Source organism: Rhodococcus sp. MSC1_016, assembly GCF_023667485.2.
In the GTDB taxonomy this organism is placed as follows: Bacteria; Actinomycetota; Actinomycetes; order Mycobacteriales; family Mycobacteriaceae; genus Rhodococcus_F; species Rhodococcus_F oxybenzonivorans.
In genome coordinates this window covers 6,485,080-6,600,422 of the sequence record NZ_JAMOZI020000001.1, presented here as the reverse complement: position 1 = coordinate 6,600,422, position 115,343 = coordinate 6,485,080, and the positions used below count along the sequence as shown (strand labels likewise).

The window sequence follows — 115,343 nt, the reverse complement described above, 5'->3', positions numbered from 1 at the left end:
GATCCGGGAACAGCTCCCCGAGGAGATCCGTGACCACCGGTTGGCGCGGGAGATCGTGGCGACGAAGATCGCCGACGACCTGATCAACCATGTCGGCCCCGGCCTGATCTACCAGCTCGACGAACGTCTCGGCGTCAAAACGCCGGCCGTCGCCCGGGCCTACGCCGTGGTCCGTGCCGTGTTCGACGTCGACGAGCTCTGGACGGACGCCGAACAACGCACCGACGTCACCGCAGTCGAGCGTTGGAATCTTCTGCACACCCTTCAGCACTTCATCGAGCACACCGCCTCGTGGATTCTGCGCCGCCGGCCCGCACCACTGGACGTCGAGACCGAGATCGCCCGGTACCGTCCCAGCGTTCGCGAGTTGGTCGCCGGTCGTCCCCGTCCGACCACGATCACCGAGACCACCGAGCGGTTACGGTTCCTCGGCGAGGTCTTCGACCTGATCGAGACCGCCCAGCATCGCGGCCGCCCCGTCGAGACGGCCGCGGCCATTCACACACGGTCGGATTCCGAACTCGGACTGACCTGGTTGACCCGCCGCCTCGACGATCACGTCACCACGAATTGGTGGGATGCGATGGCCGCCGCGACCGTGCGTGACGATTTGGCCGAGCGGCATCATGAGCTGGTCGGGGCAATCCTCGATCTCGACAGCGGCGGCGAGGACCAGATCCGTGTGTGGCAGGACCGCACCGCGGACGCCATCAGCCGTTTCACCCGCATGATCGCCGAACTCCGCCGGGACGGCGTGGTGGACGTCTCCCGGGCCTGCACCGCCAGTGCCGAGCTGAAGCTGCTGGTCCGAAGCACCGGTTCCGGCGGAGCCGAGGACACCGCCGCATGAGCGAGCCCCTTCAGCTACGCATCGGTGTTCTGCCCGGAGATGGGATCGGACCCGAGGTCGTGCCTGCCGCTGTGAGCGTCATCGACGCGGCAGTGGCGGCGCACCCCGAGGTGGCGCTTACCTGGCAGCGGTTGCCGATCGGGCACGAGGCCATCGCCGCATATGGGGAACCGATGCCCCCGGCGACACTGTCCGCCCTCGACGACCTGGATGCATGGATCCTCGGTCCGCACGACAGCGCCTCCTACCCGCAACCGTGGTGCGATCAGCTCACCCCAGGTGGCACCATCCGCAAACGGTTCGACATGTTCGCCAACATCCGCCCGGCTCGTGCCCTGACCGGAACCACCGCGGTCTCACCGACGATGGACCTGGTCGTGGTGCGCGAGAACACCGAGGGCTTCTACGCCGACCGGAATATGCACGCCGGGTCCGGCGAGTTCATGCCCACCCCAGATGTTGCGATGGCGGTCGGTGTCGTCACCCGCCGCGCGTGTGAGCGGATCGCCCACGAGGCCTTCCGCATTGCCCGCAGCCGCTGCGGATCTGTGACCATCGCCCACAAGGCCAACGTGCTGTCGATGACCACAGGTCTGTTCCGCGACGTCTGTCTCGAGGTCGCAGAGCAGTATCCCGAGGTTGCCGTCGACCATCACCACATCGACGCGCTCGCCGCCCACCTCGTCCGGCGCGCAGACAGTTTCGATGTCATCGTTGCCGAGAACATGTTCGGCGACATCCTGTCCGACCTGACCGGGGAACTGGCCGGCTCGATCGGAATCGCACCGTCACTGAACTCGTCGGAAACGAAGGCCATGGCCCAAGCCGCGCATGGCGCCGCACCCGATATCGCCGGGCTCGGCATCGCGAACCCGATCGCGGCGATCCTGTCCTCGGCGATGCTGCTGCGCTGGCTGGGCATCAAAGATGACCGTCCCGTCTGCGCCAAGATTGCGTCAACGATCGAGGATGCTGTCGAAAACGTCACCGCACAGGGAACTTTCACCGCTGATCTCGGTGGTGGCGCATCCACCGCAACCTTCGTCGATGCCGTCATCGCCACGATCACACGGTCCGAGAGCCGTGGTCGATCAATCATTGATCCATAACGGCTTCACTCACCACACCGTGCATTCCACAGAAAGGCTCACCCGTGACCATCGCGGAAACTCTGCCCGTCGACGACCCCACCGCCGGCTTCGAACGCGTCGCGGTGATCGGATGCGGAATCATGGGGTCCGGTATCGCCCAGGTCATGGCCACCACCGGGGCCGCGGTCACCGTGTGCGAGCTGGCCCCGGAGGCACTCGCGCACGGGAAATCGCGGGTGATCGCCGGTCTCGAACGCAGCGCAGCCAAGCGTGTGCTGGATCCTGCAGCGCACGAAAGGCCGTGCACTCGCTGTCCTGGACCACCGCTCTCGCCGATCTCACCGACTGCGATCTCGTCATCGAAGCTGTCGCGGAGATCGGAGAGGTCAAGGGACCTGTTCCGTCGGCTCGACGCGTTGCCGTTCGCTGACGGTGTCGTGTTCGCGACGAACACGTCGTCGGTTCCTGTCATCAAGCTCGCCACCGTGACATCACGACCCGAACGTGTGATCGGCTTGCACTTCTTCAACCCCGTTCCGGTCATGGACCTGGTCGAGATCATCCCATCGCTATTGACCAGCGATGACGTGCTCACCCGGGTGCGGGAGTTCGTCGACGTCAGCCTGGGTAAGACTGCGGTGACGGGCGCAGGACAAGGCCGGGTTCATCGTGAACGCCCTACTGATCCCCTACGTGCTCGATGCAATCCGGATGGTCGAATCCGGTGCTGCGACAGCAGTCGATGTCGACAACGCCATGCGCCTGGGATGCGCCCACCCGATGGGCCCGCTCGCCCTGGCGGATCTGATCGGACTCGACACCGTCGCGTCCATCGCCGAATCACTGCACCAAGAATTCGGAAAGCAGGACCAACTTCCCCCGGCACTGCTGCGTCGAATGGTCGACGCCGGCCTTCGGGGCCGGAAGACCGGTCGAGGGTTCCACCAGTACGCATAGCGGATTCCGACCAAGGACCACTCCACGCCATCGGTCTCCGAGACGTGCCGCATTACGCGCTCGGCCCCCGATGCGCTCGACAAGGATGAAAGCACGAAGTGGTGAACAGTTCGGACCGCGCCTGCCGCACCTCGTCGCGGCCGCCGACGCTACGCCAGGTCGCCGACCGGGCAGAGGTGCACCCGTCGACCGCGTCGCGGGTGCTGCGGCGGGCGCGTCCCCTCGACGAATCACCCACATCGGATCGTGTGCGCAGGGCCGCAGCCGAACTGGGATATCGAACGCACCTCGCAGCCGCGAGCTTGCGCACCCAACGAACGATGAGCCTCGGAGTCGTCCTATCTCGTCTGGTCGAACCGGTGCTCGACATCTTCGAGGGAATCGAGACCGCGGCCACCGCTGCGGGGTACTCCTTGCTGGTTGCAGCGCCCACCGACGATATCGCCGCACAGCGACGTTCGCTCGACCTGCTCTCCCGCGGGAACGTCGACGGTGTTCTCATATGCCGGCCCGAGGCATGCAACTCGATAGAGATCGCTGGGGCGCTGCTCCAGGACATCGCACCAGTTGTCCAACTCGGCAGCTCCACACTGCCGGGTGTACTAAGTGTCTGTGACGACCACGTCCTCGCCGGCCAACTCGTAGGACGTCATCTGCGCGAGCGCGGCTTCGTCGACATCGCAATCATCGGATCCGGGGCCGAACCCCCCACCACACTCGGTCTCCTCGACGGGTTTCGCGCGGCGCTGCCAGCCGCTCGGATTTCTCACTGGCACTGCCACACCAGAGGCGTCGACGACCAGCTCACTGACCGGCTGGCCACCAATCCACGACCCGGCGCAATCCTCGTGACCGAATTCGACCATGTCCTACCGGCGATCACCGCGACCCAACGTCACAACCTCCGCATTCCCGAAGACCTCGCGATCATCAGCTATGGAGACTCCGCGCTGTTCCCCTGCCTGCCGACTCCGCTCACCAGCATCCGACCAGCAACGCACGCGATCGGCGAAGCGGGAGTCGCTCTGCTCCTGAAGGGAATTGCAGGGCATCGCATGGTCTCCACTGACCTACCAGTCGACCTCATCCACCGCCGGTCGACCTGACACAGATGCTTCACCACACCACGCACCCCCGCTGCCGATATCTCTCCGAATCGGTGCCCACACCGCCGTGTTAGAGATGAGAAGGAGTCCCCGTGAGAGAGGCACCGTCCTCGACCCACTCCCGCGTCGAGTCCTTGACCCACAACCCGGCCTGGGCCGCCTCCGCCGCCTGCCGAGAAGCCGATGCCTCGATGTTCTTCGCCCCCGAGGGGGAACGCGAAGCGGCCCGGCAACGCCGCCAGACCCAGGCGCAGGCCATCTGCCAAGACTGCCCCGTGCTCGCGCTGTGCCGCGATTACGCCCTGGCGACCGATGAGCCGTACGGGATCTGGGGCGGCATGACCGAACTCGACCGCCGACGCCACAATCGCCGCCGCGGGCGCGGCGGTCATCGCCTTTCGCGCGTCGGCAAACCGAGATCACAACCTGTGCCGCACTGGGCTTCCGGCAACGTACGGGATCACCTGATCCAGCCGGGCACCCTACAGTCGTGTCCGACAACGTAGTGCCGTAGTCGGGGTCGTCATGCCGGTCCGCCGGTGTGGCCGAGGAACGCGAACTGGGAACGAGATTCTGCGCGGCCCCATCCTTTTCCCGTCACCAGGTCGCGACCAGCGGAAATAGCGTTTGCTCATTGCCGACACCGCCCCTCGGCGTGGCATTTATGACGGGTTCCACGGCATGCCCGGGCTCGGGACCTGGCGGACTATCCTGGGTGAAGCGTGTCAGAGGTGGGGCAGGCTCGTGGCGGACGACCCTTGGGCCACGCAGCGCGAGCCGGACATCGTGGTCGAGTTGGCCGCGGCCGGCTTCGACGAAGCCGTGGAGATCGGACGCGGGGGTTTCGGGGTCGTCTACCGCTGCCTGCAGGACGAACCTCCACCGCACCGTCGCCGTCAAGGTCCTCACCTCTGATCTCGACCCTGAGAACCTGGCCCGCTCGTGCGAGAGCAACGGGCGATGGGCCGCATGTCCGGCCACCCGAACATCGTCGACCTCTATCAGGTCGGGGTCACGGGCCGGGGCCGTCCCTACCTGGTTATGCCCTATCACGCCCACGGTTCCCTCGATGCACGGATCCGCCGGAGTGGCCCGGTCGGCTGGGCGCAGGCCCTGCGACTCGGTATCAAGATCGCAGGGGCCCTCGAGACCGCCCACTGCGTCGGCACCCTGCACCGCGACGTCAAACCCGCGAACATCCTGCTGACCGACTACGACGAACCGCAGCTCACCGACTTCGGTATCGCGCGGATCGCCGGCGGCTTCGAGACGACCACGGGAGCGATCACGGGTTCACCGGCGTTCACCGCCCCTGAGGTGCTCGAGGGACGGCCGCCGACGGTCGCCTCGGACGTCTACAGTCTCGGGTCGACGTTGTTCTGTGCGCTCACCGGCCACGCCGCGTTCGAGCGGCACAGCGGTGAGCAGGTTGTCGCCCAGTTCCTGCGGATCTCGAGACAACAGGTCCCTGACCTGCGTGAGAGCGGTATCCCCGACGACGTGTGCGCCGCGGTGGAACGTCCATGTCCCGCCCCGTGGAGAAGCGCCCGGCCGGCGCCGCCGAACTCGGGAACGAGCTTCGTGAAGTGGAACGACGCCACGGCCTCACCATCGACGACCTGCACATTCCCGCTGTTCGCGTCGGCGATAACATCGCCTCGGAATTGGGGACGACCGAGGCCGCACCGTCGCGATCGTCGCCTGCGGTGCCGCGCGGAGATGTCAGGCAATCCCCGCCCACTCCACCGGCCCCGATGACCAAGTTCCGCCCACCCACGACGACCCGGCAGCTGGTGCGCCGCGATCGGCTCCTCGCCGTGCTGAGGGCTGGCGCCGAGCGCCGGTTGATCCTGGTCCACGCACCCGCGGGATTCGGGAAGAGCAGTCTGCTCACGCAGTGGCGCGACGAGTTGGTCGCCGCCGGGATCGCCATGGCCTGGTTGACGGTCGATCGGGATGACGACAACGCGGTGTGGTTCCTCTCGCACCTCGTGGAGGCGATCCGTCGAGTACGACCGGACGTGGTCGGTGACCTCGGACAGGCCCTCGAGGAGCAGGGGCAGGCGGTCGAGCGGTTCGTGCTGACCTCGCTGATCAACCGGGTCCACGACAGTGGTGACCCGCTCGTCGTCGTCATCGACGACTGGCATCAGGTGACCGCCGCCGAGCCGATTGCTGCGATGGAGTTCCTCCTCGACAACGGCTGTCATCATTTGCGGATGGTGGTGTCCACCCGTAGCTGGTCGAACCTTCCGTTGAGCCGGCTGCGTGTACGTGGCGAGTTATGCGAGATAGGCCCCCAGGACTTGAGTTTCGACTTCCCCGAGTCGCGGCGATTCTTCGGTGACCCGGGGCCGATTACGCTGTCCGATTCCGAGGTGGAGGATCTGCAGGCGTCGACGGACGGCTGGGTCGCGGCGCTGCAGCTGGCGTCGTTGTCGCTGCGGGATGCCGGCGACGCGGCGAGTCTGCTCGAACAATTCCGGGAAGGCGACGCCACCTTGGCTGAGTACCTCGCCGAGAACTTCCTCGATTCCCTCGAACCGGACCTACTCGGTTTCGTACTCGCTACCGCCGTCCCGGACAGGGTGTGCGGCGATCTGGCGTCGACGCTGGCCGATGTCCCAGACGGCGCGGCGCGGCTCGAGCAGGTTGTCGCCCGCGATCTGTTCCTGGAGCGCACCCGGCGACGACCGCCACTGGTACCGCTATCACAATCTGTTCGCACAGGTGCTCAGGCAACGTGCTCGAACGCGATCAACCCGGCCGGATCGCACAGTTGCATCACACAGCGGCCGCATGGTTCCAGAAACGCCGCATGCTCGGTGAAGCCCTCGACCACCTTCTCGCCGCCGGTGACCGGCAAGGAGCGCTGGAGATGCTCGAGCATGACGACCTGTACCTGCTCGATCGGTCGCAGATGTCGACACTGCTCGGTCTGATCGCGAAGCTGTCGGCGGACCTGGTGCCGTCGAGTCCGCGGCTGCAACTCGCGATCGGGTGGGCCACACCGAGCTGCAGCGTATCGATGTTGCGGTCGAGGCCCGGCGTCATGCGCTCGAGCCGCTCGACCTTCTCGATCTCCCCGCTGACGTGCCTTCGCGGATGCGGGTGGAAGCCGATGTCCTACAAGCCGACATCGACGCCACTACCGACCGGGTCGCAGCGATTACGGAGTTGGTCGACGAATGCCTGACCAACCCCGCCAAGCAGCATCCGTTCGTGGTGTCGATGGCCGCACTCCTGGCCACGGTCGCCGACACCTACGAGTTCCGCTTCCGCAATGCCTATCGCAGACAGACGTTGGGCCGCTCCGTACCACAGCAAGACCATGGGACCGTATACCGTGGCCTATGGGTACTGTTTCGCCGGTCTGGCGAAGGCCGAGCAACTCGATTTCGCAGGGGCCACGGAGTTGTATCGCAGGGAATTTCAGCTCGTCCGCGAAGCCGGCAACACCCAGTCTCAACACGCCCGGGTCACCCGGGCTCTGCTCGCCGAAATGCTGTACCAGCAAAACCGAATCGACGAGGCCGACGAGTTGCTCAGCGAAACGTTCGACCCTGCAGCGCTCGGTGGAGCACCGGATTTCATGATTCGTCACTATTGTCTCCGGGCGCGAATTCTGTTTGCCCGCGGCGACCACGACGGCTCAGCGAACGAGCTCGACGCAGGTATTCGGACCGCAGACAGATTCTCGCTTCCGCGGCTGCGTGCGGCCGTCGACAACGAACGAATCCGGCTCGGTCTATTACCCCGCCACGGATTCGTCGCAGTCACACGCGCGGCGCGTCCGGCACCAGTCGATGGAATCGAACAAATCGCCGCACAACTAGAGGACGAGACGGCAATCCTGTTGCAGCTTCGCACGGGCGATCCCGCATCGCTCGAGCTCGCCGGCGACTGGGCAACGGCGTGGGTGCATACGCTCGACGGAACCGGCCGTGAACTGGCGCGGCTACACGCCATGAGACTGCTGGTGTCGTGTCTGCGGGCCGCCGGCCGCCGGCCGCCGGCCGCCCCGCCGACGCCGAGGCAGCGCTGCTTCCCGTCGCGGCGCAGTGCGCCAGGCACGAGATGATCCGATTTCTGGTGGACGGTGAACCAGACGTCCTCGCCGCCGCCACTTCCCTGCGGACACATCTGGCCGAGCGGAGCGGGCCACCCGGCGGGTGTCCCGACCTGCCGAACACCTTCCTCGACACCGTGCTTGCCGCCGCTGGCTGACCTTCACGCGGTGCGGAAAACGCCGGACTCGCTACGCCCTGCCACACCGAGTCGGCGACGGCTTGCGACCGACCCATTCCCTGCAGGCCAGATGTCACCCCCGCCTGACCGCGGCCGCTCCTCCCAGTTCGTTACGACTGCAATGCAACCTCCCTGGCTGACAGGAGTCCGTCTGCTCCGACCGGTGCCGACAGGTCACCGTAGAGCTGGGGACGCCGTTGCCTCAGCAGCGGGAATGCGTCTCGGACTGAATCGACCATGCTCAGATCCACTCGCGTAGTCACCACAGTTTCGGTATCGGATGCCGTAGCGATGACCGTCCCCCAGGGGTCGACGACCATCGAACGCCCAACGAACCCAATTCCGCTACTCGGGTCGATACCCACCTGGCCGGACCCGATGACGAAGACCTGGTTCTCCACGGCGCGAGTTCGAAGCATGAACTCCCAATGGTCCACGCGCGGCGCCAAGAAGGCCGAGCAATTGACGATGATCCGTGCACCTCTCAATGCCAGAATTCGGTAGGGCTCGGGGAACCGCAGGTCCGAGCAGATCGTGATCCCGACTGGCCCGAGCACCGTGTCGAATACAGGTAGTTCGTTGCCTGCGGTGACCTTCGACGATTCGATGATCGGCGCCTTGAGGTCAGCGCGACCTGGTGCATCGAAGAGGTGGCTTTTGTCGTAGGTCCCGACAATCTGTCCTGACGGATCTATCAGCGGTGCCGTATTTCGTACTTCGCCGTCTTCTGTCCGCCAGTAGATCGAACCCACGATGTACAAGCCATGCTCGGCAGCCTTTTTCGCCAACCGGACCATCGTTGGACTCGTGCTGTCCTGCACCAGCTTCTGGTAGGCGTCCGCACTGGAGTACCCCAATCCCATCCATACTTCGGGTAACACAACCAGCTGTGCACCCTCCGCGGCCGCGCGGTCGATCAGCGTCAAACACTTGTCGACCGTCCCGTCCAGATCGAAATCCGACGACGTGAACTGCACGATCGACACTACAATAGAATTCATCTCATTCATCCTTCGTCAACTTGTTTTGTTCTACCCAGGAGTGAAGTGTCACAGGGCCACTCGTGACACACCCTCACTCGAAATCGGCTTGCCTGTGCATGGACCGCTTGAAGGTTTCGGGCATCACGAGCGTGACAGTGAAAACGAGGGCTGCCACCACAGCGGTATAGATCGCCGGTGCCAAGAGACTTCCCGTTGTGTCGACGAGCCAAGTGGCTACGAGCGGAGCAGTTCCACCGAAGAGCACGTATGCGCAGTTGTAACCAATTGCCGAACCGGAGAACCGCACCTTCGTCGGGAACATCTCGAGGAACTGAGCGCCCACCGGACCGAAGAAGACACTGAGGCACATGGCAAGCAGGCTTTGTCCCGCGATGGCCCCGAGGAGCGTGCCAACCCCGGCCAGCATGTATGCCGGGACAGCCGCGACCGCGGACAGCAGGGCGCCTACTGCGAGCACACGCTTTCGTCCCAGTCGATCGGACCAGCCGGCGGTGAGCGGGGTCATCACAAACGCGATGAGAATCGCGATCGAATTGGATATCAACGCCTGATTGCTTGTGAGGCCGACACTAACTTTGAGGTACGAAACGAAATATCCGGTGAGACTGTAGAAACCAAGCCCCGACAGGGATGCGACCGCGAAGGTGTAAAACAGCGGCCGCCGGTAGTCGCGAAGCACAGCGAGGGCCGGGGAACTCTCGATTGCCTTACTCTCCTTTACTGCCTCGAACGACGGGGATTCCGCAACCCGGCTCCTGACCCAGAGTCCGACAAATGAGATGACACCACCGAGTAGGAAGGGGATTCGCCAACCCCAGGAGGCATACGCGTCGTCGCTCATGAGGTTCGTCAGAAGAAGGATCAACAGCGCGGCAACGATTGGCGGGACATTGGCGAACGTGTAGGTGAGACCCACGTAGAAGCCGCGCCGCGAGTTCGGTGCGTGTTCGGCCACGAGCGAGTTCGAGCCCATCGCCTCCGCGCCCGCCGACAGTCCCTGCAAAAGCCGACATGTCACCAGAAGAATCGTGGCGGCGACTCCGATCTGGGCGTGTGTGGGAAGCAATCCCATCACGAGTGTCGCTCCACCCATGATCGCGATGACCACCGACAGCACACCTTGCCTTCCCGCGCGGTCACCGAGGTGCCCAAACACGACTCCACCAAGAGGTCGCATGAGGAAGCCGACCGCGTAGACCGCGAAGGTCGACAGCAATCCTGCGACGGGACTTGTGCTGGGGAAGAACAGTTCCGCGATGATCGTTGCCGAGTACGCATAGACCACGAAGTCGTACCACTCGACGAACTGTCCCATTGCCGCGGACGAGACCACCCGACGTAGCCCGCTGTGGTTCCGCTGTACCGCCGAGCCGGGAGGTGCAGATATTTCGGTCATGCCGTGACTCCTCCGTCAAAACGTTTTGACGAACCGTATGGCGGTGAGTCGGGGTTGTCAATAGTCCAGTCTGCGGAAGATCGGGTGCCGAGCCATCAGCGATAATGGAATGGTGACCCTTTCCGGAAGACCCACAATCCACGATGTCGCCGAACGCGCAGGCGTGTCGATCAGCACTGTTTCCCATGTCTTCAGTGGTCGACGCACAATCTCAGCACCTACCGCCGAAAGGGTCCGACAGGCGGCCTTAGCCATTGGCTACGAAGCCAATCCTGCTGCCCGGTCGCTACGCACAGGCAGCCACGGCATACTGGGGTTAATCCTCCGACCGCGTGATGCCATCAGCGGATCCTTGGCTGGTTCGGAGACTTTCACCCGGTACTCCGGCGCGGTTGCCGCTGCAACCCTTGCAACAGGTCGAGGACTCATCCACGTACCTGATCTATTGGACGCAGATTCGGCCCGCGTCCCGATGGACGGATGCATCGTAATGGGGCCATACGCCCGTGACCCCATCTACGCCGAATTGGAACGTCGCTCGATTCCGGCGGTATCCGCCGATGTAGACCCATCGGACGCCCGAAACCCATGGTCGATTCGAATCGACTGGCCCGGTGCAGTCCGGAGCATCCTCGAGGCGTTGCACACGACCGGCGCACGGCGAATCGTCTACATCGGCGGAACGGAGAACAACGCCTGGAATCAGTTCTCTCGGGAAGCCTATGAAGGCTGGTGCAAACGTCGCGGACTTGAATTCCAAAGCAAGCAACTTTACGAAGGCGAGGGTATTGCCGGCGCACGTGCAGTGGCAGGCGAGCTACTCGATCTCGGACCATCGCGACGACCTGATGCTTTCGTCGTTGGTGCGACACGATTCGCGGTAGGCGTAGCGGAGGCCGCGAGCGTACATAGCATGTCGATACCCGACGATGTACAGATCGCCTCGCTGACTGATAGCGACCTCGCGCGACTCCATGAACCACCGTTGACTGGTCTCGACCTACTGACCGAAGATCTGGGAGTCGCGTCAGTCAAACTCCTCCTGCACCGCATTGACGGTTCCGCTCCGCCTCGCCGCCAGAAAACGATCAAGCCAGTTCCCCGGTTCCGAGCATCGACAAGAGTCGATTCCTGACACGAGTCACTTGATCGTCCGGAGCTGTATGCAGTATAACGTATTTCAAACTGCACATGGACCGGGTGCCAATGACGGCGAGATTGACCACCCAGGCTGACGCGGGAGTCTACGAGGTCGAAGGGCTCGAATAGACCAACTCGCGGATGACTTGGTGGCCGGCACAGACTCTCGGCACCCGGATGGCGTACCGAGATGGTCGACCGCTTCGCGGTCTGGCAGGACGTCACAGCGACCGACGCCGCCGCCTGAAAGTGGACGTCCCGGCGACGTACCGTAGGTGTCATTCCCCCCCAAATAGACTGTACTGCTAGATTGTTCAACTAATGTGACAGTGCCGGTGGAGCAGGTTCAGGCCGGGTTCAGGCTGGGTTCAGGCTGGGATGCACCTCGAACAGGTCGCCGAGACGTTGGGGCTGCACCGCAAGAACTTCTTCGGGTGGGTCGCGAAGTTCCGCGCCGGGGGCTGGGAGGCGCTCGAAGCGAAATCGGTGTCCGGCCGACCTCCCACCTTGACCGGCGGTCAGCTGGCGAGGCTGTATTCGATCATCGTCGGCACCGGTCCGCGTCAACTCGAGTTCGAGTTCGCCCTGTGGACGCGGAACATGATTCGCGAGGTGATAGGCCGCGAGTTCGGGGTCACGATGTCCGAGGTCACCGTCGGCCGTTGGCTCAAAACGATGGGATTGTCCCCGCAGAAACCTCTCTACCGGGCGTATCAGGCCGACCCTGAGGCCGTCGCAGTGGAAGAGCGCGACGTTCCCGAAGATTCAGAAGCAGGCGAATGGCGAAAGCGGCGATCTACTCCACCGACGAGGCATCCGTGCGCAGCGACTACCACGCCGGCACCACCTGGGCGCCGGTCGGGCACACCCCGGTCGTTTCGGTGACAGGGCCGGTTCTCGGTGAACATGATCTCCGCGATCAGTGCCAAAGGTGCTCTGCGGTTCTCGATCATCGACGGCACCCCTCACCGCAGCGAAGTTATCAGAGTGCATTGATGGTTTTCCGGAGCTCACCCGAGTGCATCTTTGACCGCAAGATGTAGTGGTCGCGGTTGCGAAGCATCTTCGACTCCATGGCAGTGAACTTTCTTGGCGACTTCGCGATCGGTGCCCGCTGTGACAGCACCCGCACCCCGGCCCCCAGGTAGTACGCGAGCGCGACCGGGGAGGTCGCGTGGGGTGTCCGAGGTCGGCGAGGGTCTGCTCGGCGTCCGGGGCGGTTCGCCGTCCAACCCTGTGGCTCGCGCTTGGCGTCGGCTCACCCGGGTGGGGTCATGCGAGGGCGAGAACTCGGGAACGTGCCTCCAGGTAGCGGGCGAGGAGGTCGGGCATCTCGGCGTCCGGGTGCGCGGCTTCGGGAGGTTCTTCGCGCTGATGATCGTCTGATCGACCGCGGCGACTTGCCGGCGGCACTCGCCGAGTGCCGCCGGTGTGACGGTGTCGGCGTCGAGCCGGTCGGTGAGGTACCGAATCGACTGATCCAGGCCCAGACCCGGGTTGCGGGTGCCGTTTCCGGCCCTGCGGGTTTCGACTATCTGCCACCACGCGTCCAGCTCGGCCAGCACCGCGGGATCGGCGACCGCGATCCGCAACGCCCGATCGAGCGACTGCGGATCAGTGAGATCAACCTCATCCACACCTGCTGCGCGGGTGAGGATCTGGCCGAGCTGGTGGTTGGCGAGATCGTCGCCGCGGCTCCACCAGTACGACACCATCACGTGCACCTTGCTCGCCGCGGCCAGCTCCCCCATCAGACCCTGTTCCCTTCAACGCAAGACGAAAAATGTTCAAGATCATCCTCACAGCCCGGCAACCCCTTCGGAACTCCGGAGCGGGGACGCGGGGCGGTGGGTCAGGCTGTGCGGCGGGCGGTGTGGGCCACAGCGCACATCGGGCACCACGTGCGCTCGCCGACGATTCATCCGTTCGTTTCGGCGAAGGCCACCGCCTCGGGCCGGCTGGCGACGGCAGCGGCGAAGGTGCGCTCACACAGATCGCACCGCACCGTCCAGCCACGCTGCCCGTGGATCGCACCAACATATGAACAGTCATGTCACCCCCGCGACTTCGTCACTGTGCCCACAGCATGGCACAACCCGTCCGACAGTGGTGGCCCACGCAGGCCAGGGCCCCGGCCGTCACATCCGAATCATCACCCAGATGACGAACAGGTCGTAGATGCCGTGCGTCATGATCGCCGGCCACAACGACCGAGTTATCCAGGAGCAGAACCAGATAGCCACACAGCGTCGTAAGGACATTCACGGTGCGGTATTCGACGTGGCTCGAGGAGAACCTCGCTAGGCCGAAATCGGCCCCGAGTCCATGGCCTCGACACCGAGCAGCGCGCCAGCTTCGCGATCCGGTCACCGCCCTGCACCGCTGAGAATCATCCCGAAATTGGGGCGTGTCATCTGAGCAGCTCAGGGCGCATTCTTGGCCATTTCAGGACTCGACCGGGACGAGACGTTCAAGTTTGCAGTGGAATGGGTAGGTCCCCGGCGCGCTGAGAACCGACTCGATCAGAGCTTCGTCGCCGTCAATGCTCACAATCGTGGACACCGAGGTGCCCTCGGCATGAACCTTGACTTTGTCGCCGACCTTCAGACCCGCGCGGGTTCCCGGATTCTCGGTGATAAGACATGACTAAACCGTCCGGTTTCGGTGTGCAAGCTGCCGATATCTGCCGGGTTCGCTTCGATCTTGCTCCGACTGCCACATCGGGGCGCGCCAAACGCTGTGCCGATAGCCGATCGTCCAGCGGAATCGAACAGCTCGGCCTGACATCCCTTTCCTGCCGCTCGGGACTGCCGCCCCGAAATTTAGTAGTACCGGATGGTTTACCTAACCGTTTGGTACTGCTAGATTCGGTGTTCGCGCCGTCCCGATGACGGCGCCTCTCAGGATCGAGGTAGGCGCGATGTGGCATTACCGGATATTCGAATGTCGGCACACCCGACCTGGCGGACGCGGCTATAAGGACCGATCGACCGCCCAGCCCCCACGTGCACGGATAGCGCACCCACTACCCCCTCACACACTGGTTGAACGCTGATCTCCACAGACTCGCAGCGATTCGCATCCGCGAAAGACTACTCATGACTACCTCCGTGAACTATCAGGGCAATATCGCCGTACTTGACCTCGGCGACGGCGAGAACCGCTTCTCTTTATCCGGGAACACTGCAGTCGAACGCCACCTCGACGAAATCCAGGCGGGCTCCTCCCCGGCGTTGGTGACGACAGCCGGAGGAAAGTTCTATACCAATGGCCTGGACCTTGAATGGCTTGTAACACAATATGTTCGAATGGCGCGGTACGTCGGGGGCGTTCAGTCCCTGCTCCTTAGAATTCTGACTTTCCCACTACCGACAGTGGCAGCTGTCAACGGCCACGCGTTCGGTGCCGGCGCGATGTTCGCCGTTGCCCATGACTCCCGGCTCATGCGATCCGACCGGGGCTATCTCTGCTTCCCGGAGGTGGATTTCAGGCTTCCGTTCTCGCCTGGAATGGCGGCTCTCATCCGATCGAAACTGGACCACCGGACCGCGATCACTGCCATGACGAGTGGGCATCGCTACGGCGGCACCGAGGCTCGTGCGCACGGATTGGTCGACCGCACCGCCCCGGCCGACGGTGTCCTCGATACCGCGCTCGAGGTTGCCACCCCTCTGTTGGGGAAGGATCCCGACACCCTGGGGACGATCAAGGCAACCGTCTTCGCCGCGGCGGTCACTGCCCTCGGCTAATTGCAGGGGTGACCGGACCGCGGCACCCGGCAGCGTCGACCGCTTTCGGTGTCCGCTTTGGTCGCCTGATCACAACCGTCTCTCACCTCGCCGAAATGGAAGGTACATCCGTGAGTTTCACCAGCCCACACCCCGACGTCGTCATCCCCGAATCGAGTCTGTACGACGTCCTTTTCGGCACCTTGTCCGAGGAAGAATTGCAACGGACCGCTTTCCGCGACCGGAGCTCAGGTACAACCGTCGAGTATCGCGACCTGGTTGCACGCGTTGATGCGGTAGCCGGCGCACTCACCGCCCAAGGCCTGACTGTCGGCGATGTGGTCGGGCTGCACGCCCCGAACTCACCGGAGTTCGCGGTCGCGTTTCACGGCATCCTGCGCGCAGGAGGGACTGCGACCCCCATCAATGCGCTCTACACCGCAGAGGACATCACCAAACAGCTGACCGACTCCTCGGCGTCGTTCCTTTTCACCACGTCGGCGCTCCTTCCTCAGGCGTGGTCCGCGGCGCGCGCTGCCGGAATCGGCGCAGACCGAGTCCTGGTTCTCGATGGAACAGGCGACGAACACCCGTCACTACAACAAATGCTGGCACAACAGATTCCGGCACCCAGGGTTGATTTCGACCCGGCAACGCATCTCGCAGTGTTGCCATACTCGTCCGGGACCACGGGCCGTCCGAAGGGCGTCCGGCTCACCCACCGCAACCTGGTCGCCAACCTCTGCCAAATTCAGCCATGGCTCGGAATCACTCCGCAGGAACGTGTCCTGGCCGTCCTTCCGTTCTTCCACATCTACGGATTGACCGGGGTGCTGAACGCAACACTGCATCAGCGAGCCACGCTCGTCACGATGCCTAAATTCGATCTGGTCGAGTTCCTCCGTACCGTTTCGGAAGAAGAATGCAGCTACATCTACATCGCGCCGCCCGTCGCTGTGGCCATGGCCAAGAACCCCGTCGTCGATGACTACGATCTATCGAGCGTCCGAGTGATGCTGTCGGGCGCGGCCCCACTCGACGACAACCTGGCTCGAGTGATCGAGAAGCGGCTGGGCTGCAAGGTCCTGCAGGGATTCGGAATGAGCGAAATGAGTCCTACTAGCCACCTCATTCCTCTCGAGAGAGACGACATCCCCCGCAACTCAGTCGGGTTGACCATTCCCAACATGGAGTGCAAGCTGATCGATCCGGCCACCGGCGAGGAGATCGCGTATCCGGCCGAGGGGGTGTCGAAGCCTGGTGAGCTGTGGTGCAAGGGCCCGAACATCATGGCCGGATATCTCGGCAACGACGAAGCAACCGCCGAAACCATCGATGCGGACGGCTACCTACACACCGGCGACATCGCGACCGTCGATTCGAAGGGCGTGGTGACGATCGTGGACCGGATGAAGGAACTGATCAAGTACAAGGGTTATCAGGTGCCACCCGCCGAACTCGAGGCGCTGCTGCTCACCCACCCGCAGATCGCCGACGCCGCCGTCATCGGAGTGTCGAACGGCGAGGGTGAAGAGGTGCCGAAGGCGTTCGTCGTCAAGCAGCGGGGCGCCGAACTGGACGAGGCCGCGGTCATCGCGTTCGTCGCCGAGCGGGTGTCCCCACACAAGAAGGTCCGCAAGGTGCAGTTCATCGACATCGTGCCCAAGTCCGCGGCGGGCAAGATTCTTCGCAAAGACCTCCGGGCTTCGGAAGCCGGCTCACTTGTGCAGTGACAATCACTTTCCGTGCAGTGACAATCACTTTCCCGAACTGACTTTCCGGCAAGGAGTACCCATGAGCCTGCCCCCCATTCTTCAAGACCGGCTTCGCCTGCCCGTGGTCGCGTCGCCGATGTTCATCGTCTCGGGTCCCGAGTTGGTGATCGCCCAATGCACGTCGGGCATCGTCGGATCGTTCCCCTCCCTCAACGCCCGCCCGCAGCCCGTCCTGCGGGAATGGCTCACCCGCATCACCGAAGACCTCGCCAAGCACGACGCCAACAACCCCGAGACCCCGTCCGCTCCGTACGCGGTGAACCTGATCGTCCACAAGAGCAACGACCGTCTCGACGAGGACCTCGCGACCATCGTCGAGTTCGAGGTCCCGATCGTCATCACGTCCCTTGGCGCCCGCGCCGACGTCAACGACGCCGTCCATTCCTACGGCGGCATCGTCCTCCACGACGTCATCAACGACACGTTCGCGAAGAAGGCGGTGGAGAAGGGTGCCGACGGCCTGATCGCCGTCGCCGCGGGTGCGGGCGGACACGCGGGCACCCTGTCGCCGTTCGCGTTGCTGCAGGAAATCCGCGAATGGTTCGACGGACCGGTCCTGCTGTCGGGCTCGATCGCCCACGGACGTTCGGTCCTCGCCGCGCAGGCCGCAGGCGCCGACCTCGCCTACATCGGCTCCGCGTTCATCGCCACCGAAGAGGCCAACGCAGACCAGGGCTACAAGCAGATGATCGTCGACTCCTCCGCGTCCGACATCGTGTACTCCAACCTGTTCACCGGCGTGCACGGCAACTACCTCCGCGGCAGCATCGAGGCCGCCGGACTCGACCCGAACAACCTCGCCGTGTCGGACCCGACCGCCATGAACTTCGGTGTCGGCGAGGACGCGGACAAGAGCACGAAGTCGGAAGCCAAGCCCTGGCGCGACATCTGGGGCGCCGGGCAGGGCATCGGCACCGTCGACGCCGTCGTCCCGGCAGCGGAGATCGTGAAGCGCCTCACCCGCGAGTACGCGGCCGCGAAAGATCAACTGCTACAGCAGGACTAGGGTCTTCCAGTCGAGATCGACTCCAGCTCGGCCATGCCGGGCCGGAGTCGATCTCGCCCATCGGAATCGGAGACAGAACCGATACGGCGCAGGGTCGTTACCCTTTGCCGAACCAGGGGAAACGACGTGCGTGTCGGTTCTCGGTCACCGGACTCTTGGACGGGCCACCAGATCGACAGTGGACTGGAAGGCCCGATCGACCCGGTCGCGGTCCCTGGTCATGATGAGATCCAGCTGCAGACCACGCACTTGCGCCAAGACGAGCGTCGACATTGTCGAGGCTTCGTCGGGCGGCCACCCTTCTTGTCCCAACCGCTCTTCGACGGGCAGGAGCCAGTCGTTGATGATCGACTGCACGAGCCGCCCCCCACGGTCGGGTTCCCGCGCCGTGCGCCCGACAAGCTCAAACAGCAATACGAACTGGCGTTGCTCCCGCGGCTCACACAACCGGCGCCACACCATGTGAACGAAAGCCGCTGTCGAGTCCGCGGCGCGCAGCTCGGCATCGGTTCTCAGTCGTTCCTGGAAATCGGCATGAATCTTCTCCAGCACCTGCAGCAGCAACTCGTCCTTCGACGAGAAGTGCCGCAGCAAAGTCGCATGCGTCACACCGAGCGCATGTGCGATCGGACGCAAGGACACATCCCCGAAGCCGTGATCGAGAACATACTCCGTTGCCGCCGCCAGCAACTCCGGGCGCCGGTGCTGGTAGCGGAGGGTACGACCGTCCACACGCTCTGCGTTCATCACCGAATCCTAAACCCCCCGGAAAATCAAAAATTATGGGTACCAAATGGTTGTGCTAACCACTTGGTACTGCTAAATTTTAGTGTACAGCAGATGAACGATTCGTCCGACGCCGCGTTCGGCCGGAACACCTCCGCGGCGCTCGGCATCTGCGCTCCCATGTGACAGGTGGTTGCTCTCGACGGTGCGAGCACCCACCCCGAACCGCCCATGTGGGAACTACTTTCCGCCAACAGTGTCGACTGTGTGGTCCCGCTTCCGCGGGAACAGATCCGGGCAAGCGACCCCTGCCGTCCCGGCAACCCCTACCTAAGGACGACCATGACCGACCAACTAATCGCCAAGCTCGCTGGGCTGGGTTTGTTCACCGGGGCACCCCAGCACGACAACTTCTGTCGACTGGCGAGTGTTCTCCCCGCTAGCGAATTGACACCATCATCGACACCGTACGAATGGCCGGAGGGTGACACGATTGCACTGCCGGAAACGTATGAGTTCGCGGGCACGTCTAAGTCGTTCGAAGACTTTTTCGCCGAGACCGACACTGCGGCGCTGCTGGTACTTGTCGAGGGAGTCGTCCGCCACGAGCGATACGCACTCACCGGTGGACCTGATGTTCCGTGGATCTCCATGTCAGTCGCGAAGAGTTTCATCTCGACACTGGTCGGTATTGCCGTCGCCGAGGGCCACATCAAGAACATCGACGACCCCATCAGCGCCTACGTACCCGTTGACCCCGGCTCTGCGTACGACGGCGTCCCGATCAAAGCGGTCCTACAGATGTCGTCCGGTGCGCGCTGGAACGAGGATTACCACGACCCTGAGTCGGACGTGTTTCGCCTCAACGCTGCAATGGGCGGCATAGGCACCCTCGACGAGTTCGTAGCCGGCGTCGTCCGCGAGAACGAGCCAGGCACGATCTGCCGCTACAACTCCGGCGACACTCAGGTACTGGGTTCCCTGCTGGTGCGGGCGACGAACCGCTCGATCACCGATTACATGCAGGAAAAGCTGTACGAACCGCTCGGCATGACCTCACCTGGGCACTGGTTGGTCGACTCGGCCGGCATGGAGGTCGCTTTCGCGGGCCTGAACATGACTGCCCGGGACTTCGCAAAGCTCGGCGAGCTGTACCGCAACGGCGGCACGTGGCAAGGCAAGCAGATTGTCCCGCAAGAGTGGGTTCGCAATTCCGTGGTCCTGAGCGGCACGCATCTGCAGCCCGGACAGCCGATCGTCGGCACCCACCGATTTGACCTCGGCTACGGCTACCAGTGGTGGATTCCCGCCGGCAACCGTGGCGAGTTCAGCGCCATCGGCGTGTACAACCAGTTCGTGTATGTCGACCCGTCGACGAATGCCGTCATCGTCAAGCTGTCCGCCAACCGTGCCTACGGAACTACCGACAGCGAATCCACCAATCGCGAGAGTGAGACAGTCGCCTTCCTCCAATCCATCACAAGTCGCCTACGGGACTGACGATCAGGCCCGCTTTGACGTCGTCGATCCGGCGACTGAGGAGGTCATGGCAACCGTCCCTCGCCGCGAGGCCAGCGTTGTTGCGGTGAACGGCGAGGGAAACAACCGACAATGGCCTCAACGCGTTGCCTCCCCGACCCCGGCCCGACGTCGACGCCAATCAGTCGACAAACCATCGAGCCGGGCCCACGACCGCTGCGGCGCAGAATGTCACAGCAACAACTCGTATCTGGATGAAGCGTGAATGCGCAGACTGCGGCCTCCGCCCCTGTTATCTCGGGACGTCAACCACGCGCGATCCAGAACGCGTTGAGAATCCTCGCGGAAGTGGCTCGCGCGGGCGAAGGAGTAACAGCCAGAGACATCTCAGACACACTGGCCATACCTCCCGCGACCGTATACAGGGTGCTGACGCTTCTGGTCGACGACGGATTCATCCTTCGTCGGCCCGATCGCCCAGGCTGCTTCGCACTGGGCCACAAGGTCGCCGCGCTAGCCAACACCTCCATCAGACCAACGGTGTGCACAGCCGCCCGCGATCTCCTCACCGAGCTACGTAACGAGATCCGCTTCGGTGTCCGCCTCTACTCGTACACCGACACAGTGGTACGCCTGAGCGCCCCGGATCCGGAGTACCCGTGCCGGTCCGATGAGAACTACCTCAACCAGCACCTCCACGCCAGCGCCGTCGGCAAGCTGATCCTCGCCGAGAAGGACGGGCTCGACTCGACCTTCCAGCGCGGAGGCCCCCAACCGCTCACGGCCCGGACCGTCCACGTGCGCAGCGAACTCCGCAGGCACCTCGACCTCGTCCGCGATCAGGGCTATGCCACTCAGGTCGGCGAACTGCGCAATGACTCTGCCTGCGTCTCAGTGCCAATCCGATCCGCTGCCGGCACCCTCGTCGCCGGCCTGGTTCTATCCGGACACATCAACCATTTCCACCTGATGTTTCACCACATCGAGGCACTGCGAAACCAAGCAGCTCACCTGTCACTACTGCTTTCGTGACCAGTATGGTCATGCGGGCGGAGCGAAAGCGTCGCGTCCCCAGCTCGACCTAGCGTTGGCGCGGCTACGCGAGGACGACGTCCTGGTACTCACCCGGCTCGGACGGTCGGTGCTGCACCTGGTCACCCTCGGCGCCGAACTCCGTGAGCGCGGCATCGGCCTCAAAGTGCTCGAACAGGGCATCGACACCGCCACCGCCGAGGGCCGCGCCATGTTCGGCATGTTGTCCTGGCCGAGTTCTCTGTTCTCTGGACACGCCGGGACGCTCACCTCCCTGATCTGGGAGTTGCAGCCTGATGCACTGAGTACCGGCACGGGGAGGCCGGTATGCGGGTGGTCAAGGCGTGAGATCTTCACACTCGACCGCCCCTCGTCGGTCCAGGCTACAGTCGGCAGCATCAGCGGTGAGCGATTGGCACGCGCTTCGAGGCACGCCAGACGCTCATCCCGAGCCTGTCGCTGGAGGTTCTGCGGAACGGTGACGACGCGGTGTGGACGATGCGGTCTCGATTTTCCCTGGCCCGCGCCTTGGTCAGTTTCATACTGCTCCGTCCTCGGTGGTGTACATCCGATCCGCCGTGGACGGCGCCGGAGGCTCTGGGCGCAGCCATGGGGGCACGGCGCACCCTCCACGTCATCGCCAGCTCGTCGTCGAGGTGGACCTGACTCGCGAACGCGACATCGGTCGAGGTCGGCGCGCTTGCTGCGGCAACGTCACAGTTCGAGGGTGTGCGCGTCGCGGTGGGGCCCGATGACGCCGGCGTGGAAGGATGCCGCCGAAGCCACCCGAATGCCGTTGAGACCCAGCGCCTGGTCCAGCGTCTGCCGGTGGGTCGCCAGGTTCGCCGACGTCCAACTCCTCGCCCTGGCCACTCCCGACGATGCGGGTGCCCGCGAGTTCGTGGCCCGAACCGAGCTCCGGGAACCCTGCGCATCTATATCCGCGAAACAGTTCAACGCCTCCCGCGCCGCGCGAAGCTTCTTCGCCCATCACAACACCGTCCTCAACCGACTCCGGCGCGCGGAAGGAATGCTGCCACTTTCCCTCGCGGGCAACAGCCTCGTAATCGGCGTAGCCCTGGAGATCGCATACTGGCTCGGCCCGCACCCGGCCAACGGCGACGGCCCCGCGGCTGACCGGTCCGCAGATCGATCGACCCCATGACCGCGACCAGCCTTGGCATCCGCCCCGCCGCCCCGCCGCCCCGCCGCCCTGCGGCTTGGGCGGCGTCCGGAATCGGCTTCACGGTCCACAGGACGCAGTGACGACGCGAGCGCACCCCTGCCCGAAGCGGGCACTCAGCCACTCGGACGCATGACATTCCTTCTCGTCGGCCGAGCCTGAACAGAGGCGCGCTTGTAGTTGAGCACAACGCGGAGCCCGCCAGCTTCGTCGTACAGCCAATGGCCGTATGTGTGGTGGGTCCTCGATGATCTGGGGGAACCCAGACCCGCGAGCGCCGGAGGCCCATCCCTTGTCCGATATTGCAACGATTCCCCGCATCACGCGGACCCTGCTCGACGGCGTGACCGGGTCGGAGGTGGCGATCACGACCACCGCTCCGGCGACCGGCAGACCGCTGTCGACGATCCCGCAGTCGAACGTCGCCGACGTCGAGGAGGCGTTCAAGTACGCTCGAGCGGCACAGGGGCCCTGGGCGGCGACCCCAGCGGTCGACCGGGCACGCATCTTTCTGCACGCTCATGGGCTGATGACCAAGCGGCAGGACGAGATCCTCGACCTCATCCAGCTCGAAACCGGCAAGGGCCGGTTGCACGCCTACGAGGAGTTTCTCGACGGTACTGGCTCGACCCTCTACTACGCACGCAAGGCGCCGGGTCTGTTGCGTCCCCACCGCCGGGGTGGTGCGTTCCCGGTTTTCACCCAGACCCGCGAGCTGCAGCACCCCCGGGGAGTGGTCACGACCATTTCCCCGTGGAACTACCCCTTCGCGCTCAGCATGGACGTCGTGCCGGCCCTGCTGGCGGGCAACGCAGTCGTGCACAAGCCGGACAACCAAACGCCGTTGTCGAGCATCTGGGCCCGGTCGTTGCTCGTCGAATCCGGTATGCCGCAGGAGGTGTGGCAGGTCGTGCTGGGGGACCCGGCGGTCATCGGTGATGCGCTGATCGACCAGGCCGACTTCGTCGCCTTCACCGGTTCGACGCCCGCTGGCAAGGCGATCGCGACTCGGGCGGCGCAGTCGATGACTGCCTCCAGCCTGGAGCTGGGCGGTAAGAACCCCATGCTGGTGCTCGCCGACGCTGACATCCCCAAGACCGCGGACATGGCGGTGCGGGCGTGCTTCGCCAATGCGGGGCAGCTCTGCGTCTCGATCGAGCGCATCTACGTGGACCGTTCCCGATACGACGAATTCGTGCGCGAGTTCTCCGAGCGCGTTTCGGCGCTGCGCTTGACGACCGGGCTGGACTACTCCGGCGACGTCGGGTCGCTGACCTCGGACAAGCAGCTGCAGCGCACCAGTGGGCACGTCGCTGACGCGCTCGCGCGGGGCGCTCGGGTCGTTGCCGGTGGCAAGCCGCGGCCCGACATCGGCCCGTTATTCTTCGAGCCGACCGTGCTGATCGACGTCCCTGCCGATGCCCCAGTGCTCCATGACGAGACGTTCGGACCGCTGGTCAGCGTCCTGCCTTTCGACAGCGAGGATGAGGCCGTCGCGCTCGCCAACGCCACGCCGTACGGCCTCAACGCCTCGGTCTTCAGCCGCAACGTGCGGCACGCACGGGAGATCGGTGCCCGCATCGAAGCCGGCACCGTCAACATCAATGAGGGTTACGCGTCGGCCTATGCATCGCACGATGCGCCGATGGGTGGCCGGAAGCAATCGGGCATGGGGCGCCGCCACGGATCCGCGGGGATCTTGAAGTACACCGAGTCACAGACGATCTCGAGCCAGCATGTGATCGGCTTCGACCCGTCACATGGCATGAGTGCCGACGTTCACGTGAAGTTCCTGAACTCCACGTTGCGTGTGCTCAAGACGCTGAAGGTCCGGTGATGGCAGTGACGAGGAGTGGTGGCAGCACCGCCGTCGACGACACCTTCGACTACGTCGTGGTGGGTGCCGGCTCGTCCGGCGCGGTGGTCGCGGCGCGGCTCAGCGAAGACCCATCGGTGTCGGTCTGCTTGCTGGAGGCAGGAGGCACCGGCAAGAGCCAGTCGGTGATGATCCCCGCGGCGTTCTCGCAACAGTTCCGCAGTGATTTGGACTGGAACTACGACACGTCCGAGCAGAAGGAGCTCGATGGTCGAGCCATCTTCTACCCGCTCGGCAAGATGCTGGGCGGCTCCTCGTCCATGAACGCCATGATGTGGGTCCGCGGCTTCGCTCACGATTACGACGCCTGGGCCCAGGCGGCAGGCGACGAGTGGGGCTGGGCAGCCATGAGTGATGTCTTCCTCCGCATCGAGGACTCGGACACCCCCGGCGACGGCCACGGCCGTGGCGGACCCCAGTCCGTGCGGGCGTTACGCAGTCCCAGCCCGCTGACCGAGGCATTCCTGCGCGCCTGTGTCGAGGCGGGACATTCCCGCTCGGCCGCTGACGACGTCAACGACGGCCACCAGGACGGCTTCTGGCTCACTCCAGTGACGCAACGTCGAGGAGTGCGGGCGAGCACGTCGCGCGGCTACCTGGACGCTGCGACAAAGCGGACGAACCTCAGCGTTCGCACTGACTTCCTCGTGGAACAGCTCGTCATCGACGATAGCGTCACCGTCGGCGTGCGCGGGCACGGACCCGGTGGCCGGCGCGTGATCGGTGCGCGCCGCGAGGTGGTGGTCAGTGCCGGGGCGATCAACACCCCGAAGCTGCTGATGCTCTCCGGTATCGGCCCAGCCGATCAGCTGAGGCATCACGGGATCGATGTCGTAGTGGATGCCCGCCAGGTCGGGCACAACCTGCTCGACCACCTCTTCGCCCCGATCGTCGCCGAGACCGTCGGCACCTCCACGCTGTTCACGGCGCAGAGTCCGAGGCAGCTGGCCAACTTCTTGATCAGACGACGGGGGATGCTCACCTCGAACGTAGCTGAGGCGTTCGGCTTCGTCCGCAGCGATCCGGCGCTGCAGGCGCCGGACCTCGAGCTGCTGTTCGCGCCAGCCCCCTTCGTCAAGGAAGGCCTGGAACCCGCCCAGGCGTCGGGCATCACGGCCGGTGCCATCGTCGCGCAGCCCCGCAGCTCGGGAATCGTCAGCCTTCGTTCAGGCGACGCCTCTGACGCGCCGGTGATCGACCCCGCCTACCTCACCGACGACGAGGGCGCCGATCGTGCCGTCCTGCTGGCCGGGCTACGCATGGCACGGGACATTCTCCGGGCACCATCCTTGCGCGGCTATATCACCGGCATGATCCAGCCGCTCGGTGCTGATCTCGACGCGCCGGACGACGAGCTGGTCGAGCAGGTGCTCACGCAGCACGCGCACACGCTCTACCATCCGACCTCCACCTGCCGCATGGGTCGGGACGAAGCCGCGGTGGTCGACCCAGACCTGCGCGTGCGCGGGGTCGGTCGCCTGCGGGTGGCCGACGCCTCCGTGATGCCCACGATCATGCGCGGTCACCCGAATGCGGCTTGCATCGCGATCGGCGAGCGAGCGGCCGACCTGTTGGCGCGGGCCGAGAGGCAGCCGGTATGACGACGGCGCAGACCACCCTCATGCGGCAGCGGGCACAGCTCCTCGACATCTGTGCCGACCTCAGGGCAGATCAGTGGCGGACGATGAGTGCCGCGCGACCCTGGCAGGTGCGGGACGTGGTGGCCCACCTGGGTGCGACCTGCCGCGATGCCTTCGGCCCGCGGCTCGGGGCACTGGTCTTCGGTACTGCGGTCGAGCACGCCAACGATGACGCCGTGATCCGTTGGAGGAAGAAGACACCAGCCGAGGTGGTGCGCGAATACGCCCGCTGGAGTGGGGTTTTCGCCGCTGTCTACGACCGAACGGCGTCGACGCCCGTAGGCGCAGTGCCGCTCCGACTGGCCGATCTGGGTTGGTATCCGATCAGGCTGCTGCCCGACATCCTCGTCTTCGATCATCATGTGCACTTGCACTACGACATCGCCCCGGTGATCGGGTTGTCACTGCCTGAGCCCGACGAGGCGACCATGTCGAGCGTGCTGCGGTGGATGCTGGCCGGTCTCGAGCAGATGAATGCCTCTGACATGCGATTCGTGGACCGGCCGTTGCGACTTGAGCTCACCGGCCCCGGCTGCGGATCTTGGACCATCTCCCCATGTGGCGACGGCCGGTTGCGGGTGACAGACGACCAGAGGGATGCGGCCGTGGCGATCCACGCCAAGGCGGTCGAGTTCCCCGAGTGGGCAACCACCCGTGCTCCGTGGCGGGAGCGAGCGGTCGAGCTGTCCGGTGACCGTGAATACGGGGAACGCTTCCTCGACCACCTCAGGATCATCTGATTCCATCCCCAGTGTCATGGCCGTGCGGGGCAGCGCACCTCACCTGAGGGTGCTTGACGAGGCTAGGGACTGGAGCCGGGGGTCGCGGAACCGTTGGCGGCGTTGGCGTCTGGAGTCAGCCGCGCTGCGTGAAGCGCGGCGAAGAGCTCGGCGGTGCCGCGCGGATCGCTGAACGAACGACCGGATAACTCCTCCAGTCGGCGCAGCCGGTAGCGCACGGTGTTGCGGTGGTAGTGCAGCAGTTCCGCTGTCCGGCTGGTCGAACCGTTGCAGTCGATCCACGCGAACGCGGTATCGATCAGAACGCGTCGGTCGTCCTCCGGCAGATCGAGTACGGGCCCGAGCACCAGCCGCGCCAGGTCGGCTGCCCCAGCTGGTTCGCGCACCAGCAGCGCCTCGACCGGCACCTGCCGGTATGCCGTGGCGCCGGTCAACCCGGACGTCGAGGTGTGCATCGCGACATCAGCTTCGGCTAACCCTCTTGGGGCATCTGCAGGCCGGCCGAAGACGCGGCTGACGCCCACTGTGGTCGGGAGTGCCCGCACAGCATCGCGGATCGTCAGATCGAGGTCCGCGTCGGCGCGACAACAGATCAACCCAGTGGCGCGCGTCGGCTCGCGCCGCCATGCCGCGACCAGATCCGGTAGCCGCGCGACCCGGTCGCGTAGCGCGCCCAGCTCGTCATGCCCGTGGTCGTGGATCTTCCCCACCACCACCACGTAGCTACCGAGCTCGGGGAATCCGAGCGCCCGGACCGCGTCCCACAGGTGCCTGGTGTCCTGGACGGGACCGTCAAGGATCACATCGAGCAGGCGCCGCCGCGTCGCGCGGTCGAGTCGGGCGTCGGCGTCCGACCTGAATCGGTACGCGCCGGCGGCGACGTCCGAAAGAACGTCGATGCTCTCCCAGAGCCGCACGCACGTGTCGAGCAGCTCCGGCCCCACCTGCCGATCCGCGAGCTCGACCGACCGGTCCCAGATGGTGCGACCACCGAGCCGGTAGGCATGCAGCATGGCCTCCGGCGGGACACCGAACCCTGCCTTCCGCTCACCCGTCTCGAAGGCGACCTTTGTGTCCAGTGCCTCACCGGTGAGGTGTCGCAAGATGCCGTCGATGTTGGCCTCACAGCTGCTGCGCAGGTAGGCGAGCGGAATAAGGGTCGACTCCTCGTAGTGCGTTTCATCAGCGAGGATGCGCGCAAGGACAGCATCGGCGATTTGGTCACGTTCGCCGAGCAATTGGAGGGCGAGAGCGTGGACACCCGCCGTCCGGGCCGTACTTGCGCCAGTCATCGGTTGCTCCATCCGCGTAGCCTTGACGTCGACGTAATTGTCGCTCACGCTTCCCAGGAACTGGGCAAACTGTTCTGTTTCTGGACTGATTCCCATGAGGTGGTGTCCTTGTCCTTCCTCCGTGGTCAGCCGCGGTAGCGATCGGCAGGGAGGCTTCGACGGGACCCCGGTCGCCGACCCGATGGCGAAGGCAGGCTTCACGCACGGTGGCTTCTATAACCACTTCAGCTCCAAGGCGGCGTTGCTGGCCGAGGCCTCGTCACACGGCTTCTCGAGGACGGCCGCAGCCATCGAGAGCGCGGGAACCGTCGAGTTCCTGCGCCAGTTCCTGTCCCGCGCGCACCGTGACGCGTGTGACGAGGGATGCACCCTCGCGGGGTTGGGCGGGGACGCCGCTCGGCGTCCCGAGGTCGGCCCCGCATTCGAGGAGGGCATCGAGGCACTGCTGACCCAGCTCGAGCGCGGACTTCCTCACAGCGACTCGACCTCCGACCAGGACCGGGGCGAGCACGCCATCAACGCCCTCGCCCATGCTGTCGGCGCCGTGGTGTTGTCATGCGCGTGCCCCGACGACGCGGCGCCGGCCGACGAGATTCTCCGGACGTGCCGCGTCGACGTTCTCGCACGTGTCGATCACCCGGACGACGACTGAGGGCCGTGCCCGCGGCGGACTCACCGCATCGGCGCTCCGAGGGAACGGAGCTCACGCCGCAGCAGCTTGCCGGCGGCCGACTTCGGGATGGCGTCGATGAACTCCACCTGCCGAATCTTCTTGTAAGGCGCCACGTTTGCGGCAACGAACTCCATGGCGGCAGCCTCGTCGAGGGTGTGGCCATTTTTGCAGACGATGAACGCCTTCGGGACCTCTTCACCGTCCTCGTTCTGCACACCGATCACTGCAGCATCGGCGACGGCGGGATGGGTGAGCAGCACGGCCTCGAGCTCGGCCGGCGGCACTTGGTAGCCCTTGTACTTGATCAGTTCTTTGAGCCGGTCGACGACGTGGACGCAGCCGTGGCTGTCCAGGCGCGCGAGGTCGCCCGTGTGCAGGAACCCGTCCGCGTCGAGCATGTCGCGGGTGGCCTCCTCGTTGCCGAGGTAGCCCACCATCACGTTCGGACCCGCCACCCACAGCTCTCCTGCCGCACTGAATCCTTCGGCAGGAAGGTCGATCTCGTCCCCCGTCTCGGGATCGACGAGCTTGTTGAGCGTGTTGGGCACCGGCCATCCGCACGAGTCGAGTGAGGCTCTCCCGCCGCAGGAAGCCATCCCTCCATCCCGGGGCATGATGTGGCTGACGGGGCTGAGCTCGGTCATCCCGTAGCCCTGCAGCACCGTCACGCCCAGCCGCTGCTCGACCGCGTGCCCCAAGGCCGCGTCGAGCGGCGCGGCACCGGAGAGGACGACCTCCAGCGACGAGAGGTCGTAGCCGTCCACGCTGGCGCTCTTGGCGAGGGCCAGCGCCACGGGCGGCGCGATGAAGGCGAAGGTGACGCGGTGGTCCTCGATCGTGCCCAGCAACTGCTCGAGCTGAAACTTGGGCACGACGACGAGTGCCGCCCGCGCGGCCATCGACGCATTCAGCAGGACCGTCATGCCGTAGATGTGGAAGAACGGCAGGAGCGCCAGGATGCGGTCGTCCCGCCGCAAATCCAGGGCAGGGCTGATCTGGGCCACGTTGGCCACCAGGTTGCGGTGGGTCAGCATGACGCCCTTCGCCATCCCCGTGGTCCCCGAGCTGTAAGGGAGGACGGCGACGTGTCGACTGGCATCGATGTCGATCGTCGGTGCGGGGGCCCTGAGCGCGAGCAGCTCGGTCAGGTTCGGGTGTCCGTCGACGTCTTTTCCTGGGCCGTCGACGACGACGACCGCGGATGCATCGATCCCCACCGACTCGGCAGCCTCGCGGGCCGTCGACGCCAGCGCCCCGATGGTGATCAGCATCGTCGCGCCGGAGTCCCGCAGTTGCTTGGCGACGTCGGCCGCCGTGAAGAGGGCGTTGACGGTCGTCGCAGCGGCGCCGGCCCGCAGGATGGCGTGAAAGGAGATTACGAAGGCGGCCGAGTTCGGCGCCAGGAGGGCTACGACGCCTCCCGGTGCGAGTCCTCCCACTGCCAGGGCGCCGGCCAGGCCTTCGATGTCCGCGACCAGGGCACGATATGTCGTCGCCGTCCCGCTGGGCGAGTCGATCAGGGCGGTCCTGTCGAGGTCCGCCTCCTCGAGCGTCCCGAATAGTAGGTCGAAGAGGGTGACGTCGGGAATGTCGACGTCGTCGAACGGGCTGGCGATCATGCTGAAGCTCCGGATCTCGCGATGTGGGTATGGGACGGTGGTGGGGTGGTCGACATCCCGTCGACCGTGGCGAGGAAGGCCAGGACCCGGGCGGCGAAGTCGTCGGGGCACTCGATCTGCGGCATGTGGCCGATGCCGGCGAACAGCTCGGTCTCGGCGTGCGGGAAGGCCCGACGGGCGGCCTCCAGGTGGTGTGGGGCCAGGACCCGGTCCCGGTCACCCCACACCACCAGGGTGGGGCGGCGGTGAGCGCCCGCCGCCGTGGTCAGCGCCTCTCGCCAGCCGGGTTTGACGCCACACGGCGTCGCCAGCGCTCTCGTGGTCTCGAGCAGCACGGCACCCGTCCCCGGCTGGTCGGCGATCGCCAGGGCGTGCTCGACCCGTGCCGCGGTCGCCAGCGCGGGGTCGGCGAAGCTCAGGCGCTCGGTCGTCCGCGCGCCGGCTCGACTGGTGAGACGGACTGCGATGTCCCCGAGTACCGGCACGGCCAGAAGCCGCAGCGGCAGCGCGACTTCGGCGCCGAAGCCCGCGCTGTTGGCCAATACCAGGCTCGCCACTCGCTCGGGATCCAGGAGGAGGAGCTGCATCGCGAGCGCGCCGCCGAGCGAGTTGCCTGCCACGTGCAGCGGCCGATGCTCGCCGAGGACGTCCAGGGTCTCGATCACCCCCCGTGCGAGCGCCTCCAGCGTGGTCCGCTCGGGCATGCGGGCCGAGAACCCGAAGCCGGGAATGTCCAAGGCGATGACGCGATGGGTGCCCGACAACCGCGAGAACTGAGGGCCCCAGTCCTCGAGGCTGCGACCGATGCCGTGCAGCAGCAACAGCGGGGGGCGAGCCGGATCTCCCTCGACTCGGACGCGGGTCCGTCGCCCGGCGACATCCAACACGGCAGGAGCGCTCACCGGGCAGATCCTGTGCCGACGGCGCGATGCGTGGTCGATACCTGGGCGGCGGTGAACACCAAGGCGTCATCCTCGATGGGATCCCTGCCGAGCAGGGCGCGGTCACGCTTGTAGTTCTGATCCACCTGCCACGGGCCGCGCGAACCTTGCTGGGGGAACAGGTGCATCGCTCGGGCGACGTAGCCGGTAGGCAGATCCAGGTAGGGGCGCCGGACCAGAGTCGGATCGTCGGCCAGCGGGGTGACGGTGGCGTACCCATGACGGTCCATGTGGGCCAGCAGGCGGCAGAACCACTGGGCGACGAGGTCGGCTTTCAATGTCCACGCATTGTTGACGTAGCCGAAGGTGAAGGCGAAGTTGGGGATGCCGCTGACCATGAGGGTCTTGTAGGTCAGCTGTTCGTGCAGGTCGACTTTTTCCCCGTCGACATGCAGTGTGATCTTGCCGAATGGCACCATGTTGAGCCCGGTTGCGGTAACGATGATGTCGGCTTCGAGCTCGGCGCCGGACGCGAGCTGGATCCCGCCCTCGGTGAACCGGGTGATCCCGTCGGTGACGACCGAGGCGTGGCCGGCAGCGATGGCATGGAAGAGATCCGAGTCGGGGACGACGCACATCCGTTGGTCCCACGGCTCGTAGTTCGGGTTGAAGTGGGTGTCCACGTCGTAGCCTTCGGGGAGGGCGCCGATGTTTGCCCTGCGGACCAGCGCACGCATCTGCTTTGGGAACCGCCTGCTGAGGTTGTAGAGGGCGTGCTGCTTGTTGATGTTGATCGCTCGCGTGATCGCGTAGGCCGCTTTGTCGGGGAGCAGGCGCCGCAGCGTGTTTGCGATGGGGTCCTTTCGGGGCACTGGAAGGACGTACGTGGGCGAGCGCTGCAGCATGGTTACGTGGGCGGCCGTCTGCGCCATGGCGGGAACTACCGTCACGGCTGTGGCACCGCTGCCGATGACCACGACACGCTTACCCGCGTAGTCGAGGTCAGCGGGCCAGTGCTGCGGATGCACGACTTCGCCACCGAACTCATCGCGTCCCTCGAAGTGCGGTGTGTACCCGTTCTCGGTGTCGTAGTAGCCGGCCGCTGAGAACAGCATGGTGCACGAGACCTCGAATTCGGCTCCGTCACCGGTCCGTTCGATCGTGACGGTCCACCGCGACTCCTCCGACGAGAAGTCTGCGCGCAGGACCTTGTGACCGAAGTACAGATGTTCGGCGAGGCGGTTCTCGTCGACCGTCTCCTGGAGATAATCGAGAATCTCGTCGCCGTCCGCGATGGCGTTATCCCTCGTCCACGGCTTGAACCCGAATCCGAAGGTGTGCAGGTCCGCGTCCGACCGGATGCCGGGGTAGCGGAACAGATCCCAGGTACCGCCGATCGCGTCGCGGGCCTCGACGATGGCGAAACTCTTGTCCGGCTGCAGGGTCTTCAGGTGACGGCCCATACCGATCCCCGCTATCCCGGCACCAACCACCAGGACGTCGACGTGCTCGAAGGTGATGCGTGCCAAGTTGTTTGCGCTCATGCGATTCATCCTCTGTGTGTGGGTTGTCTCAGTGGTGGGACATCAGGGAGACGAGGTGAGGCACCTCGGAGATGTCGGGAACGGCGAGGCACTCAGGCCGCGCGTAGGCCGGATCCGGGTACGTGTAGTAGCCCTCGCTGGTCTGCACTCCCAGCAGCCCCTTGTCGACGAAGCGTTCCTTCACATACTCCGCGTTGGCGAGCATCTGGACATCCGCCAGCTCTCGTCCCCAGTGACTCAGGACGTCGTACACCGTCTTCATGCCGCCCATGTCCAACATTCCCAGCGGCCCGATGCTGCGGCCGCCGATCATGAAGCTGCGGTCCACGTCCCCGGACGGGCAACGCCCGACCCCAGAGCGGTCAATCTGTGAAGAGTGGACATGGTGATCGCTTCTTTCGTTCGGCAACCCGACTGTGTGGTGTGTGCCACAAGCATCCGGGTGAACCACTCCCGCGCTCAAGAGTAATTTGCACACCATGCGAGGTAATGTTGTTTAAGTTGCACAATCGCGTCGCTATGCTGAGTTGATGGGTGATCGGCGAAGTGCGTCTCCAGCGGCCGAGGAGATCATTCGGCGGGTGTCACAAGTGCTGCTCGATGACCCGGCCGACGTCGTGGCCAATCAGGTGGAGGCGGTGTTTGCCGCGATCCGCGGGCCTTTCCGCACCGAGCCCTCGCTCGCGGCCGAGGTGTTGGCGAGTTTACGCGGCAATCTCGCACACTGGTCGGCCTCGCTGCTACGAAATCCCGCCGATGTGGTGCCGACGAATCTCGGCAGCGAAGTCGTCGGGATCGCACGCGACGGCTTCCGACTCGGGATGGAGCAGGAACTCGCCACCGCGTATCACGCGGGGCATCATGCCCTGTGGCGGCACTGGATGCGGCTGGCGTTCGCCGTGTCTTCGGACCCGGCGGCACTTCAGGAGGCCCTGGACGTAGCGTCTCGATCACTCGAACGCTACGTCGACGACACCCTGACGGCCCTGGCCGAGCTCCTCGAATCCGAACGAGCCGAGCTTGCCCGGGGCAGCCATGCCCAGAAGTTCGAGACGGTGAGCCTGGTATTGGAGGGGGCGCCACTGAACAGCGACCGGGCGAGCGAACGTCTCAACTACCGGTTCGACGGCCGCCACGTCGCTGCCGTGCTGTGGATGGATCCCCGAGATTCCGATCGTCGCACGCTCCAGCATGCCGCCGAGGTACTGGACGCAGCCCTGGAAGCGCGGTCCTCGCTCCACGTCATCGCCAGCTCGTCGTCGATGTGGATATGGCTGGCGAACCCGGCCCCGATTGACGCCGCCGCGCTCGTGGCAGCGACGTCGCAGCTCGAGGGGGTGCGCATAGCGGTAGGCCCCGAGGACTCCGGCGTGGAGGGTTTCCGACGAAGTCACACGAATGCAGTGGAGACCCAGCGCTTGCTCCAACGGCTACCGCACCTGCAGATCGCGACCTTCGCCGACGTCCAGCTCGTCGCCCTGACCACGCAAGACGATGCGAGGACGCGAGAGTTTATGGCGCGCACTCTGGGCCCACTGGCCACGGCCGATCCGGAGCTGCGAGCCACGGTGCGCACCTATGTCCGCGAGCAGTTCAACGCCTCCCGCGCCGCTCGCGCACTGTTCACCCATCGCAACACCGTCCTCAACCGCCTGCATCGAGCCGAAGAACTACTGCCGCTCTCCCTCACGGAGAACAGCCTCGAGATCGGCGTGGCGCTCGAGATTGCCCACTGGCTCGGGCCCCCGACACCTGCAGCCGCCCCCCACGACACCTGAGGACAGCCCACTTTCGCCGCGAGTCACGGGCCCCATCAATTCGCGGCTGCTCGACGCGGTTTGGCGCCGCAATCACAGGCACTGCCCACGTGACCTTCCCGTTCTCGGCGACGACGAGCCGGGTACCGCATTAGCACCGTCACCGCGATGCACTACCGGCACGCCGCACATCCACACCGCTCGCGGCCGCCCCACTGAACGTCGGAACCGCTTCTCACTGCGGCATCTCATGTGATCCGGGCACAAGAGATCGGGTGTGACGGTCCACCCGGCTGCGGTGAGGCTATTGCCCGACCGGGTCGGTCAGGTCGCCGGTCTTCGCCTGCTCGGCGAGCGCGCCCGCGAGGATGGGCCCGTCGCCACAAATGCTGCAGGCGATATCGAAGCCGGTTGCCCGGGTTCACAATGCCGACAGTGGTGCCAGACTGAGGACCGTTCCGCGGTAATCGGGATTGGGATGGAGCCAGGTCGTGTTCGGGGCTCGATGCCCGAACACCCTCCATACTCTCCGGTCCGCGCCCCCGGAATTCGTACTTCCGGGGGCGCATTTTCAGCTAGGCGATGTCAATGCACTCGGGCCGCAGCTCACCGCTGATTACCTTCTGCACATTGGTCAGGGTGTGCCCGTTCTCGGTGAGCCTTGCGAGGCCCTCGCCCACGAACTGCGGTCTCGAACACCATGCGTCCTTTGCCATCCGACTCCATCGCGGCGACGGTGACCGCGAATGTGAACATCCAGGCGCGGGACTCGCTGGCCGCCGTCGCGGCGGCCGCGATCTTCTTCTCGCGTCGTGTGTCGCCCAGGTCTTCTCACCCATCAACTCCGGCAGTAGATCGGATGAGTTCACACCGGATCTCTTATGCCCGGGGCACGCATAAGATGCCGCGGACTGGACGGGTACCCGCGCCGAGCAGCGGTAATGGCACAGGCATCTCGGAACGATGAAGTAGACGAAAGCTTATCCACGAGAGGCACCACCGGTGGGTTGGGGAAGTCCTCTGACGATCTCAACAGATGACGCCGCGGTTGACCCCGAGTCGACAACGGAATGAGGATCGCGCAAGAAGAGATCTTCGGGGAGATCCGCGACGTGCCCGGACCGTGCTGTCTGCCTTTCAGTCTCTCGAAAGGACCGTGAGAAATTGCCGGGTCTGGGTACCATCGTCGGAGAGGAGGCGGATGAGCCCTACGCTTTCGCATTCTGCAACCACAGGAACGAAGGACGGCAATGCCTCCTCGAACCCGCGCTCTTGGAACACGACGCTTCACGTAGACGAGCTCGCGGGCTTTGGGCCGGCGCTGAGCCGTGATCATGGCTACCACAGCTTCGGCACGCTTGCGCGCACTCCTGACATGCTGCGCTGTGCAGTCGGCGGCGAGGACGCGGATGGCAGAGTCTTCCTCGAGTTCGGCCGTGATCGCCTCCACACCATTCTCACGGGGTCGCACGCGCTTGCACGATGAGGGTTTGCCTTCACTTGTTGGCTGGATTTGTGGCCGTATTTCCCCCGATCGAAACCCATTCTGATGCGCTCGTTGTCGATTCGCGCGGATAGTCGCGGCAGGGCGAGCGCCGCGGCGATGTTAGCTCCTTCGTCGAGTCGCCGAGTGGCAGCGTCGAGGTCGCCACGTATGGCCTTAACTCTGGATTCGGTGCCGAAGGTCGCGAGCATGACATCGACCGCGCCGCCTTCCGCTCCGAGTTCGAAGCTCGCGTCGAGTAGCTGCTCAGCCTCGCCTCGTCGAGGTGGCCCTGCTCATACAGCAGGTCACCGAGAAGTGCTCCGGCGAGCCGGGTTGCGTGCGATCCGTTTCCGCCTGATCTCCGAGCTAGTTGGTGTGCTCTGCGTAAGTATGATTCTGCCTGGACGATGTCGAGCATTTCGTTGGCGGCTATTCCCGCGAAGCAGTATCCGTAGACGGCGGTGAATGGACCCGTGGTTTTTCGCGTGGAATGGTTCGGCCCATTCCTGCCACCGTATCGCGGCCTCAATTTCGTAGCGATAGATCGCTTCGAAGGCAGCAACGTTGGCTGCTCCGGCTAACACGAAGGGGCGCGCGGTGCCCTTGCGCGCCATTCAAGCGGTTACCGGCTGGACGAGTCCGTCGACTCAGTCTTCGAATAGGTCCTCAGCTGCTTGCGCTAACCCGGCCTTCGGTATCCGGGGCCGAGGGGTCGAGCGTCTCGGCGGCCTCTCTGAGCGATTCGAGTGCCCGCCGTACTACTACGTGGGGATGGTGCAAGAGCACGTGCGCCCCGCCTCAGCCAGTTGCAGGCGCGGTCGGCCCGTTGCGGCGGTTGGCGGCAATTTGGCGATTAGCCCGAGTAGGGACGACATCTGCGAGCGCTCGATCAACTCGAGTCCGTGTGCCTCCACCAGTGCTATCGCCTGGTTCTGGTCCCCGGCGGCGAACGATTGATCGCTGCTATCGTCGTGTGCCCCTCCAGTGGTGTCGACATGGTCGGACATGTTCGAGACCCGATCTACGGTCGCGGACTGGTTTTCGGCGATGATGATGAGTTCGTCTGCCAGGCATGCAAATACACTTGGCTGGTCGTGAAGTAGTGCTGTGCGGTGAGATCGTCGGGCGGTGACTGCGAAGTGGCGAGCATTCCTTGTCGAAAACTCCTCCGCTGTTGCCCTACAAAATGATCAGTTCCAGGTGACTACGGCCCCGAAGCCGCAGCACTCACATTACAAAGCGCGGATGCTGCGGCCTCGTACTCGATACATGTGCTCGTCGATCGGGGACGCCGCGCGGTAGAGAACGCCCTCATGGTGGATTCATTGTTACCCGCACATTGGGCCTATGGAACGCCTTAGGCGAGAACAGCAACGTACGTACCTCCCAACGCGAAGCCCGTTGGGACATCTCCGGCATCACTCAGGTCAAGAAGATCGGCTACTTAACGGTCGGCACAGCCCGAAACTGCGCCCCGCCACGCAGAGTGGGAGCCGACCACAGCCGTGTGGCCGCCGAGGTTGTCGCGAGCGGGTGAGCCTGCTGACACCGATCGACCGCTGGGGCCACACCCCCTACGCCGCTAAACCGCTCACCGGACAATCAGTGGCCACCCTCATCCGGGCACATCTGACCGGTCACGCACCCACCCATCACCGACCTCCTCGACGCCCGCCCGAACCCGCAGAAGCGCCGACATCCGCTCGGGAACGGCTTTCGACGCACCGGTGCCCCACGGATCGAATCCGTGGGGCACCGCGTTTGCTGACCTACCGCGCTGTGCAGACCTACTGAGTTCTGCAGACCTACTGGGCAGGAGCAGGCAGGTGGACGGTCTTGATCTCGAAGAACTCTTCGAGACCTTCGATGCCACCCTCACGTCCGACGCCCGACTGCTTGTAACCACCGAATGGCAGGGTGAAGTCCATCGTCGCGGTATTGACACTGATGGTGCCGGTACGGATGCGCCGCGCGACCTCGAAACCGTGGTCGAGATCCTCGGTATAGACGGCGCCCGAAAGGCCGTACACCGAGTTGTTGGCGATCGCGATTGCGTCTTTCTCGTCCTCGAAGGTGATCACCGAGATGACCGGACCGAAGACCTCTTCCTGCGCAATCCGTGAATCCGGCTGCACATCGTCGATCAGGGTGGCTGCGACGAAGAAGCCCGTGTCGAGGCCTTCGGGGCGGCCACCACCGAGCACCACCCTCGCGCCGTCTTCCTTCGCGATGTCGATGTAGCCGAGCACGCGGTCCTGCTGACGCTTGGAGGCGAGCGGGCCGAGGAAGTTGGTCGGCTCCCACGGGTTGCCCATCGGCAGCGATCCGTACGCGGCCTTCAGTGCCTCGACCACCTCGTCGTGACGCTTGCGTGAGACGAGCACGCGGGTCAGCGCGATGCAGGCCTGACCGGACTGCATGCAGCCACCCATGGGCAGGGTCTGCAGCACGTGATTGATGTCTGCGTCGTCGAGGATGATCGCCGCGGACTTGCCACCGAGCTCGAGCGACACGCGTGCAATGCGTTCGCCTGCCAGGGACATGATGCGCCGGCCCGCGGCAGTGCTGCCGGTGAACGTGACGTGGTCGACGTCCGGGTTGGTCACGAGGGACTCCGACACCTCGCGGTCGGCACACAGCACACTCACTACGCCCTCGGGGATGCGACCTTCCGCGACCAGCTCGGCAATGATGTCCGCGAAAATCGACGGCGAGATCGGTGCCTCGGGTGCGGTCTTGAGAACGACCGAGCAGCCCGCGGCGAGCGCCGGCGCGAGCTTGAACGCGATCGTGCCGATCGGCCCGTTCCAGGGGATGATTGCGGCGACCACGCCCGTCGGTTCCTTGACGATGCGTGAGATGCCGCCGTCCGCCCGGGATCGCTCTTCGCTGACCTCGAACTCGCGGGCTACCGCGGCAACGGCCCGGAACAGGCCGCCGGTCATCTGCTGGGTCGGGCGGCTGACGCTGACCGGTACCCCGACCTCGATCACACCGATCGGCGTCAGTTCGTCCACGCGCTGCTCGAGACGGTCCGCGATGGCATCGAGAACGTCGGCCCGCTCGGCCATGGTGCGCGACGCCCATTCACCCCTGTCGAACGACTCACGCGCAGCGGCAACCGCCTTGGTGACGTCTTCGACGGTGGCCGTGCGAACGCGTGCGACTTTCTCTTCGGTGAACGAGTCGACGACATCGACCCATTCGTCACCGGTCGAATCGACCCAACGGCCGCCGATGAAGACTTGTTCGCGATCGGCGATCGACGGGATCGTCGTATCGGTTGCAGTTTCGGTGGTGGTCATCAGTGAAGCTCCTTCGCTTTCAACGGATGTTGTAGCCGGCATCGACGGGGAATGTGACACCGGTGACGTAGCGGGCCTCGTCGGAAGCGAGGTACACGATCGCGTTGCTGATGTCGACGGCCTCGATCAGCTCGACGGGCATCGGGTTCTTGTACGACTCGTCGGCGGCGACCTCCGGGTGGGAATTGACGAACTCGCCGTATTCGGCGTTCGCGACCATCGGAGTGTTCACACCTGTGGGATGCACGGTATTGACCCGGATGCTGTGGGGCGCCAGTTGTTTCGCATACAGCCGCATGAGGCCGACGACACCGTGCTTGGCCGCGCTGTACCCGGCTTGGCCCGGCAGGGTATTGAGGCCGATACTTGTCAGGCCGGCGGCCGAACTGGTGATGATGATCGAGCCACCCTCACCCCGCTCGACGAGATTCGGCACGGTCACGTCGAGCACGTGCCACACACCGGTGAGCATGGTGTCGATCGCGTCGTGCCAGGCCTGCCGCTGCTTACCCGGTCCGATGACGGGCATGATGCCGGCGTTCGGCAGCACGATGTCGACCTTGCCGAACTGTGTGATACCCGCGTCGTACGCAGCTTTGACGTCTTCGAGGTTCCGGACGTCGCCAACGAACGCAACGATGGCGCCTCCGGCCTCCTTGACCAGGCGTTCCGTTTCTGCGAGATCGTCAGAGGTCGCCATCGGGTAGAACACGGTCGGAATCTGGTCGCAAATGTCCATCGCGATGATGGACGCACCTTCCTCAGCGAGCCGGACGGCATGCGACCTGCCCTGACCGCGCGCCGCGCCGGTGATGAATGCGACCTTGCCATCGAGCCGTCCCATGGATAGTCCTCTCCGAGTGTCGGTTCCGCCTAGTGGTGCACAGAGGCAACGTGCGGGGTGATCGGATGATCGAAAAGAAGTCGGCACACCATCTGTGAGCCACAACACAGACCGTAGTTGCCTACAACCTTTAGGTCAACACCGAACAAGAATCGTTTTTCGTATCACCGGCAACCATCAAAAGCTGGGCACTTCGGCCCACTCCCCGACCTGGTAACACGAGTGCTCTTCCTCCTGCTCGAACGACAACAGCCGGCACATACGCACCGCGCCTGCATCGTCAGGGTCGATACGAATCAGGGCGATCTGCGCTCCCGCGTCGCGCAGCGCCCCGAGCGCCACCACAAGCAGCGTGGTGCCCAAGCCCTCCCGCCTCGCGGCCTCGGTGAGCACGAGCGCCCGGACCGACGCGGCGTCGAGTTCGAGGTGCGTGGACACCGTCGAGTCGAACCAGACGAATCCGAGAGGTGCGCCCGAAGAATCTGTTGCAACGACCACGCTGCCGGCCCCGAGACGAATGTCGTCGGCGAGGCGCTCACGCTGCGCCGGCACCAGCGCGGCCGCATCCAGCACTTCCTCGATCGACTTCGACGCCGTCGGATCTTCGAGTGGGCGAGCTTCGGCGAGCGTGATGCCGTCGGGCACCGACACATCGTCGAGCGGGCTCGCGAACGGCCCCGACAGGTGACGGAACAGCGTCCACAACCTGCTGACCGGCGCAACGCCGAACCGGCGCGTGAGACGCTCGGACGCGGGGTGAGTGCCGTACGCCCAGCAGCGCAGGGCCACAGCGCCAGTGCCTGCCCAACTACCGTCCACGGTCGTGTCCAGACCGACCTCCTCGACGAGCATCGTTGCGATACCTCGCGACCGATAGTCCGGGTGAACCACGAACTGCGCGGTACCCAGCCCCCCGTCGTCGACCTGCAGATGCAGATACGCCACCACCACGAGCGGAGCATCGTCGCGAGCACTCAGATCTCTGCGCGCCGTGATCGGCAGGTGGTAGACCCGCACACCGTCACGGCTCGTCGAGGTCACATCGCCGGGATTGATCGAGGAGAAGCCCGCCTCGTCGTCGTAGTCGGCGGCCGCCGCGACAAGTGCCAGCACCTCGTCCCGATCGCCGGAATCCAGTTCCGAACACCACTGATACGAGATCATTCGTTCGCTCCTCATCTGCCGGTTCGTTCCCATAAATCTAATGCCAATCGGTATTGGATCGCAATGGTCGAAACCTACCCGAGGACCCAACCCGGGGTTTACAGCTAAATCTACGTAGGTTAGATTTAGGATCATCGATTCGCCATCGCACCACAGCCTGGAGGGCAGCCATGACAGAGGTCGGAATCCCCCGCGAGGAACGCATCCGTCGCGCGCTCGACCATCTGCGCAACGACACCACCGACGAGTTCGAGCACGTCACGTGGTTCGAACCCGTCGAGTTCACCGATCCGGACATCGCCAAGATCGAACGTGAGCGTGTATTCGGCCGGGTTCCGTCGATCATCATCCACGGCTCCGAGATCCCCCGCGCAGGAGATTTCGTCACCCTGCAGTTACCGCGAAACAACGTCATCATCGTCCGCCAGCGCGATGGCAGCGTCAAAACCCTCGTGAACCAGTGCCGTCATCGCGGGGCCATGGTCGAGAAGGAGGAAAAGGGTCGCTGCCGCCTGTTCTCCTGCCCGTACCACCGCTGGTCCTACGATACCGACGGCAGCCTTCGCACCATCACCCGCGACAACACGTTCGGGGACGCCGACCGCTCCGAACGCAACCTCGTCCAACTACCCACCGAAGAGCGGCACGGCTTCGTCTGGGTGGTCGACGACGCCGACGCAACCATCGATGTCGCCGACTGGCTCGGCCCTGAAATGGACTCGATCATGGGGTCCTACGGCATGGACAAGATGGTGACCACTCGGGTTCAACGCTTCGACGAGCCCATCAACTGGAAGTTGATGCAGGACGCGTTCCTCGACGGGTACCACATCCAGTACGCGCACCCCAACACCGCCGCGAAGCACATCCACACCAATGTCATGGCCTTCGAGGACTTCGGAAATCATTGCCGATTCCTCAATCTCCGCAAGACCATTGACCGATGGATCGAGGAGGACCCCGGCGATCGCAGTCTCGCCGAGCACATCACGGAAAGCCACCTGGTGGGGCCCAACAGTACGTTGCTCAAGCAACCCGACCATTTCCAACTGCTCACCTTCCGCCCTCACCGCAGTGATCCGCAGCGCTGCCACATGGAGATTCGTCTGGTCGCGCCTACGCTGGAAGAGAGCGGCATGACGGAGGAACGCTGGAACCGGATCTGGGACAAGAACGTCGAGATCCTGGTAGCAGTGCTCCACAACGAGGACTTCCCGATCTTGCGAGATTCACAGGTTGCCATGGACAGCGCAAACGCCGGCAACATGCTCCTCGGCCGCAACGAAGTCGCCAACCAGGTCTTCCGCCGCGCAATTCAGAAACTCGTCAACGAGAGCTGATACCTGGCCTTCACACTCGCGGAACTACGGACGCCGGTTTCCGCTCACATCACGAAGGGGACCCGATCACGATCGGGTCCCCTTCCTCATCTCGACTCAGAGTTCCGAAGTGAACGGGAGCGTCAGACGCACCTGCGGTGAATCTCCTCAGTCGCCGGCCTTCGCCTGGGAGAGGTCGAGAACACCCTGCGAAAGCCGAACGGCGCGTCGAGCGTCCACGTGGTTCGTGAGCGATCGACGCGCCGTTCGGATGGCACGCGTTCCGACAGTACTATTCGAGTGTCAACGCCCGTTCGGGGCACACCGCGACGGCCTCCTCGGCCGCTGCGATGTGCTCGTCGAGCGCGAGTGCGTCCTGAAGGATCACCGGATACCCGGAATCGTCACAGTCGACGACCTCGGGGGAACGGCTGTAACACAAACCGTGTCCCGCGCACACCGACCGATCCACGACGAGGCGGCGCGTACCGTATTCCTTTTTCGTGTCGTGGGCAGTCATGATCGTTACTCTTCGCCGGTGACCATCGGCGGAGGGTTGTTCCCGTCTTCGGGGAACATCATGGCCACGCGAGACAACGTGCCGCCATCGGTCGTCGGCAATGTGACACCCGAGATGTACGCGGACTCGTCCGAGACCAGGAACAGTGCTGCTCGAGCATTGTCCTTCAGTGACGGCGGACGGTTGAGCTTGAGCGGAATCGGCGACACGCTCGGCTCCCACGGACCCGCCACTTCCTCATAGGACTGGCCGACGACCGGCGTACCCGCCGGGGCGAGGAAGTTCGGCGACATTCCGTGTGTCGGCGCGATCGCGTTGACGCGGATTCCATACTTGCCGAGATCCAGGCTCAGGGCCCGAACCATACCGTTCACACCGGCTTTCGTCGCGGAATACGCCGCGATGCTGTGGTACGCGACGAACGACGCCGCCGACGACGTCGCCAGGATGACACCACCGCCGTTGGCCCGCAGCGCCGGCACCGCAGCCTTCGCGGTGTAGAACACGCCAGACAGGTTGACGCCGATGACGTCCTGCCAATCCGCGTCCGTCAGATCCTGGAACTCGACCTGCTCGCCACCGGCGACGGACGGCACGCCACCACGCGAGATGATGCCCGCATTGGCCCACGCAATGTCGAGCTTGCCGAATGCGGCCACGGTGGCCGCCACCGCCTCGATCACCTGCTGCTCGACTCGCACATCGGCGGTGACCGCGATCGCCGAACCGCCTTGCTTTTCGACCAGCTCGACCGTGCCCTTGGCGCGCTCCGGATCGATATCGACCACGGCGACCTTCGCGCCCTCCGCGGCGAACAGCTGCGACGCCTCGCGTCCCAGGCCGGAACCGGCACCGGTGATCAGCGCGACCTTACCTTCGAGTTTCATGAAGTCTCCTGTGTTCGGGAATGTGTTCGGATGAATGGAAGCTGTCATCGGACAGCGGGACAACAGAGATGGGACCGGATAGCCGTGTGTCACAGATACAGCGGTGCTAGTACGCGATGAACAGAATTTCGTCGCGTGAGTACTCCATGCCCGGATGCGACTCGCTCAAATGCTCCTGGGTTTTCACCACCAGGTCGTCTTCGTCACTGCCGGTGATCGCGGCGCCACACGGACAGCTCAGTCTTGTCTTCATTCTCATGCCGGTCAGCGTCTACTTAAATCTCATACTATCTGCCGCTGACGGGGCCGATGCTGGAGATGTAGGTACGTCACGGCTACCCGTGACACCATGCGATGGTGCTGCGGGTTTGACCGTGTCCCACACCGACGCTCGAGGTGCAGGAACAATTCTTATGTGATTCACCCCCACCCGGGGTGTCGCGGTGGGAACACTGCGGCGGACCCGACGATGACGCGGCCGGCTCGGGGTGGGACTTTTCTTGTCGCGGCACTGCCGGACCGGCGCATGCTCGGTAACCCGGATCTGTGGGTTCTGTCCGCGCTTGCGAACAACTCTGCTGCGCCCCAGCAGTGCACGTTTAGCGAGGTTCACCCCCGCTACGTGATCACGATTGCCGCCTACCCTGCACCGCGCGCACCATGCCCGGTGATAGCCACCCGGCCGGGAGAGTGTGTCGTTGCAGCCCGGGCACAGCGCCGACGTGCCGCGGGCCGGGACGGACACCACCGTCACACCGACCCCCGCGGCGGTGTGTGCGAGAGCGTCGACGGCTTTACGGCGGGCGGACTGCGCGGCCCGATTGTTGTTCACCCGGCCATGTCCCCGGGTTTCGAGGGTGCTGAGGTCTTCCACCCCGATCACGGCCGCACCCGCCGCGGCGGCGTACTCGACGATGTGACGGGCGAAGTGAAACGCTAATTCCCGGTTGATCTTGCCCCGTTTGACACCGACCGCGGCGCGGTGGGCGTCGAGGACCGCGATCTTCTCTTCGAGTTCGGTGCGCACCTCGGGTGGTGCGGTCGCGGCGAGCCGCGTCAAACGTGCGGCTTTGCGGTGCAGGTGTTGGCCCTCCGCTTGCAGGCGGGCCAGTTTGATCCCCAGGCCCCGGTCGTCGTAGGTGAAACCCCGGTAGTCCGAGACCAACCCGTCCGGGCGTTCGGTGACGATCGCGGCCGCTCCGAGGGTGGCCGGTGACCAATCCACCCCCACCGCCGTCGATCCCGACGTCAGATCGGGCGCCCGAACAGATTCGGTGGCAGCGCAGCGCAGCAGCACACCTCGGTGGTCGAGGACGAGGGTCGGCAGATGCCACTCCGTGATTGCTCTGGTGTGCAGGTGCGGTGGGATCGCGGCGATCAACCGGACCCTGCGCCAGTGCGCCCGACCTGTCGGGGCGGCAGTGGTGGGAAGTTTCACCGTCAACACCATCACACCGTCTGCGACGGTGATCTGCGAGAGTTGTCGATCGGCGGCCGAGAGCCTAGCCATCGGAGCAGACGTCGGTGGCGTTTGCACGTCGGTGATCCGCAAGCAAGTGGTGGGACCACCCCCGCTTCCAGTGCCGCGCGAGCGCGCTGCGAGTTGTCGTACCACGCCGCGCGCGTAGCCGGCCGGCACACACTCACCGGCCGTGGTGGGCGCCGCGATTCGGCCGGTGACGGGGTCGAACCTGGCCGACAGCGAACTGATTGCGTTGTCCCGGTATGCCAAGGTGCGCAGCGTGCCGACCGCCTGGTCGGTGACCACCCGGGTCACCCGCGAGGGCACGTACACACCGGGGGGGTAGGTCGGGTTCCACCCCAGACGCGCCGCAGCGACATGCCCCTGCATCGGGAGCTTCCGGCCTTGACCGTCACGTCCGGCTGCGAGGACATCGAAGGTGGCCGGTTGCCACAACCGGAACACCAACTCCGATTGCGCGGCGCCGATCAGGTCGAGCAGCCACCGGACACGACGATCGATCTCGTCGAGCCCGAGCGGGGCGTCGGTAGCGTCGTCGACCGCCGCGTACGGGCGGTTGGTGAACGAAAACTGACGCGACACAGTGAATCCGGCAACAGTCATCGGCTATCCCTCCTCCAACCTCGCTGCCGCATCGCCCGAGAAGACGGCGTTGATTCTGCTTCGACCGCAGCCGGTAGAACCGGCCCGAAAACGACGCGAGCACCGCCATGAAGTCATCCATCAACTCCTCCCCCAGCGACGTGTCGCCCGACTCCCGCAGGACCTCGACCGTAACCCCGACCACCGACAAATACCTTTCGATTCAGGCGACTCCGAACCGGGCCAACCGATCCCGCCACACCACCCGCACCACCGTGAAGTGTCCTTTGGCGGCGTCGTCGAGCATCCGGTCCACACCGGCCCGCGTTTCCCTCACACCAGAACCGCGATCCTTGTACACCCGGTACACGGCCCCGGAAGCGCTCTCGCGCAACATCGACTCCTGAATGGGCGAGCGAGGACTCCTGCCCCGTCGAGCCGGACACCCGGCAGTACCACGCTTCCACCCGGTCGGCCGGAGCCTTGTCCGGGGCAGGAGGACGGCCGAGGTAGGCATCGAGGTCAGTGCGATCAAACATGCGCTGGCCGGAACCTATACGCCGGGAGGGCAACCGGCCTTCCGACGCGGCCTTACGGACGCCCACGACTGACATATTCAGATACGCCGCAGCCTCACCAGTTCGCATAAATCGAGAGCAGCAGAAAGAATCAGGGAGTACCATATGTCCCATCAACTGTTGAGAGCCTTTCTGTGCCTCTCGTGCGGTCGGACGCTCACAGCACGTCGGCGACCGAGAAGTTCGATAGTCCCCCGAACATGTTCGACGTCACACAAGATTATCTAATGCACGTAGCTTTTACAAGGCTTCGGCGTCGGCTCGATCACATCGGGAACAGTCGTGATCAGGCAGGCTCCGTGGCCTTCTCTACAGACACGTCCGTCTCGGACACGGTCTTGTTCTTCCGCGGAACCAACGACACCAGCACTGCGGCAGCCACTCCGGCGAACGCAAAGGCGTAGAAGGCCCAGTCGGCTCCGAGTGCAGAGCTCATGATCATTCCGGTGAGTATGGGACCGCAGACACCGCCGAGCCGACCGAGACCCACTGCCAGTCCGAGCGCCGTGCCACGCGCGGCCGCCGGGTAGAAGACTCCGACGAATCCGTAGACGCCCGTCGTCGACGAGGCACAGAAGCCGATCAGGAGAATCAGTCCGAACACGAGCGCCTGTGCCGGCCGCAGAGTCAGGGCGGACACTGCGAGCGCCCCGAAGACGAAGCTCACGGAAATGACGGGACGCGATCCCAGCCGATCCGCAAGACCGGTGATGACCACCATGCCGAACCCGCTGCCGATGTTGAAAGCGAGTAGGAATGTCAATGCAGACCCGAGGTCATAGCCGGAAGACCTCAGCATCTGAGGAATCCAGGTGTTCATGCCGTATGAGACGAGAAGACCGAAGAAGGTGATGAGCGGGAACATGATCGTCGCGATCCTGTAGCCAGGGGCGAACAGGAGCCTCAGTCCCGACGGCGAGCCGGTACTCCCACTTTTTGACTTCTCGAGTGCCATGCCGGATTCGGCGCCGGCATCGATGGAATAGCGCTGTGCCAGTTCGCGGGCCTCGTCGTGCCGACCCTTGCTTGCAAGGAAGGCAATCGATTCGGGCAGGTTTCGGTACGCGATGACAAACAACACGACACCAAGAAGGCCGCCCACTGCGAACATCGATTCCCAACCGAAGGCAGGGATCATGAAAATGGCGGCAATCGCGACGACGCACCCGCCGATGGGAAAACCGGTTTGAATCACACCGTTGTAGAACTGTCGCCGGTCGACCTTGACGTATTCCTGGGTGAGCGCGATCAGAGTGGGGAGTGCTCCGCCGAAGCCGAGCCCTGCCAGCAGCCTGAACAGGCCGAACGATTCCAAGTTCGGCGCAATGGCGCACAACCCGGTGAACAGGCTGAAGCTGACGATGCATGCAAGTACCACGGGTCGTCGCCCGATGCGATCCGTGATGTAGCCGGCCAGCATAGCTCCGGCCATCATGCCGAACAGGGACAGGCTGCCGATCAACCCCGCCGATGCAGTGGTGATCCCCCACTGTTCCAGTTCGAGCAACGTCGGCAGGACCGCGCCGAACATGATGAGGTCGACACCGTCGAGGATGGTAATGGCCAAGCAGGTGAGGACCACGGATCGGGCACCCGAGACGGCCCTTTCCTTCCCCGGGACAGAAATCTGCGACATGTTGGGTTCCTTCGGGTCGTGTGTATCGGGGTTCGGTTTCGGTGACTGCACGGATGGCGCGGTATTCACACCATGGGTGCGAAGGAGCTCAGCCCCACTTGCGCGGATCTGCGAACGCGCGCCCCATCCATTGGTGGAAGTGCTGGTTGGCAATCTCGTTGCGTCCGAAATAGAGGGGTCCGACATCTGTATTCGCCACGGACTTCTGCAGGCCCTCGTTGACCACGAGGTCCTCGTCGCGTAGCACGGCCATGAGGATTTTCCAGTTCTTGTCCCACCGCGCCTTCTGCTCGTCCGTGACCACCGGCTCCCGAGTGAGCAAACGCATCTGCATCCGAGTCCCGACGGCTGTGCCCGGGGCGGGGACGAAGTTGAGCACCTCCAGATGATCCGGTTGACGGAGCACCGACATATTGGGCATCAGAAAGTGAGCAACGGTGATATGCCGATCGATGGGGGCATCCTCGGGTGCCACATCGCGCACCGAGTCGATGCTCTTGCGAGCGGTGACCATTCGTCCGTGCCTTCCCATCGGCTCCCACGCCTGCGCGTTGTTGTAGAAGTACGGGGCAACGGTTCCGGCGTGGGTCGAGGTGATGTGGTAGCCGTCGAGGAAGGCGTCCATCAGCACCTTCCAGTTGATGTCCACATCGAAGTTCTGGGCGATATGGCAGTGGTACTTGTCCATTTCCATGGCGGCGAGGGACTCGTCGAACTCGCGGCCGAGCCACTCCGCGATGTCGATCTTGCGATCACCCGCGGCGGAGTCGATGACCCAGACGAAGCCGTGCCGTTCCTCGACCGGAACCTCCAGCAAACTCATGCAACTACGATCGACCGTCCCGAACGTGGGCTCGTCCGCGATCGACCGCAGCCTGCCATCGCTGCCATACGCCCACCCGTGGTAGCGGCACGAAAAGATGCGCTTCGAACCCTTCTCCTCGGGAACGAGCTGCGCTCCTCGATGCCGGCAGGTGTTCACGAAGCCACGCACTCTCCCGTCCGCCTGCCGAACGAGAACAACTTCGTTGTTCGGCAGTTGGACGGTCGCGAAGTCGTTGTTTCCGGGCAGTTCGGTACTGTGTGCCGCGATGATCGGCACATACCCGAACAGTTCTCTGCGCTCCCGCGCCGCCAGCTCCGGATCGGTGTAGACGCGCGGATCGACCTCGAGGATTTCCGGTGCCATATCGGTGGTGCCGTTGTCGAGGTGATCGAACATCGCCCGGGCAAAACCCGCTTTCGTCTCCTCGTCGTACGGCAGATCGGTGTAGACCATCGTGCTCACTCCTTCGGGGACCGCTGCGGGCCCACAAGACCGTCGCTAAAGCTGCAGACTCTTGATTTCGACAAACTCTTCGAGGCCGAATGCCCCGCCCTCACGCCCGTGGCCGGATTGCTTGAATCCGCCGAACGGTGCGGCGCCATTGAACTTTCCACCGTTGACCTCGATCTGCGTCGCACGCAGTCTGCGCGCCACCGACTTCGCGCGCTCGGGGTCGGCGGACCACACAGCGCCGGCAATACCGAAGATCGTTCCGTTCGCGATGTCGATCGCTTCCTCGGTCGTGTCGTACGCGATGATCGACAGCACCGGACCGAAAATTTCCTCCTGGGCGATCGTGCTGTCCGGGTCCACCTCGGAAAACACTGTGGGTTGGACGAAGAATCCGGTACGGGCAGGTGCGTCGACCGAGCCGGCGACGAGCTTCGCGCCCTCCTTGACGCCGGCACGAATGTAGCCGAGCACCCGCTCGCGCTGAGCTGCGGTCACCATGGGTCCAAGCTTCGTGTCGCCGCTCGTGGGATCGCCCGGGGCATATGCCGCCACTGCCTTGGCGGCGAGCTTTTCTGCCTCGGACAGGCGCGAGCGCGGTACGAGCATGCGAGTCTGCGCGTTGCAGGACTGCCCGCCGTTCATATAGCAGGCACGCACGGTGTGCGGCACGGCCTTCGCGAACTCCTCGACATCGAGGTCATCGAGCAGTACCGCGGCGCTCTTGCCACCCAGCTCGACCGACACCCGCTTCACGGTCCCGGCGGCCAGTTCCAGCACTCGCTTACCGACCGAGTTCGATCCGGTGAAGCTGATCATGTCGATATCCGGGTGAACGGCGATGGTCTCACCCACAATCGGACCGTACCCGTGCACCATATTGAAAACTCCGGCCGGGATCCCGACCGCTTCGACCGCCTCTGCCAGAGCGTGGGCAGTGAACGGAGCTACCTCACTGGCCTTGACGACCACCGTGCACCCGGCCACGAGCGCAGCGCCGATCTTGGCGGTGATCTGGTGCAACGGGTAGTTCCAGGGCGTGATACATCCGATCACGCCGACCGGCTCACGCACGATAAGGGAGTTGCGGAGCGGTTCTTCCCACGGGAAGTCCTTCGCCGCGGTCACTGCCTCCCGCAGATCGACGATGCCCAGTCCGACCTGGGCCCACCGAGCGACCCTGCGTGGCGTGCCGACCTCGGCGACGACGGTGTCGGTGATGTCGTCCTGTCGCCGCTCCAGTTCGTCGGCCAGACGCGACACGAATTCGGCCCGCGTGTGCGGGGCTGTCTGCGACCATTTGCCCAAGGCCCGTCGTGCGGCAGCGACCGCCATATCGACATCTTCGGTGGCTCCGGCAGGGACGCTCCCGATGGGCTCTTCGGTGGTCGGGTTGACGACGTCGATTCGCTCCGTGCTCGTGGAGGCAATCCACTTGCCATCCACATATAGTTCCAGGCTCACGATGGTTCTCTCCGTAGAATTGAGTTGATGGAATTTACCGGCGCCTTGAATCGCACGCACACCGAAAAGCACTACGGTGCAGCGACTCCACACTCACGATCCGAGCAGATCTCGCAGGCTTTCGTCACTTACCGGCGTCGTGGCTAGACCCAGCACCCCGGCAAGGAATCCGCGGATAGTGACCACGAAAAGCTCGCGCGACGACCACTGGTTGGCCTCGAGCGCGCGGGCGAGGGTCGGGTGTCTACGCTCATCGACCTTCGGGAAGACCTCTGTGCTGCCGACCGGATCGCGCATCAGATCGCTCAGAGTGGTTGCGAGAGCGAGTTTCTCCAGACCGTCCAATATCACTACATGGAGTCGCGCCGGAACGCCCCCGCCCTCGAGGATTCGCGCACACCGTTCATACGTTCGGGTCAGGACATCCCGGGGAAGGAATTGCACCAACACGAGGGCGGCATTGGGATGACGGAGGATCGCGTCGCGGTAATTGAGGCTGAGTTCGACGAACCACTCCACCCAGTCCGTACCCGACGAATACTCGGGCACCGTCGCCCCGGTCATCAGTTCCTTCGCCACCTCGGTCATGAGCTCACGACGATCAGCGAAGTGGTGGTACAACGAGGAGGTACTTACGTTCAGCTGTTTGGCCACGCGCGGCAGACTGAACGCATCCATGCCTTCGGTGTCTATGATCTCGATGCTTGCCGCGATGGTCGCACTCCGGCTGATCAGAGGCTTTGCCGGTCTCCCCATCATGTCCCACTTTCGATCGACCCGAGACTCAGCTCCACGACCCCGCCGTATCGGCTCCGATGGAAAACCAGTGGCTCCGTCACCGGATCGGACCCGAAATCGAGCAAGCCGCCAACGGCGATGAGGTGATCTCCACCGTCGTGCTCTGCAGTGAGCGCCACCTCGAACCACGCAGCCACCCCCTCGAGAATCGGCGCGCCGCGCTCGGCCGGTCGCCACTGCACTCCGGCGAATTTGGGTCCGCCCGATTTCGCGAAGCGGTCGCTGAGATCGCGTTGACCCGAGGAAAGAACGTTGATACAGAATGTCTCGGCAGTACGGATCGCCGGCCAACTCGTCGAACGCCGACTCGGGCACAGTAAGACCTGAGGTGGATCCAGCGACAACGCCGAAAACGACTGGCAGGTGAACCCAGCCGGTTCGTCACCCACCATCGCCGTCACCACCGTCACGCCGGAACAGAAATGTCCCAGAACGTCGCGAAGCGCCCGCGTGTTCACTGCCGATTGTGTGCTGCTGCCCGATTGTGTCGACACGTGTGGTCCTCTCATACTCTCAGTGCGATGTGCACCCTGATCTCGCCTGCAGGACTGAGCCATCCGCGCCGATCAGCGAACTCGATCATTGCTTCGAATCGCGCCAACCACGATGGGTCCAATGCCTGCTCCCCCGCAAGGGCGCGGATCGTGTCTGGTTTGACGAAGACCTGCTGTGCGCCGGATGGTCGGCCGAGGGGCGAGAGTCGGTCTGCCCAGGTTCTGCACTTCGGGTCGGCCGGTTCGATATGGAGGGAGCCGAACTCGTCGGCGTCTTCGAGCCGGAACTGTGACTTACCGGAAGTCTCGTCAACCACGATCCGCATGGGTTCCTCCGCCGTTCATTGTGGTGTGGTGGAAGATAGGGCTGCGGGCATCGAGGATAGGCAGCACTTCATGCAGCAGTAATTGCACACATGCATCGCGTGTGTTCCTCTCCGTGACAGCAGGAACGACAGTGACACCGTCGGCAATGTCCGCCGCGCGGATGTCGAGGATCAGACTTGCCAGGCCGCTCGGCGTTCCGACGTAGACGACGGTGTCGCCTTCCGTCATGCCAGTTGCCCACGGGCGCCTCTGTCCTGTGCCGGCTTCGAAGCGCGCGGTGCGAGCGTCCGGCGCGATATGGACGACGACGTCGAGCAGTACGTCGACCCGGCCACCGGATGTGTCGCCCGCGGCCCGAATGTAGGCGCACTTCTTCTGCGCCTCTCGAAGGTTCGGGGCTGTAATTCGCACTGTGCGGGGGTCATCCGGGCGCCGCACCACGATGGTGCTGTCGACCGGCGCGTCTGGCGTCGACAGGTCCACGGCCACGGTGAGCTGTACCCCGTTCACGACGTGGTCCGTCCCGTACGGGGTGCGGTTCGTCGCCACACCAGTGCCGGTGACAGGGTCGTGGTGCGGAACACCAATGGATCCGAGGACAGGGTCATTCGGTCACCGTCGAAGCGCACATGCCGCTTCTGGTTCTCACCGAGCCAGTTCGGGTACAGCGATACCGCCATCTCGTGCCATACGGCGGAGTGATCCTCGTCGACGTGGTAGGGCCCCGAATACGCAAGGTATCCCCCGGCAGCCTCGCTCCGTTCGCTGATCTCGCCACTGTGGACGTTGCGCGAGCGGTACAGGGTTCGGCCAGGGCGCATGACTTGCGCCGACATGAACCCGTCCGCCGAGTAGATGATCAATCCGCGGGCCTCGGGACCGAGAGGGTAGTCGACTTTACCGCTGTCGGAGGTCGTCGAGTACTCGACCAGTTCCCAGGCCCCGACGATTCGTTCGGCGATCGAGACGCCTTCGGTGTCGGTGTCGGTATCGGTGCTCATGTCATGCTCCCTTTCAGCTCACAGCACATCGCGCGTGCAGAGAAGGACCGAGCTCGACAATGCGGCCATGGGCCCGCCGATGAAGAGTGAGACCTGTGCATCGGGAACCTGGTTGGTGGAGGTTCCACGCACCTGGCGCACGGCCTCGACTGCCAGACCCATTCCGTTGACGAACGAATCCGCGAGGTTTCCACCACTGGTATTCACCGGGAGCAGCCCGTGCGGGGCGGTCAGATTCTCGAGGGTCATGACCTTGCCGGCCTCGGCACCGGGTGGGCACAGACCGTGATCGATCAGTGCAGCCACACCCGAGCCGCTGAAGTTCTCGTATACCTGGACGACGTCGACCTGGTCGGGACCGAGGTCGGCGTCTGTCCACAAGGTTTCGGCAACTCCGGCGGCTCCGGAGAATCCGGCCGAGGTGTAGTCGAGATCGTTCTCGCTGTCGACAGCGTATCCGCCGACCGCACCCTGACTGCCGGCCAGCACGTAGGCCGGACTGGGTGAAAGTTCCTCGGCGCGGTCGGCGGCGACCAGGACGAGCGCCACAGCCCCGTCGTTCTCCCGTGAGCAGTCGTACAGCCGGTAGGGCTCGACGATCATCCGCGATGCTTCGTATTCGGCTTCGTCGAGCGGGCGGCCGTACGCGGCGGCGTACGGGTTGCGCTGCGCGTGGAAGTAGTCGGCGAGAACCAGGGATCTCATCGCAGATTCGGGAACACCGTCGTGTTCGAGCATCCGTCGGGTGCGCAGCGCGCAGGCTTGCGCCGGCGATCCGACCCCGTGCGGGAGCATATGGCCGTCGAAGTGATGCTTGGCGTATCCGAGTCGGCCGGAATCCTGCTGTGCCATGGCGCGATACACGACGACGCACCGCGCTTGTCCTGCAGCGATGGCGACTGCCGCGTTGGTGATCGCTGCGGCAGCACCACCTCCGCCACCACCCCAGATCATGGTGGACCATCGGATCCGGGGTGACATGAGCGACGCACCCACGACCGTCCCGTCGTTGTCGCCGCCCCCGTACGAGACGAATCCGTCGATTTCGCGTGGTGACACACCGGCGTCAGCCGCAGCCTCGACGATGGCTCGCAAAGTCATCCGGAGTTCGCTGTCGGGCGATTCTCCTTGCTTGTAATGGAATTCACTGGCACCCACGACGGCTGCGGCACCACGGAGAAAGGTATCGGTCATCGCCCGGTTCCCCGTTCGGTCTCGGTGGTAGTGCTCGCCAGGCGCCAGCGAAGCACCGGCCATGGTGCATCGGCGGGCTGCTGGATGATCCCCGCAACCCCGTCACCGATGGCAATGTCACCGTCACCATTCTCGGCGAGCAGACCGAGTACTCGTCGTCCCCCGGCATGCGGTAGTTCGACCAGAACCGTGACGAACGGCAACTCGTCGGCCAGCTCCGGGATGAAGGGGTGCCACGTCCGCGACCACGAGAAGATTCGTCCGACCGGTTCCACTGCAGTCCATTTCGGGTCGAACGTCTGACACCGGCCGCACATCCACCGCGGTCCCCAGATCCACAGGTCGCACTCTCCGCACCTTTGCAACCTCAGCTCACCCGCCCGCAGACCCTCCCAGTACGGCATGTCGAGGCCGTCTGCGTACGGACCGGCCAGAGCCGTTGCCGGAAACTCGCGTGCTGTACCGGCACCGGGCGTCATCGGATCGCTCCACTCTCGTGAATCGGCATTTCGCTTCCTTCTGCTGCAGGCGGGCGTCGTGGGGAACCCGACGATCAGTGCTTGGTCAGGTATCCCGCATCGATCGGCAGGTCGATTCCGGTCACGTACTTCGCGGCGTCGGAAACGAGCCACAACACGGCGTCGGAGATGTCCTGCGGTTCGAGCATCATCACGTCCAGCAGATTCGTGCGGTCGTTGTGCTTCCACTTCCGCACCACGTGCGGCAGCACCTTCGACAGGCCGGCCGCCATAGGCGAATTGACTCCTGTCGGGTTCACCGTGTTGACACGGATGTTGTGGTCAGCGAGCTCGAATGCGAGGGTGTCCTTCAGCCCCTGCAGGCCATGCTTCGCGGCGCCGTAGTGCCCCCACGACGGGGAAGCACCCAGCCCGTCGACCGACGAGGTGATCACGATCGATCCGCCGCGGCCACCCTCGATCATCACGGGGACGACAGCCTTGCACGCCTTCCACGCGCCGGTGAGGTTGACGTCGAGCATCGTCTGCCACGCGTCGTCTTCGATCTCGATCGTCGACTCTGCGTGATCGTGGATGCCGGCGTTAGCCAGCAGGATGTCGATACGTCCGAACTGAGAGACGGCCAGATCCGCGACAGCCCTCATATCTGCACTGCTCCGGACATCCGCCTGCATGCCGGCAATCTCGCCACCGGCTTCCTTGACCAGCTGGATCGTCTCCTCGAGATCATCCCGTGTCGCGAGTGCGTACTGCACCTCGCCGATCGGTGCCGCGATGTCGCAGACCACGATCTTTGCCCCCGCAGCGGCAAGAGTGAGCGCATGTGAGCGGCCCTGTCCTCGTGCGCCGCCGGTGATGACTGCAACTTTTCCGTCGAGTCCGTCGAGAGAGGTCATCGATTCTCCTGATTCGAAGTGGGTAGTGATGTAGGAATTGCCGGACGTACTACCCTGCGCTCTTCGCGCGTTCGTAGTCTTGTGTCGCCTGGCTGATGCCGGTCGCGAAGCGCTCGCTGAAGCCTTCCTTGCGTGCCTGCGTCCAGTGGTAGGAGTTCAGCAGCGGTTCGCAGGTGCCCGTGAATCGGGGCATGACGTCGCGCATGAGGATGCGGTACATGCGCGAGGTTGCCTCGATGTCTGCCCAGTCGTGTGCTGTCGCGAGGAAGGTGCCGAATCCACCAGTGCGGTCGATGATCTTCTGGATGTAGTCGATGGCATCGTTCGCATCGCCGATGCAGCCGTATCCGGACTCGTTGACACGCCGGACCAGTTCCTCGTGCGCGACTTCTTCGCCCGGTTCGATCATCTTCATCGGGGTGACGACGTGGCGGTAGTCCATGAAGTCGCGCAGCCCGTACCGCGTATCTTCGACGGCCTGCTCGAAAGTGTCGGCGATATGGATGTTGCCGACGATCGCCCAATCGTTCCGATCGACGCTCTGCCCGTACACATTCGCCTCATGGGTGGTGATATCCCAGGTCTGGGCGAGCAACTCGACCGACTTGGCGCTCGTACCACCGATAGACAGCAGACCGAGCCCGTACTTGCCGGCCAGCTTCGGGCCGGACGGCGACATCGCGGCCGCCACAGTAATCGGTACCCCCGGATAAGAATAGGGGCCGAGTTGGACTCGCGCGTCCTCGAGAGAGAACCATTCCGTCTTCCGGTCGACGGGTCCCGACGTATTGAGCAATTCCAGGATGGCGTCGAGCGATTCTTCCATCCGCGGTCGCAACAGGTTGTAGTCCATGCCCATCATCTGCGAATCGGCCACGAGCGCGCCCGGCCCGACTCCGATACGTATGCGGCCACGGGTCATGTGGTCCAGAAAGGTGATGCGATCGGCCACCATCAACGGATGGTGGTAAGGAAGGGATATGACGCCACTGCACAGCTCGATACGCGACGTACGCTGCGCTGCTGCCGAAATCATCAGCTCGGGCGAAGGCCCGACCTCGTACCCACCACTGTGATGCTCCCCGAACCACACCTGATGGAATCCGAGCCGATCGAGGTCCTCGACATGGCGGAGGTCCTGCTCGATCGCCATAGTGGGGTTCCGCCGAGGGTTGTGGTACGGCGGAAGGAACACTCCGCACCGCAAGGGTGCCTTCCTCGAGGCCGGCGCATTGTTCACGGCCGACCCGTTATTCCCAGTTTTTGGTTCCACGTCAGATCTCCTGTCGGTCGTGGCGTGATGCGCCGCAGAATGGTGATGATGGCGCGAGCCGTCCGGCTACGCGGCACGAAAGCAATCGGCTCGGACCACCACACTTGTTGTTACACAGACGATCTGCTCGCACTTACTAGCTCACAAGGTGCACAGAGGGCCGCGTTGGTACGCGACTCGCCAGCAGCACCATAGTGCCGTGCGTCACATCGCTCAATCTAAACCCTATCGGTTAAGTGGTCAAGCGGAACCTGCTACGCGGCAGCGATTCCCTACCAAATTGGATCTGGCGCCCATTCACCCTTGACCGGTGGGAAAGAGCTGATCTACCTTCAACTCAGGGCAATCGCCCCTCTCACGTCGGCCTTCGCGCTCGCCACAGCGCGAACTCGCCTGACGCCCGGAAGATCACCACCCCGCCGAGGTGATCCCGGGACCACTCCCTCGCGAAGGATCGCCAATGACGACGACACAGCTCGATATTCCCGAACATCTGATCACCGACTTCGATGTGTACGACCCCTCCCTGGCCGTGCCCGCCGACGTGTTCCAGGAGCGCGTCGCCGCGCTGCGCAAGCAAGGGCCGGTCCTCTACTCCCCGCATCACGGGGGGCATTGGGTGGTCACGCGGTACAAAGAAGCGCTTCAAGTACTCCAGGATCCGGAGACATTCTCGAGCTTTCCGAACAATCTGCTCAATGCCGCGCAGGGCAAGTTCCTTCCGCTCGAGCTCGATCCGCCCGAACACAGCTACTACCGGCAGGCATTGCAGCCGCTGTTCAGTCCCAAGCAGATGAAGGCGCTCGAGCCGGAGATCCGGAAAATCATCACCGAGTTGATCGACCAATTCGCCGACAAGGGCGAATGCGAGTTCATCTCGGAGTTCGCACACGAGCTGCCGACTCGGATTTTCCTTGCGCTCATGGGATGGCCGCTGAGTGACGCGCCACAATTCACGGAGTGGACCGACATCACCCTTCAGGGGATCCCCGGGGCGAGCGAGGCGGAATCGGCCGAGGCGCGCGCGAAGGCCGCCGGAGAGATTTACGAGTACTTCGGGAAGGTCGTCGCACGAGTTCGATCCGGTGACGACAGTTCCGAGAGCCTTACCGCGCAGATCATCAACACCCCGCTCGACGTCGACGGAACACCTCGGCCACTCACCGACGAGGAACTGAGCCGGATGTTCTTCCTGCTGCTCGTCGCGGGACTGCACACCGTCCAGGGTGCTCTCGCCTGGGGACTGATCCACCTGTCGCACAACCCCGAGCAGCGCGAGGCGATCATCGACGACCCGACGCTGATTCCGTCGGCTGTGGAGGAGATCCTGCGGATCGAAACCGCCACGAGCAGCGGGCGTCGCGCGACCCGGGATGCCGAGATCGGTGGTGTCTCCATCAAGGCCGGCGATCAACTGTTGGTCGTCATGACGTCCGCAAACCGCGACGACGACGAGTTCGACAGCCCTGAGGAGTTACAGATCGAACGGCACCCCAACCGGCACATCGGCTTCGGCGCAGGTCCGCATCGCTGCCTCGGCTCCCATCTCGCGCGGCTCGAGCTGCGACTCGCGATGGAGGAGATCCACCGGAGAATTCCCGACTACGCGCTGGTTCCGGACAACCCCGCGGTCTTCCATTCGTCCCAGGTTCGCGGATGCGAGAAGCTACCGATCACGTTCACGCCGTCGACGCACTGATCTCCGTCAACCCGGTCGCGGGCACGCAGTCCGAACAGTAGAAGGTCCCCGGAGAAAATATCCGGGGACCTTCTCTGCTGTGTCACACCGTGGAGGAGACCGGTGACAGCGCCGGATCATCCGCGGGCGGTTGCAGCACACCGTCGTGCACGAGCGAATCGATCTCGACTGTGCTCAGACCGAGCACTTCCTCGCAGATTTCCCGTGTCTGCGCACCTGCCACGGGTGCCTGTCGCAGCGGCCAGTCCGGCAAGGCCGCGAAGTGCGCCACCTGCTTGGCCGTCGGAAGCGGCGCCGGAAGCAGCTCGTGTTCGAGCTCGGTGTAGGCACCGCGCGCGGTCAGGTGCGGATTGGTCAACAGGTCCGGGAGCCGGATCATCGCGCCGGTCGGTATCCCGGCGGCCTGCAACGTATCCATCGCTTCGGTCGGCGTGCGCAGCAGCAGCCACTGTGCCAGCACCTCGTCGGCCTCGGCCCGGTGCGCAATTCTGAGCTCGGCGGTGGCGAAACGCGGATCGTCGACGAGGTCGGGGCGTCGGAGCACCCCGCACAGCGCGACCCAGTCGGCGTCGTCGCGGACGGTGACAACACACCACTCGTCGTCGCCCGCACACGCGTACACCCCGGAGGGCGCCGAGTACGGATCGGAATTGCCCGGGGCGCTGATCGAGCCCGGTGCGAGGTGTTCGGCGACGAGTTGGTTGCCGAGTTGGACGATCGCGGTGTCGGCTTGGGCGACTTCGATGGTGGCACCGCGTCCAGTCTGCAGCCGGTGAATCAACGTGGCGAGGATGGTGGTGGCGGTGACCTGTCCGGCGATATGGTCGGGGTAGACCGTCGAGCCGTCACTCAATCCGTCGGAAGTATCGGAGTATCGCCAGAGCGCCGAGACGCCGCAGGCTGCCCGAACCAACGGACCGTAGCCCAGTCGCTTGTTCCACGGGCCGACACCGCCGAAGGCGCTGCTCTCCGACACGATGATGCGCGGATTGATCGTGGCGAGCTCGTCGTACGACAGACCCATCGACGCAAGGGTGCCGGGCTTGAAATTGGCGAGCACGATGTCCGCTTCCGCAGCCAGCCGCTTGAAGATGCGGATACCCTCGGGGCTGCGCAGGTTGAGCCCGAGGCTGCGGCGATTGCGATGGCCCCAGGCGACGGATGCCGCCAGCGCAGCGCCGCGCTTGGATTGGCGCAGCCCGTCGGGGAACTGAGAGTTCTCGATCTTGATGACGTCGGCACCGTTGTCCGCGAACTGGCGCCCGAGCTCGGCACCGAACACCACGACACCCATATCGAGGACCCGAAGTCCCTCGAACGGTCGTGCACCCGGCTCGCGCTGTGGTGCGGGAATCGGAACGGGGGTGTCGGCCCCGGCCGAGCGGAGAACCAGATCGTTGTGTTCCCCGAGCTGCGGTGCACGGGAGCGCAAGCCGGCGCGTTCGCCGTTGATCTTCGCGTATCCGGACGGGACCCGAGCAGTGAGGCCGGAAGCGATTTCGGCGTCGACGAATGTACCGGACGCAGCGAAGTGCTCGGTGGTCAATACCTCGGCCACGGTGTTGAGGCCGCCGATCGGAATTCCGCGCGCAGCACCTTCCGCGACGAGGTCGTCGCGGGTGTACGTGCTGAACAGCTGCTCGATGAGCGGATTGAGCCGCTCGGATGCGGCGAATCGGGCGGGAATGGTGTCGTATTTCGGATCCGCGAATTCTTCCGGCCGACCCAACCATTCGTACATCGCTTGCCACTGACGCTTCGCGAGCAGGCAGATTCGCACCTGCCCGTCGCCGCATCGATACACCGGGTAGAAGTTTGCCGCATCAGGTCGGCCCCGCGGGAAGTCCTCGGATCGACCCGCGGCAGCGGAGCCCTGCACACCGAAACCGGGATCGAAACCGTGCACGATGACCTCGAACGCGGAGATGTCGACCAGCTGCCCGTGGCCGGTATGCAACCGGTCGTAATAGGCGAGCAGTGCGGACCACGCTGTATGCACACCCACCGATTCGTCGATCAGCCCGTTCGGCGGCAGCAGCGGGGCCTCCCCTGGCTCACCGGAGCGCGAGAGCACACCGCTCAGTGCATAGAGGACCTGCTCGGTCGCCGCCCAGTCGCGATACGGACCGTTCTGACCGAAACCGGTGATCGACACGGCCACGAGCGCGGGATTGACGCGGCACAGGTCTGCAGCTCCCACCCCACGCCGGGCCAGAAAGCCCGGCGGGAACGACTCCAGGAGAATGTCCGAGCGCTGTGCCAGCAAGCGCAGCCGTTCCCGGTCGTCGTCCGTGTCGAGGTCGAGCACGATGCCGCGCTTGTTGGCGTTGCGCAGCGCGAACGGGATGCTCACACCGTCCCGTATCGGCTGGGCCGTGCGCGAAGCCGATCCTCCCGGAAGTTCGACGCGGACGATCTCGGCGCCGAGGTCGGCGAGAAACCGCCCCGCCGTGTCCCCGAATCCGTCCGTCAGCTCCAATACCCGGACACCCTGCAGAGGTAGTGCCATCATGCGCTCCAAAGTGGTTGCTCGTCGCGGAATACGCTGTCGTCAGCGAGTTCCGAAGTACACCGACTTCGAGGTGAAGTACGGTGCGAGTCCCTCCGGGCCGAGCTCGCGGCCCAGCCCGGACGACTTGACGCCACCGAACGGCGCGTCGAGGTCGAGGGCGTAGTAGTTCACTCCCACCGTGCCGCTGTGGATTCGAGCCGCCAGATCGAGACCGTGCTGCTCGTCCGTGGTCCAGACCGTGCCACCGAGGCCGTATTCGGAGTCGTTGGCGATGGCGACGGCCTCGTCTTCACCGTCGTACGCGCTGATGGTCAGCACCGGGCCGAAGATCTCTTCCTGCGCGATGCGGGCGGAATTGTCGACGCCGGCAAACACGGTCGGCTCGACGAACCACCCCTGCGGCTGCGCGGCGGGTGTGCCGCCGCCGGTGGTGATGCGATAGCCGGCGGCACGGCCGGCCTCGATGTAGCCGAGGACGCGGTCACGCTGCGCGGCCGAGACGAGCGGACCGATCTCGGTGGCCTTGTCGAGCGGATCGCCGACGGTCAGTGCCCGCACGGTCTCGGTGACGGCGTCGACGACCTCGTCATACCGCGAGCGGGGGGCGAGGATCCGGGTGCTCGCGTGGCAGGTCTGACCGTTGTTCACCAGAGACACTTCGAGCAAATTCTTGACGAACACGTCGAGATCGGCGCGCTCGGTGACGATCGCCGCGGACTTGCCGCCGAGCTCGAGGGTGACCGGACGCAGCAACCGGCCACACACTTCACCGATGGCGCGACCTGCCGCGGTGGATCCGGTGAACGCCACCTTGTCGACTCCCGGATGGGAAACCAGATAGGCGCCGGCATCGCGGCCGGCCGGCACAACGTTGACCACGCCGTCGGGTAGACCGGCCTCGACCGCGGCCTCGGCGAACACGAACGCGTCGAGCGCCGTCTCGGGGGCGGGCTTGAGCACCACCGTGCACCCCGCCGCCAGTGCGGGAGCCAGCTTCATCGCCGCAAGCGGTTGCGGGTAGTTCCACGGCGTGATGGCCGCGACCACACCCACCGGCTCGCGACGCACGACGGTGCGGCCACCGAAGGCGCTCGGCCGCACATCCTCGTTGGCCGCATCGCGAATCAGAGCTGCGTAGTACGAGATCATGGCTGCCGGGCCGAAACCGTTGACACCGCCCGAAAGGGCGATCGGCATACCGTTCTCCCGGCTCACCAGCCGGGAGGTGTCCCGCCCGCGTGACTTGAGGGCGGCAGCGAACTTGTCGAGCAGATCGGCCCGCTCGACGTTGGTCAGCGCACTCCACTGACCACTCAGTGCGGTGCGCGCGGCCGCGACGGCCGCATCGATGTCGGCTTCGGACGCCATCGCGGAGGTGCCCAGTACCTTCTCGGTGGCTGCCTCGATGACATCGACGGTGCCTCCGGACTTCGGTGCCACCCATCGGCCACCGATGAACAGCTCATTCCTGTCCGTGGCGTTGTCACCGCGTATCGTGTCACGGTCGTTCATGTCATGCCTTTCGGAAAGGGGGCGGTCACAGGGTCTCTTCGTGGCCGAACAGCACCGAACTCACCAGCGGTGCCATCGGGCCGCCGATGAACAGCGACGTCTTCGCGCCGTCCACCGGGTTGGTCGAGGTGCCGCGAATCTGCCTGACCGCCTCGACCGCCAGGTTCAGGCCGTTGATGAACGAATCGGCGAGGTTGCCGCCGCTGGTGTTGACGGGCAGCTTGCCGTTCGGCGCGGTGAGGTTCTCGATGGTCATGAATGTGCCGGCAGCCTCGCCCGGCGGGCACAGACCGTGATCGATCAGCGCCGCCACGGCGGGGCCACTGAAGTTTTCGTACACCTGGACCACGTCCACGTCGTCCGGCCCGAGACCGGCTGCGGACCAGAGCCTTTCGGCGACGCCGGGCTTGCCGTTGTTGGCCGGGCCGAATCCGGCGCTCATGTACTGCTCACCGAGATCGTTGTCGATCAGTTCCGAGTATCCGCCCGGTGCACCTTGCGCGCCCGCGAGGAGATACGCCGGGTCGGGACGCAGGGTCTTGGCTCGCTCGGCCGAGACGAGCACCAGCGCGACCGCGCCATCGCTTTCCCGGGAGCAGTCGAACAGGTGGAAGGGCTCGGCGATCAACCGTGAGTTTTCGTAGGCCTCCTCGTCGAGGGGTCGTCCGTAGCCCTGCGCGGTGGGGTTCTTCTGCGCGTGCTGATACGACGCGAGGACGAGAGAACGCATGGCCGTGCGCGGCACTCCGCCGTGCTCGAGCATCCGTTGGGTGCGCATCGCGCAAATCTGTGCGGGCGAGCCGATGCCGTGGGCGAGAAAGTGACTGCCGTAGTGATACTTCGCGTATCCGAGCCGGCCCGTATCCGCCTGCGACATCGCGCGATACACGACGACACAGTCTGCCTGGCCGGTGGCGATCGCGGTGGCCGCATTCGTGATGGCAGCTGCGACGCTGCCGCCACCACCGCCCCACATCATGTTGGACCAACGCAGTTCGTCGATCAGCAATGCGCCGCCGATGATGGCACCGTCGTTGGCGCCACCCGCGTAGGAGACGAAACCGTCGATCTCGCGGGGGCTGATACCCGCGTCGGCACACGCTCGAAGAATGACCTCGAGGGTCATGCGCTTCTCGCTGTGCGGGGCTTCGCCGCGCTTGTAATGCTGTTCGGCGACGCCGACGACTGCAGCCGCGCCGCGCATGATGTTGGCGCTCATCCTTTTTCTCCTTCTGCGGTCGCGGCGCGACGCCAGCGCAGCAACGGCCAGGGGGCGCCCTCGGCGTGTTCGAAGACTCCGACGACCCGGTCGCCGATCTCGGGATTCGTTTCGATGTCGTCGGCGAGTATGCCCAGCACCCGTCGGCCGTCGGCGTGTGGCAGTTCCACCAGCACCGTCACGTACGGCAGCCGATCGGCGTATTCGTCCATGTAGGGGTACCAGCTGCGGTTCCAGCTGTAGACGGTGCCGGACGGTTCGACGGTTTCCCATCCGAGGTCGAAGCTGTGGCAGTGACCGCAGATGGCCTGCGGACCCCAGATCCAGGTGCTGCATTCGTTGCAGCGCTGAAGGCGCAGCTCATCGACGCGCAGGCCGTCCCAGTACGGTCGATCGAGTCCGTCGGGTGTGGGGCCCCACGGTTCCGCGACGGGCTCTGGTGCGGTCATGCGTGTGCCTCCGTTCCGGTGGGGAAGTTCTCGAGTGCCGCGGCGAGCCAGCGTCCGTCGTGCCGTTCCCAGATCGAGCGCAGCCCGATCGACCGGTCACCCATGTCATAGACGGTTTCGCCGACCATTCGGTCGCCCTCGGCGCGCACATCCTTGATCTCGAAGCCTTGCGCGGCCTCCCGGGGGGTGTCGACTCCGTCGAAGACCTGCGGAATGTTCTCTCGCACCATGTCGGCGAGAGCGGCCTTCACGTTTCCGGCGACAACGTGGCCGACATGCTGTTCGTACAGTGCGCGAAAGTCTTCGACAGACATCTGGAAACTCCTCGATTTCGTGACACGTGCATGCCGTGTCCGTCAGTGCATTAACCTTATGGCATTAGGTAAAAGGGCGTCAAGATTATGCGAAGCGGAAGTGCCCCTCTTCGGAGATCGAAACCTGCTGACCGGCAATATCGACCTCGGCGAGGGTGACGAGATCCTCGGCGTCCGTGCTGACCGCAAGGGTCCGCTCCCCCGTCGCGGTGCGGGCCGCGAGGAAACCGCGCTCCGGGGAGCCGTCGCGGCCGTACACCACAGTCCACGATTCCGCCGACGCCCTGCCCGTGTAGGACACCAGCGCTCTCGTCGTGCGCTGCGCATCGACCTCGGCCTGCACGTCCAGACGCTTGAACCCGCCGACGGGAGGTTCGGTCCGGTACACGCCCATGGCGTGCTTGGTGAGGTAACCACTGTTGGCGGTCACCAAACCGTACGATCCCGGAGATTCGCGCAACCGCGTCGCCATCGTCGCAATCGAGTGGCTGACATAGTTGTTCCACGGCCCACCGCCGAACGTCAGGCCACCGGTCACCGTCAGCGGCCGGCCGGGATCATCGAGCGCGAGCCCCAGCTCCTTCGCCGCGACCTGCACCGCCGACGGGAAGCACGAGTACACGTCGACGTAGGCAACCTCGTCCAGTCCGATACCGGCGAGATCGAGGGCCCGCGCCCCGGCGATGCGTATTGCCGGGGAGCCGTCGAGCGCCTCGCGTTCGGCGATCGCGTACGTATCGTGTGATTCGGTGCCGGACTGCGGAAACACCCACTTCTCCTGCGGGATACCAAGTCGGGTCGCGGTCTCGACCGAGCACATCAGCAGCACCGCGCTCTGATCAACCATGTTGTTCGAATTGAGCAGCTTGGTATAGGGCGTGGAGATCATCCGGTTGTCGGGCGACGGCGTCGAGATCTCCGCAGCGGTGTATTCACGCTGCACCCACGCGTTCGGATTCGTCGCCGCGATCTTGCTGAACCGCGACCACAACCCGCCGACGACCTCCCGATGCTCCTCGAGTGAACGTCCCGCCGATACCCGCAGCGCCTGTTCGAACAGCGGATAGACATACGAGGGCCGATCCAGACCGATGCGGCGTTCACTCTCTGCCGCCATCGGCACGTCCGTGACCAGGATGTCAGCGGCGGGTACCGACTCGTCCTGCACCGTCCAGTCGGGGCGCAGCTTCTGTGCCCGCAACTTGGTGCGGGTCCGCCACGATTCGGCGCCGCCGATGAGCACGACATCGGATCGCCCGGCGGCGATGTCCTCGGCAGCCCCGTTGACGAGCACCTGCGGCGTGCTTCCGCCGTTACCGGAGTAACCGGTGTGTCGCACGGTCGCGCCGATCCGCGCACCCACGAGCGCGCCCGGATCCCGGTAACGCCAGGACAGCAGCCCGACCACCCGGACCGAATCGACGAGTTCGAGCAGGCGCGTCGATCCCGCGTCGGCAGCTGCTGCCCGCGCCGCGCGCACCATCAGATCGACGGGCTCCACGCCGCCCTGGCGTTCGCTGGTCTGGCCGGTACCGACCAGGACCGGGGTTCTCGGGTCCAGGGCCGTTCTCGACTGCAGGGTCACGACTGCACCGCCGCGAGGATGCGCTCACGGTTCTCCGGCTTAGGCCACCCACCGAGAATGAGAGTGGTCAGACACGTGTTCTTCCACTTGTTTTCGACCTCTTCGATGATCTTGTCCGCGGGACCGATCAACGCGACATCTTCGACCATCGCGGTGGGAACGGCCTGGGCCGCAAGGTCGGGCCGACCGCCCAGGTACAGCTCCTGGATTTCGGCGCAGACCTCGCCCCAACCCATGCGCGCGAACACGTCGTTGTGGAAATTGGCGCCCTTGGCGCCCATGCCGCCGGCATACAACGCGACCGTCGGCTTGAGCCGGGAGGCGGCCTTTTCCACGTCGTCGTTCTCGACGAGCCAGCACACGTTCGCGATCTCGAAGTCCTCGGCGGTGCGGCGTGCTCCGTCCCGTGCGAAGCCTTCGGCCAGTGCCTTGCGGTAGAATTCGTCGCTCTTGGGCGAGAACCACAGCGGCGTCCAGCCATCAGCGATTTCGGCGGCCAACGCCACGTTCGTCGGGCCCTCGGCGCCCATGTAGACCGGGATATCGCCCCGCAGGGGATGAACGATCGACTTCAGTGGCTTACCCAAGCCGGAACCGCCCTCGACGGGAAGCTGGTAATGCCGCCCGGAGTAGGTCACCGGCTTCTCGCGCGCCCACACCTGCCGCATGATCTCGATGTACTCGCGGGTGCGTTCGAGGGGCCGCGGGTAGGGCTGCCCGTACCAGCCCTCGACGACCTGCGGTCCGGATGCACCGATGCCGATGATCACGCGGCCACCGCTGAGATGATCTAGAGTCAGCGCGGCCATTGCCAGCGCCGTCGGAGTGCGCGCCGACATCTGGCACACCGAAGTACCGAGCTTGATCGTCGAGGTCTGCGCTCCCCACCACGCGAGCGGTGTCAGTGCGTCGGAGCCGTAGGTCTCGGCGGTCCAGAAACTGTCGACGCCGAGGGCCTCGGCCTCGGCGAGCATTCTTTCGACATTGCGGGGCGGGCCCGATCCCCAATACCCTGCGGCGATTCCCACTCTCATACTTTTACTCACTGCTTCTCTGTGTGCCGTCGAATCGGTCGGAATGTGGTCAGTGGTTCTGGAACTCGGGCGGGCGCTTTTCGAGGAACGAAACGACGGCCTCTCTGTGATCGCGCGTCAGCGAGCTGAGGATCTGGGTGCGGTTTTCGAGGTCGATGGCGGCGCGCATGCTGGGAACCTCCAGGTTCGACCACATGACTTCCTTGGTCATCCAGACCCCGAACGGACTGTTCTGCGCGATGGCCTCGGCGGTGTCCAGTGCCACCTCGAGCACCGCGTCTGCGGGTTCGACGGACGAGGCGAGACCGATGCGTTCGGCCTCGGCGGCGTCGATGGACCGGCCGGTGAGCATGATCTGCGCCGCCCGGGAGAAGCCGATCATGCGGGGCAGGAGCCAGCTCATTCCGATGTCGCAATTCGACAGGCCGCGGCGGATGAACGCGGCGTGCAGTACCGCCGTCTCGGACATGATGCGAATGTCCGCCATGAGGGCCAGCGACATGCCGCCGCCGGCTGCCGCGCCGTTGACGGCCGCGATGATCGGCGCGCGGGTGCTGCGGAATGCGTCGACGAGGCCGGCGATGTGCTTCTGCACCCGCAGTCCGAGTTGGGCCCGGCCCTCACCCTCGGTTGCGCCCGGCGGTGTGCCGTATCCGCGAAGGTCGAGACCTGCACAGAAGGCACGGCCTTCACCGGTGAGCACGATCGCGCGGGTGAGCGAATCATCGCGCACCTCGGCGAGCACCTCGTGCAACTCCTCGATGAGGTCGACGTTCATGGCATTGAGCTCGTCCGGGCGATTGAGCCGGATCAGCAGAATGCCCGGCCGCGGCCGCTCGATCAGAATCAGTTTCGCGTCGGACATAGTGCTCTCCCAGGGACGAGGTACTCGACAGACGCAGACTAATGGTTTTAGATTAAAAGCTCAAGGAACCGAGCCCGGAACACAACCGAAGGAGTCCACGATGACGAACCTCGACGGCAAGGTCGCCGTGGTGACAGGAGCCGCGAGCGGAATCGGCGCAGCCACCGCCCGCACGTTCGCCGAACGCGGAGCCCGCGTCGTCGTGGCCGACATCGACGACCCGCGGGGCCAGGCCGTCGCCGCCGGTCTCGGCGACCGTGGCGCCTACCTGCACACCGATGTACGCAACGAGGCCGACGTCGAGGCCGCGGTCGCACTGGCCGTCGATCGGTTCGGCCGGCTCGACTGCATGGTCAACAACGCCGGCCGGGTGGGCGCGTGGACCTTCCTCGAGGACACGTCGCTCGACGAGTGGGAGAACGGGTTCGTGATGCTCGCTCGCAGTGCGTTCCTCGGGACCAAGCATGCCGCGCGCGTGATGCGCAATCAGGGGTCGGGCAGCATCGTCAATGTATCGAGCGTGGCAGGCGTCCGTACCGGATTCGGACCGCACCCGTACAGCGCCGCGAAAGCCGCAGTGCTGCAACTGACCCGGACCGCCGCCGTGGAGCTGGCCGAATACCGGATCCGAGTCAACGCACTGATCCCCGGAGGTGTCGCCACCCGCATAGTGGGCCACGGCGCCGGCCTCGAGGACGACGCACTCGACCGCAGCGTCGATGCCGTGCGGCGCAGCCTGACCAACTTCCAGCCCATTCCCCGTGCCGGTGAGCCGGAAGACCTCGCGCACGCCGCCGCCTACCTCGCCTCCGACGACTCCACGTTCGTCACCGGACAGTCCCTCGGGGTCGACGGTGGGTTGACACTGGGCAAGAAGTGGCCGTCCAACTACCGGGAAGAGGCGAAGGCTGCGTCGGCGTTGCTCCGATAGACAATTCTAAAGAGAGTAGGTTAATGTGGTCTGCGTCACTACATGATTCGGGCACTTCGCCCAGCACTCACAACGCGAGGTTTCGCATGACCGAACGTACGACCACAGCTGCGGAAATCTCCGTGGATGCAGACTCCGGACCCTCCCGCGCGGACTCACGACGCGCAAGTCGCGCCGCCTTCGTCGGTACCCTGCTCGAATATTACGACTTCAGCCTCTACGCCTCGGCCGCGTCGGTGGTCTTCGCCTCCGTGTTCTTTACCGGCTCGAGCCCCCTATTGGGGACGCTGCAGGCGGTCGCTACCTTCGCGGTCGGATTCTTGGTCCGTCCGGTGGGCGGGGTGATCCTCGGCAGCCTCGGCGACCGCATCGGCCGAAAACGAATACTCGTCTTCACCCTCGTCCTGATGGGTGTCGCTACGCTGCTCGTCGGCCTGCTGCCGAGTTACGCCCAGATCGGCTGGCTCGCACCGGCTCTGCTGGTGTTCCTCAGAATCCTGCAGGGCATCGGCGCCAGCGGTGAGTACGGCGGCGCAGCTCTGGTCGCCGTCGAGTTCTCACCCGCGAAGAAGAAGGGATTGATGGGCTCCTTGCCCGGCATGGGTGCGGCGCTCGGCGGCGTGCTCGGCACGCTGTCTCTGCTGACGGTCTCATCCCTGATGTCCCAGGAAAGTTTCCTCGCCTGGGGCTGGCGTATTCCGTTCCTGTGCAGCGTCGTCATCCTCGCCTACGGCCTGTGGTTACGCCGCAGCCTGCCCGAAACACCCGCATTCCGGGCGATCGAGGAAAGCGACACGGTTTCGAAAACGCCGATCTTCGATGTGATCCGGCAGCAGCCGCGCGCACTTCTGACCGTGCTCGTGATGACCATCGGTCAGACCGGCATCGGCTACTTCTACATCGTGTTCATGGGCACCTTCGGCAAGAATCAGCTGGGCTTCGGCGGAACCGAGGTCCTGATCGGCCTGATCGCTGCGCAGCTCGCGAATGCCATTCTGATCCCGATGTTCGGTTCCCTGTCGGACCGGGTCGGCCGAGCACCGGTGATCATGTTCGGATTCCTGTACAGCGCCGTGTTCGCCTGGGTCGGTATCTCGCTGCTGTCGGGCGTCGGAACACCCCCGCTGCTGTACTGGGTGGTCATGGCGGCAGGCAACGGCATCGGGGTCGCCGCCATCTTCGGTCCGATGGGCGCCTACGTCATCGAGCTGTTCCACACGCAGCACGCCTACAGCGGCCTCGGTCTCGGCCGAGAGGCCGGCAACGCTCTCGGCGCGGCGTTCGTTCCGGTCATCGCGGTCGCCTTGGCATTCGACGACACCACGGTGTGGCTCAGCCTCCTGATCTGTGTGGTCTCGCTGCTCGGCTTCGGGGCAACCGTCCTGTCCCGTTCCCGCTCGTCGGCCGGGGTGAAGCGGGACGACGACAGAACGCCGGTCACTGCTTAGCGACAGCACCACCCGAGACACGGGCTCCGATCCACCGGATCGGAGCCCGTTTCGCATTCCGGGAGGGAATGGCCAGACAGCAAGAAACCGCCTCACCGGACTGGCTCTGCCGGTGGGCGGTCTCAGCTGTATTGGACGGTCACACCCCGACGGGGCCACCTCGCCACACACCGATCTCCTCACCGGAGACGTCGGCGGCGTTGTCGCTCACCAGGAACGAGATGGTGGAGGCGATCGATTCGGGCGGAATGGAGGGCCAGTGCTTGGTCAGGGCTTCGACCCCCGCCTCGCCCCCCGACGCCACGATGTCGGTAGCGACGAAGCCCGGCATCACGCAGTTGACCGTGACCCCGCGACGGGCAACCTCGAGTGCCATCGACTTGGCCATTCCCACCAGCCCGGCCTTGGCCGCGGAGTAGGCGCTCATCCCGGGGGACGGGCGCCTCCCTCCAGACGGGCTGTTGACGAAGATGACTCGGCCCCAACCGGCTTCGTACATCGCGGGTAGCGCGAAGTGGGTGCAGTAGAACGCACCATTGAGGTTGACTGCGATCACTTCGTCGAAATCTTCCGGGCTCTGCTTCCGGGCCGCCCCGGCCTTGTTCATGCCCGCGTTGTTGACCACCACGGTGGGAGCGCCCAAGTGGACGGTGGTGTCGGCGATGAGCCGCTCGGCCTCGGCGGCCTGTGAAATGTCGGCTCGGATCGCCACAGCACGTCCACCGTCCGCGACTATCTTTGCGACCAGTTCCTCGGCATCGCGCGCACTCCGCGAGTAATTCACCGCGACAGCGAATCCGTCGGCGGCAAGTCGGCTCGAGATGGCCGCGCCGATTCCGCGGCCACCACCGGTGACAAGAGCGACCTTGGGGAAGTCCACGGCTCGATCACCGAACCTTGTCGTAGTTGTCGGGCACATCCGCGAAGGCGTCGCGTAGCTGGCGCTTGGCGATCTTCCCGCTGGGCATCCGGGGCAGGGGTTCGTCCATGAAGACGATGTACCGGGGCACCTTGTAGTCGGCGAGCCGCTCGTTGCAGAATCCGACGACTTCGGATTCCTTCATCTCGGTGGTGGTTCGGACCAGCGCGGCCGGGGTCTCTCCGAATTTGGCGTCGGGAACGCTGATCACCGTGACCTCCTCGACCCCGGGGATCTGATTGATGACGGCTTCGATCTCGGCGGGTGAAATGTTCAGGCCACCGGAGATGATCATGTCCTTGAGGCGGTCGACGAACGTGAGGTAGCCGTTCTCGTCGAGCTTGCCGAGGTCACCGGTCTGGAGCCAGCCGTCGATCAGAGCCGATCGGGTCGCGTCCTCGTTGCGCCAGTATCCCGGCATCATGCCCGGGCCGCGCAACAGAATCTGCCCGGTTTCGTTGGGGGGAAGGTCATTTCCTTCGGCATCGACAACGCGAATCTTGGTGAAGATGCCACCCCAGCCGCACTTGTCGGGATGCTCGGCCGCCTCTTCGCGCGGCATCGCGGTCGCTGATCCGCCGATCTCGGTCTGACCGTAGATCTGTCGCAGTGACACACCCTGGGCTTGCCATTTGTGCAGCAGGTCGACGGGTACGCGTGCGCCACCGACGTGTGCTGTGACCATGTGGCTCAGATCCGCGTCGGTGAATCCGGGCGCTTTCGCGATTTGCTCGAAGAGGATCGGCGGGCCCGTCAGGGTGTTGGCCTTGTCCTCGGCCAGGATGCGCAGCGCCTTCGCCGGGTCGAAACCTGGCTGCAGGAAAAGGGTTCCGCCGTGAAGGACGACGCGCGAGATACCCCAGATGATGCCGGCAGCGGTGAACAGGGGCAGCGCCAGCACCGGGCGCAGGTTGTTCGGCTGAATCGGTTCCATCAAATGCCATTCGTGCATTTCGCCGGCGATGGTGGCGTGGGTGAAGATCACGCCCTTCGGCTTGCCGGTGGTGCCGCTGGTGAACACGATGGCGGTGGGAGTGTCGAGATCGACGACGGGGGTCCGGTATTTCGCATGATCGCTGCCGCGCAGCGGACGCACATCCTTCTCGAACACTGCGATCGAGAACGTGTTGCGTGTCTGCTGGACTTCTTCGAGGCGCGGTCGCAGCGCCTCCTCGCAGTAGACGACGGTGGGTTCACAGTCTTCGACGAGTGTGGTGAGCTCGCCGGCGAGCATGCGCTGGTTGAAACCGACCGCGATGGCGCCGACCTTCATGGCACCGAGCGAGGCCACCGCCCACTCGAGGCTGTTGGCACCGAGGAAGCTCACCCGATCGCCGGGCACGACACCACGCGAGGCGAGATCGTGGGCGACGCCGTCGGCCCATGCGGCCAGCTCTGCGTAGGTGACGGCGTCGCCGTCGAAGTCGATCGCGGTCAGATCCGGCTTCGACCGGGACCAGTAGGTCAAAGCGTCTACAACAGTGCCGCTCATGTAAGCCTCCAAGAGTTGTCATCGATCGCGGGGGTGCTCGGCGGCGAGCACGGCGGACCGTGCTGTGTCTTCGGCCTCCCGGAGAGAGCCGTACGTCACATCCGCATGTTAAATCTAAAGGTCGTTGTTTACTGTGGCAAGTACTGGCTGGTCTCTGCCCCGCGGGCCACCGCGAGCATCGCACCGACCTCCACCAGCTTCTGCCGGGCCCGGCCCCGGCGTCGCCCTTCGATACGTTCGTACCGGTCGATCCGCTTCCAGCCGTCGAAACCGAACGACTCCGGACACCGCGACTGCACGGCCTCCGCCAACTCGTCGCCTGGTCGGCTCGGCTGCGGAAGAAGCGCACGTTGATGGTCGGCTACGAGTGCATCGACGGTCTCGGCGGCGCAGTATCGATTGGTGCCGATCACCCCGGTCGGACCCCGCTTGATCCACCCGGCGACATATACCCCCGGCACCGGACGCTCGTCCACCGGATCGACCACGCGGCCTGCAACGTTGGGGACCGTGCCGCGTTGGGAGTCGAACGGCAACCCCGGCACGGGAGCGCCGCGGTAGCCGACCGAACGCAGGACCAAAGAGGCCTCGAGATCCTCTTCGCTTCCGTCCATCCGGGTGGACGCGATCCGTAGACCTTCGACGTGACAGTCACCGAGAATCTCGACGGGCGTCCCGTGGAACCTCAGGGTGATCTTCCGCCGACCCGGTCGAGGAGAGCGGCGTGCGTAGTCGGCCAGCGTCCGCAACTTGATCGAGGCATCGGCGGAAGCGTCGAATCCGCCGTGAACGCTCACCTCGACTTCCTGCAACGCTCCCAGCGCGATGAGCTCGGGTGTCGTGAACGCTGCGTGCTCCGGCCCTCGTCGTCCGAGAACCACGATTTCTTCGATGGTGCTGTGCCGAAGTGCGTCCAGCGCATGTTCGGCAATATCACCCGGGACGAGCCGGTCGGGATCGCACGCCAAAATCCGTGCTACGTCCAGCGCCACATTGCCGTTGCCGATCACCACAGCACGACGCCCCGACAGATCGAAGGTGCGACCAGCGGAGTCCGGATGTCCGTTGTACCAGGCGACGAATTCGCGCGCAGCAAAACTCCCCGGCAGATCTTCGCCCGGGATGCCGAGCTTGCGGTCGTCGGACGCACCACTCGCGTAGATCACCGCGTGGTGATGATCGAGCAGCTCGTCGACACTGATATCCCGACCGATCTCCACGCCGAGGAAGGCACGGAAACCGTTGCGGCCGGCCGTGCGGGAGAAGACCCGCTCCACGGCCTTCGTGGTCTGGTGATCCGGAGCCACCCCGAACCGGACGAGCCCACCGGCCACCGGGAGCCGCTCGAACATGGAGACGTCGACGTCGACGTCTCGCCGAGTCAGCAACTCTTCGGCTGCATAGAAGGCGGAGGGACCGGACCCGACAATCGCCACCCTCAGCGGACCCGGCCGGGGCGCCGCGACGACAGGTTCGGCCGGCACTTCGCTCGGGCCGGACACGGTCGGGTTGCCCAGGAAGTACGCGGCATTGAGATCCTTGTAGATCTCGGCTTCCGGGGTGAGGTCGCTGTCGGGAACGATCGCGTCGACCGGACACACGTCGGCGCAGGCCCCACAGTCGATGCAGGCAGCCGGATCGATGTAGAGCATCTCGGTGCGCTGGTACTGCGCTTCGTCGGGAGTCGGATGAATGCAGTTCACCGGACACACCGCGACACACGTCGCGTCGTTGCAGCAGGCTTGGGTAACTACGTAGGTCATGGGCACTCCGGTTGATCGTATGGTTCCGAACTTTGCTCCGGTGGGAGGAAGCGGTCGCCGTAACGGCCTGCAAGCTCGCGGGCACGAGCGGTGAACCCGTTCTCGCCACCCGGATAGGAACGCCTGAACGACAGAACCCCACCCGTGTGCGCGGGGAACCCGATGCCGAGAACAGATCCCGTGTCGGCGTCGGACTCGGATCCGACGACACCTTCGCCGAGACAGCGCAACGCCTCGAGGACCTCGACGAACAACAACCGGTCGCGCATATCGTTCAGGGGAATATGCCGTGCAGGCCCGAACACCTCACGAAGGACGGGCCACAATCCCAAGCGCTTACCATCCGAGTCGTACTCGTAGAAGCCCTGACCGTCCGACCTGCCCCCACGACCGCATTCGTCGATCATCCGGTCGCGGACGCTGTCTGCTTCGCTCCCCCGCCACGTCCCGCCGGCCGCCTCGACAGCGACACGGTTCTCGCGCTGCACCGCGCGGTTGAGCGTCAACGTGATCTCGTCGAGCAAGTGGAGCGGCGGCACCGGATATCCGGCGGCGGTCGCTGCGCGCTCGACAAGGCCCGGATCGATTCCCTCCCCGACCGCTACCAATGCCTCGTCGAGATAGCGCTCCATCACACGGCTGGTGAAGAACCCCCGACTATCGCCCACCACGATCGGTACCTTCCCGAGCATCCGCGCGTACGCCAATGATGCCGCGACGGTGGCCTGCGAGGTACGCGATCCGACGATCGTCTCCACCAACGACATCCGGTCGACAGGCGAGAAGAAGTGCATCCCGAGGAAGTACTGCGGACGTTGTAGCTTCGCGGAGAGAATGGCGATCGGCAGGGTCGACGTCGTCGACGCAATCACCGTAGGAGCCTCGGCGACTGCCTCCACCATCTGCAGCACCTGTTGTTTGACGGCGACGTTCTCTGCGACCGCCTCGATCACCAGCGCGGACGCCGACAGATCCGTGACGCACTCGGTGGGCGTGATGCGCCCGAGCAAGGCCTGCGACATCCGCCTGTTCGAGGTTCCCGCTTTTCGCGCATGAGCTTCCCGCCGGTCGGCGTACGACTTGCCTCGGCGCGCATTCTCCAGAGTTCGCGCCCACAGCACGACGTCGGCTCCTGCCCGCGCGCAGGTGTAGGCGATGGCCGCGCCCATCATCCCGGCGCCGACGACGCCGATCGTGGTGCCCGCCAGGCTCTCGGACTTCTCACTCGCCACCGCAGACCCGATCCGTGCTCGTACGGTCCTGACCGACGTGTCAGTGTGCATCGGCAGGTACCTCCCGTTCGATAGCAACCGGCAGCCCGATCATCGCCGGCATCACGTCGCCGAGCGAAAGAGATCACATCGACCGCAGTGGGCAATAATCTAATCCCCGTAGATTCTCGGCGCAAGACCCGATTCCTGCCGCAACCCTCGGCGCCGGGGTTTACAGGTAAAACTACGTCAGTTAGATTTAGAGGCGTTGATCCGCAGCGCACACGTTCGCGAGCCGGTGACCACACGGTAGCCGGGCGCGCCCACGAGACTGGAGGAGATGCAATGACCGAGGTCGGAGCACCCCGCGAGCAACGCATTCGCCGGGCCCTGGATCACCTGCGCAACGACACGACGGACGAGTTCGACCACATCACCTGGTTTCAGCCAGAGGAATTCACCGATCCGGCCATAGCCAAGCGAGAGCGTGACCTCATCTTCGGGCGGGTTCCCTCGATCGTCGCGCACGGCTCAGAGATACCCCGCTCCGGCGACTTCTTCACCCTGCAGATGCCGCGGAACAACATCATTGTCGTCCGCCAGCGCGACGGTGGCGTCAAGACGTTCGTCAACCTGTGCCGGCATCGGGGCGCCCTCCTCGAGAAGGAGGAGAAGGGCCGCTGCCGCCTGTTCTCCTGCCCGTACCACCGGTGGTCGTACGACACGGACGGCACCCTGCGGACGATCACCCGTGACAACACCTTCGGGGAAACTGACACCACGAGCATGGGCCTCGTCGAATTGCCGACCGAGGAGCGCCACGGTTTCATCTGGGTCGTCGACGAGGCGAACGCCGAGATCGACGTGGCCGGCTGGCTCGGGGACGAGATGGATGCAATTCTGTCCGGGTACGACCTCGATTCCAAGATCGCCGTCCAGTCCGAGGGATTCGACGAGCCGGTCAACTGGAAGATCATGCAGGACGCCTTCCTCGACGGCTACCACATCCAGTACGCCCACCCCAACACTGCCGCCAAGCACATCCACACCAACGTGATGGCGTTCGAGGACTTCGGTAGGCACTGCCGCTTCATCGCCCCGCGCAAGTCGATCGATCGGTGGATCGAGGAAGACCCCGGCGACCGAAGCCTGGCCAAGGACATCACGGAAACCCATTTCCTGCTTCCCAACAGCACCCTGCTGCGGCAGCCGGATCACTTCCAGCTCCTCACCTTCCGGCCGCACCCCACCGATCCGCAGCGCTGCCGCATGGAGATGCGCCTGATCGTGCCTCCGGTGGCGGATACCGAGATGACCGAGGAGAAGTGGACTCGCCTGTGGAACAAGAACTGGGAGATTCTGCTCGCAGTTCTTCACGCCGAGGACTTCCCGCTCCTGCGGGACTCCCAGCACGGTATGAGGAGCGCCAACGCGGGACGGATGGTGCTGGGCCAGAACGAGGTTGCCAACCAGGTGTTCCGGCGTGAGACCCAGAAACTACTGGCAACGAACTGACAAACACACGATGTGCAGGTCGCCTGACGGGCGTCCCGTATCAGGAGGAAAACATGCAGAGCGATCTCTTCGACCGGGACCACGAGTTGTTCCGCGAATCCGTCCGTGGATTCGTCGAGAAGCACGTGGTTCCCCAACTCGAGAAATGGGATGCGGATCGCCTGATCGATCGTGAGACCTGGCTGGCAGCGGGTCGTCAGGGCCTGCTCGGACTACCCGTCCCCGAGGCGTATGGCGGGCCCGGTGAACTCGACTACCGCTTCCGGTTCGTGATCCAGCAGGAGATCGCCCGAGTCGGCGCATCGGCCCTGCAGTCCGGGTTCTCCACGAACGACGACATCGTCCTGAACTACCTTCTCCGTCATGCCGACGAAGAACAGCGCCGACGGTGGTTGCCGGGATTCGTCACCGGCGAAACCATCGGTGCGATCGCCATGAGTGAGCCTGCCGCCGGCAGCGACCTGCGCGCCATCCAGACCACCGCCGTCGCCGACGGCGACACCTGGGTGATCAACGGGTCCAAAACCTTCATCACCAGCGGCATCCTCGCCGACATCGTGATCGTCTTCGCGAAGACAGATCCCTCTGCCGGCTCCCGCGGCTTCAGCCTCTTCGTCGTCGAGGACGGAACGCCGGGATTCAGCCGAGGCCGCAAACTGGACAAACTCGGCCTGCACGCGCAGGACACGGCCGAGTTGTTCTTCGAGGACGTACGCATCCCGAAGGAGAATCTGCTCGGTGAGGTGGGCTCCGGCTTCGCGTATCTGATGCAGAGCCTTCCCCTCGAACGACTCGGCATCGGCATCGCCGCGCAGGTCTCGGCCGAGGCAGTTCTCGGCTGGACACTCGACTACGTCAAGGAACGCACCGCCTTCGGCAAGCGTATCGGCGATTTCCAAGGCATGGGCTTCACGCTCGCCGAACTTCAGACGGCCGTCGAGGTGTCGCGTGCGTATATCGACCGGTGCGTGCGTGAACACAACGCCGGCACCCTCACCGCCGTCGACGCCGCGAAGGCCAAGCTCTGGGCTACCGAACTGCAAGGCCGGGTGATCGATGCCGGCGTCCAATTCCACGGCGGCTACGGCTACATGATGGAATACCCTGTCGCGAAGGCGTACATCGACGCCCGAATCCAGCGGATCTACGGCGGTACCAACGAGATCATGAAGGAAATCATCCATCGCGATCTGATGAAGGCCTGATCGAATCCGGGCAGAAGGAAAGGGTGCGGCTGACGATTCTCGGCCGCACCCTTTTCGCCCCGGTAAAGAGATTCCGGCACCGGCGGGCGATGACATCGGGACCTGCCGGCCCTGCCATCGCGCGCAAGTCTACGGTAGACTTCTATATAGAAGCGGTGATCAGAAGTATCTGCCCGGGACCGAGGAGGGGACATGGCGCGCAAGACCGCGGCCTCGAGCTACGAGGCAGATCCGCAACAGCAGCGCAGCGGCGTGAGCGACCACGAGTTCATCGCCCGGATGCGCGCCGAGCTGTACAAGAGGCCGAGCATGCGACTGGTCGCCGACAGGGTCACCCACATCATGCTGGCCGGACGGATCGATCGGGACGACCCGATCCTCGAGCTCATCGAATCGGACGACATCCTCGACGAGAAGACGGTGCTCAGCGACGCCGTCGAACGCATCCTGTCGTTCCCGCACCTCTCCGCCAAAGAAGTCGCCGACAAGTACGACAAGAAATGGGCCAACCCCAGCGATGCACTGCGCAAACTCAGCACCAAAGGCGAAGTCATCGGACTCAAGCGGGCCGGGAAGTTCCGGTACCCGGAGTTTCAGTTTTCCCTGCCAGAGGAGGCCAATCAGGTAGTACGGGAGGGCAACGTGGCTCTCGGCGCCCGGGACGATCCATGGGGGGTCGCATCGTGGTGGCTCTCACCCAACCCGTCGACCGAAGACCGCGAGTCCCCGGCCCAACTGCTCGGCGAGGGAGCCTACGACGCCGTGCGCGCGTTGCTGCGCGCCGAGATCGCCGACGACATTGCCTAACCGCCCACCACCGGCCTCGGTGACCGCGCACGTCGGGTCGCTCACCGCCGGAACCAAGCTCTGGCGCATCCACTCCGCCGACCCCGACCGAGACGTCCTGACCCTGAATCCGACCCCCGCCGGAGCGGGAGGCGGACGCTTCGACTCCTCCGACGGGTCGTACCACTACAGCTACTTCGGGGAAGACATCTCCACCTGCATCGCGGAGACCTACTGCCGGTCCCTGCCGCTGGATGATCACGTTCCGAGGATCCTGCGCAAGGCCAAGCTGGCGGGTCGAGTCCTGTCCCAGGTCACCGTCACCGACGACGTCCCGGTCGCACTGGTGCACGGCTCACATCTGGCGGCGATCGGTCAGGACACCTGGCTGACGAAATGCGACCCCGTCGACTACCGGACCACCCGGCACTGGGCAGCATCCATCCTGCACGGAACCGCAGGGGTACTCGGTATCAAATACCGGGCACGCAACGACGAGGACAGGTTCTCCGTCGTCATGACCATCAAACCCAATGCCGGTGTGGAGCTGCATGAGCTGATGGCCGTGTCCCGGGACCCGATCAAGCTCGATGACCGTGCCGGGCTGGAACTGGTCAGATCCCATCTCGCACAATACAACGCAACACTCATCTAAGCGTCTCCGCCGATCTCCCACTGCCAGTCACCGACGTCGGGCGTCGGAGAACCCCATGCTCCGGATCACCTCGACGTTGATGCCGGTGAGCTGTGACTGGTTGCTGAGCGGGTCGTAACCGTCGGTGCCGGTGGGCGCGAGCCGGTTGACGTTCACACCGGGGTTGCGCCTCGCCACGTCCAGTCCTCGGGCCGTGCCCTGCCCCCAGCCGTGCGTCATCGCCACGACGCCCGGCCGGAGGGTGTCGTCGCAGACCAGAACCGCCTCGATTTCACCGTGACGGTTGCGCACAGTGACGTCGTCGCCCTCTACCAGGCCGCGGCACCGCGCGTCGTCCGGGCTCATCCACAGCGGATTGCTCTGGTGGACACCCTGTTTGAAAACGGGAAGGTTGTGCAGCCAGCTGTTGACCATGTAGTGGGTGCGCCGGGTGATCAGCTTGAGTTGGTCGGCGGGTTCCGCAGCCAGCTCCTCGAGAATGCGTTCGGCGGTCTCGTACGAGCGCTGAAACAGTGCGGGGCAGCAGTCGATCAGTCCGTCTTCGTGCTGGACCGCGATGCTGAACACGTGCGCGGGATCGGCCTCCGGCAGCACCGCGGTCTGGCAGGGCATCGTCGCGAGAAGGTCGATACTCAGACCCGAGTCTCGCATCATCGCGTCGACCGCGGCGAACGGATTCGGGTCCGGGTCGTCCAGCAGAGTCGGGACGCCCATCTCCTGTTGGATGCGGGACAGAATCCACCAGTCGTCGCGGCGCTCCCCCTTCGCCGGCACGACGGCGGGCGTGTACTGCACATAGGGCTCCATCGCGACGCCCATCGTGTTGAGGAAATTGATGTCCTCCCGTTCCAGCCAGTCCGTCGCGGGCAGAACATAGTCCGCCATCTCGCCGGTGACCGTCCGATACAAATCGACGGTGACGATCAAATCCAACTGCTCGAACGCCCGGCGCAGGCGGCCGTCACCGCCGACCGACAGCAGCGGGTTGCCCGACACCACGATCAGTGCGCGGATCGGGTCGTCGGGGTTCTCGATGAACTCCGGGAGGAGCGCGGCGGGCAGGTCACCGCTGACGGTGCGCATCTCACCGAAGGGACCGTCGTAGAACGGATTCTCCCGCTTGCGCTTCGAGCCCTGCACGACATCGGCGACACCCCGGGAGTAGATGTTGCCGCCGCGCCTGCCGAGGTTGCCGGAGAACAGGCTCACCATGGTGAGCATCCAGTAGGCCAGGGTGCCCTGTCGGCCCTGGTTCACGCCGGTCGCCATGTAGATGCTCGCGCTCGGCGCCGCGCAGAAGTCGTGGGCGACCTGCCGGATCGTGTCGGCGTCGATACCGGTGACCGCGGCGATTCGGTCGACGGGATACTGCCGGACGAAGTCGAGCAGTTCGTCGACGCGTCGCGCGTGACGTTCCACCTCGTCCCGGTCGTACCCGATCCGGAAGACGATCTCGTGCAGAATTCCGGCGAGGAAGTAGAAGTCGGTGTCCGGCTTGATCAGCAGTACCTCACCGGTCTCCGGTGACGACGACTCGATGCGGCGCGGATTGACGAACAGCACGGTTCCGCCGCGCTTGTTCACGGCGCGGATCTTGGCCATCGGATCCGAGATGTGGATCAGCGTCATGTGCGAGACCTGCGGGTTGCTGCCGAGGCACAGGAAGTAGTCCGTGTGCAGCAGGTCGGGGATCGGATGTGCCATCGACGCGCCGTAGATCGCCTCACTCGCCGCATATTTGGCCGATGTGTCCTGCGTTCCCGCACTGAAGCGCATCCGGGTGTCGAAGCCGCGGGCGAGCGTGGAGGCGTTCGCGTAATAGGCGCCGTTGAACGCCGACGGGTTGCCCTGATAGACGGCGAGGGCGTTGCGGCCGTACTTCTGCCGTATTTCCTGGAGCCTGCCGGCGATCTCGCGCGCCGCGACATCCCAGTCGACGGGTTCGAAGTCGCCGCGTTCTTCGCTCCGCGGATTGGTCCTCTTCAGCGGCCGGTCGAGCCGGTCCGGATCGGAGTGGACCTGCAGGTAGTGCACGCCCTTGTGGCAGGAGAACCCTTGATGCACGGGATGATCCCGGTCCGGTTGCAACCGGACCACCTCGTCGTCCCGGACGTCGGCGAGCAGGCCGCATCCCGGTTCGCAGATGCGGCAGAATGTGTGCACCTGGGTCGTGTCCTTCGGGGTCATCGGACGGCCGCACCCGCGACGACAGCCGCCTGCCCGGCGTCGACGATCTTGATGCGGGGCCTGCCTGCCTCGCGGCCGCGCTCGCGCTCGAAGCGGTCGATCGCGCGCCAGTCCGCACCGCCGAGCGCGTCGCGTCGGCGTTCGCGCACCAGCGCCGCCAGGTTTGCGGAGGTCCCGGTCGGGGCGGGGAGGAGTCCCGCGCGGTGATCGGCGAGGAGGGCCTCGACGGTCTCCGCCGCGCAGTAGCGATTGGTGCCGATCACCCCGGTCGCGCCGCGCTTGATCCAGCCCGCCACGTAGTGGCCGGCCACGGCCTGCCCCGTGTCCGGGACGGTCACCCGGCCCGACACGTTGGCGACGGTTCCGGCGGCCTCGTCGAACGGGAGGCCGGCGATCGGCAGTCCGCGGTACCCGACCGCCCGCAGGACCAGACCACACTCGATCCGGTCCTCGGTGCCTGCGTCGGTGCCGGTCACGATCAGTCCCGCGGTACGCCCGTCACCCGTCACCTCCTTCGGGGTGGCGCCGAAGCGGAGCACGATGCGCTTGTTCCCCGGAGTCGGCTCCCGCCGGGAGTAGTCGGCCAGGATCCGCAGCTTGGTCGGCGCATCCGGACCTGCCGTAACCGGGCCGTCGACGAGGACGTCGATCCCCGGCAGGGAGCCGAGCGCGAGCAGTTCCGGAGTGGTGCAGGCCGCGTACTCGGGTCCCCGTCGGCCGAGCACCACCACCTCCTCGATGCGGCTGTCGGCCAGTGCGGTCAGGGCGTGATCGGCGATATCGGTGCGGCGCAGGGCCTCCACGTCGGAGACGAGGATGCGGGCGACGTCGAACGCGACGTTGCCGTTGCCGACCACGACGGCGCGGGATGCGGTGAGGTCGAAGACGCGGTCGGCGTGATCGGGGTGACCGTTGTACCAGGCGACGAACTCCCGGGCGGCATGGCTGCCCGGCAGGTCCTCGCCGGGGATGCCGAGGCGCCGGTCGCCCGCCGCGCCGGACGCGTGGATCACCGCATGGTGATGGGCGAGCACTTCGTCGATCGACACGTCCCGCCCGACCTCGACGCCGAGATGGAACGTGAAGCCGTCACGACGCGCGGTGCGATCGAACACCCGGTCCACCGTCTTCGTGTGCCAGTGGTCGGGCGCGACGCCGAACCGCACGAGTCCACCGGCCACGGGCAGTCGTTCGAACATGGTGACCTCGGCGGCGATGTCGCGACGGGCCAGCAGCTCCTCGGCGGCGTAGAACGCGGACGGTCCGGATCCGACGATCGCCACCCGCAGCGGCGGGGGGTCCGCGACGCCGGCGGTCGCGAGGGCGAGCGGAAGCGGCTGCACGTGCGCGCCCGGCGCAATGCTGCGTGGATTGCGCTGGAAGTACTCGGCGTTGATCTCCCGGTACCGGTCGATGTCGGGGGCAGGTGCGTCGCCGGGGACGATCGCGTCCACGGGGCACACGTCGGAGCAGGCGCCGCAGTCGATGCAGGCGCCCGGGTCGATGTACAGCATCTCGGTGCGCTGGTAGTCCCGCTCCGCGGGGGTCGGGTGGATGCAGTCGACCGGGCAGACCGCGACACAGGTCGCGTCGTTGCAGCAGTTCTGGGTGACCACGTACGCCATCAGGGATGCTCCTCGCTCGTGCGCGTCACCGTGACCGGGACGCCGTTGAAGATCGGGGACGCCGTGAGCGCCTCGAGGTCGGTGGTGTCGTCCACCAGGGCGTTGTAGTTGCTGCCGGGCACCGAGGCCGACCGGGTCGTCCGCAGGCCCGGTCCGTCGTGGCCCCACCCGTGCGGCATGCTCGCCACACCGGGACGCAGCGTGTCGTCGATCCGCAGTTCGGCCGTCACGGTGGCGACCTTGGACGTGACCGACACCTGGTCGCCGTTCACCAGACCCCGCTCGGCCGCGTCGGATGGGCTGACCAGCAGGGCGCACTGGCCGGCATCCGGTTGGGGCAGGGCATTGTGCAGCCACGAGTTCATGCCGCGACGCTGGCGCCGGTTGATCAGCAGCAGATCCGGGGCTGCCCTCGTGACGCTCGCGCGCATCCGCGGCAGGTCGGAGACGATCATGTCCGGCATCAGGTCGATCCGCCCGTCCGGGGTGCGCAGCACCTCCGGGACACGCGGCGCCAGCGGCCCGTAGTCGATGCCGTCCGGACTGTCCTCCAGCAGTGCGAGAGTCAGCCCGTCCGGGTCGAGCCCGAACCGGTCGCCGTAGGGTCCGCTGCGCAGACGCAGGTCCAGCAGTCGCTGCGGGCCGCGGCGGCCGTTCACGGCGTCCATCGCCCGTCCCGTTTCGCAGCCGACGAGTTTCGCGGCGCGCCGGGCCGCGAGGGCGGCCACCTCGTCGTCGATCTCACCGACCGGACGGTGCGGGGTTCCCTTGGCGATCGCTGCCAGCCGCAGCAGGATCTGCCACTCCGCCATCTCGCCGTCGGCGAGGTCCAGCAGGGGTGGGGTGTACCGCGCGACGTTGCGGATCTGGAAGTGCGCGAGCGTGACGTCGTGGTGGCCCCGGGTCGTCACCGGGGGCGGGGGCAGGATCACGTCGGCATGGCGGGTGGTCTCGTTGAGGTAGCAGTCCACCGACACCATGAATTCGAGGGCGCCGAGCGCCTCCTCGATCGCCCCGCTGTTGGGCAGAGAGCGGGCCGGGTTCCCGGCGAGGGTGATCAGCGCCCGGGTGCGACCCGGTCCGGGAGTGAGGATCTCCTCCGCAAAACACACCGCGGGCAATTCCCCCATCGCCTCCGGCAGTCCCCGCACCCGCGAACGCCACCGGTCGAACATCAGCTTCGGCGGCCTGGTCACCGGCCAGGTGTTCTGCCCACCCGCGGGCGGCAAGGCGAACATCGCCCCTCCGGGCCGGTCCAAATTGCCGGTGACGATGGTGAGTACCTCTACGAGCCAGTTCGCGAGGGTGCCGAACTCCTGCATGCAGGTGCCGATCCGCGAATGCGCCACCGCTGCAGGAGCACCCGCGAACCCACGAGCCACCGAACGGATCACATCGGCGTCGATCCCGCACGCCGCGGCGACGGCATCGGGCTCGAATTCCGCCGCCATCGCGAGGGCGGCGTCGAGACCGTCCACCACGTCCGGCACCCGCTCGGGCCTGGACAGTCCCTCGGACGCGATCACGGACAGCACCCCGAGCAAAAACAGGGCGTCGGTACCCGGCCGGATCGGCACGTGCAGATCCGCGACCTCGGCGGTGCGGGTCCGCACCGGGTCCACCACGACGAGGGTGCCGCCCCGCTCGCGCAGCGCCTGCAGGCGGTGGTGGATGCCGGGTGCGGTGACGGTGCTGCCGTTGGACACCATCGGGTTCGAGCCGAGGATCAGCAGGTAGTCGGTGCGGTCGAGGTCGGGCAGGCTCATGCCGAGGCCGGTGCCGTACAGCAGCATGTGCGCGAGGTTCTTCGGCCAGGTGTCGACGCTCGCAGGCGAGTAGATGTTCCGGGTGCCGACCGCGCCGATCAACTCACCGAGGTAGAACGTCGAATCCAGGTGGTGGGCAGCCGGATTGCCGTGGTAGATCGCGCAGCTGCCCGGGTCGCCGGTGACGAACTCCGGTAGCCGCCGGTCGATCTCGCCGAATGCTTCGTCCCAGGTGGCGTCGCGGAATCCACCGTCCGCGGTGCGCAACAGCGGTGTCCGGATCCGGTCGGGGTCGTTCTCGATGCGGCCGAGGCCGAGGCCTTTCGCGCAGCTGTGCCCACTGCTCAGTACGTCGTCGGGGTTCGGTGCGACCCGCACGATGGTGCGGCCGTCGAGCTCGACGAGTAGCCCGCAGGTCGACTCGCACAGTGGGCAGATTCGGTGCCCGACGATCGGTTCTGCGGTGGTCATCACGCGTCCTGTTCGATTGCGGTGGGCTCGACCGCGACGGGAACCGCGGTCATGGTGGGCATCGCGTTGATCGACTGGACACCCTCACCGGTTCCGGTCAGCGCGTTCACGTTCACTCCGACGTCCTCGCGCGGGTCGACGCTGCCGAAACAGTGCGTCATCGACACGCTGCCCCGGGCCAGGGTGGCATCTGCCCGTGCGGTCGCACGCAGGCGTCCGGACGCCGACCGCACAGTCACCGCCTGCCCGTCGCCGATACCCAGGTCGGCGAGGTCGGCGGGGTGCAGGCTCGCGGGATTGGCGCCGCCGGGAACGAGCCCCGGGATTCGGGTGCCGGTGGAGTTGACGGCCTCGCGGATCCGTCGCACCGTCAGAAGGAACGGGAACTGCGACGTGACGGCCTTGTCCGTGAGTGCTGCGTGCAGTTCGCCGCGCACGTCCTCGGGCATCAGTGTCAGGCGGTGTCCCGCACCGTCCTCGCTGGCCGGACCCACGACGGCACCGCTGCGCCCGGCGAGATATCCGTGCGGAGCGGCGACCAGGTCGGCGAACGGTACGCGTCCGCGCTCGGTCATCATCGCCAGCAACTGTTCGGAGGTCGGCGGCGCGGCGGGGTCGAGGATACGGCCGGCGAACTTGACCGACTGCCCGGAGGCGGCGGCAAGGTCGAGGAAGAACCGCCAGTCGTCGACCACGCCGGGCGGCGCGGTCACGATCGCGGGAGTGTATTGCGCGAACGGGCGTGGAAAGAACGGCTCCATGATCACGGTGTGGTCGGCGCGCTCGTACATGGTGGTCGGGGCGATGACGTAGTCGGCGAGCCGCGCGGTGTCCGACATCCGGGGGTCTACGCACACCAGCAGATCCAGTGATCGCAATGCGCGTAACGCTTTCCCGCGGTCGGGCAGCGCCGCCGCGGGATTACCACCGGAGACGATCAGCGCCCGAACCCGGTCGGGGCCGGGTTCGAGGATCTCGTCCGCGAGGATGCCGGACGGCAGCTCGCCGCGAATCGCCCGCACCCCACCGATTCGGCTGCGAAATCCGTGCTCGTACGCCCGGGTGGGCGGAGCGACCTCCGCGCGCGCCGGCTGGTGCCGGGTCAGGACGGCGCGGTCGTCTGCCTGCTCTCCCTCGCGCAGGTACCTGCCGCACACCACGTTCAGAGCGGCGACGAGGTGCTCCGCGAGGTTCGAGTGCGGGCCCATGCACACCCCGGTGCCGCTGGTCGCCATCCCCCGGCTCCCGCCCGCGAACACGCGTGCCGCTTCGCGGATCCGATCGGCGGGAACACCACAGACGCCCTGCACGACAGTGGGAGTCACGTCGGACACGGCATCGAGGAGCGCGGTCAGGTCGGCGGTGTACCGGCGGCAGAAGTCGGTGTCGTGGAGGTGTTCGGTGAGGACGACGTGGAGCAGGCCGGCGAAGAGCACCGCGTCCGTCCCCGGCCGGGGCGCCAGGTGGATGTCGGCCAGGGCGGCGGTCTCGGTGCACCGCGGGTCGACGACGATCAGCTTCACGCCCCGCTCCCGCGCCGCCCGCAGGGTGACCGAGGGGTTCTGCACCACCGCGCCGTCCCCGTCGCCACCGTTGCCGGAGACGACGGGGTTGGTGCCTGCCAGCAACCATACGTCTGCATCCTCGAAGCGTTGCCGGCCGCCGAGGTATGTGCCCATACGTTCCGCGACAACCCATTTCGCGGACTGGTCGATGGTCATCGTCGAGAACAGCTTGTGTGAGCCGGTGCCCCGGAACCAGGCGCGGGCCATCGGCGGGGTGAGTGCGGCGAAGTTCTGCTGCGTCCCCATGAACAGCGCTACCGCATCCGGTCCGTGCCGATCCACGATGGCGCGCAGCCGGCCCGCGATATCGGCGGTCGCCTGCGCCACCGGCACCGGTTCATGGGTGCCGGTGGCGCTGCGCCACATCGAGGTGGTCAACCGGTCCGGCCCGTGCACGAGGTCACCGCCGCGACGCCCTTTCGGGCAGGTGTATCCACCGGAGATCGGATGGTGGGCATCGCCGAGCACCCGTGTGATCCGCCCGTTTTCGATGTCGAGCAGAACCCCGCACGAGGAGGCGCACAGCCTGCAGAACGAGGTAGCCCTCGACGTGACGGATCGCATGGGTCAGTGCGCCTCGACCGTGCCGGCCGACGACTCCACGGCCCTCGAGTCGGCAGCGCTCGATTCCACAGCCCTCGCTTCGCCAGCCCCGGGGACGCCGCGGCCGCGCAGTCGTTCCCGCACGAACAGTGCACCGAGGGTGAGGACGGCGCCGGCGGTCGGCACGATCATCAGCAGGAAGATCGTGCGGGCATCCATTCCGGCCGCGATCAGGGCGGCGCCCAGGGTGGGCCCGGCAATGGACCCGATGCGCCCGATTCCCATGGCCCAGCCGATGCCGGTCGAGCGTGCCGCTACCGGGTAGATCGAGGCGGCAATCGCGATGATGCCCGCCGAGCTGCCGGATATGCCGAATCCCACGATGCAGATGGTGATCAGCAACAGCGTGGAGTTCGCCAGGAACATCGCGACGGCACCGATGAACAGGGCGCCGAGCGTGTAGCCGGCCATCACCACCGCGTAGGCGGCGTCCGACCCCCGGGATCGAGCCCACGCGGTGCCGACCCGGTCGGTGATCCACCCGATGGACAGCGCTCCGGCCATGCCGCCGAGGTTGAACAGCGCCGCGGCGAGGATCGCGTTGGACGGGCTCTGCCCGGCCTGGCTGAACAACGACGGCATCCATCCGAACAGGAAGTAGATCACCAGGAAGTTGATGACGAACACGACCCACAGCAGCACCGTGTCGAGCGCCCGGCCTCCGGCGAAGAGTTCCCGGATGGGCGATTTGGTGGCCACGGCGGTATCCACGGTGAACGTCACCGATCCGGTGACGTCCGCCTGCGGGGCGATCGCCGAGAGGATCTTCGCGGCGCCGGCGTGGTCGCCGCGGGCTGCGAGGAACTTGCCCGACTCCGGGAGTCCGGCCCACGCCAGTGCCGCCACGATCAGCGGGAGAACGCCGCCGGCCACGAAGATCGACTGCCAGCCGTATGCCGGGATCAGTTGTGCGGCGGCGAGTCCGCCGAGGAAGCCGCCGAGTGACATGCCCGCGACGACGATGGTGACCAGGGTAGAGCGGCTGCGCGCGGGGCTGTATTCACTGGTCAGGGCGATCAGGTTCGGGGTGACACCACCGAGTCCGATTCCGGCGAGGATGCGCAGCACGATCAGCACACCCATGGATGGTGCGAATGCGGACGCGAGCGTGAACACCGCGAACAGCACCGTGCACAGCAGGATTACCCGGCGCCGGCCCCACCGGTCGGCGACGGGACCGAACAGCAGGCTGCCGACGACCATCGCGCCGCTGCTGAGGGCCAGGAGCAGTCCGAACGAGGCCTTGGACAGTCCCCAGTCCTCGGACAGTGCGGGAATCGCGAAGCCGATCAGCTGGGCGTCCATGCCGTCGAGGATCGCGAGCGCCAGGCACAACCCGATGGCGCGTTTCTGGAGGGCTGACACCGGTGCGGTGTCGATGAGTTGGGAAATGTTTATTTCACGAGTTGGGGCCACGACGTGAATTCCTCTCGGAAGGGGGAACCGCGGGGGATGAAGCCTCGAGCTGAGCGGACACGCCTCAGACCGGTGTGATGGTGCCGTCGACGGCGAGTGCGTCGACGGGCACCTCGGGAAAGCGTTGGCGCAGAGACGGCTTGGCGAGTTTGCCGGAGAAGGTGCGCGGCAGGGGTTCGCCCAGCGCGACGGCGTGCTTGGGACGCTTGAACTTCGCCAGGTTCTCGCCGGCGACCTCGGCGATGTCGGCGACGATCTCCTCTGCGGGACGCTCACTGTGGAACACCACCATCGGCACTTCCCCCCAGCGGTCGTCCTTGACGCCGATGACCGCGAGGTCGACCAGTCCCTCGATGCCGTGCAGTGCCTTCTCGATCTCCGCGGGATAGACGTTCAGGCCCCCGGAAATCAGCATGTCCTTGCTGCGATCGACGATCTTCAGGAATCCGCCCTCATCCTGCATGCCGAGGTCGCCGGTGCGCAGCCACCCGTCTGCGAGGGTCGCCTCGGTGGCCTCGGGCTTGTTCCAGTACTCCCGCAGAACGTGCTCGCCGCGGACCAGGATCTCGCCGACCTCCCCGGCCGGGGTGTCGACTCCCGGATCGCCGATCCGGACGTGGGTGCCGACCAGCGGCAGCCCGGCGAAACCCGGGCGCGACACGGCGTCCTCGTAGGCAAGGGTCGACACCATGCCGGACGCCTCGGTCAGGCCGTAGCACTGGGTGAGTGGGATGCCGTGCGAACGGTAGAAGTCGAGGAGGTCCAGGCTGACCGGCGCTCCGCCCGTGCCGGCGAAGGTGAACTTCGCGAGCGTGCGGGTGCCGAAGTCGGGCAGCATCGTCATCCGTTCCCAGATCACGGGGACGGTGGTGGTGGCCGTGATCTGCTCCCGCTCGAAGGTGTCGAGGGCGATCTCGGGGTCGTACTCGCGGAGCAGGACCATCGTCGCGCCGGGCACGACGACGAGCTGCATGAAGATCGACAGGATCGAGCCGGTGTACACCAGCGGGGCCGAGCACAGCACCCGGTCCCGGGACGAGAAGCCGAAGGTGATCGACTGCGAGATGCCGGGCGTCATCGCATTGCGGTGGGTGATCAGGGCGCCCTTCTGCACACCGGTGGTCCCCGACGTGTAGCAGATGAATCCGGGGTCGTCGGCGTCGATGGCGACGACGGGCGCGGTCCCGGGGTCGATCAGCCGCTCGTACGGCTGGTGGCCGGTGCCCCCGATCGCGTAGGTCTCGAACTCCGCTTCCTCTGCGGCGACCTCGAGGAGCGACGCGAAGTCGTCCTCGACGATCACCACGCGCGGCGCGGAGTCGACCACCATCGGCGCCAGCTCCTTGGCGGTGAGCCGGAAGTTGAGCGGGACGCTGATGGCGCCGAGCTTCAGCGTCGCGAGGATGACATGCGCGAGTTCGGGGCGGTTGAGCATCATCACGGCGACACGATCGCCCTTGCGGACGCCGCGGGCCGCCAGTCCGCGAGCAAGCGCATCGGTGATCGCGTCGACCTCTGCCCAGGTCTGCGACGTGTCCCCGAACACGATCGCCTGCTGCTGCGAACGAGTTTTTCCCCAGAACCGGGTCAGGTCCGCGAGATTCATCTGTGCTCCTCGTTGTCGTCAGCCGGTCGTCCCGGCCGCGGCGTCGATGGGTGTGATCACCCTCACTGCGTGTCGTAAACCTAACAGTTGTAGGCATGGTGCGCAATGTCCGATTTGGGAGTTCCCGCGGCTCGGCATCGACCCTGTGGTTGTGACGAAAACTGCACCCACACAACATATTTCGCGTGGGCGTCGTTCGCTGGGATATGCGCCGGAAGCAACCGGCGAAAGTCATCTACCGGGGTGCTCGCGCCGGGTCGGTCGCCGCCGCAATTTGCCGGTCGTCGTACCGCGCCACCGCCCGCAGCACCTCCGTGGTATCCGCGCCCACGACCGGCGGCACGGCGGGCGCGAATTTCTCCCCGGCGACGCGCACCGGGCTGGCAATGAACTCGAGCTCACCAACCCCCGGGTAGTCGACCCGGTAGGTGTTCTCCCGCGCTCGGAAGTGCGGGTCCGCGAGCATGTCGGCGACGCTGTTGACCGGGCCACCTGCGATGCCGTGGTCCAGGAACAGCTGCACCCACTCGGCGCGGGTGCGCTGCGCGAATATTTCCGTCAGCGCCCGCCACACCAGATCCGCGCGAGCCGGGGCGCCGTCGTCCGTGCTGGTGAGATCGACGCCGATCAGGTCCTCGCGCCCGACCGCGACGAGGAAGTTGTGCCAGAACTTGTCCACGTGCGACCCGAACAGGATCGCCTCGCCGTCGCTGGTGCGGTAGGCCTCGAGCCGTGGCCAGTCGGGCAGTCGCCCGTCCGGCAGCCAGGTCGGACGGGGAATCGAGCGGTCCTCGTTCAACGCCGCATCCACGAGGTCCGGCATCCACGCGGCGGCGACATCGATGCCCGCCACCTCGACATGGCATCCCTCGCCGGTGGCGCCGGCCTTGTGCAATGCGGCGAGCAGTCCCATCGCCCCGTATGCGCCGAGCGCGTACATCGCGATCGGAGGCGCGGTCGATCCCGCCATGCCCTCGGTCGGCGGCTGCGCGGGAGTGGAAACCTCGCGGAGCCCGGCGTACGCGTCGAACACCGGGCCACCCGTGCCGAGACCGCGGTACGGGCCATCGGTGCCCATGCCCGACACCGTGCACAGCACGATCTTCTGATTCACCTGTCGCAGTTGCTCATAGCCGATACCGAGCCAGTCGAGATATCCGCCTCGCATGCCCTCGATCACCGCGTCGCACGAACGCGCAAGGTCGAGGAAGGCCTGCTTTCCCTCGGGGGTGCGCAGATCGAGCGCAACGCTTCGCTTTCCGCGATTCCAGCGCAGGTGCATGAACGCCGGACCGTCCTCGCCTCCGACGGCACGGCTGCCACCGACGCGCACGGGATCCCCGAGTGGGCCGGACTCGATTTTGATCACGTCGGCACCCAGATCGGCGAGGTGCCCGCCGAGCGATGCCGGCGCCAGCTGCGCGACCTCGAGAATCCGAACTCCGTCCAACAGCGAGTAACCACTCATGAACTCTCCTCCACTCCCCGACCGGCGGTCAGCGAGACATTGTGTGTCTGACCACGTTTCAGCTCGATCCAGAGTCCCTCGACTTCGGCTACGAGGACGTCTCCGTGATACATCGCACCGCGCATGAAGCGCTTGCGGCCATCCTGGCCGGCGAATTCGGCCTCCACCCGCAATTCGACGCCGAGCGGGGCGGGAGCGCGGTAGTCGACGCGCAGGTATGCCGTCCGCGCCCACGGTCTGCCGGAACTGTTGGCGAGGCGCGCGAGAATCTCGTCGAAGATCAGCGGCGTCACGCCACCGTTCATCGCATATCGCCCGGAATGGAATCTACCGACGGTGACGTGCCCACGCGCTCGCGTCTCGGTCACCTCATCGACGTGGAGGGGTGGCGAGAGCGTGTGACCTCGCCCGGGAAGATCCCAGCGTCGGCCGGAGATCTGCTCGTCCTCATCGACCTCGAACTCCGCGAGCCGCGCCGCGAGGTCACGCAGCGTCCGCGCAGCGCGACCCGCAGTTTCCGGGTTCGGGCGGCTGCGGGTGACAGCCTCCTGCACGGCGCGCAGGGCCTCGGTCAACTCGGCGAATTCGTCGTCACTGTCGGTGGTCGGTTCGAACGGGTCGTCCCAGCTGGGACTCCAGATGTCTTCGCGCGCCCCGACGGTGGCGTCCATCCGGACCTCGCTTTCCGTGGAGAGGAGTGGCGACCTGCGGGTCATCGGACCCGACTTTCGAAGTACGGGCTGAACATCTCCTCGACCGGACGCGGTCGCAGCGTCGTGCGCGACACCGTGTTCTCCCGGTCGTATCGGCTCCGCAGACCCTGCCCGGGCCCCTCGAGCAGCAGCGCTTTGATTTCGCGCATCGATTCCGGGGGCTGCGCCGCAATCTGTTGGGCCGCCTCGAGCGCGGTACCGAGGACGTCGCCGTCGGCCGCGTACCGGGAGACGAGCCCCATTCGGAGGGCCTCCGCGCCGGACACTGCTCGTGAGGTCATCAGCAGATCGCGGGTTTGTCCCGCGCCGATCAGCGTGTCGAGTACCCAGGTCAGATTGGCGCCGCCGTACTTCGCCGCGGTGACGGTGATGCGGGTGTCGGGGCCACCCACCCGCAGATCCGAACACACCGCCAGCAGGGTCCCCGCGCCGTAGGCCATTCCGTGGACAGCGGCGATGGTGGGTTTGGGAAACGTGAAGTACCTCCACAACAGCTCGTCCCGTTCGAGCATGCTCAGAGTGCCGGCGTCGGGAGTCATCGCCCGGAGTTCCTTCAAGTCGTATCCGGCGGAGAACGCCGCCGGACCCTCTCCCGCCAGCACCACGACCCGAACGGCCTGATCGGCCGCCGCGTCCGTGAGCGCGGCATCGAGTTCGCGCTGCAGCCCGAGCGAGATCGCGTTGTGCACGTCCGGCCGAGCGAGGTCGAGCTGCAGTACGCCGGGAGCCGGCGACGAACGACGCAGGTCGCCCGGCGTCATCTCACACCGCCGACCGTCGCCTCCTCGCGAGCGACCTCCTCGGCATCCCGGGTGATCATCTTGTGGAAAACCTGACCGGGCAGCTCGTTCCGTCCGTAGATCAGCTCGTCGACCTGGCCGTGCGCCGCGTTGGCCGTGATCGTCTTCGTGACGAACCAATCCTCGGCGTGCAGTGTCTCCATGAGGAGTTCCCAGTTCTTGTCGAGGATCCGCTTCTCGCGCGGGGTCTCGGGCTCCTTCGGCGAGAGGAGCCGAATGGTGCAGTACGACACGTTGGGATCTTCGGTGTCGGGCACGATCGTCCAGATCTCGAAGTGGTTGGGCTCCGTCACGAGCATGGTGCCGGGGTAGATCGTGTAGTTCGCCAATGAGTAGTCGCGGACGTCGAAGGAGTCCGGATCTGCGTCCCGAACCTCGGTGATCGATTTGCGGGCCACGACGATTCGCCACGAGCGGTCGACAAGGTCGTATGCCGTGATGTTGCCCTCGAGGTAATTGCACACGGTCTTGGTGTGCAACTGGCAGAGGTGGTACGAGTCCTGGACCCCGTCGACGGCGATCTTCCAGTTCATGTCGAGTTTCCAGGTCTCCTTCCGCACCTGGAACGACTCGGCCATTCCGGTCGCCGTCACCTCCGCGTCGTGCTTGGCGCCGAGGATTCCGGCGATGTCGAGATCGGCGCCGACTGTCGGAACGACCCAGACCAGGCCGTGCCGCACCTCGCAGGGGAACTCGACGAGCCCGTACTGCGAGCGGTCCATGCCGTCGAAGCCTTCGGCGTGCGGCATTCCCCGCAGATCTCCGCCGCGGCCGTACGCCCAGTTGTGATACGGGCAGCTGAAGATGCGCTTACAACCCGATTCGTCGAACTCCACCTTCGAGCCGCGGTGCCGGCAGACGTTGGAGAAGGCCTTGACGCTGCCGTCCGTCTGCTTCACCACCAGTAGCGGCGTGCCGATCAGCTCGGTGGTGACGAAGTCGCCCGCCTTCTTCAGCTCGTCGACGTGGGCGACGATGTGCGGCAGTCGCCGGACCACCTTGCGTTCACGTTCGGCGAGTTCCGGGTCGGTGAACACTGAGAACGGCACTCGAAGCAGGTCGTCCGCGTAGTCGGTGCTGTTGTTGTCGACATGTGCGATCAGCCGCTCGGTGAGTGTGATCTTGTCTTCTCGCTCCATACACCGAGAGTGGCACATGAGACATTCGTTGTCTAGCGTCTCAAGCAGAATTGTGGCGGTACTGTTTCCTGGTGGCTGCAAGGACTGGAAACGACCCCGCGACCGACGTCCGCACGACAATCCTCACCGCGGCGGAGTCGTGCTTCGAACGCTTCGGAATCACGAAGACGACCATGGAGGACGTCGCGCGAGCGGCGGACATGTCCCGCGCAACCGTCTACCGGTACTTCTCGGACCGAGAAAGTCTGATCATCGAATCGGTCGCACGGCGTGCCCGCATGAACATGACGCCCGCGCGCGCCTTCATCGCCAAGTGGCCCACGATCGAGGAGCGACTCGTCGAGGGCATCTGCCAGAACGTGGAGAGCGGTCTGCGCGACCCCATGGTTCACCTTCTCGTCTCCCCGTCCGAGATGACCCTGGCGAACTCACTGCTGACCACGTCGGGGAAGGCCGTCGAACTGACGAGTGAACTGTGGGAGCCGATACTGCGTGAAGCGCAGGAGGCCGGCGACATCCGCGCCGACATCGACCTGACACTGCTCTGCGAATGGATCTCGGAACTCGAAATCATGTGTATCAGCCAACTCAACGGCGGCACCGGCTCACTGGAACGATTCCGAGAGAAGATCCGCACCTTCCTGATCCCCTCGCTTCTGCCTGCCGGCGACTGAGTACGCGATCTACGCCGCCGCCGGCAGTGGGCCCCGATGTCGGCCTACCGTGGCGCCTCGTCACCGTCGAGAGCCGTGCCGATTCCACTGATTTCGGTGATCTTCCACTCGTTTTCCCTGTCGAGGGTCATCTTGTAGGTTGCCGTCGACTGGATCCCGTCGGGCGCCTGGCTGTTCTTCGTCAGGACGCTGACGAAGCAATCCACCGAATAGGTTCCGTCCGGTCCCGGTTCGGCCTTCGCCGAGATAGGTTGTGCGCTCGACGTCCATTGGAGCGGAGCAATGATCTGCTCCATCGAGGTCGCCGCCTGCGAGAGGCGATTCGACAGTTCCGGGGCGGTACCTGCCGTCAGCCGTGTTCGCCATGCGGGCAGGTCGCGGAAATCCATTTCGGCGGCCCCGGTGGCGTAGTCGAGGGCGATCCGTTCTGCCTCCTGCTGGTTCGCCGCAGCATCGTGGAGTTGTCCCAGCTCGTTCGTCGTGTTCCGAAGTTGCCACCCGAGCAGCGCGAGTGCGACTACGAGAATCGTGATCAGTCCCCCGATGACCACGGAGCGTAGGGGGACGTTCCGGGGTCCGGTACGCACGTCCGCCGAACGCTCACGGCGGGAATGGTCGCTCTCGGGGGCAGTGGTATCGGATTTTGTGAGTTCGATGGTTTTCTGCATCGTTCGCCTTTCGCTGGGCTGCCCGATCGCCAGGGTGAACGATCGGTTGCGTCTCGTGTCCGGCCGTGTTTACGGTCCGGAAGGGCTGAGATGGACTGTCAGAGCATCCCCGGAAGTGGTGGACGCCATCACATTGTCGAGTAGCCGCCCCACGTCGACGGTCCGCATCGCGGCCGCTCCTGCCTGGACCGAGGGGAGAAGATTCACTCCGATCACCTGAAGATCCGGGGCGGTGCGGTCGAGGAAGGTTTGCAACTCCCCGATGAAAGGACTTGCTCCATAGGCGATCCCGTCGCGCAGCGGGCCCTTCTCGGTGGCGAACCGGATTCCGCCGAGCACGTCGTGGAACCCGCTTCCGAATTCGGCGACGATCGGTGTCGCACCCCGCAAACCCTCCGGGACGGTAGTGGTCTCCATCAGCAACGGTTGCAGCGTGTCGAACAGCGTCGTGAGATTGTCGGACTGCTGGGTGAGCGTCGCTGCGAGCAACTCGCCGGCACGCGTCAGATTGTTCAGGACCGCGAAGTCGTCGGGCAATGCCACGTCGATCGTGTCGAAGATCGCCTGTACGCGCGCGGGCTCCACCTGTTCGAGCAGTCTGGTCAGGCGCTCCGAGAGCTCCTTGAACGTCGTCGGCACCACCACCTGCGACGCCGGGACGGTGTCTCCTTCCCCGAGATACGGTCCCGCGTCGGAAGAGGGCAGCACGGCGAGATACGGTTCGCCCAGTGCCGACAGATTGTCGACGCGGAACTCGCTGTCGGCGGGGATCGACCGATCACTCTCGTAACTCCATGAGACCTCGATGTGATCTGCAGAGGCCGTCATGTCGCTGATGTGCCCGATCGCCACCCCCCGCAGCAAGACACGTGAGCCGACCACGAGTCCGTTGGTGTCCGGCACGTCCAGCGTGGCAGTGCGCACCTCCTCGAACCGGCCTACATGCAAACCCGCCCGGTCCATGTAGAGGAACGACAGCACGGCGATCACCACCATGCCGAGTATCGACAACGGCGTCTTGACAGTCATTTCACCGCTCCCAGCATGCGCAGCAGGTTCTCCGCGTCGGCCACGATCTGGTCTCCCCCGGCAGATTCGATACCTTCGATCTCAACGGACGGTTTCTGGGCGAACGGCACCAGTCTGTTACGCAGAAAGCGCGACAACACGACGGTCGTGTCCGGCGCCTCGTCCCAGACTCCCCGAGCCACGTCTCCCGTGTCGGCCAGGGAGTTCAGCATGGGAACCATCCACAGTCCGCCTTCGTAGACGCTGCCGACCGACGGCAGGATCTGGCCGATGTGGGACACGACCGAGATCGCGAGTCGCCGCCAGTAGTGAACGCTGGAACTGTCGAAGATGGCGGATAGGGCGTCGGTGCGGTCGTCGAAGGACAGTGCGGTCTCGTTCAGCCCCGTCAACATCCGATCGATCTCCTGCGTCCGCGTAGCGAGGTCGTCCATGTCCAGCGCCGCCACGGACGCCACGTCGCGGACGGCCGGGAGCGGCGGCACCACGGAGTTCACCCGGGCCATCACGTCCTCGATCCGCTGGATACTGCCGCCGTTGACGAAGTTCGCCAGCACGGCGATGGTGTCCTCCAATTGTGGTGGCGAGATGGTGCGCTCGACGGGGATCGTGCCGCCGGCGGGCAGATATCCGGTCGAGTTCTTCTCGCCGTCATCGGTGACGGCGATGTACGTGTCACCCAGCAAAGTGTCTTGTCGGACGATCGCCCTCGCATCGGCGGGAATGCGTGTGCCGCTGCTGATTCCCGCCGACACGGTCACAGTTGATTCGGATACCTGGAGGGAACGAACCTCCCCGACCCGAAGTCCGTCCATCACGACGTCGGCGCCGGCAGGCAGATTCATCACGCTGGTGAACTCGAGCGACAGATCGTAGGTTTCCCCTACGCCGCCGCGGACCGACGGCAGATCGTCCGGTCCCAGGGAACATGCCGGCATTGTCAGCACCACCGCACTCACGGATACCACGCCCAGAAGCTGACGCGCTCTTCTCGACCGGTTCATCTCAGTTCCTTCCTGCCAGGACTTGGTCGAGTAGCCGAGTGATCGGCACCTCGGTTCCGGCGGTCGTCAGTGCCACGGTCGGTGGCTGATAGCCAATGGTGAGCGCGCCGTCGCGCGTTGTCTGCTGTGCGAGGAACGGGATGACCGACGGTATCGTCGAGATCAGGCCTGCGATATCGTTCGATCGCGTCGCGGCCAGCTTCAGGGCGTCGGTCGCCGGTCCGTGCACGAACGGCCAGATGTCGGCCCCGTAGTTTCGCTGGATATCGTCCAAAGTTGCTACCAGCCAACCTATTCCCTCGCAGACCTCGATGACTCCGGGCCACAGATCGATACCCGCGGCCACGACTGCGGGCATCTGCTCCACGATCGATCGAATCGAACTCCACCGACGTAGCGCTTCATCCGTCAGTGGAGCCATGTTCGCGATCGACGAGCCGATGTCGGCGATGAGTTTGTCCGGATCGGCCGCGGCCGCGGCCGCATGCCTCATCATGTCTGCGGCGTTCTCCCCCTGTCCGCGGAGCGCTTCGTCGAGACCGAGCACTGTCGCCCGAATGCTCTCCTGCCCGTCGTCCGGTGCGATCGCATCGATGAAATCAGCAGCCGAGCCCGCGATTTCGGAGATGCTCTTCGGGGTGTGGCTGTGCTCGAGCGAAATGCATTGTTCCGGCTCGAGCATCGGGCCGGATGCGTAGTTGCCGACCAATTCGAGGCTCCGATCAGCCAGCAACGACTTCGAGCGGGTGACCGCTCTGACATCGTGCGGATAGGACCGGTCGCTCGCGAGCGAAAAGGTGACCTGCACGTGGTCACCCTGCGGTTCGATACTTTCGACACGGCCGACCTCGTACCCCATCTGGGTGACAGGGTTGCCGGCGTAGAGGCCGACTGCGTCCGGCATGAACGCACAGAAAGTCGTCCGGTCTGCCGGTTCTCCCGTCGTCGCTACTGCCACACCGACGCCGCCGACAACGGCGGCCGCACAGATTACAGCCAGCGTCTTGACCCTCGATCCGAAGTTGTCGGTCATCTCAGCACGTCCGTCCGGGAACGGGCACACAGAAGTCCGACGCCAGAAGTGTGCCGCCCTTGATCGCGGCGAGTCCTTCGGGTGTCAGCCATTCGGCGAGCTGAGCGCGCAACGACTGAAGATTGTCGAGGGCGGGGTTCATCGATGTCCGGAACTCGTCGATCACAGCCTTCGCATGGTTCACCGCTTCGAGTACCTCCGTCTTGTGGTCGAGATAGAACGCCTCGAAGGGCTGAATCGTCATCAGAACGTTGCCGAGCAGGCGGTATGCCTCGTTGAAACCGGCGTGCGTGGTGTTGTACGTCGACAGGACCACGTCAATCTGGCGTATCAATTCGAACACCATGTCCCGATCGGCCTCGAAGCTCTGGAGATACTCCGCGGCAAGGTCAGCAATCGTGCGGACCTGTGCACGTTGGTGATCCATCACGCGCGCAATACTGGTCAGTCCCGAGATCATCGAGGCGAGAGATGTCGGGTTCTCCTGCAGGGCCCGAGCGACCTCGTCGAGGTTCGCATCGACGGTGCCACCCACAATGTTGTCGGTCGTGTGCGGCGCGGCCTGGAGCACATCGCCGATCGAATACGGAACGCTGACTTGCTCGACGGGTAGCGCGGCGTCACCGAGCGGTCGATCACCGAGAGGGACGAGGGTGATCGCGTACCCGCCGACCGGGGTGAGCATGCGCACCTCGACTCGGGAGTCGGAGCCGACCGGCACCTCGTCGTCGATCTCCGCTGTCACCAGTACGGACTCCGGTTCGATCGATACGTCCGTGACAGTTCCGACGCCGATGCCGGCTACTCGGACGTCCTGGCCCAGGTCGATCGAGGAGGCGTCGTCAGTGCGGAAGGAGAAGGATTGTTGCCCTGCGGGATGGGCATAAAGTACGGCGGTTGTGGTGAGCGCAACCACAACCAGTAGGACGACGCCTGCGCCGAATGCGACCTCCCGGCCGATCAGCGACCGCGCAGCGTTCATCGCCCGACCCAGGCGTCGGGGATGGCGTGACGTCATGGGTTGCATACGACGACCTCGCTTCCCCTGAGCAGGACCTCGACCTCGGTGGGAAGCTGGGCCACTCCGTTCGTACACCGGAGGCCGTCCGGGCCGGCCACGGCGGCCTGCGGCACCTGCAGTCCGGCGAAGGTGACCGGCAGGAGTCGCAACGCTTCCGCTGTGTCCGGTACCGACGCAAATGCGTCGGAGAGCAATTTCTCGACGTCCAGTCCCGGTTGCAGACCGAGGGCATCGATCAACCGCTTGATCGGTGTCAGGAACTCCGGGCCGAATGCGGCCGTTTTCGGAAACTCTTCGATGACCGTCATCGCCTTCGCAATGGGGAAACTCACCGAACGCAGGAACTCGATGACTTCGGGCGAGCGGCCTCCCATGCTGTCGGAAATTCGTGCGAGGTTGCCAGTGAGGGTCGAGATCACCTGCTCACGGTCGTGGGCGAGTTCGGCGAGCTTCTGCGCGTCCTCGAGCATCGGCGACAATCCATTCCCGTCTCCTTGTAGTAGGGAGATCGCGTTTTCCGTGAACCTGTTGATGTCGTCTGTGCTCATGGTGGACAGCACCGGTTGCAGTCCGTTGAACAACTCGGTGATGTCGTACGAAGGCCGCGTCTTGTCGGCAGGCAGTCGATCGACTACTTCTCCTGGATTGTCGGGAAATTGGGCGTCGATGTAGCGAACACCCGTCAGGTTTTGATACTTCACCGCAAGGATCGTGTCGGAGGTGAGTCGATACTGCTCCTCCATCGTGAAGTGCACTTCCGCGAGACTGCGCCCGCCCTCCCGGATCAGCTCGACCGATTCCACCTTGCCGATTCTCACTCCCTTGGTCCGGATGTCCCCGTGTGCACCCAGTCCGGAGACATCGGTGAATTGAGCTGTATAGCTGCGTGTCTCGCCTGCCACCGGGCTCTTCATCGCACTGATGACGATGATGAACAGCAGGACGGACACCACGGCTGCGACGGCGAGCTTGACGACGGTGACCATGTATCTGGTTCGGCTACTCATCGGCCGGCTCCGCCCACGGACAGCCCCGCGGCATCGGGGTACGCCAACGGCGCCGCCAGTCCCGGCAGGTCGTCCAGGACGATTCGCAGGTTGAGTCGCTGTCCGTCGCCGCTGTCCTCGAACACCGAGTCCAGGCGTCCGAGCGCTTCGCGCAACCGCTCGGGGCGCATCCCACCGCCGTGAAGGTGCGGTATCACGCCGGCGAGTTCTGCGACCACTCCGGTGACAGGTGTCAGTTCGTCACCGTGAGATTTCAGCAGCTGTCCGGCCTGCCCGAAGAGCTGTCCGGCTGCGAGGGTCAGACCGGCGTCGGTTTCGTCCATGAACGGGTCGTCCACCCCGACCGAGCCGTCGGGCCGTCGGTTGTAGGTGCTGTTGTAGATATGGGTGAGCGAATCGATCGCCTGACGATCGAACGCCGGAAACACCTCGAGGATGTCGTTGAAATACCCGAGCAGGTCGCTGGGCAGCGCCCGCTGAGTGTGCGCGATGCGGTCGGCAAGTAGCAGCCCGGCATCGAACATGGGTGTCAGACCGTCGGTATACCGGACAACCTCGTCCATGCCGGCGATTATCGACTCTGTGAGCGTGCCGTCGACGGTCAATGAACCCTTCTCGATCATGGTCGACATCGTGTAATCCCCTGTGGGCGTGCGATCCAGCTCGCGATGCGCCTCCAGGCCGGATCCGCCGGGCATTGCGACCAGATTGACGGCTGTGGAACCGAAGTAGTTCTGCGGCCGGAAGTCGACGTCGAATGCATCGGTCAGTCCGCCGATCTGATCCGGGTCGAGCCGAAGATCCATGCGAACGGAATCGGCGCCCGTGCGTTCGAGGCCGGTGACGACGCCGACCTCGCCGCCGCGCAAGATCACCTTCGTACCGGAGTCGACACCCGGTCCTACGTAGGGGACGTCGATGCTGATCGGCAACCCATCCGGCTCTTCGCTGCCCGGGTGCACCCAGACGGCAGCGATGATCACTGCGCAGGTCGTCGCGACGACCCCCAGCCCCGCTGCGTGCAGCACTCGGGCCTGGCGTCCGGGCACCCCCCTCAGGAAGTCCTGACTCCTCGCTCTATTCATATTCTCATCCTTTGAACACCAGCTCGGGACTCAGACCCCAGATAGCGACAGTCATCAAAAAATTCAGGACGACGATCGCAACGAGACTTGCTCGAATCGCCCGTCCGGACGCCGCACCCACACCTGCCGGCCCGCCACCGGCGAAGTAGCCGTAGTAGCAGTGGATCATGGTGACGACGGCACAGAAGACGACGGCTTTGAGCAGCGAAGCCACGAGGTCGGGGACACTGAGAAACTGACTGAAGTAGTGATCGTAGGTACCCGACGGCTGTCGATGAAAAGTCTTGATAATCAGCCCTCCAGTGATGAAACTGACCACCAGTGCCATCAAATAGCCGGGAATCACGATGAGCATGCTCCCAATCAACCGTGTCCCAACCACGAACGGAATAGCCTGCAAACCCATCGATTCGGTGGCGTCGATCTCCTCGGAGATGCGCATGGAGCCGATCTCCGCAGTCATTCGGCAGCCGGCCTGAGCGGCGAATCCGATTCCCGTGATGATCGGGGCGATGACCCTGACATTTCCGAACGAACCGATGATGCCCGTCAATGCACCGAAACCCAGCAGATCGAAGGCCATGAACGCCTGAATCGCCACCACGGCCCCGACAGCCAACCCCAGAAAGAACATGAGGCTGACCACGCCACCGTCGACGACGAGCGACCCATTCCCCCACGCCATGTTGTTCATGGTGGTCATGGTCTGCTTGCGATAGTGCCTCACTGTTTTGGGCAACAGTGCGACGGTCTTGACGACGAAAACCGTGACCTGCCCGACCTCCTCGATTCCCGAGGTGGCGGCGCGACCCAGCGAGCGAATCGGTTGCAGTAGGACCCCACCGGCGGAACCTGCGCGATGCGTGGAATGTGTGTTCACGTCACGCCAACCGAGCCGGGAAGAACATCATCTGCAGCTGACTGATCACGAGATTCGTCATGAAGATGCAGAAGACACTGAGTACCACCGAGGCATTGACCGCGTTGGCGACTCCTTTCGGACCGCCCTTCGCTTCGAGACCTCTGAGGCTTGCGATCAACACCACGAGCGCTGCGAAGATCACCGACTTGAGCACGGAGAAGGCCAGATCGGTCGGTGTCGCGAAGGAACCGAACGACTGCCAGAAACTGCCGGGCACCACATCGTTGACATTCGCCGAGATCACCAGCCCGGCGGCCACACCCGCCGCGACGATCACGATGCACAGCATCGGTGCGATGGCGATCATCGCGATGAACCGCGGAACGACCAACCGCTGAACCGGGTCGATTCCCATGACCCGGATCGCTTCGATTTCTTCGCGGATCGCGCGTGCACCGAGATCGGAGGCGATAGCCGATGCCGCGGCGCCGCTCATCAGGAGTCCCGCCGCCATCGGCGCCCCCTGCCCCACGACGCCCAGTCCACTTGCGGCGCCTGCCAGCGAATTGGCACCGACCTGGTTCATGATTCCACCGACTTGGACCGATACCTCGGCACCGATCGGCACCGCCATCAGCAGCGCGGGAAGTGCGGTGACCTTGAGGAGCTTCCACATCTGAGTGGTCACCTCCTCGAGGGGCAAGCGCAGCGCGATCGTGTCGGATACGGTGTGTCTCAGAATGTTCGCGGCGAGTTCGGCCGACCGGCCCAGCGTGGCGAGACTTCGAATCGGTGTTTCCTTCAGGTATGTCGCCACCGCTTGGATCGACACACGCGGTCGCCGTCGCTTCTCCGATGCAGTGGGATTTTTCGGCGCTGGGTCCACGAAAATCGGCGCGATTACGCCCGTCACTGTGCAACTCCTCTCTCGTATATCGCTGTTCCATAGTTAAATTGGTCGACGTCGGCCAGATACCCTTCGTCGAGGCCGGATGCTTCGAGGCTTTCTTCGATGGCAATCTGGGCGTTCTCGGGCAGCATGTGCATGATGTGCCGGACGCGTTCCTGCCGGCGGGCCACGGCCTGCCGGAACGGCATCCCCGGCGTCGCCTTCATCTGCGGGACGATGCCCTCGACGTCGTCGACACCACCGGCATGGTGACCGGCGTCGACCATCGCCTGCTCCTGCGCCATCTGCGCCTCGTCCTTCTCCTCCGACATCCCGATCGGACCGATCATCGTGCCGTTGAGGAACTGCTTGACCACCGGCTCCTCACTGGTGAGCAGCACCTCCCGCGGACCGAACATCACCAAATGCCGACGGAACAGCATGCCGATGTTGTCCGGCACCGTCCGGGCGAGGTTGATGTTGTGCGAGACGATCAGAATCGTCGCGTCGATCTCGGCGTTGATGTCGATCAACGTCTGCGAAATATAGGTGGTACGCACCGGATCCAGACCCGAGTCCGGCTCGTCCACGAGGATGATCTGCGGATCGAGCACCAGGGCGCGGGCCAGGCCCGCACGCTTGCGCATACCACCGGAAATCTCACCCGGCAGCTTCTCCTCGGCTCCGAGCAGGCCGACGAGCTCCATCTTCTCCATCACGATCTTGCGGATGTCGGATTCGGACTTCTTCGTGTGCTCCCGCAGCGGGAACGCCACATTGTCGAAGAGGTTCATCGAACCGAACAGAGCGCCGTCCTGGAACAGCACACCGAACAGCTTCCGGATCTCGTAGAGCGCCTTGGACGAGCACTCGAGAATGTTGGTGCCGTCGATCACGATCGAACCCTGCTCCGGGCGGAGCAGACCGATCAACGACTTGAGAAACACCGACTTACCCGTACCGGACGGGCCCAGCAGCGCACTGACCTCACCTGCCGGAAGGGTCAACGTGACGTCCTGCCAGATCCTCTGCGAGCCGAACGACTTGGTCAGTCCCTCAACGGCTACCTCGACACCCACCATTACCTCCGTGTATTCAGGCCTCAACGCCGGATCGGATATTGCAGAGCACTTGCTGCTTCCGGCCAGACCATGCGGCCTGCCTCGCACACGCCAGAATCGCGCGGCGTATCGGCGAAGACTTGATCAAATAATCTCGCGGACAGCATTTTTCATCGCACAGCGGTCGGTCGCGCCGGGTTCACAACTTCACGCTGTGATACAAATTACGTTCCGCGTCATACGTTATACGCCTACTGACCGTCGAGGCAAGAGCGAGAACGCGAATAGTGAAATACGCGCTTGAATAGGCGATTTCACTCACTCGAGCTTCCGCCGGCTAGCATTTCTTTGCGGAGCGCGGCTATGGGCATTAGATTTATGAGGTGAAACGGTCTCCGCACGAACAGCGAAGCCGTGCCCCCTTCGGGGACACGGCTTCAACTTCGGAACAGACGGACCTAAGCCAGGTTCGGGAACCGGGGATTACGGCAGGAAGGCGGGGAGGACGAATCTCCGCATCATCTGCCGGTGGGACGGATCGCTCGGGTCCGAATTGTCGAGCCTCGGCGCCAACATCAGCTGCACGAGAGTGATCCATGAGCATGCCTCATCCGTGTCGATCTCCGCTCTCATCTCGCCGCTCTCTTTGGCCTGGTCGAAGATCGGGCCCCACAGTTCCGTGGTCAGACTTGTGGCGAGCGGGATGGTCTCGAGCCACGAGTCACCGCCGACGTGCTCCGGGCTGACGAGAATGCGCACAATCGGATCGTTGATGCCGTCGTAGACCAGGTAGATGAGGCCTTCGATCAGCCGATCTTCGAACGTCGCACACTCCATCAGGAATTTCCGGCCACGCTCGAGTGTCTGACGCGAACGCCACCTGATCAACTCGGTGGTGAGTGTCTCGCGGTCCTGGAAATACCGGTAGACGGTCGGGCGGGATACCCCCGCCTCCTTGGCGATGTCTTCCATCGTGGTCTTCGAGATCCCGAAACGAAGAATCATCGCCTGGGCGGCTACGAGTATCTGAGATCGTGCGACATCGGCGTCCTGACTCAGCACCCCGGCGCTCTTCCTTCTTGCCATCCTCGCTCCAGACACCGTCATTTCCGACCCGGCCACCCCGAGCAGCCGCGATACAAATGACAATACACGTCAGATGTTCCATGGCCGGTGCCGACTGCGCCTGTTCATTACACCAAAGGAGTGGGCAGTTGTCCGTAGGCCGTCGTGACCACGGACAACTGCCTCTGTCGCCTCAGGAACAAGGGGTGAAGGTGATCGGGAGCCGGATGCAACCGCGAACCTGGGTCGCATGCAGGATCGGCGGGTCCTCCGGAACGAGACGGTAGTCGGGCAGCCTCCTGTGGATCTCCTCCATGGCCAACTTGAGCTCGATTCGTGCCAGGTGCGACCCGATGCACCGGTGCGGCCCGGCACCGAAGGACAGGTGCCGATTCGGTGAGCGGTCGATCTTCAGCTCGTCCGGGTTCTCGAACTCGTCGCCGTCACGGTTCGCCGAGCAGAGCAGCACGATGAGCTGGTCCCCCTCCGCGATCGTGACTCCGCCGATCTCGACGTCGCGAGTTGCCCGCCTGCCGGCGATGACCGCGGCTTCGATTCTCAGGATCTCTTCGACCGCGCCCGGGATCGTGTCGGGATCGTCCACGATTTCCTGGCGCTGGCCCGGATTGTTCGCCAGGTGGATGATGCCCCAGGCGAGTGACCCCTGGACGGTGTGCAGACCCGCGATGAGTAGGAGGAAGAACATGCGGTACAGCTCTTCGTCGGTGAGTAGCCGTACCCCGTCCTCCATCTCGATCGGGGTGTTGATGATCTGTGCGGTTAGGCTGTCCGAGGTGATCTCACCCGAACGCACGCCGGCCACGATGGCACCGAAGTATCCGAAAATTTGATTGGCCGCGTCCTCCCGGGCCTTCGCGGATTCTGCTTCCGTTCCACCGGGAATGCCCTGCAAGGCAACGTCTGTCGTTGTGGTGAACATCTCAGCGTCCTCGAGCGGCCAGCCCATGAGGGCGAGGAAAACCCGAGTCGGTAATTCATGGGCGAACTCCGAGATGAACTCGGCCTCCCCGCGTGCCGCGAAGTCGTCGATGAGCTCATTGATGACGTCTCGGATCCGTGGCTCGAGTTCTTTCATCCGCTTGGGACTGAACAGCGGTTGCAGTGCCTGCCGGTAGTACGTGTGCTCCGGCGGGTCGAGCTCGATCGGAATGAACTTTCCCTGGCCCGCGTTCACCAGGTTGTTCGGGTAGCTCGAGAAGGTTTCGGGATCACGCAGGATCAGATGGATTTCCTCGTAGCGTGTCACGATCCAGTGCCCACCGTGCGCATTCGAGTACACGACCGGGCCGAGTGCCCTCAGCGCGGCGGCGCGTTCCTGGAACACATCCTCGGGCATGGCCAAGGACTGGTCGTAGACATCGAAGTCCACGATGAGCTGTTCGGGTAAATGGGTTGTGGTCACTGCTTCTCAGCCTTTCGAAGTCGGGAATTCGACACTCAGCGCGCGTTCGGGGCACATCTCGACGAGGGCACCCAGTTGGTCTCGTAGCTCCTGTGGAACCGGTTCGGCAACGACGACGGGATAACCTTGGTCGTCACTGTCGACTATGTCGGGCGCCGCTCCGTAGCAGAGGCCGTGGCCCGCACAGGCGGATCGGTCGACTTTCAACGACGGTGCACTCTTCTGCGCATCAATAGTCATGGTCGGACGCTCCATCAGGCATCGGAGAGAGTCGGATTCGGGGCGTCCTCTTCGAACATCATTGCCACCCGGGACAGGGTTCCGCCGTCAGTCGCGGGCAGCGTCAGACCCGAAATGTAGGCGGAGTCGTCCGAGACGAGGAAGAGTGCGACCTTCGCGTTGTCGACGAGTGAGGGCGGACGCTGGAGCTTGAGAGGAATCGGCGAGACACCGGAATCCCACGGCCCTGCGGTCTCTTCGTAGGACTGACCGATCACCGGAGCCCCTGGGCCCATGAGGAAGTTCGGAGACATCCCGTGTGTGGGGGCGAGGGCATTGACACGAATTCCGTAGCGTCCGAGATCAAGACTGAGCCCGCGAACCAAGCCGTTTACACCGGCTTTCGTCGCCGAATACATGGCAATACTGTGATATGCGGCGAATGAAGCAGCCGACGACGTTGCCAGGATCGTGCCTCCGCCATTGGCTCGCATCGCCGGCACCGCCGCCTTGCAGGAGTACACGACGCCACTGAGGTTGACTCCGAGAACATGCTGCCAGTCGGCATCCGTGAGGTCCTGGAACTCGACGTGCTCACCCCCCGCCACCGACGGGACACCCCCACGGGAGATCACTCCGGCGTTGGCCCACATGATGTCGAGCTTGCCGAAGCGATCGACAGTCGTCTCGACACTGCGATAGACCGCGGCCTCGTCGCTCACATCCGCGGTGATGGCGATCGCGGTTCCGCCCTGCTGCTCAACCAATTTCGCCGTCTGCTCGGCCCGATCGCCGTCGATGTCGACGACCGCAACCTTCGCTCCTTCCGAGGCGAACAGCTGCGCTCCCTGGCGTCCGAGGCCGGATCCTCCTCCGGTGATGACGGCGACTTTGTCCTGAAGCTTCATGTGAACTCCTCTGTGATGGTTCGTCAGGATGCCGGAGACTCGCAGTGAGGCACATCGTCCGGCGACGTCGGGAGACGAGACTGTTCCGACCCTCGACGGCGGGCTGTCGCCGGTCGAGAGGATCGAGTGCGGGCTGCATCCCCGATCCGGGTAAACCTTATATCGTTAGGCTGTGAGACGTCAATCACTTTTCTTCGGCGGTGGCAGGTCTGGATCAGTGGAAACCGTTGTGTCCAAGGTGATTACACAGACGAGCTATCCGGGTCGAGGCGGACTGCCTCGACCCGGTTCCGCCCCAGCGCGTCGACCGGACACGTTACTCAGGTGACCAACGTGAGCCCCTATCGCCTGAAAACCGGATCGGTGGGAACGCGCACTGTGTTTAACAGTGATACAAATTACGTTAGATGTCAGCGTTGCTATGTGTCAAGCCTCACACCGGCTCGGACTTTCCGCATCCATAGGCGATCGCTAAGTGTCCGTGCGGTCACGCGTCTTTGTCACCGGCTCGGCGGGGTGGTCGACTGGCGGGACGTGGTACCGGGCGTCGGGTCCCCCAGTCTTCGAGGAGAGCATTTGTGAGTGGGCTGCATCTTCCCCAGCGCGTCCGGCATCATGCCACTGAACGCCCCGACGCGCCGGCGGTGACGTGGGGAAACACCACCCTCACGTACGCGGAGTTCGACCGGCGGACGACTCGGATCGCGGCAGCGCTGTCGTCGTTGGCATCCGGTACCGGTGCACGTGTCGGGGCGTTGCTGCGGATGCGGCTCGAGGGTGCGGAGTGCTTCGTCGCAGCCGCCAAGTCCGGGCTCGTGTTCGTGCCGCTGAACTGGCGCCTGCCCGCCGCCGAGGCTGCGGCGATCGCCGTCGACGCGGCGCTCGAGGTTCTGATCGTCGAGGCCGAGTTCGCGAAGACGGCCGAAGCAATACGCGAAGCGCTCCCCGGTCTGGTCGTCGTACTCGTCGACGACCTGTCGGAGGGAATCCTGCCGGGAGTGTGGACGTGGGATCGGCTCGCCGCTTCGGGCAGCGACACCGACCCGGGGCTGGGCGACGATCCGGACGCGGAGTTGCTTCAGCTGTATACGTCGGGCACCACCGGCGCACCGAAAAGTGTGGTCGCGACGCACCGCAATCTCCACAACGAGCCCGAGGCGCTGCGGATCTACCGGTGGCGCACCGACTCGGTGGCCCTCGACGCCCTGCCGTTGTTCCACATCGCCGGGGCCGGGTGGCTGAGCACCAGCCTGTCCGCGGGAGTGCACGTGGTTCTCCTCGGCGCCTTCGACGCGGGCCACGTCGCCGAACTCGTCGAACGGCACCGCATCACCCATGCGTTCCTGGTTCCCTCGGCGATCCAGATGCTGCTGGACCTGCCGGGCCTCGGCGAGCGCGACCTGTCCAGTCTCCAACTGATCGCGTACGGTTCGGCGCCGATCACTCCCACCCTGTTGCGCCGCGCCCTCGACCGGTTCGGCTGCGCCTTCGTGCAGCGGTACGGGATGACGGAGACGACGGGATCGGTCACGGCACTCACCGCCGAGGACCACGATCCGGCCGGTGATCGCGCCTACCTGCTGCGTTCCGCCGGCACGCCGATGCCGGGTGTCGAGCTGGCCATCCGGGACATCGCCACCGGCGCCGATCTCCCTGCCGGGGTGTCCGGCGAAATCGTGTGCCGTTCCCGCAACAACGTCGCCGGGTATTGGCACCGACCGGACGAGACAGCGCGACTCTTCACTTCCGACGGTTTCTTGCGCACCGGCGACATCGGGCATCTCGACGCCGACGGATATCTGTTCGTCACCGACCGGGTGAAAGACATGATCATCACCGGGGGTGAGAACGTGTATCCGATCGAGGTCGAGTCGGTGCTGGCCGAGCATCCCGCGGTGGCGGAGGTCGCCGTGATCGGTGTGCCCGACCGGACGTGGGGTGAAGCCGTCACCGCCGTGATCCGGGTGGCCGAGGGCGCGGACCCGACCGTCGCCGAACTTCTCGCCTTCAGCGCCGGGCGGCTCGCGTCGTACAAGAAACCGCGGCACATTCGATTCGTGACCTCGCTTCCCCGCAACGCCGGCGGCAAGGTCCTCAAGCGCGCGTTACGCGAAAACCTCAGTGCGGCGGAGGGGGTGCCATCGTGATCGTCACCGAAGAGGTCGGCACCGTTCAGCGCGAGGCCTGGGCCCGCGGGGTGCTGCCACCGGTCGAGAGCGTGCGCCCGGGTTTGTGGTCGATTCCGGTGCCGATGCCCCGAAACCCGTTGCGCTACGTGCTGATCTACGCACTGGCACTCCCCGACGGACTCGCGCTGATCGACGTCGGCTGGGACTCCGAGGAGTCATGGCTGGCTCTCTGCGACGGTATCGCACAGACGGGGCACCACGTCACCGACGTCCGGTATGCCGCCGTCACCCATCTGCACCCCGATCACTTCGGTCTCGCACCGCGGCTGCGGGAGGTGAGCGGCGCCGCCCTCGCGATGCACGCTGCGGACGCCACACTGCTCGGCCACCGCACCCCGGACGACGAGACCGCCGACGAACGGACGTGGGAAATACAGCTCGACCGGCTCGGTGCACCTGCCGGGGTCCGCGCCGCCGCCCGTGTCGATCTGGTCCGATTCGGCCCCGGCGAGTACATCGACGTGGTGCTCGACGACGGGGCTCCGCTGAACCTGCCCGGCTGGGATCTGCGGGCGGTCTGGACACCGGGCCACACTCCGGGCCATCTGACCTTCGTGGACGAACGCCACGGACTGCTGTTCAGCGGCGACCACATGCTGCCCCGCATCAGCCCCAACATCTCCACAATCCCCGGCGAGCTGGACAACCCGTTGCACCGTTACCTGCTCTCGCTGCACGCCACCACCACCATGCCGGACGGACTGGTGCTCCCCGCCCACGAGTACCGCTTCCGCGGCATCGCCGACCGGGCGCAGCAGCTGATGAGTCACCACGAGGAGCGGTTCGCGGAAATCGTCGCCGCCCTCCGCGACCGCCCCGAGTCGACGGCGTGGGAGATCTCGACGAACGTGTCGTGGTCGCGCCCGTTCGATTCCATGTCCGACCGTCTCCTGCGTCTCGCGGTTCGCGAAACGCATGCCCACCTGCTGGTACTCGCCGACCGCGGACACATCCGCTCGCTCGGCGGCCATCCGGAACGCTGGACACTTCCCATCACCCCGACACCGTAGAAGGACACCCATGAACGTGGTTCTCACCGATTTCGCCGACGGCGTCGCCGTCATCACCCTCAACCGCCCGGAAGCGAAGAACGCCGTCGACCTCGAGGTCGCCAAGGCCCTCGCCGCCGCCGTCGACGAGTTCGAAGCGCGCCCCGACCTCACCATCGCCATTCTCACCGGCGCCGGCGGGACATTCTGCGCCGGAATGGATCTCAAGGCCTTCTCCCGCGGCGAACGCCCGTCATTGCCCGGGCGGGGCTTCGGCGGGCTCACCGAGGCCCCACCGACGAAGCCACTGATCGCCGCCGTGGAGGGTTGGGCTCTGGCCGGCGGGTGTGAGCTGGCGTTGACGGCCGACATCATCGTCGCGGCGAGGGACGCCAAGTTCGGAATTCCCGAGGTGAAGCGCGGATTGGCTGCAGCCGCAGGCGGTTTGCTGCGGCTACCCAAGGTGCTGCCCTACCCGATCGCCATGGAGATGGCGATCACCGGCGACCCGCTCACAGCGGAAACGGCCCACGCGCACGGCCTCGTCAACCACCTCACCGAACCCGGCGAGGCACTTTCCACGGCACGCGCGCTGGCCGCGCGCGTCGCCGCCAACGGTCCCCTCGCGGTCCGGGCCACCAAGCAGGTAGTCGCGATGGCTGCCCGATACACCGACCCCGACGCGTTCGCCGCGCAGCGGCAGTACCTCGACCCGGTGTTCGCATCCGAGGATGCGCAGGAAGGTGCGCGGGCGTTCGCCGAGAAGCGCTCACCCGTGTGGTCCGGCCGATGAGCGGGGACACGGTAGCGGTGACCCGCGACGGCGCTGTGGCCACCGTGACCCTGAATCGGCCCGACCGCATGAACGCGCTGACCCTGGACGCGTTCGTCGAGTTCGGAAGCGCTCTGCGTGTGCTCGAAGCGGAGCGTGACATCCGCGCGGTCATCGTCACCGGTGCCGGCGGCAACTTCTGCACGGGCGCCGACGTCGAACGACGGACCGGACAGCATCCTCTCGACCGGATGCGGACGATCAATTCTGTCGCCGCGACCCTTGCCGAGTTTCCGAAGCCGGTGATCGCCCAGGTGGAGGGTTACGCCGTGGGTGCCGGGTGGAATCTCGCCCTGCTCTGCGACCTCGTGGTGGCCTCCACGACGGCGAAGTTCAGTCAGATCTTCGCGAAACGGGGACTGTCGGTCGACTTCGGCGGGTCGTGGGTGCTTCCCCGGCTCGTGGGGCTACACCAAGCCAAGCGCCTGGTCATGCTCGCCGAGATGGTCGATGCCGCCGAGGCCCACGCTCTCGGACTGGTATCGGTGCTCGCCGAACCTTCCGAGCTGAGGACGGTGACGCAGGACCTCGCACGCCGGCTCGCCGCCGGCCCGCCCGTCGCGGTGACCCAATCGGCCCGGCTCCTCGAACAGGGGTCGTCCTCGTCGCTGCGCGAGGCGCTGGAGAACGAGGCGCGAGCACAAGCCGTCAACTTCGCGACCGATGCACCGGACGCCTTCCAGGCGTTCGCCCTGAAACGCCCTCCCGCGTTCACCGGCGAATGGGTGGTGCCGGGCGCGACCACGGCTTCCGTACGATGACCGGGTGGACCTGCATCTCGTCACCTATTTCGTCGCGGTAGTCGATCACGGCGGAATCACCAGGGCGGCGCAGTCCCTGTACATCTCTCAGCCGTCGCTGTCGCAGGCCATTCGCACTCTCGAACGTCGCCTCGGGGTAACCCTGTTCGATCGCACGGGCCGACGGCTCGAGCTGACCGAGGCGGGCCGGACACTGGACGTGGCGGCGCGGCGCATTCTCACCGATGTCGAACGGGCGAAGGCGAAGGTGGCCGCGGTCCGTGAACTCGAATCCGGCCGGGTCGACGTGGTCACGTACTCGGCGTTCTCGATCGACCCGATCGTCGGACTGGTCCGCCGATTCCGCCGGCAGTATCCGCGGATCACGGTCCGCATCATCGACAGCGACGGCCCTACCGGCGT

Annotated in this window: 98 protein-coding genes and 6 pseudogenes (2 of these 104 only partly in view); 37 read left to right on the top strand and 67 right to left on the bottom strand. The window is 65.0% G+C overall.

Translation table 11 applies throughout. The features are described 5' to 3' along the window. The 7 genes and pseudogenes from L1080_RS30895 to L1080_RS30865 form a co-directional block, all read left to right on the top strand. A protein-coding gene (locus L1080_RS30895) for an NAD-glutamate dehydrogenase domain-containing protein (protein WP_250769794.1) crosses the window boundary here: on the top strand, positions 1-850 show its final stretch. 2,348 nt of this gene lie to the left of the window's left edge; 850 of the gene's 3,198 nt are visible here — the last part of the coding sequence; the start codon falls outside the window, past its left edge; it ends in the stop codon at positions 848-850. Continuing rightward, on the top strand, positions 847-1,959 hold the full coding sequence (locus L1080_RS30890; RefSeq protein WP_250769797.1) for an isocitrate/isopropylmalate dehydrogenase family protein: 1,113 nt from the start codon (positions 847-849) through the stop codon (positions 1,957-1,959). The genes L1080_RS30895 and L1080_RS30890 overlap by 4 nt, the downstream gene beginning before the upstream one ends. Before the next feature lie 122 nt (positions 1,960-2,081). Then, positions 2,082-2,525, top strand: a pseudogene (locus L1080_RS30885) (3-hydroxyacyl-CoA dehydrogenase family protein); the annotation flags it as partial. An 85-nt stretch (positions 2,526-2,610) separates the two neighbouring features. Next, complete coding sequence (locus tag L1080_RS30880) at positions 2,611-2,898, top strand: 3-hydroxyacyl-CoA dehydrogenase family protein (RefSeq protein WP_308202126.1); 288 nt, start codon at positions 2,611-2,613, stop codon at positions 2,896-2,898. Positions 2,899-2,999: 101 nt separating this feature from the next. After that, positions 3,000-4,004 carry a LacI family DNA-binding transcriptional regulator gene (locus L1080_RS30875; protein WP_250769800.1) on the top strand — a complete coding sequence of 335 codons (1,005 nt, stop codon included), beginning with the start codon at positions 3,000-3,002 and terminating at the stop codon, positions 4,002-4,004. 134 nt (positions 4,005-4,138) lie between these two features. Beyond that, on the top strand, positions 4,139-4,510 hold the full coding sequence (locus L1080_RS30870) for a WhiB family transcriptional regulator (protein WP_250770100.1): 372 nt from the start codon (positions 4,139-4,141) through the stop codon (positions 4,508-4,510). A 175-nt stretch (positions 4,511-4,685) separates the two neighbouring features. Then, a pseudogene (locus L1080_RS30865) lies at positions 4,686-8,231 on the top strand (protein kinase domain-containing protein). A 131-nt stretch (positions 8,232-8,362) separates the two neighbouring features. On the opposite strand, the gene L1080_RS30860 reads toward L1080_RS30865, so the two are convergent. Next, positions 8,363-9,253: a carbon-nitrogen hydrolase family protein gene (locus tag L1080_RS30860; protein ID WP_250769808.1), complete on the bottom strand. Its 891-nt coding sequence runs from the start codon at positions 9,251-9,253 to the stop codon at positions 8,363-8,365. A gap of 73 nt (positions 9,254-9,326) precedes the next feature. Next, positions 9,327-10,652, bottom strand: coding sequence for an MFS transporter (locus L1080_RS30855; protein WP_250769816.1), 1,326 nt, complete (start codon positions 10,650-10,652; stop codon positions 9,327-9,329). A gap of 112 nt (positions 10,653-10,764) precedes the next feature. Here L1080_RS30855 and L1080_RS30850 point away from each other — a divergent pair, with 112 nt between their 5' ends. The 3 genes and pseudogenes from L1080_RS30850 to L1080_RS30840 all read left to right on the top strand — a co-directional run. After that, positions 10,765-11,787: a LacI family DNA-binding transcriptional regulator gene (locus L1080_RS30850; protein WP_250769818.1), complete on the top strand. Its 1,023-nt coding sequence runs from the start codon at positions 10,765-10,767 to the stop codon at positions 11,785-11,787. A gap of 159 nt (positions 11,788-11,946) precedes the next feature. Further along, positions 11,947-12,039 (top strand): annotated as a pseudogene (locus tag L1080_RS30845) (IS6 family transposase); the annotation flags it as partial. Positions 12,040-12,167: 128 nt separating this feature from the next. Then, positions 12,168-12,677: pseudogene (locus tag L1080_RS30840) on the top strand (helix-turn-helix domain-containing protein); the annotation flags it as partial. A 125-nt stretch (positions 12,678-12,802) separates the two neighbouring features. Here L1080_RS30840 and L1080_RS30835 read toward each other — a convergent pair. Then, positions 12,803-13,543, bottom strand: a complete 741-nt coding sequence (locus L1080_RS30835; protein WP_250769824.1) for a hypothetical protein — start codon at positions 13,541-13,543, stop codon at positions 12,803-12,805. 1,347 nt (positions 13,544-14,890) lie between these two features. Here L1080_RS30835 and L1080_RS30830 point away from each other — a divergent pair. The 3 genes from L1080_RS30830 to L1080_RS30820 all read left to right on the top strand — a co-directional run bounded on the left by L1080_RS30830 (position 14,891) and on the right by L1080_RS30820 (position 18,301). Continuing rightward, positions 14,891-15,541 carry an enoyl-CoA hydratase-related protein gene (locus tag L1080_RS30830; protein WP_250769827.1) on the top strand — a complete coding sequence of 217 codons (651 nt, stop codon included), beginning with the start codon at positions 14,891-14,893 and terminating at the stop codon, positions 15,539-15,541. 110 nt (positions 15,542-15,651) lie between these two features. After that, positions 15,652-17,253: an AMP-binding protein gene (locus L1080_RS30825; RefSeq protein ID WP_250769831.1), complete on the top strand. Its 1,602-nt coding sequence runs from the start codon at positions 15,652-15,654 to the stop codon at positions 17,251-17,253. A gap of 61 nt (positions 17,254-17,314) precedes the next feature. Beyond that, entirely contained in the window at positions 17,315-18,301 is a 987-nt protein-coding gene (locus tag L1080_RS30820; RefSeq protein WP_250769834.1) for an NAD(P)H-dependent flavin oxidoreductase, read from the top strand. A gap of 144 nt (positions 18,302-18,445) precedes the next feature. Here the strand turns inward: L1080_RS30820 and L1080_RS30815 are convergent, their stop codons facing one another. Beyond that, on the bottom strand, positions 18,446-19,048 hold the full coding sequence (locus L1080_RS30815; RefSeq protein WP_250769837.1) for a TetR/AcrR family transcriptional regulator: 603 nt from the start codon (positions 19,046-19,048) through the stop codon (positions 18,446-18,448). Between the two features lie 321 nt (positions 19,049-19,369). Between L1080_RS30815 and L1080_RS30810 the strand changes: the two genes are divergently transcribed. The 7 genes and pseudogenes from L1080_RS30810 to L1080_RS30780 all read left to right on the top strand — a co-directional run bounded on the left by L1080_RS30810 (position 19,370) and on the right by L1080_RS30780 (position 26,977). After that, the gene (locus tag L1080_RS30810; protein WP_250769840.1) at positions 19,370-20,527 is read left to right on the top strand and encodes a serine hydrolase domain-containing protein; all 1,158 of its coding nucleotides are present in this window, start codon (positions 19,370-19,372) and stop codon (positions 20,525-20,527) included. A gap of 240 nt (positions 20,528-20,767) precedes the next feature. Beyond that, on the top strand, positions 20,768-21,538 hold the full coding sequence (locus L1080_RS30805; protein ID WP_308202127.1) for an IclR family transcriptional regulator: 771 nt from the start codon (positions 20,768-20,770) through the stop codon (positions 21,536-21,538). 10 nt (positions 21,539-21,548) lie between these two features. Then, positions 21,549-21,767, top strand: a pseudogene (locus tag L1080_RS30800) (recombinase family protein); the annotation flags it as partial. Between the two features lie 522 nt (positions 21,768-22,289). After that, on the top strand, positions 22,290-22,703 hold the full coding sequence (locus tag L1080_RS30795; RefSeq protein ID WP_250770142.1) for a helix-turn-helix domain-containing protein: 414 nt from the start codon (positions 22,290-22,292) through the stop codon (positions 22,701-22,703). Positions 22,704-23,013: 310 nt separating this feature from the next. Then, the gene (locus L1080_RS30790; protein WP_250769844.1) at positions 23,014-24,558 is read left to right on the top strand and encodes a succinic semialdehyde dehydrogenase; all 1,545 of its coding nucleotides are present in this window, start codon (positions 23,014-23,016) and stop codon (positions 24,556-24,558) included. Further along, on the top strand, positions 24,558-26,198 hold the full coding sequence (locus L1080_RS30785) for a GMC family oxidoreductase (protein ID WP_250769848.1): 1,641 nt from the start codon (positions 24,558-24,560) through the stop codon (positions 26,196-26,198). Before L1080_RS30790 ends, L1080_RS30785 begins: the two co-directional genes overlap by 1 nt. Beyond that, a complete protein-coding gene (locus tag L1080_RS30780) occupies positions 26,195-26,977 on the top strand; it encodes a maleylpyruvate isomerase N-terminal domain-containing protein (RefSeq protein WP_250769851.1) in 783 nt (260 codons plus the stop codon). Before L1080_RS30785 ends, L1080_RS30780 begins: the two co-directional genes overlap by 4 nt. Positions 26,978-27,039: 62 nt before the next feature. On the opposite strand, the gene L1080_RS30775 is transcribed toward L1080_RS30780, so the two are convergent. Further along, on the bottom strand, positions 27,040-28,365 hold the full coding sequence (locus tag L1080_RS30775) for a PucR family transcriptional regulator (RefSeq protein WP_250769854.1): 1,326 nt from the start codon (positions 28,363-28,365) through the stop codon (positions 27,040-27,042). Between the two features lie 25 nt (positions 28,366-28,390). Here L1080_RS30775 and L1080_RS30770 point away from each other — a divergent pair, with 25 nt between their 5' ends. Next, on the top strand, positions 28,391-28,921 hold the full coding sequence (locus L1080_RS30770) for a TetR/AcrR family transcriptional regulator (protein ID WP_250769857.1): 531 nt from the start codon (positions 28,391-28,393) through the stop codon (positions 28,919-28,921). Between the two features lie 20 nt (positions 28,922-28,941). On the opposite strand, the gene L1080_RS30765 is transcribed toward L1080_RS30770, so the two are convergent. The 4 genes from L1080_RS30765 to L1080_RS30750 are packed head-to-tail and all read right to left on the bottom strand — an operon-like array spanning position 28,942 to position 33,314. Further along, the gene (locus L1080_RS30765; RefSeq protein ID WP_250769860.1) at positions 28,942-30,561 is read right to left on the bottom strand and encodes an AMP-binding protein; all 1,620 of its coding nucleotides are present in this window, start codon (positions 30,559-30,561) and stop codon (positions 28,942-28,944) included. Continuing rightward, on the bottom strand, positions 30,558-31,463 hold the full coding sequence (locus L1080_RS30760) for an alpha/beta fold hydrolase (protein WP_250769863.1): 906 nt from the start codon (positions 31,461-31,463) through the stop codon (positions 30,558-30,560). Before L1080_RS30760 ends, L1080_RS30765 begins: the two co-directional genes overlap by 4 nt. Next, the gene (locus tag L1080_RS30755) at positions 31,460-32,986 is read right to left on the bottom strand and encodes a flavin-containing monooxygenase (protein ID WP_250769866.1); all 1,527 of its coding nucleotides are present in this window, start codon (positions 32,984-32,986) and stop codon (positions 31,460-31,462) included. The genes L1080_RS30760 and L1080_RS30755 overlap by 4 nt, the downstream gene beginning before the upstream one ends. 28 nt (positions 32,987-33,014) lie before the next feature. Then, a complete protein-coding gene (locus L1080_RS30750) occupies positions 33,015-33,314 on the bottom strand; it encodes a 3-hydroxyacyl-CoA dehydrogenase family protein (protein ID WP_250769868.1) in 300 nt (99 codons plus the stop codon). Between the two features lie 202 nt (positions 33,315-33,516). Here L1080_RS30750 and L1080_RS30745 point away from each other — a divergent pair, with 202 nt between their 5' ends. Further along, on the top strand, positions 33,517-34,764 hold the full coding sequence (locus L1080_RS30745; protein ID WP_250769870.1) for a PucR family transcriptional regulator: 1,248 nt from the start codon (positions 33,517-33,519) through the stop codon (positions 34,762-34,764). Between the two features lie 554 nt (positions 34,765-35,318). Here the strand turns inward: L1080_RS30745 and L1080_RS30740 are convergent. Further along, positions 35,319-35,459: a hypothetical protein gene (locus L1080_RS30740; RefSeq protein ID WP_250769872.1), complete on the bottom strand. Its 141-nt coding sequence runs from the start codon at positions 35,457-35,459 to the stop codon at positions 35,319-35,321. Between the two features lie 485 nt (positions 35,460-35,944). Between L1080_RS30740 and L1080_RS30735 the strand changes: the two genes are divergently transcribed. After that, positions 35,945-36,229 (top strand): hypothetical protein, encoded by a 285-nt coding sequence (locus L1080_RS30735; protein ID WP_250769875.1) that lies wholly within the window; start codon positions 35,945-35,947, stop codon positions 36,227-36,229. 1,805 nt (positions 36,230-38,034) lie between these two features. On the opposite strand, the gene L1080_RS30730 is transcribed toward L1080_RS30735, so the two are convergent. From L1080_RS30730 to L1080_RS30720, 3 genes are all read right to left on the bottom strand, one after another. Then, the gene (locus tag L1080_RS30730) at positions 38,035-39,534 is read right to left on the bottom strand and encodes an aldehyde dehydrogenase (protein WP_250769877.1); all 1,500 of its coding nucleotides are present in this window, start codon (positions 39,532-39,534) and stop codon (positions 38,035-38,037) included. A 19-nt stretch (positions 39,535-39,553) separates the two neighbouring features. Beyond that, entirely contained in the window at positions 39,554-40,378 is an 825-nt protein-coding gene (locus tag L1080_RS30725) for a mycofactocin-coupled SDR family oxidoreductase (RefSeq protein WP_159923870.1), read from the bottom strand. 177 nt (positions 40,379-40,555) lie between these two features. Then, the gene (locus L1080_RS30720) at positions 40,556-41,542 is read right to left on the bottom strand and encodes a GNAT family N-acetyltransferase (RefSeq protein WP_250769879.1); all 987 of its coding nucleotides are present in this window, start codon (positions 41,540-41,542) and stop codon (positions 40,556-40,558) included. 170 nt (positions 41,543-41,712) lie between these two features. On the opposite strand from L1080_RS30720, the gene L1080_RS30715 reads away from it, so the two are divergent. Next, positions 41,713-42,882, top strand: coding sequence for an aromatic ring-hydroxylating oxygenase subunit alpha (locus L1080_RS30715; protein WP_250769881.1), 1,170 nt, complete (start codon positions 41,713-41,715; stop codon positions 42,880-42,882). Positions 42,883-43,153: 271 nt separating this feature from the next. Here L1080_RS30715 and L1080_RS30710 read toward each other — a convergent pair whose 3' ends face one another. The 18 genes and pseudogenes from L1080_RS30710 to L1080_RS30625 all read right to left on the bottom strand — a co-directional run bounded on the left by L1080_RS30710 (position 43,154) and on the right by L1080_RS30625 (position 57,716). Then, a complete protein-coding gene (locus L1080_RS30710; RefSeq protein WP_159923865.1) occupies positions 43,154-43,381 on the bottom strand; it encodes a ferredoxin in 228 nt (75 codons plus the stop codon). 5 nt (positions 43,382-43,386) lie between these two features. Beyond that, positions 43,387-44,268 (bottom strand): SDR family NAD(P)-dependent oxidoreductase, encoded by an 882-nt coding sequence (locus tag L1080_RS30705; protein WP_159923863.1) that lies wholly within the window; start codon positions 44,266-44,268, stop codon positions 43,387-43,389. A gap of 106 nt (positions 44,269-44,374) precedes the next feature. Continuing rightward, positions 44,375-44,527: a DUF1059 domain-containing protein gene (locus L1080_RS30700; RefSeq protein ID WP_374433466.1), complete on the bottom strand. Its 153-nt coding sequence runs from the start codon at positions 44,525-44,527 to the stop codon at positions 44,375-44,377. 12 nt (positions 44,528-44,539) lie between these two features. Next, positions 44,540-46,354, bottom strand: a complete 1,815-nt coding sequence (locus L1080_RS30695; protein ID WP_250769884.1) for a zinc ribbon domain-containing protein — start codon at positions 46,352-46,354, stop codon at positions 44,540-44,542. A gap of 202 nt (positions 46,355-46,556) precedes the next feature. Beyond that, a complete protein-coding gene (locus tag L1080_RS30690) occupies positions 46,557-46,730 on the bottom strand; it encodes a recombinase family protein (protein WP_250769886.1) in 174 nt (57 codons plus the stop codon). A 169-nt stretch (positions 46,731-46,899) separates the two neighbouring features. Further along, a pseudogene (locus tag L1080_RS30685) lies at positions 46,900-46,947 on the bottom strand (hypothetical protein); the annotation flags it as partial. A gap of 250 nt (positions 46,948-47,197) precedes the next feature. Then, the gene (locus tag L1080_RS30680; RefSeq protein WP_250769888.1) at positions 47,198-48,547 is read right to left on the bottom strand and encodes an MFS transporter; all 1,350 of its coding nucleotides are present in this window, start codon (positions 48,545-48,547) and stop codon (positions 47,198-47,200) included. An 88-nt stretch (positions 48,548-48,635) separates the two neighbouring features. Continuing rightward, the gene (locus L1080_RS30675; protein WP_159923859.1) at positions 48,636-49,826 is read right to left on the bottom strand and encodes an aromatic ring-hydroxylating oxygenase subunit alpha; all 1,191 of its coding nucleotides are present in this window, start codon (positions 49,824-49,826) and stop codon (positions 48,636-48,638) included. A gap of 45 nt (positions 49,827-49,871) precedes the next feature. After that, positions 49,872-51,287, bottom strand: coding sequence for an aldehyde dehydrogenase family protein (locus L1080_RS30670; RefSeq protein ID WP_159923857.1), 1,416 nt, complete (start codon positions 51,285-51,287; stop codon positions 49,872-49,874). 93 nt (positions 51,288-51,380) lie between these two features. Beyond that, positions 51,381-52,043, bottom strand: a complete 663-nt coding sequence (locus tag L1080_RS30665) for a TetR/AcrR family transcriptional regulator (protein ID WP_250769941.1) — start codon at positions 52,041-52,043, stop codon at positions 51,381-51,383. Further along, positions 52,043-52,579 (bottom strand): flavin reductase family protein, encoded by a 537-nt coding sequence (locus L1080_RS30660; RefSeq protein WP_159923853.1) that lies wholly within the window; start codon positions 52,577-52,579, stop codon positions 52,043-52,045. The genes L1080_RS30665 and L1080_RS30660 overlap by 1 nt, the downstream gene beginning before the upstream one ends. A gap of 11 nt (positions 52,580-52,590) precedes the next feature. Then, the gene (locus L1080_RS30655; protein ID WP_250769944.1) at positions 52,591-52,905 is read right to left on the bottom strand and encodes a hypothetical protein; all 315 of its coding nucleotides are present in this window, start codon (positions 52,903-52,905) and stop codon (positions 52,591-52,593) included. Beyond that, a complete protein-coding gene (locus L1080_RS30650) occupies positions 52,889-53,416 on the bottom strand; it encodes a hypothetical protein (protein ID WP_250769947.1) in 528 nt (175 codons plus the stop codon). Before L1080_RS30650 ends, L1080_RS30655 begins: the two co-directional genes overlap by 17 nt. Beyond that, on the bottom strand, positions 53,413-53,907 hold the full coding sequence (locus L1080_RS30645; RefSeq protein ID WP_250769950.1) for a lipocalin-like domain-containing protein: 495 nt from the start codon (positions 53,905-53,907) through the stop codon (positions 53,413-53,415). The genes L1080_RS30650 and L1080_RS30645 overlap by 4 nt, the downstream gene beginning before the upstream one ends. An 18-nt stretch (positions 53,908-53,925) precedes the next feature. Further along, a complete protein-coding gene (locus L1080_RS30640; RefSeq protein ID WP_250769953.1) occupies positions 53,926-55,101 on the bottom strand; it encodes a thiolase C-terminal domain-containing protein in 1,176 nt (391 codons plus the stop codon). After that, positions 55,098-55,580, bottom strand: a complete 483-nt coding sequence (locus tag L1080_RS30635) for a Zn-ribbon domain-containing OB-fold protein (RefSeq protein WP_250769956.1) — start codon at positions 55,578-55,580, stop codon at positions 55,098-55,100. Before L1080_RS30635 ends, L1080_RS30640 begins: the two co-directional genes overlap by 4 nt. Before the next feature lie 74 nt (positions 55,581-55,654). After that, on the bottom strand, positions 55,655-56,476 hold the full coding sequence (locus L1080_RS30630) for a mycofactocin-coupled SDR family oxidoreductase (RefSeq protein ID WP_159923841.1): 822 nt from the start codon (positions 56,474-56,476) through the stop codon (positions 55,655-55,657). Positions 56,477-56,525: 49 nt separating this feature from the next. Then, a complete protein-coding gene (locus L1080_RS30625; RefSeq protein ID WP_459032297.1) occupies positions 56,526-57,716 on the bottom strand; it encodes an LLM class flavin-dependent oxidoreductase in 1,191 nt (396 codons plus the stop codon). Positions 57,717-58,209: 493 nt separating this feature from the next. Here L1080_RS30625 and L1080_RS30620 point away from each other — a divergent pair, with 493 nt between their 5' ends. Further along, a complete protein-coding gene (locus L1080_RS30620; RefSeq protein ID WP_250769959.1) occupies positions 58,210-59,448 on the top strand; it encodes a cytochrome P450 in 1,239 nt (412 codons plus the stop codon). A gap of 82 nt (positions 59,449-59,530) precedes the next feature. On the opposite strand, the gene L1080_RS30615 is transcribed toward L1080_RS30620, so the two are convergent. From L1080_RS30615 to L1080_RS30580, 8 genes are all read right to left on the bottom strand, one after another. Then, a complete protein-coding gene (locus L1080_RS30615; protein WP_250769962.1) occupies positions 59,531-61,960 on the bottom strand; it encodes a CaiB/BaiF CoA transferase family protein in 2,430 nt (809 codons plus the stop codon). 39 nt (positions 61,961-61,999) lie between these two features. After that, positions 62,000-63,472: an aldehyde dehydrogenase gene (locus tag L1080_RS30610; RefSeq protein ID WP_250769965.1), complete on the bottom strand. Its 1,473-nt coding sequence runs from the start codon at positions 63,470-63,472 to the stop codon at positions 62,000-62,002. 25 nt (positions 63,473-63,497) lie between these two features. Further along, a complete protein-coding gene (locus L1080_RS30605; RefSeq protein ID WP_250769968.1) occupies positions 63,498-64,691 on the bottom strand; it encodes a thiolase C-terminal domain-containing protein in 1,194 nt (397 codons plus the stop codon). Next, the gene (locus tag L1080_RS30600) at positions 64,688-65,140 is read right to left on the bottom strand and encodes a Zn-ribbon domain-containing OB-fold protein (RefSeq protein WP_250769970.1); all 453 of its coding nucleotides are present in this window, start codon (positions 65,138-65,140) and stop codon (positions 64,688-64,690) included. The genes L1080_RS30605 and L1080_RS30600 overlap by 4 nt, the downstream gene beginning before the upstream one ends. After that, entirely contained in the window at positions 65,137-65,454 is a 318-nt protein-coding gene (locus L1080_RS30595) for a hypothetical protein (RefSeq protein ID WP_159923826.1), read from the bottom strand. The genes L1080_RS30600 and L1080_RS30595 overlap by 4 nt, the downstream gene beginning before the upstream one ends. Positions 65,455-65,539: 85 nt before the next feature. Continuing rightward, complete coding sequence (locus L1080_RS30590) at positions 65,540-67,039, bottom strand: acetyl-CoA acetyltransferase (RefSeq protein ID WP_250769972.1); 1,500 nt, start codon at positions 67,037-67,039, stop codon at positions 65,540-65,542. Beyond that, entirely contained in the window at positions 67,036-68,073 is a 1,038-nt protein-coding gene (locus tag L1080_RS30585; protein WP_250769974.1) for an LLM class F420-dependent oxidoreductase, read from the bottom strand. The genes L1080_RS30590 and L1080_RS30585 overlap by 4 nt, the downstream gene beginning before the upstream one ends. A 49-nt stretch (positions 68,074-68,122) precedes the next feature. Continuing rightward, entirely contained in the window at positions 68,123-68,938 is an 816-nt protein-coding gene (locus L1080_RS30580; protein WP_159923820.1) for an enoyl-CoA hydratase/isomerase family protein, read from the bottom strand. Positions 68,939-69,038: 100 nt separating this feature from the next. Here L1080_RS30580 and L1080_RS30575 point away from each other — a divergent pair, with 100 nt between their 5' ends. Then, complete coding sequence (locus tag L1080_RS30575; protein ID WP_250769976.1) at positions 69,039-69,869, top strand: SDR family oxidoreductase; 831 nt, start codon at positions 69,039-69,041, stop codon at positions 69,867-69,869. A gap of 86 nt (positions 69,870-69,955) precedes the next feature. Then, on the top strand, positions 69,956-71,317 hold the full coding sequence (locus L1080_RS30570; RefSeq protein WP_159923816.1) for an MFS transporter: 1,362 nt from the start codon (positions 69,956-69,958) through the stop codon (positions 71,315-71,317). Positions 71,318-71,456: 139 nt separating this feature from the next. Here L1080_RS30570 and L1080_RS30565 read toward each other — a convergent pair whose 3' ends face one another. The 4 genes from L1080_RS30565 to L1080_RS30550 form a co-directional block, all read right to left on the bottom strand. After that, the gene (locus L1080_RS30565) at positions 71,457-72,197 is read right to left on the bottom strand and encodes an SDR family oxidoreductase (protein ID WP_250769978.1); all 741 of its coding nucleotides are present in this window, start codon (positions 72,195-72,197) and stop codon (positions 71,457-71,459) included. A 7-nt stretch (positions 72,198-72,204) separates the two neighbouring features. Further along, positions 72,205-73,728: a class I adenylate-forming enzyme family protein gene (locus tag L1080_RS30560; protein WP_250769980.1), complete on the bottom strand. Its 1,524-nt coding sequence runs from the start codon at positions 73,726-73,728 to the stop codon at positions 72,205-72,207. Positions 73,729-73,856: 128 nt separating this feature from the next. Then, complete coding sequence (locus L1080_RS30555; protein WP_250769982.1) at positions 73,857-75,491, bottom strand: FAD-dependent oxidoreductase; 1,635 nt, start codon at positions 75,489-75,491, stop codon at positions 73,857-73,859. Continuing rightward, positions 75,488-76,774 (bottom strand): 3-hydroxyacyl-CoA dehydrogenase family protein, encoded by a 1,287-nt coding sequence (locus tag L1080_RS30550; protein ID WP_250769985.1) that lies wholly within the window; start codon positions 76,772-76,774, stop codon positions 75,488-75,490. The genes L1080_RS30555 and L1080_RS30550 overlap by 4 nt, the downstream gene beginning before the upstream one ends. Before the next feature lie 273 nt (positions 76,775-77,047). Between L1080_RS30550 and L1080_RS30545 the strand changes: the two genes are divergently transcribed. From L1080_RS30545 to L1080_RS30530, 4 genes are all read left to right on the top strand, one after another. Further along, complete coding sequence (locus L1080_RS30545) at positions 77,048-78,217, top strand: aromatic ring-hydroxylating oxygenase subunit alpha (RefSeq protein WP_159923806.1); 1,170 nt, start codon at positions 77,048-77,050, stop codon at positions 78,215-78,217. Positions 78,218-78,270: 53 nt separating this feature from the next. Then, the gene (locus L1080_RS30540; RefSeq protein ID WP_250769988.1) at positions 78,271-79,422 is read left to right on the top strand and encodes an acyl-CoA dehydrogenase family protein; all 1,152 of its coding nucleotides are present in this window, start codon (positions 78,271-78,273) and stop codon (positions 79,420-79,422) included. Positions 79,423-79,614: 192 nt separating this feature from the next. Beyond that, positions 79,615-80,229, top strand: coding sequence for a hypothetical protein (locus L1080_RS30535; RefSeq protein WP_250769991.1), 615 nt, complete (start codon positions 79,615-79,617; stop codon positions 80,227-80,229). 19 nt (positions 80,230-80,248) lie between these two features. Further along, positions 80,249-80,863, top strand: a complete 615-nt coding sequence (locus L1080_RS30530) for an RES family NAD+ phosphorylase (RefSeq protein WP_250769994.1) — start codon at positions 80,249-80,251, stop codon at positions 80,861-80,863. A 27-nt stretch (positions 80,864-80,890) separates the two neighbouring features. On the opposite strand, the gene L1080_RS30525 is transcribed toward L1080_RS30530, so the two are convergent. The 10 genes from L1080_RS30525 to L1080_RS30480 form a co-directional block, all read right to left on the bottom strand. Then, positions 80,891-83,050, bottom strand: a complete 2,160-nt coding sequence (locus L1080_RS30525; protein ID WP_250769997.1) for a molybdopterin-containing oxidoreductase family protein — start codon at positions 83,048-83,050, stop codon at positions 80,891-80,893. Next, positions 83,047-84,675, bottom strand: coding sequence for an FAD-dependent oxidoreductase (locus L1080_RS30520; RefSeq protein WP_159923796.1), 1,629 nt, complete (start codon positions 84,673-84,675; stop codon positions 83,047-83,049). The genes L1080_RS30525 and L1080_RS30520 overlap by 4 nt, the downstream gene beginning before the upstream one ends. After that, a complete protein-coding gene (locus L1080_RS30515; RefSeq protein ID WP_159923794.1) occupies positions 84,675-86,912 on the bottom strand; it encodes a molybdopterin-dependent oxidoreductase in 2,238 nt (745 codons plus the stop codon). The genes L1080_RS30520 and L1080_RS30515 overlap by 1 nt, the downstream gene beginning before the upstream one ends. Then, entirely contained in the window at positions 86,912-89,041 is a 2,130-nt protein-coding gene (locus L1080_RS30510) for a molybdopterin-containing oxidoreductase family protein (RefSeq protein ID WP_250770000.1), read from the bottom strand. The genes L1080_RS30515 and L1080_RS30510 overlap by 1 nt, the downstream gene beginning before the upstream one ends. Positions 89,042-89,044: 3 nt before the next feature. Then, positions 89,045-90,496, bottom strand: a complete 1,452-nt coding sequence (locus tag L1080_RS30505) for an MFS transporter (RefSeq protein WP_250770002.1) — start codon at positions 90,494-90,496, stop codon at positions 89,045-89,047. Positions 90,497-90,560: 64 nt separating this feature from the next. Continuing rightward, the gene (locus L1080_RS30500; protein WP_250770005.1) at positions 90,561-92,102 is read right to left on the bottom strand and encodes a class I adenylate-forming enzyme family protein; all 1,542 of its coding nucleotides are present in this window, start codon (positions 92,100-92,102) and stop codon (positions 90,561-90,563) included. Positions 92,103-92,337: 235 nt separating this feature from the next. After that, entirely contained in the window at positions 92,338-93,570 is a 1,233-nt protein-coding gene (locus L1080_RS30495; RefSeq protein WP_250770007.1) for a CaiB/BaiF CoA transferase family protein, read from the bottom strand. After that, positions 93,567-94,241 carry a PaaI family thioesterase gene (locus L1080_RS30490; RefSeq protein WP_250770145.1) on the bottom strand — a complete coding sequence of 225 codons (675 nt, stop codon included), beginning with the start codon at positions 94,239-94,241 and terminating at the stop codon, positions 93,567-93,569. Before L1080_RS30490 ends, L1080_RS30495 begins: the two co-directional genes overlap by 4 nt. A 41-nt stretch (positions 94,242-94,282) precedes the next feature. Next, positions 94,283-95,044, bottom strand: a complete 762-nt coding sequence (locus tag L1080_RS30485) for an enoyl-CoA hydratase/isomerase family protein (RefSeq protein WP_250770010.1) — start codon at positions 95,042-95,044, stop codon at positions 94,283-94,285. Continuing rightward, positions 95,041-96,222, bottom strand: a complete 1,182-nt coding sequence (locus tag L1080_RS30480) for an aromatic ring-hydroxylating oxygenase subunit alpha (protein WP_250770014.1) — start codon at positions 96,220-96,222, stop codon at positions 95,041-95,043. Before L1080_RS30480 ends, L1080_RS30485 begins: the two co-directional genes overlap by 4 nt. Before the next feature lie 71 nt (positions 96,223-96,293). Here L1080_RS30480 and L1080_RS30475 point away from each other — a divergent pair, with 71 nt between their 5' ends. Further along, a complete protein-coding gene (locus L1080_RS30475; RefSeq protein ID WP_109333647.1) occupies positions 96,294-96,896 on the top strand; it encodes a TetR/AcrR family transcriptional regulator in 603 nt (200 codons plus the stop codon). Between the two features lie 44 nt (positions 96,897-96,940). Here the strand turns inward: L1080_RS30475 and L1080_RS30470 are convergent, their stop codons facing one another. The 14 genes from L1080_RS30470 to L1080_RS30405 form a co-directional block, all read right to left on the bottom strand. Further along, the gene (locus L1080_RS30470; RefSeq protein ID WP_159923782.1) at positions 96,941-97,564 is read right to left on the bottom strand and encodes a hypothetical protein; all 624 of its coding nucleotides are present in this window, start codon (positions 97,562-97,564) and stop codon (positions 96,941-96,943) included. A gap of 69 nt (positions 97,565-97,633) precedes the next feature. Then, entirely contained in the window at positions 97,634-98,593 is a 960-nt protein-coding gene (locus L1080_RS30465; protein WP_250770017.1) for an MlaD family protein, read from the bottom strand. Then, positions 98,590-99,597, bottom strand: coding sequence for an MlaD family protein (locus tag L1080_RS30460; RefSeq protein ID WP_159923778.1), 1,008 nt, complete (start codon positions 99,595-99,597; stop codon positions 98,590-98,592). The genes L1080_RS30465 and L1080_RS30460 overlap by 4 nt, the downstream gene beginning before the upstream one ends. Before the next feature lies 1 nt (position 99,598). Next, entirely contained in the window at positions 99,599-100,630 is a 1,032-nt protein-coding gene (locus L1080_RS30455; RefSeq protein WP_250770020.1) for an MlaD family protein, read from the bottom strand. Between the two features lies 1 nt (position 100,631). Beyond that, positions 100,632-101,648, bottom strand: a complete 1,017-nt coding sequence (locus L1080_RS30450) for an MlaD family protein (protein WP_308202130.1) — start codon at positions 101,646-101,648, stop codon at positions 100,632-100,634. Continuing rightward, positions 101,645-102,658 (bottom strand): MlaD family protein, encoded by a 1,014-nt coding sequence (locus L1080_RS30445; RefSeq protein WP_250770026.1) that lies wholly within the window; start codon positions 102,656-102,658, stop codon positions 101,645-101,647. Before L1080_RS30445 ends, L1080_RS30450 begins: the two co-directional genes overlap by 4 nt. Next, positions 102,655-103,743, bottom strand: coding sequence for an MlaD family protein (locus L1080_RS30440; protein WP_250770029.1), 1,089 nt, complete (start codon positions 103,741-103,743; stop codon positions 102,655-102,657). Before L1080_RS30440 ends, L1080_RS30445 begins: the two co-directional genes overlap by 4 nt. Positions 103,744-103,747: 4 nt before the next feature. Then, positions 103,748-104,575, bottom strand: coding sequence for an MlaE family ABC transporter permease (locus L1080_RS30435; RefSeq protein ID WP_250770151.1), 828 nt, complete (start codon positions 104,573-104,575; stop codon positions 103,748-103,750). Positions 104,576-104,624: 49 nt separating this feature from the next. Continuing rightward, positions 104,625-105,437, bottom strand: coding sequence for an ABC transporter permease (locus tag L1080_RS30430; protein ID WP_250770155.1), 813 nt, complete (start codon positions 105,435-105,437; stop codon positions 104,625-104,627). A 77-nt stretch (positions 105,438-105,514) separates the two neighbouring features. Then, the gene (locus L1080_RS30425) at positions 105,515-106,576 is read right to left on the bottom strand and encodes an ABC transporter ATP-binding protein (RefSeq protein WP_284707771.1); all 1,062 of its coding nucleotides are present in this window, start codon (positions 106,574-106,576) and stop codon (positions 105,515-105,517) included. A 462-nt stretch (positions 106,577-107,038) separates the two neighbouring features. Continuing rightward, positions 107,039-107,641, bottom strand: coding sequence for a TetR/AcrR family transcriptional regulator (locus L1080_RS30420; protein ID WP_250770034.1), 603 nt, complete (start codon positions 107,639-107,641; stop codon positions 107,039-107,041). 172 nt (positions 107,642-107,813) lie between these two features. After that, a complete protein-coding gene (locus L1080_RS30415; protein WP_250770037.1) occupies positions 107,814-109,043 on the bottom strand; it encodes a cytochrome P450 in 1,230 nt (409 codons plus the stop codon). 6 nt (positions 109,044-109,049) lie between these two features. Beyond that, entirely contained in the window at positions 109,050-109,283 is a 234-nt protein-coding gene (locus tag L1080_RS30410) for a ferredoxin (RefSeq protein WP_250770040.1), read from the bottom strand. A 14-nt stretch (positions 109,284-109,297) separates the two neighbouring features. Next, positions 109,298-110,170: an SDR family NAD(P)-dependent oxidoreductase gene (locus L1080_RS30405; RefSeq protein WP_159923764.1), complete on the bottom strand. Its 873-nt coding sequence runs from the start codon at positions 110,168-110,170 to the stop codon at positions 109,298-109,300. 578 nt (positions 110,171-110,748) lie between these two features. Here L1080_RS30405 and L1080_RS30400 point away from each other — a divergent pair. The 5 genes in view from L1080_RS30400 to L1080_RS30380 are tightly spaced (at most 10 nt apart) and all read left to right on the top strand, a layout consistent with a single transcriptional unit that may run on beyond the window. Beyond that, positions 110,749-112,317, top strand: a complete 1,569-nt coding sequence (locus L1080_RS30400; protein ID WP_250770043.1) for a long-chain-fatty-acid--CoA ligase — start codon at positions 110,749-110,751, stop codon at positions 112,315-112,317. Then, the gene (locus L1080_RS30395; protein ID WP_250770046.1) at positions 112,314-113,369 is read left to right on the top strand and encodes an MBL fold metallo-hydrolase; all 1,056 of its coding nucleotides are present in this window, start codon (positions 112,314-112,316) and stop codon (positions 113,367-113,369) included. Before L1080_RS30400 ends, L1080_RS30395 begins: the two co-directional genes overlap by 4 nt. A gap of 10 nt (positions 113,370-113,379) precedes the next feature. Then, entirely contained in the window at positions 113,380-114,141 is a 762-nt protein-coding gene (locus L1080_RS30390) for a crotonase/enoyl-CoA hydratase family protein (protein WP_250770049.1), read from the top strand. Further along, positions 114,138-114,941: an enoyl-CoA hydratase/isomerase family protein gene (locus L1080_RS30385; RefSeq protein ID WP_250770052.1), complete on the top strand. Its 804-nt coding sequence runs from the start codon at positions 114,138-114,140 to the stop codon at positions 114,939-114,941. The genes L1080_RS30390 and L1080_RS30385 overlap by 4 nt, the downstream gene beginning before the upstream one ends. A 4-nt stretch (positions 114,942-114,945) precedes the next feature. Beyond that, positions 114,946-115,343: the 5' end (the start) of a LysR family transcriptional regulator gene (locus L1080_RS30380; protein WP_250770055.1), read on the top strand. Its footprint extends 478 nt past the window's final position; only the first 398 of its 876 coding nucleotides appear in the window; its start codon is at positions 114,946-114,948; the stop codon falls past the right edge of the window.

Bases quoted from the DNA above. Each gene is read 5' to 3' on its own strand.
- L1080_RS30890 (WP_250769797.1), top strand. From the start codon at position 847: ATGAGCGAGCCCCTTCAGCTACGCATCGGTGTTCTGCCCGGAGATGGG.
- L1080_RS30860 (WP_250769808.1), bottom strand. From the start codon at position 9,253: ATGAATTCTATTGTAGTGTCGATCGTGCAGTTCACGTCGTCGGATTTC.
- L1080_RS30855 (WP_250769816.1), bottom strand. From the start codon at position 10,652: ATGACCGAAATATCTGCACCTCCCGGCTCGGCGGTACAGCGGAACCAC.
- L1080_RS30835 (WP_250769824.1), bottom strand. From the start codon at position 13,543: ATGGGGGAGCTGGCCGCGGCGAGCAAGGTGCACGTGATGGTGTCGTAC.
- L1080_RS30830 (WP_250769827.1), top strand. From the start codon at position 14,891: ATGACTACCTCCGTGAACTATCAGGGCAATATCGCCGTACTTGACCTC.
- L1080_RS30820 (WP_250769834.1), top strand. From the start codon at position 17,315: ATGAGCCTGCCCCCCATTCTTCAAGACCGGCTTCGCCTGCCCGTGGTC.
- L1080_RS30815 (WP_250769837.1), bottom strand. From the start codon at position 19,048: ATGAACGCAGAGCGTGTGGACGGTCGTACCCTCCGCTACCAGCACCGG.
- L1080_RS30810 (WP_250769840.1), top strand. From the start codon at position 19,370: ATGACCGACCAACTAATCGCCAAGCTCGCTGGGCTGGGTTTGTTCACC.
- L1080_RS30795 (WP_250770142.1), top strand. From the start codon at position 22,290: ATGACGCCGGCGTGGAAGGATGCCGCCGAAGCCACCCGAATGCCGTTG.
- L1080_RS30785 (WP_250769848.1), top strand. From the start codon at position 24,558: ATGGCAGTGACGAGGAGTGGTGGCAGCACCGCCGTCGACGACACCTTC.
- L1080_RS30780 (WP_250769851.1), top strand. From the start codon at position 26,195: ATGACGACGGCGCAGACCACCCTCATGCGGCAGCGGGCACAGCTCCTC.
- L1080_RS30775 (WP_250769854.1), bottom strand. From the start codon at position 28,365: ATGGGAATCAGTCCAGAAACAGAACAGTTTGCCCAGTTCCTGGGAAGC.
- L1080_RS30765 (WP_250769860.1), bottom strand. From the start codon at position 30,561: ATGATCGCCAGCCCGTTCGACGACGTCGACATTCCCGACGTCACCCTC.
- L1080_RS30755 (WP_250769866.1), bottom strand. From the start codon at position 32,986: ATGAGCGCAAACAACTTGGCACGCATCACCTTCGAGCACGTCGACGTC.
- L1080_RS30745 (WP_250769870.1), top strand. From the start codon at position 33,517: ATGGGTGATCGGCGAAGTGCGTCTCCAGCGGCCGAGGAGATCATTCGG.
- L1080_RS30740 (WP_250769872.1), bottom strand. From the start codon at position 35,459: ATGGCAAAGGACGCATGGTGTTCGAGACCGCAGTTCGTGGGCGAGGGC.
- L1080_RS30735 (WP_250769875.1), top strand. From the start codon at position 35,945: ATGAGCCCTACGCTTTCGCATTCTGCAACCACAGGAACGAAGGACGGC.
- L1080_RS30730 (WP_250769877.1), bottom strand. From the start codon at position 39,534: ATGACCACCACCGAAACTGCAACCGATACGACGATCCCGTCGATCGCC.
- L1080_RS30725 (WP_159923870.1), bottom strand. From the start codon at position 40,378: ATGGGACGGCTCGATGGCAAGGTCGCATTCATCACCGGCGCGGCGCGC.
- L1080_RS30720 (WP_250769879.1), bottom strand. From the start codon at position 41,542: ATGATCTCGTATCAGTGGTGTTCGGAACTGGATTCCGGCGATCGGGAC.
- L1080_RS30715 (WP_250769881.1), top strand. From the start codon at position 41,713: ATGACAGAGGTCGGAATCCCCCGCGAGGAACGCATCCGTCGCGCGCTC.
- L1080_RS30710 (WP_159923865.1), bottom strand. From the start codon at position 43,381: ATGACTGCCCACGACACGAAAAAGGAATACGGTACGCGCCGCCTCGTC.
- L1080_RS30705 (WP_159923863.1), bottom strand. From the start codon at position 44,268: ATGAAACTCGAAGGTAAGGTCGCGCTGATCACCGGTGCCGGTTCCGGC.
- L1080_RS30700 (WP_374433466.1), bottom strand. From the start codon at position 44,527: ATGAGAATGAAGACAAGACTGAGCTGTCCGTGTGGCGCCGCGATCACC.
- L1080_RS30695 (WP_250769884.1), bottom strand. From the start codon at position 46,354: ATGACTGTTGCCGGATTCACTGTGTCGCGTCAGTTTTCGTTCACCAAC.
- L1080_RS30690 (WP_250769886.1), bottom strand. From the start codon at position 46,730: ATGTTGCGCGAGAGCGCTTCCGGGGCCGTGTACCGGGTGTACAAGGAT.
- L1080_RS30680 (WP_250769888.1), bottom strand. From the start codon at position 48,547: ATGTCGCAGATTTCTGTCCCGGGGAAGGAAAGGGCCGTCTCGGGTGCC.
- L1080_RS30675 (WP_159923859.1), bottom strand. From the start codon at position 49,826: ATGGTCTACACCGATCTGCCGTACGACGAGGAGACGAAAGCGGGTTTT.
- L1080_RS30665 (WP_250769941.1), bottom strand. From the start codon at position 52,043: ATGGGGAGACCGGCAAAGCCTCTGATCAGCCGGAGTGCGACCATCGCG.
- L1080_RS30655 (WP_250769944.1), bottom strand. From the start codon at position 52,905: ATGCGGATCGTGGTTGACGAGACTTCCGGTAAGTCACAGTTCCGGCTC.
- L1080_RS30645 (WP_250769950.1), bottom strand. From the start codon at position 53,907: ATGAGCACCGATACCGACACCGACACCGAAGGCGTCTCGATCGCCGAA.
- L1080_RS30640 (WP_250769953.1), bottom strand. From the start codon at position 55,101: ATGACCGATACCTTTCTCCGTGGTGCCGCAGCCGTCGTGGGTGCCAGT.
- L1080_RS30635 (WP_250769956.1), bottom strand. From the start codon at position 55,580: ATGACGCCCGGTGCCGGTACAGCACGCGAGTTTCCGGCAACGGCTCTG.
- L1080_RS30630 (WP_159923841.1), bottom strand. From the start codon at position 56,476: ATGACCTCTCTCGACGGACTCGACGGAAAAGTTGCAGTCATCACCGGC.
- L1080_RS30620 (WP_250769959.1), top strand. From the start codon at position 58,210: ATGACGACGACACAGCTCGATATTCCCGAACATCTGATCACCGACTTC.
- L1080_RS30615 (WP_250769962.1), bottom strand. From the start codon at position 61,960: ATGATGGCACTACCTCTGCAGGGTGTCCGGGTATTGGAGCTGACGGAC.
- L1080_RS30610 (WP_250769965.1), bottom strand. From the start codon at position 63,472: ATGAACGACCGTGACACGATACGCGGTGACAACGCCACGGACAGGAAT.
- L1080_RS30605 (WP_250769968.1), bottom strand. From the start codon at position 64,691: ATGAGCGCCAACATCATGCGCGGCGCGGCTGCAGTCGTCGGCGTCGCC.
- L1080_RS30600 (WP_250769970.1), bottom strand. From the start codon at position 65,140: ATGACCGCACCAGAGCCCGTCGCGGAACCGTGGGGCCCCACACCCGAC.
- L1080_RS30595 (WP_159923826.1), bottom strand. From the start codon at position 65,454: ATGTCTGTCGAAGACTTTCGCGCACTGTACGAACAGCATGTCGGCCAC.
- L1080_RS30585 (WP_250769974.1), bottom strand. From the start codon at position 68,073: ATGAGAGTGGGAATCGCCGCAGGGTATTGGGGATCGGGCCCGCCCCGC.
- L1080_RS30580 (WP_159923820.1), bottom strand. From the start codon at position 68,938: ATGTCCGACGCGAAACTGATTCTGATCGAGCGGCCGCGGCCGGGCATT.
- L1080_RS30575 (WP_250769976.1), top strand. From the start codon at position 69,039: ATGACGAACCTCGACGGCAAGGTCGCCGTGGTGACAGGAGCCGCGAGC.
- L1080_RS30570 (WP_159923816.1), top strand. From the start codon at position 69,956: ATGACCGAACGTACGACCACAGCTGCGGAAATCTCCGTGGATGCAGAC.
- L1080_RS30560 (WP_250769980.1), bottom strand. From the start codon at position 73,728: ATGAGCGGCACTGTTGTAGACGCTTTGACCTACTGGTCCCGGTCGAAG.
- L1080_RS30555 (WP_250769982.1), bottom strand. From the start codon at position 75,491: ATGACCTACGTAGTTACCCAAGCCTGCTGCAACGACGCGACGTGTGTC.
- L1080_RS30550 (WP_250769985.1), bottom strand. From the start codon at position 76,774: ATGCACACTGACACGTCGGTCAGGACCGTACGAGCACGGATCGGGTCT.
- L1080_RS30545 (WP_159923806.1), top strand. From the start codon at position 77,048: ATGACCGAGGTCGGAGCACCCCGCGAGCAACGCATTCGCCGGGCCCTG.
- L1080_RS30540 (WP_250769988.1), top strand. From the start codon at position 78,271: ATGCAGAGCGATCTCTTCGACCGGGACCACGAGTTGTTCCGCGAATCC.
- L1080_RS30535 (WP_250769991.1), top strand. From the start codon at position 79,615: ATGGCGCGCAAGACCGCGGCCTCGAGCTACGAGGCAGATCCGCAACAG.
- L1080_RS30525 (WP_250769997.1), bottom strand. From the start codon at position 83,050: ATGACCCCGAAGGACACGACCCAGGTGCACACATTCTGCCGCATCTGC.
- L1080_RS30520 (WP_159923796.1), bottom strand. From the start codon at position 84,675: ATGGCGTACGTGGTCACCCAGAACTGCTGCAACGACGCGACCTGTGTC.
- L1080_RS30515 (WP_159923794.1), bottom strand. From the start codon at position 86,912: ATGACCACCGCAGAACCGATCGTCGGGCACCGAATCTGCCCACTGTGC.
- L1080_RS30510 (WP_250770000.1), bottom strand. From the start codon at position 89,041: ATGCGATCCGTCACGTCGAGGGCTACCTCGTTCTGCAGGCTGTGCGCC.
- L1080_RS30500 (WP_250770005.1), bottom strand. From the start codon at position 92,102: ATGAATCTCGCGGACCTGACCCGGTTCTGGGGAAAAACTCGTTCGCAG.
- L1080_RS30495 (WP_250770007.1), bottom strand. From the start codon at position 93,570: ATGAGTGGTTACTCGCTGTTGGACGGAGTTCGGATTCTCGAGGTCGCG.
- L1080_RS30490 (WP_250770145.1), bottom strand. From the start codon at position 94,241: ATGGACGCCACCGTCGGGGCGCGCGAAGACATCTGGAGTCCCAGCTGG.
- L1080_RS30485 (WP_250770010.1), bottom strand. From the start codon at position 95,044: ATGACGCCGGGCGACCTGCGTCGTTCGTCGCCGGCTCCCGGCGTACTG.
- L1080_RS30480 (WP_250770014.1), bottom strand. From the start codon at position 96,222: ATGGAGCGAGAAGACAAGATCACACTCACCGAGCGGCTGATCGCACAT.
- L1080_RS30470 (WP_159923782.1), bottom strand. From the start codon at position 97,564: ATGCAGAAAACCATCGAACTCACAAAATCCGATACCACTGCCCCCGAG.
- L1080_RS30465 (WP_250770017.1), bottom strand. From the start codon at position 98,593: ATGACTGTCAAGACGCCGTTGTCGATACTCGGCATGGTGGTGATCGCC.
- L1080_RS30460 (WP_159923778.1), bottom strand. From the start codon at position 99,597: ATGAACCGGTCGAGAAGAGCGCGTCAGCTTCTGGGCGTGGTATCCGTG.
- L1080_RS30455 (WP_250770020.1), bottom strand. From the start codon at position 100,630: ATGACCGACAACTTCGGATCGAGGGTCAAGACGCTGGCTGTAATCTGT.
- L1080_RS30450 (WP_308202130.1), bottom strand. From the start codon at position 101,648: ATGACGTCACGCCATCCCCGACGCCTGGGTCGGGCGATGAACGCTGCG.
- L1080_RS30445 (WP_250770026.1), bottom strand. From the start codon at position 102,658: ATGAGTAGCCGAACCAGATACATGGTCACCGTCGTCAAGCTCGCCGTC.
- L1080_RS30440 (WP_250770029.1), bottom strand. From the start codon at position 103,743: ATGAATAGAGCGAGGAGTCAGGACTTCCTGAGGGGGGTGCCCGGACGC.
- L1080_RS30425 (WP_284707771.1), bottom strand. From the start codon at position 106,576: ATGGTGGGTGTCGAGGTAGCCGTTGAGGGACTGACCAAGTCGTTCGGC.
- L1080_RS30420 (WP_250770034.1), bottom strand. From the start codon at position 107,641: ATGGCAAGAAGGAAGAGCGCCGGGGTGCTGAGTCAGGACGCCGATGTC.
- L1080_RS30410 (WP_250770040.1), bottom strand. From the start codon at position 109,283: ATGACTATTGATGCGCAGAAGAGTGCACCGTCGTTGAAAGTCGACCGA.
- L1080_RS30405 (WP_159923764.1), bottom strand. From the start codon at position 110,170: ATGAAGCTTCAGGACAAAGTCGCCGTCATCACCGGAGGAGGATCCGGC.
- L1080_RS30390 (WP_250770049.1), top strand. From the start codon at position 113,380: ATGAACGTGGTTCTCACCGATTTCGCCGACGGCGTCGCCGTCATCACC.
- L1080_RS30385 (WP_250770052.1), top strand. From the start codon at position 114,138: ATGAGCGGGGACACGGTAGCGGTGACCCGCGACGGCGCTGTGGCCACC.